The sequence below is a fragment of the Sphingomonas molluscorum genome (genome assembly GCF_039522995.1).
GTDB lineage: Bacteria > Pseudomonadota > Alphaproteobacteria > Sphingomonadales > Sphingomonadaceae > Sphingomonas > Sphingomonas molluscorum.
This window is the reverse complement of sequence record NZ_BAAAEL010000001.1, coordinates 1-108208: the sequence shown is the minus strand read 5'-3', so window position 1 is coordinate 108208 and position 108208 is coordinate 1. Positions and strand designations below refer to the sequence as shown.

The 108208-nt window shown below is 67.7% G+C and carries 120 protein-coding genes, 2 tRNA genes and 1 riboswitch (1 of these 123 cut by a window edge); of the genes, 87 read left to right on the top strand and 35 right to left on the bottom strand.

What is annotated here, in order from left to right:
* The 8 genes from argS to tatC all read left to right on the top strand — a co-directional run.
* Positions 1-164 carry the 3' end of an arginine--tRNA ligase gene (argS, locus tag ABDZ92_RS00610; protein ID WP_125961442.1) on the top strand. The gene continues 1561 nt to the left of window position 1, outside the view, so the window shows 164 of its 1725 coding nt (coding positions 1562-1725); the start codon falls outside the window, past its left edge; its stop codon occupies positions 162-164.
* Positions 164-913, top strand: a complete 750-nt coding sequence (locus ABDZ92_RS00605) for an SPOR domain-containing protein (protein WP_241211898.1) — start codon at positions 164-166, stop codon at positions 911-913. The genes argS and ABDZ92_RS00605 overlap by 1 nt, the downstream gene beginning before the upstream one ends.
* 369 nt (positions 914-1282) lie before the next feature.
* On the top strand, positions 1283-2290 hold the full coding sequence (locus tag ABDZ92_RS00600) for a glycoside hydrolase family 3 N-terminal domain-containing protein (protein WP_125961441.1): 1008 nt from the start codon (positions 1283-1285) through the stop codon (positions 2288-2290).
* A gap of 217 nt (positions 2291-2507) precedes the next feature.
* Complete coding sequence (locus tag ABDZ92_RS00595; RefSeq protein WP_125961440.1) at positions 2508-3236, top strand: segregation and condensation protein A; 729 nt, start codon at positions 2508-2510, stop codon at positions 3234-3236.
* Entirely contained in the window at positions 3233-3811 is a 579-nt protein-coding gene (gene scpB, locus ABDZ92_RS00590; RefSeq protein WP_125961439.1) for an SMC-Scp complex subunit ScpB, read from the top strand. Before ABDZ92_RS00595 ends, scpB begins: the two co-directional genes overlap by 4 nt.
* Positions 3812-3841: 30 nt before the next feature.
* Positions 3842-4135 carry a twin-arginine translocase TatA/TatE family subunit gene (locus ABDZ92_RS00585; protein ID WP_125961438.1) on the top strand — a complete coding sequence of 98 codons (294 nt, stop codon included), beginning with the start codon at positions 3842-3844 and terminating at the stop codon, positions 4133-4135.
* Between the two features lie 53 nt (positions 4136-4188).
* Positions 4189-4605 (top strand): Sec-independent protein translocase protein TatB, encoded by a 417-nt coding sequence (tatB, locus tag ABDZ92_RS00580; RefSeq protein WP_125961437.1) that lies wholly within the window; start codon positions 4189-4191, stop codon positions 4603-4605.
* Entirely contained in the window at positions 4602-5378 is a 777-nt protein-coding gene (gene tatC / locus ABDZ92_RS00575) for a twin-arginine translocase subunit TatC (protein ID WP_125961436.1), read from the top strand. Before tatB ends, tatC begins: the two co-directional genes overlap by 4 nt.
* Before the next feature lie 260 nt (positions 5379-5638).
* Here tatC and ABDZ92_RS00570 read toward each other — a convergent pair whose 3' ends face one another.
* The 5 genes from ABDZ92_RS00570 to ABDZ92_RS00550 form a co-directional block, all read right to left on the bottom strand.
* Positions 5639-6961, bottom strand: a complete 1323-nt coding sequence (locus tag ABDZ92_RS00570; RefSeq protein ID WP_125961435.1) for a serine hydrolase — start codon at positions 6959-6961, stop codon at positions 5639-5641.
* A gap of 34 nt (positions 6962-6995) precedes the next feature.
* Complete coding sequence (locus ABDZ92_RS00565) at positions 6996-8138, bottom strand: hypothetical protein (RefSeq protein ID WP_125961434.1); 1143 nt, start codon at positions 8136-8138, stop codon at positions 6996-6998.
* A gap of 104 nt (positions 8139-8242) precedes the next feature.
* The gene (parE, locus tag ABDZ92_RS00560) at positions 8243-10225 is read right to left on the bottom strand and encodes a DNA topoisomerase IV subunit B (protein WP_125961433.1); all 1983 of its coding nucleotides are present in this window, start codon (positions 10223-10225) and stop codon (positions 8243-8245) included.
* 51 nt (positions 10226-10276) lie between these two features.
* Entirely contained in the window at positions 10277-11281 is a 1005-nt protein-coding gene (locus ABDZ92_RS00555; protein WP_272695195.1) for an alpha/beta fold hydrolase, read from the bottom strand.
* 79 nt (positions 11282-11360) lie between these two features.
* Entirely contained in the window at positions 11361-12077 is a 717-nt protein-coding gene (locus ABDZ92_RS00550) for a GcrA family cell cycle regulator (protein WP_125961431.1), read from the bottom strand.
* A gap of 68 nt (positions 12078-12145) precedes the next feature.
* On the opposite strand from ABDZ92_RS00550, the gene ABDZ92_RS00545 reads away from it, so the two are divergent.
* The 6 genes from ABDZ92_RS00545 (at position 12146) to ABDZ92_RS00520 (ending at position 17459) form a co-directional block, all read left to right on the top strand.
* Positions 12146-12988, top strand: coding sequence for an ABC transporter permease (locus ABDZ92_RS00545; protein ID WP_125961430.1), 843 nt, complete (start codon positions 12146-12148; stop codon positions 12986-12988).
* A 129-nt stretch (positions 12989-13117) separates the two neighbouring features.
* Entirely contained in the window at positions 13118-14308 is a 1191-nt protein-coding gene (locus ABDZ92_RS00540) for an aspartate aminotransferase family protein (protein ID WP_125961429.1), read from the top strand.
* A gap of 90 nt (positions 14309-14398) precedes the next feature.
* Positions 14399-15325: an ornithine carbamoyltransferase gene (gene argF, locus ABDZ92_RS00535; RefSeq protein ID WP_125961428.1), complete on the top strand. Its 927-nt coding sequence runs from the start codon at positions 14399-14401 to the stop codon at positions 15323-15325.
* A gap of 178 nt (positions 15326-15503) precedes the next feature.
* On the top strand, positions 15504-16415 hold the full coding sequence (locus ABDZ92_RS00530; RefSeq protein ID WP_125961470.1) for an Hsp33 family molecular chaperone HslO: 912 nt from the start codon (positions 15504-15506) through the stop codon (positions 16413-16415).
* Between the two features lie 73 nt (positions 16416-16488).
* Entirely contained in the window at positions 16489-16917 is a 429-nt protein-coding gene (locus ABDZ92_RS00525) for a DUF3617 domain-containing protein (RefSeq protein WP_125961427.1), read from the top strand.
* A gap of 338 nt (positions 16918-17255) precedes the next feature.
* Complete coding sequence (locus ABDZ92_RS00520; protein WP_125961426.1) at positions 17256-17459, top strand: hypothetical protein; 204 nt, start codon at positions 17256-17258, stop codon at positions 17457-17459.
* Between the two features lie 17 nt (positions 17460-17476).
* On the opposite strand, the gene ABDZ92_RS00515 is transcribed toward ABDZ92_RS00520, so the two are convergent.
* Together ABDZ92_RS00515 and ABDZ92_RS00510 are read right to left on the bottom strand one after the other, a co-directional pair.
* Entirely contained in the window at positions 17477-18769 is a 1293-nt protein-coding gene (locus ABDZ92_RS00515) for a M20/M25/M40 family metallo-hydrolase (RefSeq protein ID WP_125961425.1), read from the bottom strand.
* A gap of 46 nt (positions 18770-18815) precedes the next feature.
* Entirely contained in the window at positions 18816-19271 is a 456-nt protein-coding gene (locus tag ABDZ92_RS00510) for a universal stress protein (RefSeq protein ID WP_125961424.1), read from the bottom strand.
* Positions 19272-19396: 125 nt separating this feature from the next.
* Here ABDZ92_RS00510 and ABDZ92_RS00505 point away from each other — a divergent pair, with 125 nt between their 5' ends.
* The 40 genes from ABDZ92_RS00505 (at position 19397) to guaA (ending at position 49745) form a co-directional block, all read left to right on the top strand.
* On the top strand, positions 19397-20728 hold the full coding sequence (locus ABDZ92_RS00505; protein WP_125961423.1) for a pyruvate dehydrogenase complex dihydrolipoamide acetyltransferase: 1332 nt from the start codon (positions 19397-19399) through the stop codon (positions 20726-20728).
* Positions 20729-20768: 40 nt separating this feature from the next.
* Positions 20769-20990: a hypothetical protein gene (locus tag ABDZ92_RS00500; protein WP_125961422.1), complete on the top strand. Its 222-nt coding sequence runs from the start codon at positions 20769-20771 to the stop codon at positions 20988-20990.
* Positions 20983-21372 carry an acyl-CoA thioesterase gene (locus ABDZ92_RS00495; protein WP_125961421.1) on the top strand — a complete coding sequence of 130 codons (390 nt, stop codon included), beginning with the start codon at positions 20983-20985 and terminating at the stop codon, positions 21370-21372. The genes ABDZ92_RS00500 and ABDZ92_RS00495 overlap by 8 nt, the downstream gene beginning before the upstream one ends.
* A gap of 27 nt (positions 21373-21399) precedes the next feature.
* Positions 21400-22800 carry a dihydrolipoyl dehydrogenase gene (lpdA, locus tag ABDZ92_RS00490; RefSeq protein ID WP_125961420.1) on the top strand — a complete coding sequence of 467 codons (1401 nt, stop codon included), beginning with the start codon at positions 21400-21402 and terminating at the stop codon, positions 22798-22800.
* Positions 22801-22907: 107 nt separating this feature from the next.
* Positions 22908-23189 (top strand): hypothetical protein, encoded by a 282-nt coding sequence (locus tag ABDZ92_RS00485; RefSeq protein WP_125961419.1) that lies wholly within the window; start codon positions 22908-22910, stop codon positions 23187-23189.
* 87 nt (positions 23190-23276) lie between these two features.
* Positions 23277-23885, top strand: coding sequence for a DUF4142 domain-containing protein (locus tag ABDZ92_RS00480; protein WP_125961418.1), 609 nt, complete (start codon positions 23277-23279; stop codon positions 23883-23885).
* A gap of 118 nt (positions 23886-24003) precedes the next feature.
* Positions 24004-25308 carry a Xaa-Pro dipeptidase gene (locus ABDZ92_RS00475; RefSeq protein ID WP_272695193.1) on the top strand — a complete coding sequence of 435 codons (1305 nt, stop codon included), beginning with the start codon at positions 24004-24006 and terminating at the stop codon, positions 25306-25308.
* Between the two features lie 248 nt (positions 25309-25556).
* Positions 25557-25928: a 30S ribosomal protein S12 gene (gene rpsL, locus ABDZ92_RS00470; protein WP_086129340.1), complete on the top strand. Its 372-nt coding sequence runs from the start codon at positions 25557-25559 to the stop codon at positions 25926-25928.
* A 52-nt stretch (positions 25929-25980) separates the two neighbouring features.
* A complete protein-coding gene (gene rpsG / locus ABDZ92_RS00465; protein ID WP_125961416.1) occupies positions 25981-26451 on the top strand; it encodes a 30S ribosomal protein S7 in 471 nt (156 codons plus the stop codon).
* 95 nt (positions 26452-26546) lie between these two features.
* Positions 26547-28640 carry an elongation factor G gene (fusA, locus tag ABDZ92_RS00460; RefSeq protein ID WP_125961415.1) on the top strand — a complete coding sequence of 698 codons (2094 nt, stop codon included), beginning with the start codon at positions 26547-26549 and terminating at the stop codon, positions 28638-28640.
* Between the two features lie 76 nt (positions 28641-28716).
* Positions 28717-29913 carry an elongation factor Tu gene (gene tuf / locus ABDZ92_RS00455; protein ID WP_125961414.1) on the top strand — a complete coding sequence of 399 codons (1197 nt, stop codon included), beginning with the start codon at positions 28717-28719 and terminating at the stop codon, positions 29911-29913.
* Positions 29914-30154: 241 nt separating this feature from the next.
* Positions 30155-30463 (top strand): 30S ribosomal protein S10, encoded by a 309-nt coding sequence (gene rpsJ, locus ABDZ92_RS00450; protein ID WP_033921125.1) that lies wholly within the window; start codon positions 30155-30157, stop codon positions 30461-30463.
* Positions 30464-30769: 306 nt separating this feature from the next.
* Entirely contained in the window at positions 30770-31519 is a 750-nt protein-coding gene (gene rplC / locus ABDZ92_RS00445; RefSeq protein WP_125961413.1) for a 50S ribosomal protein L3, read from the top strand.
* Between the two features lie 2 nt (positions 31520-31521).
* Entirely contained in the window at positions 31522-32148 is a 627-nt protein-coding gene (rplD, locus tag ABDZ92_RS00440) for a 50S ribosomal protein L4 (protein WP_125961412.1), read from the top strand.
* Complete coding sequence (locus tag ABDZ92_RS00435; RefSeq protein ID WP_125961411.1) at positions 32141-32458, top strand: 50S ribosomal protein L23; 318 nt, start codon at positions 32141-32143, stop codon at positions 32456-32458. The genes rplD and ABDZ92_RS00435 overlap by 8 nt, the downstream gene beginning before the upstream one ends.
* The gene (gene rplB, locus ABDZ92_RS00430) at positions 32458-33306 is read left to right on the top strand and encodes a 50S ribosomal protein L2 (RefSeq protein WP_125961410.1); all 849 of its coding nucleotides are present in this window, start codon (positions 32458-32460) and stop codon (positions 33304-33306) included. The genes ABDZ92_RS00435 and rplB overlap by 1 nt, the downstream gene beginning before the upstream one ends.
* Positions 33307-33309: 3 nt before the next feature.
* Entirely contained in the window at positions 33310-33588 is a 279-nt protein-coding gene (gene rpsS / locus ABDZ92_RS00425; protein WP_125961409.1) for a 30S ribosomal protein S19, read from the top strand.
* Positions 33588-33965, top strand: coding sequence for a 50S ribosomal protein L22 (rplV, locus tag ABDZ92_RS00420; protein WP_125961408.1), 378 nt, complete (start codon positions 33588-33590; stop codon positions 33963-33965). Before rpsS ends, rplV begins: the two co-directional genes overlap by 1 nt.
* Entirely contained in the window at positions 33965-34672 is a 708-nt protein-coding gene (rpsC, locus tag ABDZ92_RS00415) for a 30S ribosomal protein S3 (RefSeq protein ID WP_125961407.1), read from the top strand. Before rplV ends, rpsC begins: the two co-directional genes overlap by 1 nt.
* Positions 34673-34683: 11 nt before the next feature.
* A complete protein-coding gene (gene rplP, locus ABDZ92_RS00410) occupies positions 34684-35115 on the top strand; it encodes a 50S ribosomal protein L16 (RefSeq protein ID WP_125961406.1) in 432 nt (143 codons plus the stop codon).
* Positions 35116-35117: 2 nt separating this feature from the next.
* Positions 35118-35321 carry a 50S ribosomal protein L29 gene (gene rpmC / locus ABDZ92_RS00405; protein ID WP_125961405.1) on the top strand — a complete coding sequence of 68 codons (204 nt, stop codon included), beginning with the start codon at positions 35118-35120 and terminating at the stop codon, positions 35319-35321.
* A gap of 12 nt (positions 35322-35333) precedes the next feature.
* On the top strand, positions 35334-35606 hold the full coding sequence (gene rpsQ, locus ABDZ92_RS00400) for a 30S ribosomal protein S17 (RefSeq protein WP_125961404.1): 273 nt from the start codon (positions 35334-35336) through the stop codon (positions 35604-35606).
* 173 nt (positions 35607-35779) lie between these two features.
* A complete protein-coding gene (gene rplN, locus ABDZ92_RS00395) occupies positions 35780-36148 on the top strand; it encodes a 50S ribosomal protein L14 (RefSeq protein ID WP_125961403.1) in 369 nt (122 codons plus the stop codon).
* Complete coding sequence (gene rplX, locus ABDZ92_RS00390; RefSeq protein WP_125961402.1) at positions 36148-36462, top strand: 50S ribosomal protein L24; 315 nt, start codon at positions 36148-36150, stop codon at positions 36460-36462. The genes rplN and rplX overlap by 1 nt, the downstream gene beginning before the upstream one ends.
* Positions 36455-37039 (top strand): 50S ribosomal protein L5, encoded by a 585-nt coding sequence (gene rplE / locus ABDZ92_RS00385; protein WP_125961401.1) that lies wholly within the window; start codon positions 36455-36457, stop codon positions 37037-37039. Before rplX ends, rplE begins: the two co-directional genes overlap by 8 nt.
* A gap of 95 nt (positions 37040-37134) precedes the next feature.
* Positions 37135-37440 carry a 30S ribosomal protein S14 gene (gene rpsN, locus ABDZ92_RS00380; protein WP_125961400.1) on the top strand — a complete coding sequence of 102 codons (306 nt, stop codon included), beginning with the start codon at positions 37135-37137 and terminating at the stop codon, positions 37438-37440.
* A gap of 11 nt (positions 37441-37451) precedes the next feature.
* Positions 37452-37847 carry a 30S ribosomal protein S8 gene (rpsH, locus tag ABDZ92_RS00375; RefSeq protein WP_125961399.1) on the top strand — a complete coding sequence of 132 codons (396 nt, stop codon included), beginning with the start codon at positions 37452-37454 and terminating at the stop codon, positions 37845-37847.
* Positions 37847-38380, top strand: a complete 534-nt coding sequence (rplF, locus tag ABDZ92_RS00370; RefSeq protein ID WP_125961398.1) for a 50S ribosomal protein L6 — start codon at positions 37847-37849, stop codon at positions 38378-38380. The genes rpsH and rplF overlap by 1 nt, the downstream gene beginning before the upstream one ends.
* A complete protein-coding gene (gene rplR / locus ABDZ92_RS00365) occupies positions 38380-38739 on the top strand; it encodes a 50S ribosomal protein L18 (protein ID WP_125961397.1) in 360 nt (119 codons plus the stop codon). Before rplF ends, rplR begins: the two co-directional genes overlap by 1 nt.
* Position 38740: 1 nt before the next feature.
* Positions 38741-39442, top strand: a complete 702-nt coding sequence (rpsE, locus tag ABDZ92_RS00360) for a 30S ribosomal protein S5 (protein ID WP_125961396.1) — start codon at positions 38741-38743, stop codon at positions 39440-39442.
* 4 nt (positions 39443-39446) lie between these two features.
* Positions 39447-39623, top strand: coding sequence for a 50S ribosomal protein L30 (rpmD, locus tag ABDZ92_RS00355; protein WP_125961395.1), 177 nt, complete (start codon positions 39447-39449; stop codon positions 39621-39623).
* Positions 39624-39720: 97 nt separating this feature from the next.
* The gene (rplO, locus tag ABDZ92_RS00350; protein ID WP_125961394.1) at positions 39721-40248 is read left to right on the top strand and encodes a 50S ribosomal protein L15; all 528 of its coding nucleotides are present in this window, start codon (positions 39721-39723) and stop codon (positions 40246-40248) included.
* Between the two features lie 207 nt (positions 40249-40455).
* A complete protein-coding gene (gene secY, locus ABDZ92_RS00345) occupies positions 40456-41823 on the top strand; it encodes a preprotein translocase subunit SecY (RefSeq protein WP_125961393.1) in 1368 nt (455 codons plus the stop codon).
* A 22-nt stretch (positions 41824-41845) separates the two neighbouring features.
* Positions 41846-42493: an adenylate kinase gene (locus ABDZ92_RS00340; RefSeq protein ID WP_125961392.1), complete on the top strand. Its 648-nt coding sequence runs from the start codon at positions 41846-41848 to the stop codon at positions 42491-42493.
* Between the two features lie 371 nt (positions 42494-42864).
* Positions 42865-43233: a 30S ribosomal protein S13 gene (rpsM, locus tag ABDZ92_RS00335; protein ID WP_125961391.1), complete on the top strand. Its 369-nt coding sequence runs from the start codon at positions 42865-42867 to the stop codon at positions 43231-43233.
* A gap of 92 nt (positions 43234-43325) precedes the next feature.
* On the top strand, positions 43326-43715 hold the full coding sequence (gene rpsK / locus ABDZ92_RS00330) for a 30S ribosomal protein S11 (protein ID WP_125961390.1): 390 nt from the start codon (positions 43326-43328) through the stop codon (positions 43713-43715).
* Positions 43716-43813: 98 nt separating this feature from the next.
* Positions 43814-44878 (top strand): DNA-directed RNA polymerase subunit alpha, encoded by a 1065-nt coding sequence (locus tag ABDZ92_RS00325; RefSeq protein WP_125961389.1) that lies wholly within the window; start codon positions 43814-43816, stop codon positions 44876-44878.
* Between the two features lie 229 nt (positions 44879-45107).
* Positions 45108-45530, top strand: a complete 423-nt coding sequence (gene rplQ, locus ABDZ92_RS00320) for a 50S ribosomal protein L17 (protein ID WP_125961388.1) — start codon at positions 45108-45110, stop codon at positions 45528-45530.
* 186 nt (positions 45531-45716) lie between these two features.
* A complete protein-coding gene (locus ABDZ92_RS00315; protein ID WP_425542271.1) occupies positions 45717-47819 on the top strand; it encodes a prolyl oligopeptidase family serine peptidase in 2103 nt (700 codons plus the stop codon).
* Between the two features lie 366 nt (positions 47820-48185).
* Positions 48186-49745 (top strand): glutamine-hydrolyzing GMP synthase, encoded by a 1560-nt coding sequence (gene guaA, locus ABDZ92_RS00310; protein WP_125961387.1) that lies wholly within the window; start codon positions 48186-48188, stop codon positions 49743-49745.
* Positions 49746-49822: 77 nt separating this feature from the next.
* Here guaA and ABDZ92_RS00305 read toward each other — a convergent pair whose 3' ends face one another.
* Positions 49823-51181, bottom strand: a complete 1359-nt coding sequence (locus ABDZ92_RS00305) for a PQQ-dependent sugar dehydrogenase (RefSeq protein WP_125961386.1) — start codon at positions 51179-51181, stop codon at positions 49823-49825.
* Positions 51181-51630 carry a DUF2231 domain-containing protein gene (locus tag ABDZ92_RS00300; protein WP_125961385.1) on the bottom strand — a complete coding sequence of 150 codons (450 nt, stop codon included), beginning with the start codon at positions 51628-51630 and terminating at the stop codon, positions 51181-51183. The genes ABDZ92_RS00305 and ABDZ92_RS00300 overlap by 1 nt, the downstream gene beginning before the upstream one ends.
* A gap of 180 nt (positions 51631-51810) precedes the next feature.
* Here ABDZ92_RS00300 and ABDZ92_RS00295 point away from each other — a divergent pair, with 180 nt between their 5' ends.
* The 3 genes from ABDZ92_RS00295 (at position 51811) to ABDZ92_RS00285 (ending at position 54073) form a co-directional block, all read left to right on the top strand.
* Positions 51811-52107: a hypothetical protein gene (locus ABDZ92_RS00295; protein ID WP_125961384.1), complete on the top strand. Its 297-nt coding sequence runs from the start codon at positions 51811-51813 to the stop codon at positions 52105-52107.
* Between the two features lie 104 nt (positions 52108-52211).
* On the top strand, positions 52212-53534 hold the full coding sequence (locus ABDZ92_RS00290) for an erythromycin esterase family protein (protein ID WP_125961383.1): 1323 nt from the start codon (positions 52212-52214) through the stop codon (positions 53532-53534).
* Between the two features lie 95 nt (positions 53535-53629).
* Entirely contained in the window at positions 53630-54073 is a 444-nt protein-coding gene (locus tag ABDZ92_RS00285) for an NIPSNAP family protein (RefSeq protein ID WP_125961382.1), read from the top strand.
* A 54-nt stretch (positions 54074-54127) separates the two neighbouring features.
* Here the strand turns inward: ABDZ92_RS00285 and metE are convergent, their stop codons facing one another.
* Positions 54128-56416 carry a 5-methyltetrahydropteroyltriglutamate--homocysteine S-methyltransferase gene (gene metE, locus ABDZ92_RS00280; RefSeq protein ID WP_125961381.1) on the bottom strand — a complete coding sequence of 763 codons (2289 nt, stop codon included), beginning with the start codon at positions 56414-56416 and terminating at the stop codon, positions 54128-54130.
* A gap of 107 nt (positions 56417-56523) precedes the next feature.
* Positions 56524-56744: riboswitch (cobalamin riboswitch) on the bottom strand.
* A 102-nt stretch (positions 56745-56846) separates the two neighbouring features.
* Positions 56847-59126 carry a TonB-dependent receptor domain-containing protein gene (locus ABDZ92_RS00275; RefSeq protein ID WP_125961380.1) on the bottom strand — a complete coding sequence of 760 codons (2280 nt, stop codon included), beginning with the start codon at positions 59124-59126 and terminating at the stop codon, positions 56847-56849.
* 180 nt (positions 59127-59306) lie between these two features.
* On the opposite strand from ABDZ92_RS00275, the gene ABDZ92_RS00270 reads away from it, so the two are divergent.
* On the top strand, positions 59307-59876 hold the full coding sequence (locus tag ABDZ92_RS00270) for a hemerythrin domain-containing protein (protein WP_125961379.1): 570 nt from the start codon (positions 59307-59309) through the stop codon (positions 59874-59876).
* Between the two features lie 56 nt (positions 59877-59932).
* Here the strand turns inward: ABDZ92_RS00270 and ABDZ92_RS00265 are convergent, their stop codons facing one another.
* Positions 59933-60952 carry an SDR family oxidoreductase gene (locus tag ABDZ92_RS00265; protein ID WP_125961378.1) on the bottom strand — a complete coding sequence of 340 codons (1020 nt, stop codon included), beginning with the start codon at positions 60950-60952 and terminating at the stop codon, positions 59933-59935.
* 145 nt (positions 60953-61097) lie between these two features.
* Here ABDZ92_RS00265 and ABDZ92_RS00260 point away from each other — a divergent pair, with 145 nt between their 5' ends.
* The 3 genes from ABDZ92_RS00260 to ABDZ92_RS00250 all read left to right on the top strand — a co-directional run bounded on the left by ABDZ92_RS00260 (position 61098) and on the right by ABDZ92_RS00250 (position 63235).
* The gene (locus tag ABDZ92_RS00260; protein WP_241211896.1) at positions 61098-61475 is read left to right on the top strand and encodes a hypothetical protein; all 378 of its coding nucleotides are present in this window, start codon (positions 61098-61100) and stop codon (positions 61473-61475) included.
* Entirely contained in the window at positions 61466-61894 is a 429-nt protein-coding gene (locus ABDZ92_RS00255; RefSeq protein ID WP_425542266.1) for a GNAT family acetyltransferase, read from the top strand. The genes ABDZ92_RS00260 and ABDZ92_RS00255 overlap by 10 nt, the downstream gene beginning before the upstream one ends.
* A gap of 105 nt (positions 61895-61999) precedes the next feature.
* Positions 62000-63235, top strand: coding sequence for a family 1 glycosylhydrolase (locus ABDZ92_RS00250; protein ID WP_125961376.1), 1236 nt, complete (start codon positions 62000-62002; stop codon positions 63233-63235).
* A gap of 147 nt (positions 63236-63382) precedes the next feature.
* Here the strand turns inward: ABDZ92_RS00250 and ABDZ92_RS00245 are convergent, their stop codons facing one another.
* Positions 63383-63562, bottom strand: coding sequence for a hypothetical protein (locus tag ABDZ92_RS00245; RefSeq protein WP_125961375.1), 180 nt, complete (start codon positions 63560-63562; stop codon positions 63383-63385).
* A 171-nt stretch (positions 63563-63733) separates the two neighbouring features.
* On the opposite strand from ABDZ92_RS00245, the gene ABDZ92_RS00240 reads away from it, so the two are divergent.
* The 9 genes from ABDZ92_RS00240 to ABDZ92_RS00200 all read left to right on the top strand — a co-directional run bounded on the left by ABDZ92_RS00240 (position 63734) and on the right by ABDZ92_RS00200 (position 71396).
* Positions 63734-64294, top strand: a complete 561-nt coding sequence (locus ABDZ92_RS00240) for a TPM domain-containing protein (RefSeq protein WP_125961374.1) — start codon at positions 63734-63736, stop codon at positions 64292-64294.
* Positions 64295-64403: 109 nt separating this feature from the next.
* Positions 64404-65357, top strand: a complete 954-nt coding sequence (locus ABDZ92_RS00235) for a hypothetical protein (RefSeq protein WP_125961373.1) — start codon at positions 64404-64406, stop codon at positions 65355-65357.
* A 157-nt stretch (positions 65358-65514) separates the two neighbouring features.
* Entirely contained in the window at positions 65515-65862 is a 348-nt protein-coding gene (locus tag ABDZ92_RS00230; protein WP_125961372.1) for an ArsC family reductase, read from the top strand.
* Positions 65863-65911: 49 nt separating this feature from the next.
* A complete protein-coding gene (gene panB, locus ABDZ92_RS00225) occupies positions 65912-66778 on the top strand; it encodes a 3-methyl-2-oxobutanoate hydroxymethyltransferase (RefSeq protein ID WP_125961371.1) in 867 nt (288 codons plus the stop codon).
* A 68-nt stretch (positions 66779-66846) separates the two neighbouring features.
* Entirely contained in the window at positions 66847-67569 is a 723-nt protein-coding gene (locus ABDZ92_RS00220) for a tetratricopeptide repeat protein (protein ID WP_125961370.1), read from the top strand.
* Positions 67566-68900, top strand: a complete 1335-nt coding sequence (locus tag ABDZ92_RS00215) for an outer membrane protein assembly factor BamB family protein (RefSeq protein WP_125961369.1) — start codon at positions 67566-67568, stop codon at positions 68898-68900. Before ABDZ92_RS00220 ends, ABDZ92_RS00215 begins: the two co-directional genes overlap by 4 nt.
* An 18-nt stretch (positions 68901-68918) precedes the next feature.
* Positions 68919-70274 (top strand): ribosome biogenesis GTPase Der, encoded by a 1356-nt coding sequence (der, locus tag ABDZ92_RS00210; protein WP_125961368.1) that lies wholly within the window; start codon positions 68919-68921, stop codon positions 70272-70274.
* Positions 70271-70471: a sulfurtransferase TusA family protein gene (locus ABDZ92_RS00205; RefSeq protein ID WP_125961367.1), complete on the top strand. Its 201-nt coding sequence runs from the start codon at positions 70271-70273 to the stop codon at positions 70469-70471. Before der ends, ABDZ92_RS00205 begins: the two co-directional genes overlap by 4 nt.
* A gap of 145 nt (positions 70472-70616) precedes the next feature.
* Complete coding sequence (locus ABDZ92_RS00200) at positions 70617-71396, top strand: SDR family oxidoreductase (RefSeq protein WP_125961366.1); 780 nt, start codon at positions 70617-70619, stop codon at positions 71394-71396.
* 42 nt (positions 71397-71438) lie between these two features.
* Here ABDZ92_RS00200 and ABDZ92_RS00195 read toward each other — a convergent pair whose 3' ends face one another.
* The gene (locus ABDZ92_RS00195; RefSeq protein WP_125961365.1) at positions 71439-72377 is read right to left on the bottom strand and encodes an aromatic alcohol reductase; all 939 of its coding nucleotides are present in this window, start codon (positions 72375-72377) and stop codon (positions 71439-71441) included.
* Between the two features lie 65 nt (positions 72378-72442).
* Here ABDZ92_RS00195 and ABDZ92_RS00190 point away from each other — a divergent pair, with 65 nt between their 5' ends.
* Entirely contained in the window at positions 72443-72871 is a 429-nt protein-coding gene (locus tag ABDZ92_RS00190) for a winged helix-turn-helix transcriptional regulator (RefSeq protein WP_125961364.1), read from the top strand.
* 74 nt (positions 72872-72945) lie between these two features.
* On the opposite strand, the gene bfr is transcribed toward ABDZ92_RS00190, so the two are convergent.
* The 5 genes from bfr to purL form a co-directional block, all read right to left on the bottom strand.
* Positions 72946-73437: a bacterioferritin gene (bfr, locus tag ABDZ92_RS00185; RefSeq protein WP_125961468.1), complete on the bottom strand. Its 492-nt coding sequence runs from the start codon at positions 73435-73437 to the stop codon at positions 72946-72948.
* 105 nt (positions 73438-73542) lie between these two features.
* Complete coding sequence (locus ABDZ92_RS00180; protein ID WP_125961363.1) at positions 73543-73713, bottom strand: (2Fe-2S)-binding protein; 171 nt, start codon at positions 73711-73713, stop codon at positions 73543-73545.
* Positions 73714-73805: 92 nt separating this feature from the next.
* Entirely contained in the window at positions 73806-75062 is a 1257-nt protein-coding gene (locus ABDZ92_RS00175; RefSeq protein ID WP_125961362.1) for a DUF418 domain-containing protein, read from the bottom strand.
* 480 nt (positions 75063-75542) lie between these two features.
* Positions 75543-75941, bottom strand: a complete 399-nt coding sequence (locus ABDZ92_RS00170) for a hypothetical protein (protein ID WP_125961361.1) — start codon at positions 75939-75941, stop codon at positions 75543-75545.
* 58 nt (positions 75942-75999) lie between these two features.
* The gene (purL, locus tag ABDZ92_RS00165) at positions 76000-78219 is read right to left on the bottom strand and encodes a phosphoribosylformylglycinamidine synthase subunit PurL (RefSeq protein ID WP_125961360.1); all 2220 of its coding nucleotides are present in this window, start codon (positions 78217-78219) and stop codon (positions 76000-76002) included.
* A 155-nt stretch (positions 78220-78374) separates the two neighbouring features.
* On the opposite strand from purL, the gene ABDZ92_RS00160 reads away from it, so the two are divergent.
* Positions 78375-78797, top strand: coding sequence for a VOC family protein (locus ABDZ92_RS00160; protein WP_125961359.1), 423 nt, complete (start codon positions 78375-78377; stop codon positions 78795-78797).
* 15 nt (positions 78798-78812) lie between these two features.
* Here ABDZ92_RS00160 and ABDZ92_RS00155 read toward each other — a convergent pair whose 3' ends face one another.
* Together ABDZ92_RS00155 and ABDZ92_RS00150 are read right to left on the bottom strand one after the other, a co-directional pair.
* Positions 78813-79217: a Dabb family protein gene (locus ABDZ92_RS00155; protein ID WP_241211891.1), complete on the bottom strand. Its 405-nt coding sequence runs from the start codon at positions 79215-79217 to the stop codon at positions 78813-78815.
* A gap of 78 nt (positions 79218-79295) precedes the next feature.
* Entirely contained in the window at positions 79296-80852 is a 1557-nt protein-coding gene (locus tag ABDZ92_RS00150) for a DUF1570 domain-containing protein (RefSeq protein WP_241211889.1), read from the bottom strand.
* A 136-nt stretch (positions 80853-80988) separates the two neighbouring features.
* On the opposite strand from ABDZ92_RS00150, the gene nadA reads away from it, so the two are divergent.
* Both nadA and ABDZ92_RS00140 read left to right on the top strand, forming a co-directional pair.
* Positions 80989-81999, top strand: coding sequence for a quinolinate synthase NadA (nadA, locus tag ABDZ92_RS00145; protein ID WP_125961358.1), 1011 nt, complete (start codon positions 80989-80991; stop codon positions 81997-81999).
* A gap of 38 nt (positions 82000-82037) precedes the next feature.
* A complete protein-coding gene (locus tag ABDZ92_RS00140; protein ID WP_125961357.1) occupies positions 82038-82874 on the top strand; it encodes a TIGR00266 family protein in 837 nt (278 codons plus the stop codon).
* A gap of 19 nt (positions 82875-82893) precedes the next feature.
* Here ABDZ92_RS00140 and ABDZ92_RS00135 read toward each other — a convergent pair whose 3' ends face one another.
* Both ABDZ92_RS00135 and ABDZ92_RS00130 read right to left on the bottom strand, forming a co-directional pair.
* Positions 82894-83796, bottom strand: a complete 903-nt coding sequence (locus ABDZ92_RS00135; protein WP_125961356.1) for a transporter — start codon at positions 83794-83796, stop codon at positions 82894-82896.
* 10 nt (positions 83797-83806) lie between these two features.
* Entirely contained in the window at positions 83807-85696 is a 1890-nt protein-coding gene (locus tag ABDZ92_RS00130; protein ID WP_206432223.1) for an alkyl/aryl-sulfatase, read from the bottom strand.
* 522 nt (positions 85697-86218) lie between these two features.
* Between ABDZ92_RS00130 and ABDZ92_RS00125 the strand changes: the two genes are divergently transcribed.
* The 5 genes from ABDZ92_RS00125 to ABDZ92_RS00105 all read left to right on the top strand — a co-directional run bounded on the left by ABDZ92_RS00125 (position 86219) and on the right by ABDZ92_RS00105 (position 90537).
* On the top strand, positions 86219-87289 hold the full coding sequence (locus ABDZ92_RS00125; protein ID WP_125961354.1) for an MlaA family lipoprotein: 1071 nt from the start codon (positions 86219-86221) through the stop codon (positions 87287-87289).
* A gap of 229 nt (positions 87290-87518) precedes the next feature.
* Positions 87519-89225, top strand: a complete 1707-nt coding sequence (locus ABDZ92_RS00120) for a DEAD/DEAH box helicase (RefSeq protein ID WP_272695190.1) — start codon at positions 87519-87521, stop codon at positions 89223-89225.
* Between the two features lie 92 nt (positions 89226-89317).
* Positions 89318-89647: a hypothetical protein gene (locus ABDZ92_RS00115; RefSeq protein ID WP_125962429.1), complete on the top strand. Its 330-nt coding sequence runs from the start codon at positions 89318-89320 to the stop codon at positions 89645-89647.
* A gap of 66 nt (positions 89648-89713) precedes the next feature.
* Positions 89714-90136, top strand: a complete 423-nt coding sequence (locus tag ABDZ92_RS00110; protein WP_343760998.1) for a lysozyme inhibitor LprI family protein — start codon at positions 89714-89716, stop codon at positions 90134-90136.
* A gap of 8 nt (positions 90137-90144) precedes the next feature.
* Positions 90145-90537: a barstar family protein gene (locus ABDZ92_RS00105; protein WP_125962427.1), complete on the top strand. Its 393-nt coding sequence runs from the start codon at positions 90145-90147 to the stop codon at positions 90535-90537.
* A 10-nt stretch (positions 90538-90547) separates the two neighbouring features.
* On the opposite strand, the gene ABDZ92_RS00100 is transcribed toward ABDZ92_RS00105, so the two are convergent.
* Both ABDZ92_RS00100 and ABDZ92_RS00095 read right to left on the bottom strand, forming a co-directional pair.
* Positions 90548-90946: a GFA family protein gene (locus ABDZ92_RS00100; RefSeq protein ID WP_125962426.1), complete on the bottom strand. Its 399-nt coding sequence runs from the start codon at positions 90944-90946 to the stop codon at positions 90548-90550.
* A gap of 160 nt (positions 90947-91106) precedes the next feature.
* On the bottom strand, positions 91107-91553 hold the full coding sequence (locus ABDZ92_RS00095) for a hypothetical protein (protein ID WP_125962425.1): 447 nt from the start codon (positions 91551-91553) through the stop codon (positions 91107-91109).
* Between the two features lie 202 nt (positions 91554-91755).
* Here ABDZ92_RS00095 and ABDZ92_RS00090 point away from each other — a divergent pair, with 202 nt between their 5' ends.
* Positions 91756-92070: a YdeI/OmpD-associated family protein gene (locus ABDZ92_RS00090; RefSeq protein ID WP_125962424.1), complete on the top strand. Its 315-nt coding sequence runs from the start codon at positions 91756-91758 to the stop codon at positions 92068-92070.
* Positions 92071-92197: 127 nt separating this feature from the next.
* On the opposite strand, the gene ABDZ92_RS00085 is transcribed toward ABDZ92_RS00090, so the two are convergent.
* Positions 92198-92830, bottom strand: coding sequence for a L,D-transpeptidase family protein (locus tag ABDZ92_RS00085; protein ID WP_125962423.1), 633 nt, complete (start codon positions 92828-92830; stop codon positions 92198-92200).
* 289 nt (positions 92831-93119) lie between these two features.
* Between ABDZ92_RS00085 and ABDZ92_RS00080 the strand changes: the two genes are divergently transcribed.
* From ABDZ92_RS00080 to ABDZ92_RS00065, 4 genes are all read left to right on the top strand, one after another.
* Complete coding sequence (locus ABDZ92_RS00080; RefSeq protein ID WP_241212053.1) at positions 93120-93782, top strand: murein L,D-transpeptidase catalytic domain family protein; 663 nt, start codon at positions 93120-93122, stop codon at positions 93780-93782.
* Positions 93783-94317: 535 nt separating this feature from the next.
* A complete protein-coding gene (nadC, locus tag ABDZ92_RS00075; RefSeq protein WP_125962421.1) occupies positions 94318-95163 on the top strand; it encodes a carboxylating nicotinate-nucleotide diphosphorylase in 846 nt (281 codons plus the stop codon).
* 61 nt (positions 95164-95224) lie between these two features.
* Positions 95225-95659 (top strand): hypothetical protein, encoded by a 435-nt coding sequence (locus ABDZ92_RS00070; protein ID WP_125962420.1) that lies wholly within the window; start codon positions 95225-95227, stop codon positions 95657-95659.
* Positions 95656-96372 carry a ribonuclease T2 family protein gene (locus ABDZ92_RS00065; protein ID WP_125962419.1) on the top strand — a complete coding sequence of 239 codons (717 nt, stop codon included), beginning with the start codon at positions 95656-95658 and terminating at the stop codon, positions 96370-96372. The genes ABDZ92_RS00070 and ABDZ92_RS00065 overlap by 4 nt, the downstream gene beginning before the upstream one ends.
* A 21-nt stretch (positions 96373-96393) precedes the next feature.
* Here ABDZ92_RS00065 and ABDZ92_RS00060 read toward each other — a convergent pair whose 3' ends face one another.
* The 6 genes from ABDZ92_RS00060 to ABDZ92_RS00035 form a co-directional block, all read right to left on the bottom strand.
* The gene (locus ABDZ92_RS00060) at positions 96394-96828 is read right to left on the bottom strand and encodes a DUF4112 domain-containing protein (protein ID WP_125962418.1); all 435 of its coding nucleotides are present in this window, start codon (positions 96826-96828) and stop codon (positions 96394-96396) included.
* A 5-nt stretch (positions 96829-96833) separates the two neighbouring features.
* Positions 96834-98312, bottom strand: a complete 1479-nt coding sequence (locus ABDZ92_RS00055) for an ABC transporter substrate-binding protein (RefSeq protein ID WP_125962417.1) — start codon at positions 98310-98312, stop codon at positions 96834-96836.
* Between the two features lie 40 nt (positions 98313-98352).
* Positions 98353-98438, bottom strand: a tRNA-Leu gene (locus ABDZ92_RS00050).
* Positions 98439-98502: 64 nt separating this feature from the next.
* Positions 98503-98781 carry an integration host factor subunit beta gene (gene ihfB, locus ABDZ92_RS00045; protein WP_125962416.1) on the bottom strand — a complete coding sequence of 93 codons (279 nt, stop codon included), beginning with the start codon at positions 98779-98781 and terminating at the stop codon, positions 98503-98505.
* A 144-nt stretch (positions 98782-98925) separates the two neighbouring features.
* Positions 98926-100635 carry a 30S ribosomal protein S1 gene (gene rpsA / locus ABDZ92_RS00040; RefSeq protein WP_125962415.1) on the bottom strand — a complete coding sequence of 570 codons (1710 nt, stop codon included), beginning with the start codon at positions 100633-100635 and terminating at the stop codon, positions 98926-98928.
* A 261-nt stretch (positions 100636-100896) separates the two neighbouring features.
* Positions 100897-101520: a (d)CMP kinase gene (locus ABDZ92_RS00035; RefSeq protein ID WP_125962414.1), complete on the bottom strand. Its 624-nt coding sequence runs from the start codon at positions 101518-101520 to the stop codon at positions 100897-100899.
* A 208-nt stretch (positions 101521-101728) separates the two neighbouring features.
* Between ABDZ92_RS00035 and ABDZ92_RS00030 the strand changes: the two genes are divergently transcribed.
* A complete protein-coding gene (locus ABDZ92_RS00030; RefSeq protein WP_125962413.1) occupies positions 101729-102049 on the top strand; it encodes an FYDLN acid domain-containing protein in 321 nt (106 codons plus the stop codon).
* A gap of 150 nt (positions 102050-102199) precedes the next feature.
* Positions 102200-102275: transfer RNA gene (locus ABDZ92_RS00025), tRNA-Ala, on the top strand.
* 342 nt (positions 102276-102617) lie between these two features.
* On the opposite strand, the gene ABDZ92_RS00020 is transcribed toward ABDZ92_RS00025, so the two are convergent.
* Positions 102618-105365 (bottom strand): TonB-dependent receptor, encoded by a 2748-nt coding sequence (locus ABDZ92_RS00020; protein WP_125962412.1) that lies wholly within the window; start codon positions 105363-105365, stop codon positions 102618-102620.
* A 191-nt stretch (positions 105366-105556) separates the two neighbouring features.
* Here ABDZ92_RS00020 and ABDZ92_RS00015 point away from each other — a divergent pair, with 191 nt between their 5' ends.
* Positions 105557-106816, top strand: a complete 1260-nt coding sequence (locus ABDZ92_RS00015) for a histidine-type phosphatase (RefSeq protein WP_125962411.1) — start codon at positions 105557-105559, stop codon at positions 106814-106816.
* Between the two features lie 64 nt (positions 106817-106880).
* Here ABDZ92_RS00015 and ABDZ92_RS00010 read toward each other — a convergent pair whose 3' ends face one another.
* Positions 106881-107252, bottom strand: a complete 372-nt coding sequence (locus ABDZ92_RS00010) for a response regulator (RefSeq protein ID WP_125962410.1) — start codon at positions 107250-107252, stop codon at positions 106881-106883.
* A complete protein-coding gene (locus tag ABDZ92_RS00005) occupies positions 107249-108136 on the bottom strand; it encodes a sensor histidine kinase (protein WP_272695275.1) in 888 nt (295 codons plus the stop codon). Before ABDZ92_RS00005 ends, ABDZ92_RS00010 begins: the two co-directional genes overlap by 4 nt.
* Positions 108137-108208: the final 72 nt, after the last annotated feature.

Genomic DNA, 108208 nt, shown 5'->3' with positions numbered 1-108208 from the left:
ACGCTGCCTGGAACATGGGCAACGACGATCCGTCGCGCCGCACGCTCCAGCCCGACGATCCGGCGCTCACCTGCGCGCGGCTTTTCCTGGCCGACGCAATCGGGCAGATCATCCGCAACGGGCTCGCCGTGATGGGGGTCGAGGCCGTCGAGGAGATGCATTGATGGCCGAACGGCTGGCGACGGGCATGCACGCACGCGACGAGGATCGCCTGCCGTGGCTGGAGAGCGTCGAGCCCCCGCCCGAGGCGACCGCCTCGCTGTGGCGGGTGCTGCTGCTCGTCCTGGTCGGCATCGCCGTGCTCGGCGGCGTCATCTGGGCGGCGCTCAACTTCGGCGCGAACGTCACGGGCGGCGGCGGCGGCAACGGCGCGATCATCACGGCGGAAAAGGGCCCGTACAAGGTGAAGCCCGACCAGCCCGGCGGCATGGAAGTGGAAGGCACCGGCGACACCGTCTTCGCGACCAGCGAAGGCCGGGACGCGGGCGCTGCGACCGTGGACCTGAGCAAGGTGCCCGAGGCGCCGGTTCTGGGCCAGGCGGCACCGGCACAGGCGCCCGCCGCGACCCCCTCCGAGGGTGCGGCCAAGGTGGTGGCAGCGGTTCCGGCCTCCGCCGGCCAGCTCCAGGCCCGCGCGCCCGCCCGGCAGGCGGCAGCGGCCCCGGCCCGCACCGCCTCCGGCTCGGTGGTCCAGCTCGGCTCCTTCCCGCAGGCAAGCGTCGCCAACAGCAGCTGGCAGCGCCTCACCAAGCGCTTCGGCTATCTCGCCCCGCTCACCCCCTCGATCGAACAGGCCGAGGTGAACGGCAAGACCGTCTACCGGCTGCGCGTCGACGCGGGCGACGCTCCCAAGGCGGGCGAACTGTGCGGCAAGCTCAAGCTGGCCGGCGAAGGCTGCTACATCGCCCGCTGACGCGCTTGTTTCCCGACACCGTAACCCCGGCGAAGGCCGGGGCCCAGTTGGGTGACCGAAGCGAAGGCGCAGCGCACCTCGCCGCATCTTCCCCGTGTCCCAGGGGCGCGACGGGACCAAACTCCCGCCGTGCTCCTGCGAAAGCAGGAGCCCAGGGTTCCAAGCATCGCAAGGCGTTAGTCTGCTTGGCCCTGGATTCCTGCCTGCGCAGGAATACGCGCGCGACCAAGGACGGCGGCCCCCGTTTCGCAGAAGTGACGCCTTCGCGGGAGTACGCCCCTCTCGAACCCGGGCACGCTCCGCAGAAGCGCGCGACGAACCCCGCGCCCGGGTGTTCTAATCCCGCCCCCAAGCCGCTACGCAGCGGGCATGAAGCCCGTGATCTTCGGCCTGTCCGGCCCCGCGCTCACCGACGGTGAAGCCGCCTTCTTCCGCGATGTGGAGCCGGCCGGCTTCATCCTGTTCGGCCGCAACGTCGTCGATCGCCCGCAGTTGCGCGCACTCACCGACTCGCTGCGTGTGCTCACCGGCCGCGACGACCTGCCGATCCTGATCGACCAGGAGGGCGGGGCGGTCTCCCGCATGAAGCCGCCCGAATGGCCAGCATTCCCGGCCGGCGCCGCCTTCGCCCGGCTGTGGGACGTCGCCCCCGCCTCCGCGATCGAGGCTGCGCGCGCCAATGCCGAGGCGATCGGCCACACGCTGGCGGAGGTCGGCATCACCGTCGACTGCCTGCCGCTGCTCGACGTGCGGCAGCCTGACACCACCGCCGCCGTCGCCGAGCGCACCTATGGCGCCGATCCGCTTCAGGTGGCGGCGATCGGCCGCGCGGTGCTCGACGGCCTCGCGCGCGCCGGGGTGGTCGGCATCGTCAAGCACATGCCCGGCCACGGCCGCGCGGTGGTCGACAGCCATCTCGAACTGCCCGTGGTCGGTGCCGATGCCGCGGCATTGGAGCAGGACATCGCGCCGTTCCTTACCTTGGCGAACGCGCCGATGGGGATGACCGCGCACGTCGTCTACCGCGCCTGGGATGCCGAGCGCCCCGGCACCCTCTCGCCGACCGTGATAGGAGAGGTGATCCGCGGCCGTATCGGCTTCGACGGGCTGCTGATGACCGACGACATCGACATGAAGGCGCTGTCCGGCACCGCCGGCGAAAAGGCCGCGGCGGCAATCGCCGCCGGCTGCGACCTGGTGCTCGACTGCTGGGCGCGCATGGACGAGATGGTCGAGATCGCCGGCCGCCTCGGCGAGATCGCGCCCGAAAGCCGCGCGAGACTGGATCGCGCCATGGCGAGCGTCACGCGGCCGGTCGAAGCAGCCGACATCGCTCCCCTGTTAGAAAAGCGCGACGCCCTCTTGGCGCTCGCCTGAACCAAAACGCGCTGCTCTTCCTCGTACCCCCGGCGAAGGCCGGGGCCCAGTTGGGAAGGCGGCGGTAAGGGAGTGCAACCCCCGCCAGGACATCGCAACTGGGCCCCGGCCTCCGCCGGGGTACGGGTTGCGCGCCAGATCAGTCGCCTGCGATCCTCAGACTCACAGGACGCCGCCCCCTCTGGCAATCCGCACGCGGACCCTGTCTAACACCCTCATGGAAACGGACGACACGCTGACGGTGGAGGTGGAGGGCTGGGAAGGCCCGCTCGATCTGCTGCTGGCGCTCGCCCGGACGCAAAAGGTCGACCTGCGCGAGATCTCGATCCTGAAGCTGGTCGAACAATATCTCGCCTATGTCGAGCAGGCCCGGGCGCTGAAGCTGGAGCTCGCCGCCGACTATCTGGTGATGGCCGCCTGGCTCGCTTTCCTCAAGTCCGCGCTGCTGCTGCCGCGCGACCCGGAGGCTCAGCCGGACCCGGAAGAATTGGCGCTCCGCCTGCAACTCCGTCTCGAGCGGCTGAACGCGATGCGCGAGGCCGGCGCCCGCCTGCTCGCGCGCGACCGCATCGGCCGCGACGTCTTCCCCCGCGGCGCGCCCGAGGGGCTGCGCGTCCTGCGCCAGACGATCTGGCAGGCGGAGATCTACGACCTGGTCGCCGCCTACGGCCGCGTGAGCGCGCGGACCCGCCCGGTGCTCCACATCGTCCAGCATCGCCCGGTGATGACGCTGGAGACCGCGATCGAGCGGGTGTCGGCGATGCTCGGCACCCATCTCGACTGGACCGTCCTCGAACGCTTCCTGCCCGAGGATGCCGATGCGGCCTTCCGCCGCTCGGCGCTCGCGTCCAGCTTCCTCGCGGCGCTCGAACTCGCGCGCCAAGGCAAGGTAGAGCTCGACCAGTCCGCGCCCTTCGCGCCGCTTCGCATCCGGGCCATCCGATGAGCACCGCACCCGACGAACTGGCGCGCGCGGTGGAGGCGGTGCTTTTCGCAGCCGACTCGCCCATGAGCGTCGCCGCGATCCGCGCCTATGTGGGGGAGGGGGCGGACGTTCCGCGTGCGCTCGACCAGCTCGTCGCCGATTACGCCGGCCGCGGCATCGCGCCCGTCCGCCGCGGCGACCGCTGGCATTTCGAGACGGCGCCCGATCTCGCCCGGTTCCTGCGCCGCGATCGCGAGGAGCCGCGCCGCCTGTCCCGCGCCGGCATCGAGACGCTGGCGATCATCGCCTATCACGAGCCGGTCACCCGCGCCGAGATCGAGGCGATTCGCGGCGTGCAGGTCGCAAAGGGCACCATCGACGTGCTGATGGAGGCGGGCTGGGTGCGTCCCGCCGGCCGTCGGGAGGTGCCGGGCCGGCCGCTCACCTACGCCACCACGCCCGAATTCCTGACCCACTTCGGCCTTCGCACGCGCCGCGATCTGCCCGGAATGGACGACTTGCGCGCCGCCGGCCTGCTCGATCCGATCGACGTTGCCCTTGCGGGCGAGCTAGAAAGCGGCGACGAGAGCGACTAAGTGGGCGCCAACGCGTAATGGAGAGTGACAATGGGCGGTCTTAGCATCTGGCATTGGCTGATCGTCGGGATCATCGTGCTCCTGCTGTTCGGCAAGGGCCGCTTTTCCGACATGATGGGCGATGTCGCCAAGGGACTGAAGAGCTTCAAGAAGGGCATGGCCGAGGAAGACGACGATCTGCCGCCCGCGCGCCCGACCCGTCTGGAGCAGCGCACCGACGCCACCCGCGGCTATGATGCCGAGGTCGCGCCCCCGCGTGAGCCGGTTCGCGATCCGGTAGTCGATCCGGTGCGCGACGCCGACCGCACCCGCGACGACCGCTGATCCTGATCTTCACGGGCGCGCCCGGCGCGCCCCTCGACGCGAACGGGCGCTGAATGTTCGATATCGCTCCGACCGAGCTGATGCTGGTGGCCGTGGTTGCGCTGCTGGTGATCGGCCCGAAGGACCTGCCAAAGGCAATGCGCTTCGTCGGCCATTGGGTCGGCAAGGCACGCGGCGTCGCGCGCCAGTTCCGCTCCGGCTTCGACGCCATGGTGCGCGAGGCGGAACTGGCCGAGATGGAAAAGAAGTGGGCGGAAGAAAACGCCCGCATCCTGCGCGAGCATCCGGCGCTTCCGGCTGCGGACACCGCCAGCCCCGCCGCCCCTGAAACGGGCGCAGCGGACACGGCGCCGTTCCCCAATGACGCGCACGACGCGCCCGTCATGGTCGAAAAACCGCATGTCGAGCCCGCGGGCGAGGACGATCGCCCGGCTCAGCCGCCGGCGCTGGATGGAAAGGCGCCGTCGTGAGGGACATCGACGACAGCCAGGCACCGCTGCTCGATCATCTGATCGAGCTTCGCCAGCGCCTGATCTACTCGCTGATCGCGATCGCGATCGCGTTCGGCGCCTGCTTCTATTTCTCCGAACAGATCTTTGCCTTCCTGGTCCAGCCGCTGCTGGCGGCGGGGCAGAAGCGGATCATCTTCACCCAGATCTTCGAAGGCTTCTTCGTTCAGGTGAAGGTCGCCTTCTTTGCGGCGATGATGCTGTCCTTCCCGGTGATCGCGAACCAGCTGTGGCAGTTCGTGGCCCCCGGCCTCTACCGGTCGGAAAAAAAGGCGCTGTTCCCCTTCCTGCTCGCGACGCCGGTCCTGTTCCTGATGGGCGCGGCGCTCGCCTATTACGTGACCATCCCGGTCGCCCTGCATTTCCTGCTCGGCTACCAGGGCAATCTCGGCGGCGTGCAGCAGGAGGCGCTGCCCTCGGTCGCCAACTATCTGTCGTTCGTGATGCAGTTCCTGTTCGCGTTCGGCCTCGCCTTCCTGTTGCCCGTACTGCTGATGCTGCTGGAACTCGCCGGCATCGTCACCCGTGCGCAGCTGGTGAGCGCGCGCCGCTATGCGATCGTGGCTGCCTTCGCGCTTTCGGCGGTGCTGACGCCGCCGGACGTCTGGTCGCAGATGCTCCTCGCGATCCCGCTGGTGCTGCTCTACGAGGTCGCGCTGATCGGCATCTGGTTCACCGAACGCAAGCGCGCCCGCAACGCCCCGCCCGAGGAAGAGGACGAGGCCAAGGCCTGAGCCGGAAGCGCTTCCCACATTCCTTCTGTACCCCGGCGAAGGCCGGGCCCAGTTGGGGGACGATCGAGAGGTGCGCAGTCCCTCGCCGCGACGCGGGGAATATCGAGGGACGGTACCAACCCCTCCACCGTATCCCTGCGAAGGCAGGGATCCAGGGCCAAGCAGAGCAACGGCCGATAGCGTTCCGAACCCTGGGCTCCTGCCTGCGCAGGAGCACTGGAGTAGCTCGTAAGGCCCCCCAGCGCGCCGCAGCGCACTTCCTACGGCGCAGCCAGCGCCGCCGCCTTGTTGATCAACCCGACGAACCGCGCTTCGTCAATCGCGGCCTGCGGGTTGTTCCAGCTCCCGGCCATGGCAACCCAGCCGCCCGACTTCGCGCGCATCAGCAGGGTCATGTTGATGACCCCGGGCTCCGATCCGCCCTTGTAGCCCACCCAATCCCAGCGGGCGGCGTTCGCCGGCGCAATGCCGGGGTTCTTGGACAGCACCGCGCGCGCCTCCGCTCCGGCCGGACCTTCGGTATTGCGTCGCAGCCAGTCCATCACCCGCAGCAGGTCGTCGGCGGAGGCGAACCACTCGATCGTCGCGATCCGGATCGGCTTGCCATCCTGGAACAGCGAGGCGGGGATCGCCGACACCGGTGCTTGCGCGACCGCTCCGTCCAGCAGCGCGCGGCGGCTGGCGACATCCGCCGCCTCCCACTGCCGCCCGAGCGCACCGCCCTCCACGCCCTTGAGCTTGAACGCCTCCAGGGTCCCCAGGAACGGCGTGTTGCGCCCGCGTGCGTCGCGGATACCGATCACCGGCAGCATCGCCTCCACCTTGTCGCGCCCCAACGCGCGCAGCAGGATGTCGGTGGCGGAATTGTCGCTGACGGAGATCATCTGCGTCGCCAGCTCGCGCAGCGAGACGCGCGTGCCTGCAGGCTTGCCCGTATAGCCTCCGCCCGGAAGCGGGCTGCCATCCAGCGTCACCGTGTCGTCCCACCCGCGCTCGCCCGCCCGCGTGGCGCGCACCAGTTCGGCCAGGATCACCAGCTTGAACGTGGAGCCGATCGCAAGCGGCGTGGCAGGATCGTGCGCCGCCAGATGCTTGGGTCCGCCGTCCTCCAGCCGCGCGAGCGCAAAGCCGGTGGCACCCGGCAGGGCACGGATCGCCTCCACCACCGCCTGGATGCTCGCCTCCGGCGCCTCGCGCGGTTCGCTGCCGGTGATCCGGAGGCCGGTCACCAGGTGCGGGGCGGCGGGATCGACCACGATCTGCCCGACCGCAGTCCCGCGCTCGAAGCCGAGGCGGAAGTCGGCGACATGGGGCGTACGCGCCACCAGCGCTTCGAGCCGGGTGGGCTTGCCGAGGCCCCCCGTCAGCTGGTCGCGCACCTGCCGGAATGCCGCCTCCGGGATCGCGGCGCGGAAGCTGGGCGCGAAATAGCGGTCATAGGCGATGCTCCCCGTGATCGCCGCCGCCAGCGCCTCGGCCCGCTGCCGCAACTCCGGCGATGCGGTCACCGCCTGCGCCTCAGCGGCAGGAGCGGGCGCTTCCTGCGCGGCGAGCGACGTGCCCGTCGCAAGCGCGACTCCCAACGCAGCGGCCCGAAACCGGCAAAGCGGCACCCGCTCAGCTCGCCCGCTGCGGGTTCATGCCCGGTGGCGGTGCGTCCATCGTCAGGTCGAGCACTTCCACGCGCGGCAGGCCGGTAGGCTGGGGAATGCGCGACCCGAGTTTCGTCGCGAGGCGAGAGGTGATGGTGTAGCGTTCCACCCGCAGGAGCCCCGGGTCGCCCGGCGGGAGTGCCAGCGGCACATAGCGGCGGGACGCCAGCGACTCGAGCACGCGCTTGTTCCAGCCACCGCTGTAATGCTCGCTCTGCCGCAGCAGCGCTGCGTCGCGGGTGCGGCCGTCCGGACCGATCCAGAAAGCGACGTCGATCCACTGGTCCTCATAACTCTGGAGCGGCGGATCGTCCCACTTGCCGGCGCCGAGCTTGACCGGCTCGCTGTAGAGCAGGCGCGGCGTGCTGGCCGGTTCCGCCTGCACTCGGGCGATCAGCGCATCGACCGCATCCGGCGCTCCCTCGGCCATCGCCAGCCGGGTCTCCAGCACCTGTGTCGCCAGTCGGAAGCCGGCCGCATCGGACGCGGAGGCGGTCTTCAGCTGCCGGAGCGCGGCACGGGCCTCCGGGCGAAACCGCTCGCTGAGCTGCGCAAGGGAGACCTTGAGCGAAGCGGTACGCAGTAGCGCGAAGTTCCGGATCGTCGGCTGCCCGGCTGCCGCCGCGTCCTCGGCAATGGCCTTGTACTCGCGTTCCGCCCCACGGATGTTGCCCAGTTCGGAAAGCCCATCGGCCAGCTCGATACGGCCATAGAGCGTCTGCGGATCGTCCTCCGAGAGCCCCGCGCGCAGGGAGGCGAGCATGCCCCGCATGGCGGCCTTCATCCCGTCGCCATCGCCCAGGTGGGCGTGGATCCGTGCGTCGGCCCGGTAGAGCACGGCCACGTCCACGGGATTGGTCTTTGCAAACCCGCGGTTGCGCCGGATCGCCTCCCCGATCGTCCGCCGGGCGTCGCGATACGCTCCCGCCACGAACTGATTCTCGACATGGGAGAGCGAGGCGGCGACGTCCTCGGCGGGAGGGCAGTGCCGCGCGATGCACGCGGCCAGCCTCTGTTCCGTCTGCTCCAGCCGTACGGCGGTGACGACGACCTCGCCTCCCGCGCTCTCCGGCGCCTCCTGGGCCGCTGCCGTCGAAGCCAGCAGCATGGAAAGGGACACGCCAAGTGCAGTTCGCAGCATCGCCAAGACCTCGCCATCGGGAGTTCCGATGACAAGGCTATCAAGCGGCGACGTGGTCTGTCACGCGCTTTTCAGGCGTCGATGACTTCTTCGTCCAGTCTTGCCGCATTCTCCTGGATGAAGGCGAAGCGGTGGGCGGGATTATTGCCCATCAGCCGGTCGACCAGGTCCTTCACCCCTGCGCGCTCCTCATATTCCTGGGGCAGGGTGATGCGGATCATCGAGCGCGACTTGGGATCCATGGTGGTCTCGCGCAGCTGCATCGGGTTCATCTCGCCCAGGCCCTTGAAGCGCGCGACCTCGACCTTCTTGCCCCTGAACACCGTGCGCTCCAGCTCGGCGCGGTGCGCATCGTCGCGCGCGTACAGGCTCTTGGCGCCTACCGTCAGGCGATAGAGCGGCGGCTGCGCCAGATAGAGGTGCCCGCGCCGCACCAGGTCCGGCATCTCCTGGAAGAAGAAGGTCATCAAGAGCGTCGCGATATGCGCGCCGTCGACGTCCGCGTCCGTCATGATGACGATGCGCTCGTAGCGCAGGTGGCTGGGATCACAGTCCTTGCGCGTGCCGCACCCCATGGCGAGGATCAGGTCGGCGATCTCCTGGTTCGCCAGGATCTTGGCACTGGTGGCGCTGGCTACGTTCAGGATCTTGCCGCGGATCGGAAGGATCGCCTGGGTCTTGCGGTCGCGCGCCTGCTTGGCCGAGCCACCGGCCGAGTCGCCCTCGACGATGAACAGCTCGGTGCCGGCAGGATCGTCGGCGGCGCAGTCGGTGAGCTTGCCGGGCAGGCGCAGCTTGCGGGCCGAGGTCGCCGTCTTGCGCTTGACCTCGCGCTCCTGCTTGCGGCGCAGGCGCTCGTCCATCCGCTCCAGCACATAGCCGAGCAGCGCACGGCCGCGCTCCATGTTGTCGGAAAGATAATGGTCGAAATGGTCGCGCACGGCCTTCTCGACCAGCGCGGTGGCGTCCGGGGAGGTCAGCCGGTCCTTGGTCTGGCTCTGGAACTGCGGATCGCGGATGAACACCGACAGCATCACTTCGGACCCGGTGAGCACGTCGTCGGGCGTCAGGTCCTTGGCCTTTTTCTGCCCCACCAACTCGCCGAAGCCGCGCAGGCCGCGCACCAGCGCTTGGCGCAGGCCCTGCTCGTGGGTGCCGCCGTCCGGCGTCGGAATGGTGTTGCAGTACCAGCTGTAGCTACCGTCGCTCCACAGCGGCCAGGCGACCGCCCATTCGACGCGGCCCTGCGCGTCCGGAAATTCCTGCGTGCCAGCGAAGAAATCCGAGGTCGCGCACTCGCGCCCGCCGATCTGCTCGCGCAGATGGTCTGCGAGCCCGCCGGGGAACTGGAAGACAGCCTCAGCCGGGGTGTCGTCGGAGATCAGCGAGGGAGCACAGCGCCAGCGGATCTCGACGCCCGCGAACAGATACGCTTTGGAGCGGACCAGCTTGTGCAGCCGCGCTGGCTTGAAAAGCATGTCCCCAAAGATTTCGGTATCGGGCGTGAACGCGACCGAAGTACCGCGCCGGTTGGGCGCCGCGCCGACCTTTTCGAGCGGCCCGAGCGTCTGCCCGCGCGCGAAGCGTTGGCGATACAGCTGCCGGTCGCGCGCGACCTCGACCACCGTGTCGGACGACAGCGCATTGACCACGCTGATGCCGACGCCGTGCAGGCCGCCGGAGGTCGCATAGGCCTTGCCGGTGAACTTGCCGCCCGAGTGCAGCGTCGAGAGGATCACCTCCAGCGCCGACTTGTCGGGGAAGCGCGGGTGCGGGTCCACCGGAATGCCGCGGCCGTTGTCGACGATGGTCAGGCGATTGCCTTCCTCCAGCGTCACCTCGATGCGGTTGGCGTGGCCGGCGACGGCCTCATCCATCGCATTGTCGAGCACTTCGGCCGCCAGGTGGTGCAGCGCGCGCTCGTCCGTGCCGCCGATGTACATGCCGGGGCGGCGACGAACCGGCTCCAGCCCCTCGAGCACCTCGATCGACGAGGCGTCGTAGCTGTTGCTGGCGGTGGTGGAGGAGGGCGACGCGAACAGGTCTTCTGCCATGGAACAGCTATAGTACGCGGGCGACCCCAGCGCAAAGCGCGCCGGCCAGGTTCAGTGCCGGATCGCGTGGGCGAGGGCGAGGTGGAAGCTCTTGGGGTCCTCGACCATCGGCGAATGGCCAAGCGCCGGCAGCCGCACCAGCCGCGCGTTGGGAAAGGCCTTCACCGCCGCCTCCGCCGCCTGCGGCACGGTGCGCACCTTCGCCCGCACCGCCTCGGGCGCGGTGTTGGCGCGAAACGCGGTCTTGTCGAGCTGGCCGATGAGGAGGGTGACGGGCACTGCCACGCGCGACAGCTCGGCCGCGACGGGCTGCGTCTCGATCATGTCGGAAAGCCGCGCCTGGGCTTCGCGCACCGTGTCGCCCTCGGCGCTCGCATATTGCCCGGCGAGCATCGCCACCCAGCGATCATAGGCGGGACGCCACTGGCCATGGTAATAGTTGCGCAGCTGATAGGCCTTGATCGAGCCGGCGTCGGTCTTCGCCTCCTCGGCGCGCAGGCCGTCGAGCGGCGTATAGGGCACGCCCTCCGCCAGCGTGTCGTTCAGGCCCAGCGGGTTGACCAGAACCAGCTGCGACAGGCGCTTGGGGTAAAGCAGGGCGAAGCGGGTCGCGAGCACGCCGCCCGTCGAATGGCCGACCAGCACGACCCGCCCGGCACCCGCCTTGTCGAGCAGCGCCGCCGTCAGGCTCGCCAGCGCGTGGAAGCTGTACTGGAAGCCCGCCGGCTTGGACGATTTGCAGAAGCCGATCTGGTCGGGCGCGATCACGCGATAACCGCGTGCCGCCAGGTCTCCGATCGTCTCGCCCCAGGTGGCCGCGCAGAAGTTCTTGCCGTGCAGCAGCACGACGGTGGTGCCGTTGGCGGCCGCAGTCGGGGCGACGTCCAGATAGGCCATGCGCACCGCCTCGCCCTGCGCGCGCGTCTCGAACCAGCGGACCGGATAGGGATAGTCGAACCGCTCCAGGTTCGCGCCGAAATCGGGTTTCGACTGGGCAAGCGCCGGGAACGGCACCCCCGCCAGCGCCAGCGCAATCATCCAACCCGCAGTCTGCATCCTTGCCTCCTCGCCGCCCCGTCAAAATGCGATCGCCCCGGAACCGGGTTCCAGGGCGATCGGTGTTTCGTGCTCTGCCTCAGCGGACGCGCGGGCCGCCATAGGGCAGCGGCGGCGGCGGGCGCCGGTCGCGGCGGGGCAGCTGCGCCTGATAGGCGTGGCCGCAATGCTCGACGCAGTACGGGAAGCCCGGATTCACCTTGTCGCCGCAGAAGTGGAAGTCCGGCTCGCCCGGGTGGCCGATCGGCCACTTGCAGATGCGGTCGTTGAGGTCGAGCAGCGTGGTCTTGCCGGCGATCGCCTCGCTGGGGCGGGCGGGCACCAGGCGGCGCGGCGGGGCGGGCGTGATCGGCGCGCTGTTCTCGCCGGGGTTCTGGCGCAGGAAGCCACCGGGGCCGACCGAACGCAGAGTCGGCTGGGGCCGCGACTCGGCGGCCGGTGCGGTGTCGTCCTCTTCGGCCGGTTCCGGCGCGGCAGCGCGCACCGGCTCGGGCGCGCGTACCGGCGCCGGCTTTACGGGCTCGGGAGCAGGCGGGGGCGACGCTTCGACTCGCTTGGGCGCCGGCGGCTCCGCCGGCGCGGCCACGGGTGCGGCCGGGGCTGCTGCGGCGGCCTTCTTTGCCTCCGGATCATTGGCGCGAACGGGCGAGGGACGCGACTGCAGCCCCAGCCGGTGGGCCTTGCCGATCACCGCATTGCGGCTGATCCCGCCCAGCTCTTCCGCGATCTGGCTCGCCGTCTGCCCGGCTTCCCACATCTTGGTCAGCGTGGCGATGCGTTCCTCGGTCCAACTCATTCGTCGTCGTTCCCCACTCGGTTCCGGTGCGGGTTGCGGCCCGCGACGCCAGCGACTAGGCGGCACCCATGGCCGATCAGCCCCTCGCATCCGAAAACAGGATTTCCGACCCCGGTGTTCCGGTCATCCGGAACGTCAACTGGGGCGGCTTGCGTGCGCTCTATATCAAGGAGGTGCGCCGTTTCTTCAAGGTGCAGCTCCAGACGATCTGGGCACCTGCCGTGCAGACCCTCCTGTACCTCGTGGTGTTCACCACGGCGCTGGGTGCGCGCGGGGCGGTTCCGGTCGGCGGCGGCACCGTCGCCTTTGCCGATTTCCTCGCACCCGGCCTGATCGTCATGGGGATGCTCACCAACGCCTATGCCAATGCCAGCTTCTCGCTGCTGGTGGGCAAGATGCAGGGCACGATCGTCGATTACCTGATGCCGCCGCTCTCCACCGGCGAGCTGCTGGCGGCGCTGACCGGCGGCGCCGTCACGCGCGCGTTCCTGGTGGGTGGCGCGGTCTGGCTGGCGATGGCGCTGTGGCCGGGCGTGCACGTGACGCCGCAGCATCTCTGGGCGATCCTGTGGTTCGGCTTGCTGGGCTCCGTATTCCTGGCGCTGGTGGGCGTGCTCACCTCGATCTGGGCGGAGAAGTTCGACCATGCCGCGGCGGTCCAGAACTTCGTGGTCGGCCCGCTCACGCTCCTGTCCGGCACCTTCTATTCGGTCGAGCGACTGTCGCCGACCTTTCAGGCGATCAGCCACGCCAACCCCTTCTTCTACATCATCTCGGGCTTCCGCTACGGCTTCATCGGCACCGCCGATTCGCCCGTGCTGCTCGGCAGCCTGGTGATCCTGGGCGTCGACGTGGTGCTCGGCATCATCGCCTATCGGCTGCTCGCAACCGGCTGGAAGACCAAGAGCTGAGGCTGCTGCGCCAGCCTTGGTGTTGACCGGCTTCGCCGGTCGCGCGTAAAGCAACGGAAGGGCGGCCTGGCTGGGCCGCCCTTTCGCGTTTCTGGAGCTTTTTCCACCTAGCCTGAAGGAGGCCGTTCGATGTCGATCACCGCGCTCATGCCCGTTTACCCACGGTGCGGCGTGCGCCCGGTGCGAGGCGAGGGCTGCTACCTCTTCAGCGAGGACGGCACGCGCTATCTCGACTTCGCCGCCGGCATCGCGGTGAACGCGCTCGGCCACGGCCACCCGCATCTGGTGAAGACCATCGCCGACCAGGCCGCGACCCTGATGCACGTCTCCAACCTCTACGGCAGCCCGCAGGGGGAGGCGCTGGCGCAGCGCATCGTCGACAACAGCTTTGCCGACACCGTGTTCTTCACCAACTCGGGTGCCGAGGCGGTGGAGTGCGCGATCAAGACCGCGCGCCGCTACCACTACGCCAACGGCAATCCTGAGCGGCACAAGCTCATCACCTTCCAGAACGCCTTCCACGGGCGCACGCTCGGCGCGATCTCCGCGACCGATCAGCCCAAGATGCGCGACGGGTTCGAGCCGCTGCTGCCGGGCTTCGACTATGTGCCCTTCAACGACCTGGAGGGCGCGCTCGCCAAGATCGATGACGAGACCGCCGGCTTCCTGGTCGAGACCGTCCAGGGCGAGGGCGGGCTGATGGCGGCGACGCCGGAGTTCCTCCAGGGCCTGCGCAAGACGTGCGACGAGCACGGCCTGTTGCTGGTGCTGGACGAGGTGCAGTGCGGCTATGGCCGCACCGGTACCTTCTTCGCGCACGAGCAATATGGCGTCACGCCCGACATCATGTCGGTGGCCAAGGGCATCGGCGGCGGCTTCCCGCTCGGCGCCTGCCTCGCGACCGAGGAAGCGGCCAAGGGCATGGTCTACGGCACCCATGGTTCGACCTATGGCGGCAACCCGCTCGCCATGGCGGCGGGCCAGGCGGTGCTCGACGTGATGCTGGAGCCGGGCTTCCTCGATCATGTGAAGCAGATGGGCGAGCGCCTGCGCTCGGCGCTCGAGCAGATGATCCCCAATCACGACCATCTGTTCGAAGAGGTGCGTGGCAAGGGGCTGATGCTCGGCATCAAGCTCAAGGCCGACGCGCGTGAGTTCGTGGCGCATCTGCGCGACAACCATCAGCTGCTGACCGTCTCGGCCGGCGGCAACGTGGTGCGCGTGCTGCCGCCGCTGGTGATCGACGAGCGCCACATCGCCGAGGCGGTGGAAAAGCTCTCGGCCGGCGCGAGCACCTTCGTGCCGCTCGCCGACGATTGATCCTCGCCACCTGACATCGACCGGCCCGTCCTGGCCGTCCGCCCTCTCAAATGGGGCGGCCGGTCGGGCGGGGAGCCAAGGGCCTTTGCCATGACCCAGACCCGTCACTTCCTCGATCTCTCCTCCGCCGGCGCCGATGGCGTCGCCGCGATGCTCGCCGACGCGCTCGATCGCAAGCAGGCGCGTGCCGGCTTCCCCAAGGGGCGCCCCGACGTGGACGCGCCGCTCGCCGGCCACACGCTGGCGATGGTGTTCGAGAAATCCTCCACCCGCACTCGCGTGTCGTTCGACATGGCGATGCGCCAGCTCGGCGGCAGCGCGGTGATCCTCGACAGCGGCACCAGCCAGCTTGGCCGCGGCGAGACGGTTGCCGACACCGCGCGCGTGCTGTCGGGCTATTGCGACGCCATCATGGTCCGCACCGACGACCATGCGAAGCTGGAGGAGATGGCGGCCTATGCCACCGTCCCCGTCATCAATGGCCTCACCGACAATTCGCACCCCTGCCAGATCATGGCGGACCTGCTGACCGTCATCGAGGCGGGCCTGGCGCTGCCGGGCAGCAAATGGGCGTGGCTGGGCGACGGCAACAACGTGCTCCACTCGATCATCGAGGCGGGCGGGCTGATGCACTTCGACGTGGTCGCCGCCTGCCCGGAGGGCTTCGACCCGGCACCGCACGTGCTGGAGGCAGCGGGCGCCCGCGCGCGCGTCTGCCGCGATCCGCTTGAGGCGGTGTCCGGTGCCGACGTGATCGTCACCGACACCTGGATCTCGATGGGCCAGGCCCATGCCGACGCGAAGCTCGCGGCGATGGCGCCGTTCCAGGTGACCGAGGCCCTGATGGCCGCGGCAAAGCCGGACGCCAAGTTCCTCCACTGCCTGCCCGCCCACCGCGGGGAGGAAGTGGTGCCGGAGGTGATCGACGGCCCGCAGTCGCTGATCTGGCCGGAGGCGGCGAACCGCCTTCACGCGCAGAAGTCGGTCCTGCGCTGGTGCTTCGGCCAGATCGGCTGAGCGCCGCCTGAGGAAGCCGGTCCGCGGCACGAGTTGCCGAACGCGGGCGGCTTCCTATCTTGGGGCGACATCCACCGAGCGTCGTTTCGCCCTGCCACACGGGGCGGCTCTTCTTCTCCCATGCGGGCGGAAGGGGAAGGGCAGGGCTCGGACAGGCTCAGCCCGAATGGTAGACGACATGCAGGAACTCACCGCCACCGATCTCGACCGCGCGATCGGCTTCACCATTCCCGACCGGGACGCCCGCGGCCGCATCACCCGGCTGGGGCCGGTGCTCGATTCGATCCTCTCCGCGCACGCCTACCCGCCGGCGATCGAGACGCTGCTGGCCGAGGCGCTGGCGCTCACCGCATTGCTCGGTTCGACGCTGAAGGGCGAGGAGGGCCAGCTCACGCTGCAGGCGCAGACCCAGAACGGCGTCGTGCGGCTGATGGTCTGCGACTTCAAGGCCGGCGAGCTGCGCGGCTATGTGGACTATGACGCCGAGCGTCTGGCGGCGCTGCCGGAGGCGCCGTCGCTGTTCGCGCTGTTCGGCAACGGCTATCTCGCGATCACCTTCGACCAGGCGGTGACCGGCGAGCGCTACCAGGGCATCGTGCCGCTGGACGGCGAGTCGCTGGCGGACGCGGCGCAGAGCTACTTCCTCCAGTCGGAGCAGATCCCGAGCCTGGTGCGCCTGGGTGTCGGTCGCGATGCGGCCGGCCGGCCGGTTGCAGGCGGGCTGTTCCTGCAGCACCTCCCCGATGGCGAGGAGGGGCGCGATCGTATCCACACCCGCCTCGATCACCCGCAGTGGCAGCACGTCGAGGCACTCGGCGCCACCATGGGTGCGGACGAGCTCACGGATGCGGCGCTTCCGCTGGAGACGCTGGTCTGGCGGCTGTTCAACGAGGAGCGCGAGGTGCTGGTGCAGGGAAGCACGGCCATGAGCCGCGGCTGCCGCTGCGACGTGACCTACATCCAGCAGGTGCTGTCGCGCTTCCCGGAGGAGGAGCGGCGCGAGATGGCCGACGAGAACGGCCTGATCACCGTCGACTGCGCCTTTTGCGCCACCAAGTTCCCGGTACCGTTCGAGACGGCACTCTCCTGACGTTGCATCCCCGGCAGGCAGCCCCCACATGCGCGGCGGGGGCTGCCGCGCTGCGGCAAACGGAAGGTGAGACATGAGGGGTGGGGGCGCAGGTCGCGCCATTCTGGCCGCAGTGGCGGCGATACTCGGTGCGGCGTCTGCCGTAGCGGTGGTTCCGGGCTCCGGACTTAAGGCAACAGCGTCGATCGAGCCCGGCCTGTGGCAGGTCCGCGAACGCGGTGCGAAGGCGGGGGGACGCAATCTGTGCGTCCGCGACGTCGGCGCGCTGGTTCAGCTCCGTCATGCCGGCGTTCAGTGCTCGCGCTTCGTCATCGAAGATGCCGGAAATCGCGCGACGGTACACTATACCTGTCCTGGATCGGGACATGGACGGACCACCATCACCGTCAATACCTCGCACGCGCTGACGGTCGAGACGCAGGGCATCGCCGAAGGCTTGCCGTTCCAGGAGGAATATTGGGTCCGGCGCCTCGGCAGCTGTTCGCCCGGCCGCGGTCGTTAAGGCTGGGTTTATGCGGGCCGTTCTACGAAGCGAATAGCCGGATTTCGGCGCATGTTCCCCTAACAACATGATCCTCGGGCCGCTCTTCAGCGGCCCGTTCTTTGCCGGTCTCGCGCTTCGCGGCTGACCGCTTGAGTCGCTGGACGCGATCTCCTAGTCCTCTTGAGGGCGCTACGTAGTAATTCGTACGCGGTTTACCGGAGCGCGGCCACGTACGGTCGCTAAGGGCGTGGCGCGTTTTTGCGGTGCAGCGTATGCCTCCTGTGCTCTTCGGCCTCCGTGGGGGGCGGTTACTTCGGGGCCGAAGCGCATATCAGGGGAGAGTCGGGAGACGATCCGTGGGTTGGCTTTGTATGGTGATGGGCCACAAGCACGCGAAGCGTGTGTGGCACGATGGGGTCGACTTTCGCGCCCGTTGCACGCGCTGCAGCGAGGAGATGCTGCGCGATGACGTCCGGGGCGAATGGCGCCTCTTCGATCCGGTCCGGGACGCCGATCCTACGCGCACCGAGAAGCCGGACCGCCAGTCCCGCGCGGGCTGAGGCGCCGCCTCCGATCCTCACCCGCGGGGCGCGCGCGCCGCAAAGCTGACCAGGCTCTCGCTGCCATCCTTGGCAAGCGCCGACACGCCGACGAAATGGTCGTCGACGATCACGCCCTTCAGCACATGGCTGGTGCCCGTCACGTCCACCTGGTCCGTCCAGTCCTGGCGATCGTTGCGGCGCCAGCGGATGCGATATCCGGCGGCGCCCGGCACCGGCTGCCAGCGCGCCGTCGTGTCGGTGCTGAGCGCGCCCGCGATCGTCACGCCTTCGGGTGCGGCCGGCGCCGCTGCCAGCCGCGCGAGCGTCGCGACGTTCAGCGCCGTCACCTTCGCGAGATAGGGGAAGTCCATCCGGTCGACCGTGTCGCCATAGACGCGACCGCTTTCCGTGCGCAGGTCCTGGTGCTGGGCGTCGTAATTCTCGACGCCGACGGAGAAGCGCACGGCCGGGTAGCCGAGCTTCAGGAACGGCTCATGGTCGCCGCCGCGGCCGAACCGGTCGGGGCGTCGTTCGAGCACCGCGTCGAGCCCGCCCGGCACGGTTCCCGCAACGCCGTCGATCGCCTTGGCGAGCGACCGGCTGGGGCCGTCGTCCTCGCCGCCGGCCGCGCGGCGCGCGATCTGCTGCTCCAGCGATTCGGAACTGCGGATTCCTTCGGAGAACACCCGCACCCGGTCCGCGACTCGCCGCCCGTCGAGGCCGATCGTGTTGCCGACGATGTCGTTGTTGAGCACCGCGCTCACCGTCCAGCCGCGTTCGCGCGCGGTGTCGGCGAGCAGTTCGCCGCCCCACAATCCCTGTTCCTCGCCCGACAGCGCCGCATAGACGATGGTCGCGTCGAACTTCTCCTTGGAAAGAATCCGCGCCGCCTCCAGCACCAGCGCCACGCCCGACGCGTCGTCGTTCGCGCCCGGTGCGTCGCTGGTCGCGTCCATCACGTCCGTCACGCGGCTGTCGATGTGCCCCATCACGATCACCACCCGCTTCGGGTCGCGTCCCTGCTGGAAGCCGAGCACGTCGACGATCTGTACGCCATTGGGTGCGCGCGGGCCGGTGAAGCCGCGGGCGATGTTCGCCACCGTGATGCAGCCGCCGCATGCCTCGCCGATCCGGCCCATCTCGTCGGCGAACCAGCGCCGCGCCGCGCCGATCCCGCGGCTGGGGTGGTCGGCCGACGACAGCGTGTGGCGGGTGCCGAACGACACCAGCTTCTCGACGTCCGCCTTCATCCGCTCGGGCCTGGGCGCCTCGCGCGCCGTGGCAGGGGTGGCGAGGGCAAGGAGCGGCAGCAGGAAAAGGGTTCGCATGGCCAAGGGTTTGACCGCGTTTTTGCCCCGGCTCAAGCGCCGCGTGTCAACTCAGCCGGTCGATCGCCTCGCGGTCCAGGCTGCCCGGGATGATCATCACCGGCACCGGCAGCGTGCCCGCGTCGGTGCCGGAGAAGTGGCTCACCAGCGGCCCGGGGGCGCCGCTTGCCGCCGCGCCCAGCACCAGCGCGGCGATCTCCGGATTGCCGGCGATCATCTCGCGCACGATCGCCGGGCCGTCGCCCTCGCGCACCGTCAACGCCGGCTTCAGGCCCGACTCCTCCAGCAACGTGCCCGCGGCGGCGGCGACCAGCCCTTGCGCGCGCTGCTGGGTTTCCTGCTCCATGGTGGCCATCACGCCACCCCATTGCACGAACTCCGGCCGCTCGATCAGCGCCAGGATCTCGACCGAGCCGCCGGTCTTCACCGCGCGCCGCGCGGCAAAGCGCAGCGCGATCTGCGACTCGGGACTTTCGTCGATCACCACCAGATACGTACGCATCGAAAACGCTCCCCTTTGGTTTGAAGCGTGGCGACGCTCGGCCGTTCGCGCAAGCCCACGGGGTTGACCGGTGCGGCTGTGACGGCAAAGGAAGGTCAGAGCCCCGAGAGGATCCAGCTGTACCCATGTCGATCGAAATCAAGATGCCCGCGCTTTCCCCCACCATGGAGGAGGGAACCCTCGCCAAGTGGCTGGTGAAAGAGGGCGACACCGTTCGTTCCGGCGACCTGATGGCGGAGATCGAGACCGATAAGGCGACGATGGAGTTCGAGGCGGTGGACGAGGGCGTGATCGCCAAGATCCTCGTCGCCGAGGGTTCGGACAATGTGAAGGTCGGCACCGTGATCGCGATCCTGGCGGGTGAGGGCGAGGACGCGAGCTCGATCGAGGCACCGGCAGCCGCTGCACCGGCAGCTGCTGCGCCGGCCGCGACGCCCGCTCCGGCAGCGAGCCCGGCTCCTGCCGAGCAGCCCAAGGCGGAGGCGAAGCCCGCTGCCGCTCCGGCAGCCCCGGCCAGCAGCGGCAGCCGCGTGAAGGCCAGCCCGCTTGCGCGTCGACTCGCCGCCGAAAAGGGCATCGACCTCGCGGGCCTCAGCGGCTCCGGCCCCAACGGCCGCATCGTCAAGGCCGACCTCGACGGCGCCAAGCCGGGCCAGGCGAAGGCAGCGGCTCCCGCACCGGGCGCCTCGGCCAGCGGTGCGGCCAGCATTCCCGCCGGCGGGACTGCGCCGAGCCAGGAGACCAAGGCGGTCTGGTACGACGAGTCGATCCCGCACGAGGTTTCGAAGCTCTCCAACATCCGCAAGACGATCGCGCGCCGCCTGACCGAGGCGAAGCAGACGATCCCGCACATCTACCTTACGGTCGACGTCCGCCTCGACGCGCTGCTCAAGCTGCGCGGCGAGCTCAACAAGAGCCTGGACGCGCGCGGCGTGAAGCTGTCGGTCAACGATCTGCTCATCAAGGCGCTCGGCATCGCGCTCGAGCAGAGCCCGAAGTGCAACGTGACCTTCCTGGGCGACCAGCTCGTCAGCTACAGCCGTGCCGACGTGTCGGTGGCGGTCTCCACGCCGACCGGCCTGATCACCCCGATCATCCGCGACGCGGCTGCCAAGGGCGTCGCCCGCATCTCGACCGAGATGAAGGAGCTCGCCGGCCGCGCCAAGGAGAACAAGCTGAAGCCCGAGGAGTATCAGGGCGGCACCGCCAGCCTGTCCAACATGGGCATGTTCGGCATCAAGCAGTTCGAGGCGGTCATCAACCCGCCGCAGGGCATGATCCTGGCGGTCGGCGCGGGCGAGAAGCGCCCGTACATCGTCGACGACGCGCTCGGTGTCGCCACCGTCATGACCGCGACCGGCAGCTTCGACCACCGCGCCATCGACGGTGCGGACGGCGCGCAGATGCTCAAGCTGTTCAAGGCGCTGGTCGAGCAGCCGATGGGCCTGCTTGCTTGAGGCCCGGGCGCAGCCGGTGGTTGCTAGGCGGAGCGCGGCGATGAAGGTGCGGATTGCGATCGAGCTGATCCAGATCGTGTTGAGCGTCGCGGCCGTCGTCGGGGTGGGGATGCTCTCCGCCTGGTCCTACCGGCCCGCGCGCGATGACGTCGAGCTGGTGACGCTGGGCGCGGTGCTGGTCGTGGTGGTGCTCGGCATCCGCCAGCTGCAGCGCGCCATTGCCGAACAGCGTCTTGCTCGCGAGGGTCTGGCCCATGACTGACGGCCCGCCCCAGGGGCAGCCGGCGCTGCGCGTCACCACCATGCCTGCCGACGCCAATCCTTACGGGGACATCTTCGGCGGCTGGCTGATGAGTCAGATGGACATGGCCGCCGGCCTCACCGCCGCACGCCACGCGCGCGGCCGCGCCGTCACCATCGCGGTCGAGGCGATGCAGTTCCACGCCCCCGTCGCGGTCGGCGACGAGGTGTCGGTCTATGCCGAGCTGGTGAAGACCGGCCGCACCTCCATGACGATCGAGGTCGAGGCCTGGCGCCGCGGCCGCCACGTCGAGGAACAATGCCGGGTCACCCAGGCGCGCTTCGTCTTCGTCGCGATCGACGAGAACCGGCGCCCGCGCCCGATCAACACCGTACAATCCTGAAGAATCGCAGAACGGAAGCACCAAGCCATGGCTGAAACCTACGACCTCATCGTTCTCGGCTCCGGGCCGGGCGGCTATGTCGCGGCGATCCGTGCGGCGCAGCTGGGCCTCAAGACCGCGATCGTCGAGCGCGAGAACCTGGGCGGCATCTGCCTCAACTGGGGCTGCATCCCGACCAAGGCGCTGCTGCGCTCGGCCGAGATCTTCCACTATATGCAGCACGCCAAGGACTATGGTCTCGCCGCCGACAAGATCAGAGCCGACCTGGATGCGGTGGTGAAGCGCTCGCGCGGCGTTGCCAAGCAGCTCAACCAGGGCGTCACCCACCTGATGAAGAAGAACAAGGTGGCGGTGCACATGGGCACCGGCAAGCTGACGGGGAAGGGCAAGCTGACGGTCACCGGCGCAGACGGCAAGACCACCGAGCTTGCGGCCAAGAACATCATCGTCGCCACGGGTGCGCGTGCCCGAGACCTCCCGAACCTGCCGGCGGATGGCAAGCGTGTGTGGACCTATCGCCACGCGATGACGCCGTCCGAGATGCCGACCAAGCTGCTGGTCATCGGATCGGGCGCGATCGGCATCGAGTTCGCCAGCTTCTACAACGACATGGGCTCCGAAGTTACCGTGGTCGAGATGATCGACCGCATCGTGCCCGTCGAGGACGCGGACATTTCCGCCTTCCTCGAAAAGTCGCTCACCAAGCAGGGCATGAAGATCCTGACCGGTGCCAAGATCGACAAGATCTCCGCCGATGCCAACGGCGTGAAGGCGACGATCACGGGCAAGGACGGCAAGGCGTTCGACGGCGAGTACAGCCATGTCATCGTCGCGATCGGCATCGTGCCGAACACCGCCGACATCGGCCTGAAGGAACTGGGCGTCGCGATGAACGACCGCGGCTTCCTGGAGACGGACGCCACCTGCAAGACCAATGTCGAGGGCCTGTGGGCGATCGGCGACATCACCGCGCCGCCCTGGCTCGCGCACAAGGCCAGCCATGAGGGCGTGATCGCGGTCGAGGCGATCGCCGGCAAGCACCCGCATGCCATGGACGTGCGCAACATCCCGGGCTGCACCTATTGCCACCCGCAGATCGCGAGCGTCGGCCTGACCGAGGCGAAGGCCAAGGAAGCGGGCTATGAGGTGAAGGCTGGGACCTTCCCGTTCATCGGCAACGGCAAGGCGATTGCGCTCGGCGAAGCGGAAGGCTTCATCAAGACCGTGTTCGACGCCAAGACCGGCGAGCTGCTGGGGGCGCACATGATCGGCGCCGAGGTGACCGAGATGATCCAGGGTTACACCGTCGGCAAGACGCTGGAGACCACCGAGGCCGAGCTCATGGAAACGGTGTTCCCGCACCCGACCATGTCCGAGGCGATGCACGAGAGCGTGCTCGCCGCCTACGGGCGCGCGCTGCACATCTGATCCGGCCGGCGGGCGGTCCTTCGGGCCGTCCGCTGCCCCCCGTCTGGCCGGCGGCTTCGGAACGCCCCTCGCGAACGCACGTTGTTGCCCGCGAAGGAGACGCCGCCATGACCAAAGCCGTTCCGATGATGATGCTGCCGCTCGTCGCGCTGCTGGGCGCGTGTGGAGGCGGCGAAGAGGTCCGCGTGACCAACGACGAGAACGTCGTCCTCAACGACAGCTACGACAACATGGCCTTCTCCAACGACGGCGAGGATCCGGCCAATGCAGCCGGAAGCGCCGGCGGTGCGGACGGCGCCATGATGGGCAACGGCACCGACGGCAACATGACGATGCCGGCCGGCAACGACACGCTGCCGATCGCCAACGACGCCGCCCCAACTCGCTGACCGGAGCGGCGCCCGCTCCACGCTTCGTCGCAAATCACGGAACGGGCGCCGGAAGCCTGCGTTGCACAGCCCCGAAGGAGAGACTGCATGAAGAAGCTTTTGCTGATCGGGGCCGTGTTGCCCGCACTGGCCGGCCTTGCCGCTTGCGGCGATCGTAGCGCCACCGACAACACCAACGTCGTGGTCGCCGATGAGGGCACCGCCAACGACACCGTGCTGACCGACGAGACGCTGGACGGCAACGAGGCCGCCACCACCGGCAACGCGGCCGATGCCGCCGCGCTGACCGCGCAGAGCTTCGCCAACACCATGGCCGCCAGCGATACGTTCGAGATCGAGTCGGCGAAGATCGCGCAGGACAAGGCGACGGCGCCGGCCCTCAAGCAGTTCGCAGCGCAGATGGTGAAGGATCACACCGCCTCCACCGCCAAGCTGAAGACCGCGGCCGCCAGCGCCAACGTCACCCCGGCACCGGCGCTCACCGCCGAGCAGAACGCGAACCTGGAAGCGCTTCGCGCCGCCAGCGGTGCCGAGTTCGACAATGTCTACAAGCAGCAGCAGGTCGCAGCCCACCAGCAGGCGCTCTCGGCGCTGCAGGGCTATGCCGCCAATGGCGAGGCAGCCTCGCTCAAGACCTTTGCCTCGAACACCGCCAAGGTGGTCGAAGGTCATCTGAAGGAAGTGCAGGGGATGTAATCCCCGGCGGCGGGTGCGAGGGCTCTGCGCTTTCGCACCCGCCGCATTTTCTCCCCCCGAGTGGATTGACCCCGCCTGCATCCGCCCCGACCAAGGGGCGAACGCGTGCAGGGGGACGATGATGCGGAACTTGGGGGTGGCGGCTGCGGCCGCAGCGGCGGCATTCGCGTCGCCGGCATTCAGCCAGACGACGGGGTCGGAGACGGTCGTGGTGACGGCCGATCGCATGCTCGACGTCCAGAGCGGCCGGTTGCTCGATCAGCCGGTGGTGGTGATCACCGACGGGCGCATCGCCTCGGTCGCGACCGGCAACGCGCGGCCGCTGATTCCGGCGGGCGCGACTCGCATCGATCTTCCCGGCAAGACGATCGTCCCCGGCTTGATCGACATGCACGTCCATCTCACCAGCAATCCGAAATACGGCGGCTACACCGGCCTCCAGTTCACCGACAGCTTCTGGGTGGCGCAGGCGGCGGGCAATGCCGCGCGGACGCTGCGCGCCGGCTTCACCACCGTGCGCAACGTTGGGTCGGACAATTACGCCGATGTCGGATTGAAGCAGGCGATCGAGGAGGGATGGATCGACGGCCCCCGCATCGTTCCCGCTGCCTATGCGCTCGGCGCCACCGGCGGTCACTGCGACGAGACCTTCCTGCCGCCTTCCTTCCAGCGCGTCTCGCCGGCGATGGGGGACAGCCCCGAGGAGCTGAAGAAGCGGGTGCGCGAGCAGCGCAAATATGGCGCGGAGGTGATCAAGGTCTGCGCCACCGGCGGCGTCTTCTCCCGCAACACCGAGCCCGGCATCCAGCAGCTCCATGAAGAGGAGCTCAAGGCCGTCGCCGACGAGGCCCATTTCTGGAAGCTCAAGACCGCCGCCCACGCCCATGGTGCCGAAGGGATCAAGGCCGCGATCCGCGCCGGCATCGACACCATCGAGCACGTCAGCTTCATCGACGACGAAGGCATCCGCCTCGCTCGGGAGCGCGGCACCTGGCTCGGCTTCGACGTCTACAACACCGAATATACGCTGGCCGAGGGCAAGGCGAACGGCGTGCTGCCGGAGAATATCGAAAAGGAACGCCGCGTCGGCACGCTCCAGCGCGAGAACTTCGGCCGTGCGGCGAAGGCGGGCGCGCGCATGATCTTCTCGACCGACGCGGGCATCTATCCCCATGGCGACAATGCGCGCCAGTTCGCGGTCATGGTCCGCTTCGGCATGACTCCGCTGGACGCGATCCGCACCGCCACGTGGAATGCCGCGCAGGCGCTCGGCCGAGAGGCGGACGTGGGTGCCATTGCAGTTGGCCGCTTCGGCGATCTCGTGGCGGTCGAAGGCGATCCCATCCGTGACGTGACCCTGCTCGAACGGCCCGCAGCGGTGGTGAAGGGCGGCAAGCTCGTCGCCGGCCATCAGGGCGCCTGACCCGCGGCAGGTGCGGCGGGGCAGGGGAGGGCGACGCCTTCCCCTGCGGGCCGCGCCATTGACCGTGCGCGGGCGAGCGCGTATAGGCGCGCCCGTTCAATGGGATGGTTCCGGTTCGCCGGTCTCGACCTGCTGGGCAGCGCTGAACGTTGTTGGAGACCTAAGGCCCCGGGGCGTGTTGCCGCGTGGCCTTTGCGCATTCCTGTCACGACTCCGGCAAAGTAACCGTTTGAAAGGTGAAGGGCTTCATGCCGACGATCAACCAGCTGGTCCGCAAGGGCCGCGAACTGCAGAAGACCAAGTCCAAGGTCCCTGCGATGGAGCAGAACCCGCAGAAGCGCGGCGTCTGCACCCGTGTGTACACGACGACCCCGAAGAAGCCGAACTCGGCTCTGCGCAAGGTGGCCAAGGTTCGCCTGACCAACCAGCGCGAAGTCATCAGCTACATCCCGGGCGAGGGCCACAACCTCCAGGAGCACTCGGTGGTGCTCATCCGCGGCGGCCGTGTGCGCGACCTTCCGGGCGTGCGCTACCACGTGCTGCGCGGCGTGCTCGACACCCAGGGTGTCAAGGACCGCCGTCAGTCCCGCTCCAAGTACGGCGCCAAGCGTCCGAAGTAAGCCGGCCGCTGTTGCGGTCCATTCAGGCTGAAGTTTTAAAGGAATAAAGCAGATGGCACGTCGTCGTCGTCCCGAGAAGCGGGAAATCCTGCCGGATCCCGTCTACGGGGATCAGGTTCTTTCGAAGTTCATGAATTCGGTGATGCTGGACGGCAAGAAGTCCGTCGCCGAAGCCATTGTCTATGGTGCGTTCGAGACCATCGAAGCGCGCGCCAAGCGTGACCCGATCGGCGTCTTCCACGACGCACTCGGCAACGTGAAGCCGGGCATCGAGGTCCGCAGCCGCCGCGTCGGTGGTGCGACCTACCAGGTTCCGGTCGAAGTCCGTCCGGAGCGTGCACAGGCGCTCGCGATCCGCTGGCTGATCGCATCGGCCCGCAACCGCAGCGAGAACACCATGGCAGCCCGCCTGTCGGGTGAGCTGATGGACGCAGCCAACAACCGCGGCAACGCGGTCAAGAAGCGCGAAGACACGCACCGCATGGCGGAAGCGAACCGCGCCTTCTCGCACTACCGCTGGTAACAGCGGTTCCGGCGGTCTTCCGCTGGCAACACAACCGACCTATATGATGGGGAGCCGGTCACGCCGGCTCCCCACATCGCTAAGGAAGAACGATCATGGCCCGCAGCCATCCGCTCGAGCGCTATCGCAATATCGGCATCATGGCGCACATCGACGCCGGCAAGACGACCACGACCGAACGCATCCTCTATTACACCGGCAAGTCCTACAAGATCGGCGAAGTGCACGAAGGCACCGCGACGATGGACTGGATGGAGCAGGAGCAGGAGCGCGGGATCACGATCACCTCGGCGGCGACCACGTGCAAGTGGCGCGCTGAAGAGGGCAAGGGCGAAGAGCACCTGATCAACATCATCGACACCCCCGGCCACGTCGACTTCACGATCGAAGTCGAGCGTTCGCTGCGCGTGCTCGACGGTGCGGTTGCCTGCTTCGACGGCGTTGCCGGCGTGGAGCCGCAGTCGGAGACCGTGTGGCGCCAGGCGGACAAGTACAAAGTTCCGCGGATGTGCTTCGTCAACAAGCTCGATCGCACCGGCGCGAACTTCTACTACTGCGTGGACACGATCGTCGAGCGTCTCGGCGCGCGTCCGGCCGTGCTGTACATCCCGATCGGCGAGGAAGGCGGCTTCAAGGGCCTGGTCGACCTGGTCGAGAACCGCGCGATCATCTGGCTCGACGAGAGCCTGGGCGCGAAGTTCGAATATCGCGAGATCCCCGACGAGCTGAAGGAAAAGGCCGCGAAGTATCGCAGCGACCTGATCGAGATGGCCGTCGAGCAGGACGATGCGCTCATGGAAGCGTATCTCGAGGGCAACGAGCCGTCGGTCGCCGACCTCAAGAAGCTGATCCGCAAGGGCACGCTCGAGATGTCGTTCGTTCCGATCCTTTGCGGTTCGGCGTTCAAGAACAAGGGCGTTCAGCCGCTGCTCGACGCGGTGGTCGACTATCTGCCTTCGCCGCTCGACATTCCCGACGTGCAGGGCGTGAAGCTCGACGGCGAGACCGCGGACTCGCGTCCGCCGGAAGACAATGCGCCGTTCTCGGCTCTGGCCTTCAAGATCATGAACGATCCGTTCGTCGGCTCGCTCACCTTCACCCGCATCTATTCGGGCACGCTGACCAAGGGCAGCTACCTGAACTCGGTGAAGGACAAGAAGGAAAAGATCGGCCGTATGCTCCTCATGCACGCGAACTCGCGTGAGGACATCGAGGAAGCGCGCGCCGGCGACATCGTCGCGATCGCGGGCCTCAAGGAGACCACGACCGGCGACACGCTGTGCGACGCGTCGAACCCGATCATCCTGGAGCGGATGGAATTCCCCGAGCCCGTGATCGAGCTTTCGGTGGAGCCGAAGACCAAGGCCGACCAGGAAAAGATGGGCATCGCGCTCAACCGCCTGGCTGCCGAGGATCCCTCGTTCCGCGTGTCGACCGACCATGAGTCGGGCCAGACCATCATCAAGGGGATGGGCGAGCTCCACCTCGAGATCCTGGTCGACCGCATGAAGCGCGAGTTCAAGGTCGAGGCGAACGTCGGTGCGCCGCAGGTGGCGTATCGCGAGTATCTCGCCAAGCCCGTCGAGCTGACCTACACCCACAAGAAGCAGTCGGGTGGTTCGGGCCAGTTCGGTGAAGTCAAGGTTCAGGTGAAGCCGGGCGAGCGTGGCTCGGGCTACCAGTTCTTCGACGAGATCAAGGGCGGCAACATCCCGCGCGAATACATCCCGTCGGTGGAGAAGGGCTTCCGCGAGACGGCACAGACGGGCTCGCTGATCGGCTTCCCGATCATCGACTTCGAAGTGCACCTGATCGACGGTAAGTACCACGACGTCGACTCGTCGGCGCTGGCGTTCGAAATCTGCGCCCGTGGCGCGATGCGCGAGGCCGCTCAGAAGGCCGGCATCAAGCTGCTCGAGCCGGTCATGAAGGTCGAGGTCGTCACCCCGGAGGAATACCTGGGCGACGTTATCGGCGACATGAACAGCCGTCGTGGCCAGATCCAGGGCACCGACAGCCGCGGCAACGCGCAGGTGGTCGAGGCGATGGTGCCGCTGGCCAACATGTTCGGCTATGTGAACCAGCTCCGCTCGTTCACCCAGGGCCGTGCGCAGTACTCGATGCAGTTCTCGCATTATGACGAAGTGCCGCAGAACGTGGCCGACGAAGTGAAGGCGAAGCTGGCGTAACCCTGAAACAGTCGCTATGGGGCCGCGTTCGCGTGGCCCCTGATGCGGCAGCGGATTCGAATCAGAAGGTAGGAAAATGGCAAAAGCGAAATTCGAGCGGAACAAGCCGCACCTCAACATCGGTACCATCGGCCACGTCGACCACGGCAAGACGTCGCTGACCGCTGCGATCACGAAGATCCTGGCTGAGAACGTTGCGGGTAACGCTGCGGTCGACTTCGCCAACATCGACAAGGCTCCGGAAGAGCGCGAGCGCGGCATCACGATCTCGACCGCACACGTCGAGTACGAGACCGACTCGCGTCACTACGCGCACGTCGATTGCCCGGGCCACGCTGACTATGTGAAGAACATGATCACCGGTGCGGCGCAGATGGACGGCGCGATCCTGGTGGTCGCAGCGACCGACGGCCCGATGCCGCAGACCAAGGAGCACATCCTGCTCGCTCGCCAGGTTGGCGTGCCGACCATGGTGGTCTTCCTCAACAAGGTCGACCTCGTCGACGACGAGGAAATCCTTGAGCTGGTCGAAATGGAAATCCGCGAAGAGCTCTCCAAGCGTGAGTTCGACGGCGACAACATTCCGATCATCCGTGGCTCGGCGACCGCAGCTCTCTCGGGCTCGGACGACAAGCTCGGCAAGGACGCGATCCTGGCCCTCATGGCAGCAGTCGACGAGTCGATCCCGCAGCCGGAGCGTCCGCTCGACAAGCCGTTCATGATGCCGATCGAAGACGTGTTCTCGATCTCGGGTCGCGGCACCGTCGTCACCGGCCGCGTCGAGACCGGCGTTGTGAAGGTTGGCGAGGAAGTCGAGATCGTCGGCATCCAGGAAGCCGTCCGCAAGACCGTCGTCACCGGCGTTGAAATGTTCCGCAAGCTGCTCGACCAGGGCCAGGCAGGCGACAACATCGGCGCGCTGATCCGTGGCGTTGGCCGTGAAGAAGTTGAGCGTGGTCAGGTTCTGGCCAAGCCGGGTTCGATCAAGCCGCACACCGACTTCCAGTCGTCGGTCTACGTGCTGTCGAAGGACGAGGGTGGCCGTCACACGCCGTTCTTCGCCAACTACCGCCCGCAGTTCTACTTCCGCACCACGGACGTGACCGGCACGATCGAGCTGCCGGAAGGCACCGAGATGGTCATGCCGGGCGACGAAGTCGCGCTGGGCGTCAAGCTCATCGCACCGATCGCGATGGACGTTGGTCAGCGCTTCACCATCCGTGAGGGCGGTCGTACCGTCGGCGCGGGCGTGGTCAGCGAAATCAACAAGTAAGCCGCTCACAAGGCGACTGACAACAGCCGCCCGGCATCCCCAAAAAGGGGGTGCCGGGCGGTTGCCTTTTTGTAGAGGCCTCTGTAAGGGCGGCCTTCCAGTTTTTTTGAGTTTCGGCTCTTTCTCCGCCATCCCGGTTTCTTCCGGGATCTCAACCCGCCGGCGCTGCGCCTGCGGCACGAGCCCTCAGCTTCGGTTGGGGTGACGGCCGGGGTCGTGACCATTTCGCATCGGTAGGGATATGGACAACAACATCCGCATTCGCCTCAAGGCGTTCGACCATCGCGTGCTCGACCAGGCAGCCGGCGACATCGCCGACACCGCCCGTCGTACCGGCGCGCTGATCCGTGGTCCGATTCCGCTGCCCACGCACATCGACAAGTTCACCGTGAACCGCGGCCCGCACATCGACAAGAAGTCGCGCGAGCAGTTCGAGACCCGCACCTACAAGCGTCTCCTCGACATCGTGCAGCCGACCCCGCAGACGGTGGACGCGCTGATGAAGCTCGACCTCGCCGCCGGCGTTGACGTCGAGATCAAGCTGGCGTAATGCGCCGGCACCGCGACGCTTGGTGATTCACCGGGCGTCGCGCTTTCGCTTCCCGCGCTAAGTCGCGGTAGAGGCTGGGAAAGCAGCTACGGGATACCGAACGGCAGGGGATCATTCGATCAAAGCCGTTGTCCGCGTCCCCGCTATCGAGGGAAAAACAGGCGGTTCGTCCGCGGTGTTCCTCGATGACCGGCCCTGGCGGGGGCGTTTGTCGTGAGGGCTGGGGCTCCGGAGCGTGAAAGCGGCCGGGGCCTTTTTCGTTGGCAAGCTCGCCGGGATGGCGAGCCTCTGTTGGAGGAGTGGGTCATGCGCACTGGCGTGATCGCTAAGAAGATGGGAATGACCCGGTTGTTCCAGGATGACGGGCGCCACGTGCCCGTGACCGTCCTGGCGCTGGAAGAGGTTCAGGTGGTGGCGCAGCGCACTGCCGACCGCGACGGTTATGTCGCGGTGCAGATCGGTGCCGGCACTGCCAAGGCGAAGAACGTCGCCAAGCCGCAGCGCGGCCACTTCGGCAAGGCCGAGGTCGAGCCGAAGATGGAAGTCTGCGAGTTCCGCGTTGCCGAAGATGCGCTGCTGGACGTCGGTTCGACGATCTCGGCGGACCATTTCGTCGCCGGCCAGCTCGTCGACGTGTCCGGCAAGACCCAGGGTAAGGGTTTCGCGGGCGCCATGAAGCGCTGGAACTTCGGTGGTCTGCGCGCGACGCACGGCGTTTCGGTCTCGCACCGTTCGCACGGTTCGACCGGTAACCGTCAGGATCCGGGTCGCGTCTTCAAGAACAAGAAGATGGCCGGCCACATGGGCGACCGCAACCGCACGCAGCAGAACCTCGAGATCGTCTCGACGGATGCTGAGCGTGGTCTCATCTTCGTCAAGGGTTCGGTCCCGGGTCACAAGGGCACCTGGCTGATCGTCAAGGACGCGGTGAAGGTCGCGCGCCATGCCGACGCGCCGTACCCCGCCGGCCTGAAGGCCGTCGCCAACAGCAACGAAACCCCGGCCGAGGCGCCCGCACAGGCGGCTCCCGAGGCGACCGAAGGCCAGGAGGGCTGAACGTGAAGGTCAAGGTACAGACCCTCGACGCCGCCGAGAGCGGCGACATCGAGCTGAAGGACGAGGTGTTCGGCGTCGAGCCGCGTGCCGACATCCTGCACCGCGTCGTGACGTGGCAGCTGGAAAAGCGTCGCGGCACCGCCCGTGGCACCCGCGAGCGTGCGGACGTCGCACGCACCGGCAAGAAGCTCGGTCGCCAGAAGGGCGGCGGCGTCGCTCGTCACGGCGATCGTCGCGCTCCGATCTTCGTCGGCGGCGGTAAGGCGCACGGTGCTCGTGTTCGCGACTTCAATCCGTCGCTGAACAAGAAGATCCGCGCGCTGGGCCTGCGCATGGCGCTGTCGAGCCACGCCAAGGCGGGTTCGCTGATCGTCGTCGACGGCCTCACGGTCGAGGACGGCAAGACCAAGGCGCTGACCGGCAACCTGTCGAAGCTGGGCTTCGGCAAGACCGCGCTGGTGATCGACGGCGACGCCGTCGAGACGAGCTTCGCGCTCGCTGCTCGCAACCTGCGGGCCGTGAACGTGCTGCCGGCCGGTGGTGCCAACGTCTACGACATCCTGAAGCATGACACGCTGGTGCTCACCCGCGCCGCTGTCGAAAAGCTGGAGGCGCGCTTCCATGGCTAAGGCAAGCAAGGCGGTCGACGTCCGCCACTACGACGTGGTGCTCGCGCCCCACATCACCGAGAAGTCGACCCTGGTGTCGGAGCAGAACGCAGTCGTGTTCAAGGTGGCGAAGACCGCCTCCAAGCCCGAGATTAAGGCGGCGGTTGAAGCGCTGTTCGACGTGAAGGTCACCGGCGTGAACACGATCGTCGTCAAGGGCAAGACCAAGCGCTGGAAGGGCGAAGCCTACAAGCGCACGGACATCAAGAAGGCGATCGTTACCCTGGCCGAAGGTCAGTCGATCGACGTAACGCAGGGGACCATGGCGTAATGGCACTCAAGCATTACAACCCGACCTCGCCGGCACGGCGCGGCCTGGTCCTCGTCGACCGTTCGGGTCTGTTCAAGGGGCGCCCCGTAAAGGCGCTGACCGAGGGCAAGACCAAGACGGGCGGCCGCAACAACAAGGGTCACGTGACCTCGCGCGGCATCGCCGGCGGTCACAAGCAGCGCTATCGCATCGTCGATTTCAAGCGTCGCCTGTGGGACGTCGAGGGCACCGTGGAGCGGATCGAGTATGATCCCAACCGCACGGCCTTCATCGCGCTCGTCAACTATGGCGAGATCGACGGCAAGCAGAGCCTGGCCTACATCATCGCCCCGCAGCGTCTGGGCGTTGGTGACAAGGTGATCGCCGGTCGCAAGACCGACGTGAAGCCGGGCAACGCGATGGAGCTGGGCCAGGTGCCCGTCGGCACCATCGTCCACAACGTCGAGATGAAGCCTGCCAAGGGTGGTCAGATCGCACGTTCGGCCGGCACCTATGTGCAGGTCGTGGGCCGCGACAAGGGCATGGTCATCGTTCGCCTGAACTCGGGCGAGCAGCGCTACATCCGTGCTGAGTGCATGGCGACGGTCGGTGCGGTTTCGAACCCGGACAACCAGAACCAGAACCTCGGCAAGGCTGGCCGCACCCGTTGGCTGGGCAAGCGCCCGCTGACCCGCGGCGTTGCCAAGAACCCGGTCGACCACCCGCACGGCGGTGGTGAAGGCCGGACCTCGGGCGGCCGTCATCCGGTCACCCCGTGGGGCAAGCCGACGAAGGGTGCGCGCACTCGTCACAACAAGGCGACCGACAAGATGATCATCCGGTCGCGTCACGCGAAGAAGAAGGGCTGATAGATGGCTCGTTCTGTTTGGAAGGGCCCGTTCGTCGAACTGAGCCTGCTGAAGAAGGCGGAGGCCGCTCAGGAAGCCGGTACGCGCGCTGGTCCGATCAAGACCTGGTCGCGTCGTTCGACGATCCTGCCGCAGTTCGTCGGCCTGACGTTCAACGTGTACAACGGTCGCAAGTTCGTGCCGGTGTCGGTCAACGAAGAGATGGTGGGCATGAAGCTCGGCGAGTTCGCTCCCACCCGCTTCTTCCCCGGCCACGCCGCCGACAAGAAGGGTAAGCGCTGATGAGCAAGCAGGCAGCCCCTCGCCGCGTGGGCGAGAAGGAAGCACTGGCAGTCGCCACGCAGGTGCGTGGCTCGGCCCAGAAGCTGAACCTCGTCGCCGGCCTCATCCGCAACCGCTCTGCCGGTGAAGCGATGAACATCCTCGCCTTCTCGAAGAAGGCGATGGCCGTGGACGTCCGCAAGTGCCTCGCTTCGGCGATCGCCAACGCGGAGAACAACCACAACCTCGACGTCGACGCTCTCGTCGTGAAGGAGGCTTCGGTCGGCAAGTCGATCACCATGAAGCGGTTTGCTACCCGCGGCCGTGGTAAGTCGACCCGCATCCTGAAGCCGTTCAGCCGCGTGCGCATCGTCGTTGCCGAGGTGGAGGAAGCGTAATGGGTCAGAAGTCGAACCCCATCGGTCTGCGTCTGCAGATCAACCGCACCTGGGACAGCCGCTGGTTCGCGGAAGGCCATGACTATGGCCGTCTGCTGCTGGAGGATCTCAAGATCCGCAAGTACATCACCGAGACGCTGCCGCAGGCCGCGATCTCGAAGGTGGTGATCGAGCGTCCGGCCAAGCTGTGCCGCGTGTCGATCTATGCAGCCCGTCCGGGCGTGATCATCGGCAAGAAGGGCGCCGACATCGAGAAGCTTCGCAAGAAGCTCGCTGCGATGACCTCGTCCGACGTGTCGCTGAACATCGTCGAGATCCGCAAGCCCGAGATCGACTCCAAGCTGGTGGCACAGGGTGTCGCGGACCAGCTCGAGCGTCGCATCGCCTTCCGTCGCGCCATGAAGCGCGCGGTGCAGTCGGCGCTTCGTCTGGGCGCCGAGGGCATCCGGATCACCTGCGCCGGCCGTCTCGGCGGCGCCGAGATCGCACGTACCGAATGGTACCGTGAGGGTCGCGTTCCGCTGCACACGCTGCGCGCGAACGTCGACTATGCCGAAGCGACTGCACACACCGCCTATGGCGTGTGCGGCGTGAAGGTGTGGATCTTCAAGGGTGAGATCCTCGGCCACGACCCGATGGCGCAGGACCGGCTGATGCTGGAGGCTCAGACCTCCGGCGTGCGTCCGGCCCGCGATGACCGCCGCTAAGGACTAGGAAAATGCTGCAACCAAAGCGCACCAAGTTCCGCAAGGCCTTCAAGGGCCGCATCCATGGCGACGCCAAGGGTGGCACCGCGCTCAACTTCGGCTCCTACGGGCTGAAGGCGATGGAGCCGGAGCGGATCACCGCTCGCCAGATCGAGGCGGCTCGCCGCGCGATCACGCGCCACATCAAGCGCCAGGGCCGTCTCTGGATCCGCGTCTTCCCGGACGTTCCGGTTTCGTCGAAGCCTGCCGAAGTCCGCATGGGCTCGGGCAAGGGTTCGCCGGAGTTCTGGGTCGCTCGCGTCAAGCCGGGCCGGATCCTGTTCGAGCTGGACGGCGTGCCCGGCCCGCTCGCGGCTGAGGCATTCGAGCGTGCAGCGATGAAGCTGCCGATCGCGGTCAAGGTCGTTGCCCGTCTGGGCGACACCTCGCACCTGGAGGGTTGAAAATGACCAAGGCAACCGATCTGCGCGCCAAGAGCGACGATCAGCTGACCGAGGAGCTGGGCAACCTGAAGCGTGAGGCGTTCAACCTCCGCTTCCAGGCTGCGACCAGCCAGATGGAAAAGCCGAGCCGCGTCAAGGAAGTCCGTCGCGACATCGCACGGATCAAGACGCTGCAGAGCGAGCGCACGCGCTCGCAGGCCAAGTAAGGGACGACTGACATGCCGAAGCGCGTGCTGACCGGGACGGTCGTCTCGGACAAGACCGACAAGACGGTGGTGGTGAAGGTGGAGCGCAAGGTGAAGCACGCGCTCTACGGCAAGATCATCCGCCGTTCGAAGAAGTACCATGCCCATGACGAGGGCAACGAGTACCGCGAGGGCGAGACCGTGCGCATCGAAGAGACTGCGCCGATCTCCAAGCTCAAGACCTGGAAGGTCGTGGACCGCGTGAACACCCACGCGACCCCGGCCCAGGTGGCGGCGGAGGCCTAAGGGCCTCCACCTCCGGCCTTTCGGGGCCGGAAACGGGAATTGGGGCAGGGGCTTGCGTTCCTCCCCAGGGACGGCTAGTTGGCCGCTCCCCCTGGCGCGGTTGCCCGCGCCGGGGGTTCGTTTTTGAAGGCGGGCGCCGGTCGGAATCGGGCCCATAGAGAAGGAAGCGCATCATGATTCAGATGCAGTCCAATCTCGACGTCGCAGACAACAGCGGCGCGAAGCGGGTGCAGTGCATCAAAGTGCTGGGCGGCTCCAAGCGCCGCACGGCAGGTGTGGGCGACGTCATCGTCGTCTCCATCAAGGAGGCCGCACCCCGCGGCCGCGTGAAGAAGGGTGACGTGCACCGCGCCGTCATCGTTCGGACCGCCAAGGACATCCGTCGCACCGACGGTTCGGTGATCCGTTTCGACGGCAACGCCGCGGTGCTGGTCAACAAGAACGAGGAGCCGATCGGCACCCGTATCTTTGGCCCGGTGGTTCGCGAGCTGCGTTCGCGCGGCTTCATGAAGATCATCTCGCTCGCGCCGGAGGTGCTGTAATGGCTGCCGCCAAGATCAAGAAGGGTGACCAGGTCATCGTCCTGTCCGGCAAGGACAAGGGCAAGACCGGCGAAGTCGTCCGTTCGATGCCGAAGGACGGCAAGGTTGTGGTGTCGGGCGTGAACATCGCCGTGCGCCACCGCAAGCCGACCCAGGTCAACCCGCAGGGTGGCCTCGAGCGTTCGGAAGCGCCGCTCCACATCTCGAAGGTCGCGCACGTCGTTGACGGCAAGCCGACCCGCGTCCGCTTCGAAGAGCGCGACGGCAAGAAGGTCCGCGTGGCCGTGAAGACGGGGGATGTCATCAATGGCTGACAAGTACACGCCGCGGATGAAGTCGATCTACGACGACCGCATCGTCAAGGCGATGACGGAGAAGTTCGGCTACAAGAACGCGCTCGAAGTGCCCCGGATCGAAAAGATCGTGCTCAACATGGGCGTGGGCGAGGCGACGCAGGACAAGAAGAAGGTCGAGCAGGCGGCTTCCGAAATGGAGCTGATCGCCGGCCAGAAGCCTGTCGTCACCAAGGCGAAGAAGTCGATCGCGCAGTTCAAGCTGCGTGAAGGCATGGCGATCGGCTGCAAGGTCACGCTGCGCCGGGAGCGGATGTACGAGTTCCTCGACCGCTTCATCACGATCGCGCTTCCCCGCGTCCGCGACTTCCGCGGCCTGAACCCGAAGTCCTTTGACGGTCGCGGCAACTATGCCTGCGGCATCAAGGAGCAGATCGTGTTCCCGGAAATCAGCTATGACCGCGTCGACAAGGTGCGCGGCATGGACGTGATCGTCACCACCACCGCCAAGACCGACGACGAAGCTCGCGAGCTTCTGCGTCTGTTCGGCTTCCCGTTCCCGCAGGCGCAGGACGGCGAGCAGCAGAAGGCGGCCTAACCCATTGATGGGATCGCCCCGGCCATCGGTCGGGGCGGTGCCGCAACAAGGGCTTCGGCGCGTTGCCGGGGCCAGACTAGGAAGAGCTTAAGTCCATGGCGAAACTGAGTTCGATCAACAAGAACGAGCGTCGCAAGCAGCTGGTGAAGAAGTACGCCGGCAAGTATGCGAAGCTGAAGGCGCAGGCAGCGGACACCTCGCTGGACGAGACCGAGCGCCTGATCGCGCGCCTGAAGATGGCCGAGATCCCGCGCAACGGCAATCCGACCCGGATTCGCAACCGCTGCGAGGTCACTGGCCGCCCGCGCGCCTACTACCGCAAGTTCCGCCTCGCCCGCGTGATGCTTCGTGATCTTGCCAACCGCGGCATGATCCCCGGCGTCGTCAAGTCGAGCTGGTAAGGACCGTACCGATGGCATTGACCGATCCCCTGGGTGATATGCTCACCCGCATCCGCAACGGCCAGCGCGCGCGCAAGGACTCCGTCCTGTCGCCGGCGTCCAAGCTGCGGACCCGCGTCCTCGACGTGCTTCAGCGCGAGGGCTATATCCGTGGCTACAGCGAAGAGCAGATGGGCCCCGCGGCCGGCGTCCGCATCGAGCTGAAGTATTTCGAGGGTCAGCCGGCGATCAAGCACGTCGCGCGCGTCTCGAAGCCCGGTCGTCGCGTCTACTCGGGCAGCCAGGAGCTGCCGCGCGTTCGCAACGGCCTCGGCATCACGATCGTCTCGACGCCGCGTGGCGTTCTCTCCGACGCCGAAGCGCGCGAGCAGAACGTCGGTGGCGAAGTGCTGGCGGAGGTGTTCTAATGAGCCGCATCGGCAAGAAGGCAGTCCCGGTTCCGGCCGGCGTCACTGCCAACATCGCCGGCCGTGAGCTGAGCGTGAAGGGTCCCAAGGGCACCCTCTCCATGCCGCTCGCGGACGACATCGCCTACGAAGTCACCGACGGTGGCATTTCGGTGCAGCCGGCGAACGACACCAAGCGCGCTCGTGCCTTCTGGGGCATGCAGCGTACCCTGGTGCAGAACCTGGTGACCGGCGTGACCGAGGGCTTCTCCAAGAAGCTGCTCATCACCGGCGTCGGCTATCGTGCGGCAGCGCAGGGCAAGGTCCTCAAGCTGCAGCTCGGCTATTCGCATGACGTGAACTTCGACATCCCCGAGGGGATCGAGGTGAAGACCCCGGATCAGACCACGGTCGAAATCTCGGGCATCGACAAGCAGAAGGTCGGCCAGGTCGCCGCTGAGATCCGCCGCTGGCGGAAGCCGGAGCCCTATAAGGGCAAGGGCATCAAGTACGACGGCGAGTTCATCTTCCGCAAGGAAGGGAAGAAGAAGTGATGTCTACCAAGGGTATGTCGCTGTTCGAGAAGCGCCGCCGCCGCAACCGTACCGCGCTTCGTGCGCGCTCGGGCGGTCGTCCGCGCCTGTCGATCCACCGTTCGGGCAAGCACATCTATGCCCAGGTCATCGACGACGCCGAGGGCCGGACGGTCGCTTCGGCTTCGACGCTGGAAAAGGACGTGCGTGGCCAGAGCGGCGCGAACGTCGATGCCGCCAAGGCGGTTGGCCAGCGCGTCGCGGAGGCCGCAAAGGCTGCCGGCGTGACGCAGGTGGTGTTCGATCGTGGTGGGTTCCTCTTCCACGGACGCGTCAAGGCGCTGGCGGAAGCCGCGCGCGAGAGCGGATTGGAGTTCTAAGATGGCCGACGAGAACAACCAGGCCGAAGCCCCCGTCGAGACGACGGGCGCAGAGGCAGGCGCGCCCCAGGGCCGTGGTCCGCGTGGCGGCCGTGGTCGTGGCGGTGAGCGTGGTCGTGGCGGCCGGGACGGCAACCGCGGGCGTCGCGACGATCGTCGCAACGAGGATGGTGGCGAGGAGCTGATCGAAAAGCTCGTCCACATCAACCGCGTTTCGAAGACTGTGAAGGGCGGTAAGCGCTTCGGCTTCGCAGCCCTCGTCGTCGTTGGCGACGGCAAGGGCCGCGTCGGCTTCGGTCATGGCAAGGCGCGCGAAGTGCCGGAAGCCATCTCCAAGGCGACCGCTTCGGCGAAGAAGGCGATGGTCCGCGTTCCGCTCAAGGACGGTCGCACGCTCCACCACGACGGCAACGGCCACTTCGGTGCCGGTCGCGTGACGGTGCGTTCGGCGCCTGCCGGTACCGGCATCATCGCAGGTGGCCCGATGCGCGCCATCTTCGAGAGCCTGGGCGTGGCCGACGTCGTGACCAAGTCGGTCGGCACGTCGAACCCGTACAACATGATCCGTGCGACCTTCGAGGCGCTGAACGAGCAGACTTCGCCGAAGTCGGTCGCACAGCGTCGTGGCAAGAAGATCGCCGACCTGCTGGGTCGCGGCGGATCGCAGGCTGCCGAGGCGGAAGCCGCGGCGGTGGTGGAGTAATCCCATGGCTACCGTGAAGATCACGCAGACCGGTTCGCCGATCCGGCGCACCAAGGACCAGCGCGCGACGCTCGTCGGCCTGGGCCTCAACAAGATGCACAAGACGGTCGAACTGACCGACACCCCCGAGGTGCGCGGCATGATCCGCAAGGTGCAGCACATGGTGTCGGTCGAAGGCTGAAGCCTTCACCTTCACCGGTGACAAATAAGGGGAAGGGGGCTATGCGGCCCCCTTCCTCATTTCATCAGCGCGTAAAAAGCGAAAGCGAGTGCAACTCATGAAGCTCAACGAACTCACCGACAACCAGGGCGCCCGTCACCGCAAGATGCGCGTCGGCCGCGGCATCGGCTCCGGCAAGGGCAAGACCGCAGGCCGTGGTCAGAAGGGCCAGAAGAGCCGCGAAGGCGTCTCGATCAAGGGCTTCGAGGGCGGTCAGATGCCGCTCCACATGCGTCTGCCGAAGCGCGGCTTCAACAACATCTTCGCCAAGGATTATGCTGAGGTGAACCTCGGCGCGATCCAGAAGCTGGTGGACGCCGGCACGCTGACCGCGACCGACATCGACCACGCAGCGCTCAAGGCAGTTGGCCTGGCCCGCGGCGGCAAGGACGGCGTGCGTCTGCTCGGCAAGGGCGAGCTGACTGCCAAGCTGAGCTTCACCGTCGCCGGCGTGTCGGCTTCGGCGCGCGAGGCAGTCGAGAAGGCTGGCGGCACCGTCAACGTGATCGAGGTCGTGCCGGCTGCCGAGAAGGCAAAGGCCAAGAAGGGCCAGACCCTGGCCGCCAAGAAGGCCGCGCGCGCCTGATCGGCGCCGCCTGAACGTCGTTCGCGTCGGGCCCGTCCGCTTCCGCTCTGCTTCCGGCTTGGCCGAGCGGGCAGGGGTGGGCGGGCCCGCTCGTTTGAAAGGGCCGCCGGCGTTTCGCCGCGGACCCGTTAGACATCCCGGCCTTTAGCCCTATATGGGCGCCGGGGGTGGGGCATCAGCGCCCGCCAGCATCATCGGGACACATTCATGGCAGCGGCATCCGACGGCCTTGCAACCAACCTGAACCTGGCCAAGTTCGGCCAGGCGACCGAGCTCAAGAAGCGCCTGTGGTTCACGCTTGGCGCGCTGATCGTCTTCCGCATGCTCAGCTACGTGCCGCTGCCGGGGATCGATCCGACCCAGCTCGGCCTGCTCGCCAACCAGACGCAGGGCGGCGTGCTCGACTTCTTCAACACCTTTTCGGGCGGCGCGCTGACGCGCATGTCGGTGGTGGCGCTGGGCGTCATGCCGTACATCACCGCCTCGATCGTCGTGCAGCTCGCCAGCTCGCTGTCGCCGCAGCTCGCCGCGATCAAGAAGGAAGGCGAATCGGGCCGCAAGAAGCTCAACCAGTACACCCGCTACGGCACGGTCGCGCTGACGGCGGTGCAGGGCTATTTCATCGCCGTGGGTCTCGAGGCGTTCGGCGCCCAGGCCGGCGCGCAGGCGGTGATCGAGCCGGGCATGACCTTCCGCATCGCGGCGGTCATCTCGCTGATCGGCGGCACCATGTTCCTGATGTGGCTGGGTGAGCAGATCACCAGCCGCGGCATCGGCAACGGCATCTCGCTCATCATCATGGCGGGCATCGTCGCCCACCTGCCCACCACGCTCGTCCAGCTGTTCGAGGGCAGCCGTTCGGGCACGCTCGATCCGCTCAAGCTCGTCGGCATCACGGTTGCGGTGATCGGCCTCGTCCTGTTCATCTGCTTCATGGAGCGCGCCCAGCGGCGCATCCTGATCCAGTATCCCAAGCGCCAGACCGCGCGCGGGGTACAGGCCGACCGCAGCCACCTGCCGCTCAAGATCAACACCGCGGGCGTCATCCCGCCGATCTTCGCGTCGTCGCTGCTGCTGATGCCGGTCACGATCACCCAGTTCGCCGGCCAGGCGGCAGAGGGCCAGAGCTGGTGGGGCGATTTCGTGATCAGCCTCAACCAGTATCTGCAGCACGGCAGCCCCGTGTACATGCTGCTTTACGGCGCCGGCATCGTCTTCTTCTCGTTCTTCTACACCGCCGTGGTGTTCAATCCGGAAGAGACGGCCGACAACCTCAAGCGCTACGGCGGCTTCATCCCCGGCATCCGCCCGGGCAAGAACACCGAGGCGTATTTCGATTACGTGCTGACCCGCATCACCGTGATCGGCGCGGCCTATCTGGTGATCCTCTGCCTGCTTCCGGAGTATCTGGTCTCGGCCCTCGCTATTCCCTTCTATCTTGGTGGGACTAGCCTTCTGATCGTGGTCAACGTAACCATGGACACGGTTACGCAGATCCAGTCGCACCTGCTGGCGCACCAGTATGGGGACCTGATCAAGAAGGCCAAGCTCAAGGGCGGCCGCGCGCGTCGCTGATCGATCGAAGAGGGGAAGACACGTGGACATCATCCTGCTCGGACCGCCGGGCGCCGGCAAGGGTACGCAGGCGAGCCGTCTGGAGCATGATCGCGGGATGGTGCAGCTGTCCACCGGCGACATGCTGCGCGCAGCGGTGAAGGCAGGCTCGCCCGTGGGGCTCAAGGCGAAGGCGGTGATGGAGGCGGGTGAGCTCGTTTCCGACGCGATCGTCTCGGCCCTGATCGGCGAGCGCCTCGACCAGCTCGAGGAAGGGCAGGGCGCGATCTTCGACGGCTATCCGCGCACCGCGGCCCAGGCCGACGCGCTCGACCTGCTGCTCGAGCATCGCGGTCGCCGCCTGGCCTATGTCATCGAGCTGGTGGTGGACGAGGATGCGCTGGTCGAGCGCATCGTCGGCCGCTTCACCTGCGCCGTCTGCGGCACGGGCTATCACGACAAGTTCAAGCTGCCCAAGGTCGAGGCGACCTGCGACGCCTGCGGCTCGATCGAGTTCAAGCGCCGGCCGGACGACAACGAAGAGACGGTGCGCACCCGCATGGCCGAGTATCGCGCCAAGACTGCGCCGATCCTGCCCGGCTACGAAGAACGCGGGCTCGTCGAGCGAGTCGACGGCATGGCCGACATGGACACGGTCGCCACGCAGATCGCGGACATCCTCAACCGCTGAGGCGGGCGGGGGCTTCGGCCCCCGCCTTTCTGTGCCCCGGCGAAGGCCGGGGCCTAGCGACGGTAAGGGCGCGACTCCAGCCGCGGGCCTCTTCAACTAGGTTCCGGTCCGCCCGCAGATACCGGGCTAGCCCCGGGGCTCCGGGGCCTGCCGCCCCCTCCGCCGCAACCACCCGCACGCTCCATCGCAAATTTGGTTCCGCCGGGCGGTTGACAGCTTTCCCGCCCGGGCTTACCTGCGCTTTACCCCGACACACCGGTCCCGGCGGCGCGCACGCGTGTCCGCCGCAATTGTGCGTTTCGGGTCAACGCTACGAGATGGGGCGCGCGTATAGCCATGCGGTGCCTCGTGGAGCTGGGAGAATAAAGTTCATGGCACGTATCGCGGGTGTTAACATCCCGACCAACAAGCGCGTCATCATTGCGCTTCAGTACATCCACGGCATTGGTCCTGCGAAGGCCAAGCAGATCACCGACGCGCTGGGCATCGCTGCCGAGCGTCGCGTGCAGGACCTGAGCGATCAGGAAGTGCTGCAGATCCGCGAGACGATCGACGCCAGCCACACCGTCGAGGGTGACCTCCGTCGCGAAACCGCGATGAACATCAAGCGCCTGATGGACCTGGCCTGCTACCGCGGCCTGCGTCACCGCAAGGGCCTGCCGGTCCGTGGCCAGCGCACGCACACCAATGCGCGCACCCGCAAGGGCAAGGCCAAGCCGATCGCAGGCAAGAAGAAGTAATTCGTCCGGGGGACGAATTACTCCGCCGGAGGCAGGTTTGAGGCGGATTGCCTCCCGGTCGCCGGATCACGCACTTCAGGTCAGGAATACCTATGGCACAGGCTGCACAGCGCCTCCGTCGGCGCGAACGCAAGAACATCACTGCAGGCGTCGCGCACGTGAACGCCAGCTTCAACAACACCATGATCACCATCACCGACGCGCAGGGCAACGCGATCAGCTGGTCTTCGGCCGGCATGATGGGCTTCAAGGGTTCGCGTAAGTCGACCCCGTACGCCGCCCAGGTCGCTGCCGAGGACGCAGGCCGCAAGGCTGCCGACCACGGCGTGCGCACCCTGGAAGTCGAAGTGAAGGGCCCGGGTTCGGGCCGTGAGTCGGCGCTGCGCGCGCTGCAGGCCGTTGGCTTCCAGATCACGTCGATCCGCGACGTGACCTCGATCCCGCACAACGGCGTGCGCCCCTCCAAGCGCCGCCGCGTTTGATCGATCCCGTCCGGCCGTCGCGACCCTTGTTGGCTGCGCGGCCGGATCGTCATTCGGCGCGGGCAGCCCCCGCCTGCGCCCACAACTAGGGGAAGCCCGTGTCTGTCAACGCTAAGAACTGGCAGGAACTCAAGAAGCCCGGCGGCCTCGAGAAGAAGTCCGGTGGCGATTCCAAGCGCAAGGCGACGTTCGTTGCCGAGCCGCTGGAGCGTGGCTTCGGCCTGACGCTCGGCAACTCGCTGCGCCGGGTGCTGCTGTCGTCGCTGCAGGGCGCCGCGGTCACCTCCATCAAGATCGAGAACGTGCTGCACGAATTCTCGAGCCTGGCGGGCGTGCGCGAGGACGTGACCGACATCGTCCTCAACGTGAAGCAGATCGCGCTCAAGATGCAGGGCGAGGGCGCCAAGCGCCTCCAGCTGTCCATGACCGGCCCGGCCGAAGTCAAGGCTGGCGACATCGCCGTTTCGGGCGACATCGAGGTGATGAACCCCGAGCTCGTGATCTGCCACCTCGACGAGGGCGCGACGCTGAACATGGAACTGACCGCCGAGAGCGGGAAGGGCTATGTGCCGGCAGCGAGCAACCGCCCGGCCGACGCGCCGATCGGCCTCATCCCGGTCGATGCGCTGTTCTCGCCGGTGCGCCAGGTGTCGTACAAGGTCGAGAACACCCGCGTGGGTCAGGAGCTCGACTACGACAAGCTGACGCTGACCGTCGAGACCGACGGCACGGTGACCCCGGAGGACGCGATCGCCTATGCGGGCCGCATCCTTCAGGACCAGCTGGCGCTGTTCGTGCACTTCGACGACTCGTCGGTCACCCGTCAGGCGCCGACCGGCGCTGCGGCTCCGGCGCAGGTCGCCGAGTCGGCGGGCGACACCGCGCAGATCAATCGCTTCCTTCTCAAGAAGGTCGACGAGCTGGAACTGTCGGTACGTTCGGCAAACTGCCTGAAGAACGACAACATCATCTACATCGGCGATTTGGTTCAGAAGACCGAGGCAGAGATGCTGCGCACCCCGAACTTCGGCCGCAAGTCGCTCAACGAGATCAAGGAAGTGCTCTCGTCGATGGGCCTGCGCCTCGGCATGGAAATCCCGGGCTGGCCGCCCGAGAACATCGAGGAAATGGCCAAGAAGCTCGAGCAGGAAATCATGGGCTGATCCGCACGCCCGCAGCCTTGCTGCGGGCGAGACGGAACAGCCCCGGCCGGCGGGCCGGTGCAAACCGGCCCGTTCGACGTCGCGGCTTTGCCGCGGCGGGCTCCGGGTTCAGAGCGTCAGGTTCAAAGATGCCGGCACTGCCGGCATGACGGTATTGTTGGGTGGCTCACCGTCCCACCAGGTCTGGGGTTTCCGTGACACGGCCCCTTAACGAACGAAGGAAGTTATCATGCGTCATCGCGTTGGCGGTCGTAAGCTGCAGCGTACCTCGGCCCATCGTCTGGCCCTGTTCCGCAACATGTCGGCCGCGCTGATCAAGCACGAGCAGATCACCACCACCGTCGCCAAGGCGAAGGAACTGCGTCCCTACGTCGAGAAGCTGGTGACGCTGGCGAAGAAGGGTGGCCTGTCCAACCGTCGTCTCGCCCACGCCCGTCTCCTCGACGATGCGCAGTTGGTGAAGCTGTTCGACGTGCTGGCGACCCGCTATGCCGATCGCAACGGCGGCTACACCCGCATCATCAAGGCCGGCATCCGCGCGTCGGACGCCTCGCCGATGGCGATCATCGAGTTCGTCGACCGCGACGTCTCGGCCAAGGGCCAGGACTCCGGTCCGGTCGTGACCGAAGAGGACTTCGACGAAGCCGCATAATCGGCGACGTCGCATGCCGCACCTAAGCGGTTGCAAACAAAGAAGGGCCGGGCCAGTTTGGCGCCGGCCCTTTCTTTTTTCCCCGGAGAGCACCTGGTGTCACGACGCGTCTGCGCGACTGCAATGACTTTGGTTTCGCTGGCGCTCGCCGGCTGCGGCAAGTCCGATCCGGGCTTTCGCGCCGGCATGCCCGGCCTTTCGCAGTCGCCGTCCCACAAAGCCGAGGTAACCATGTCCTACCCCGAAACGCGCCGGGTCGATCAGGTCGACAAGCTCTTCGGCGAGAAGGTCGAAGATCCGTATCGCTGGCTGGAAAACGACGTCCGCACCGATCCGGAGGTGGCCGCCTGGGTCGCAGCACAGAACCGGGTGACCGACGCGTACCTCGCGACGCTGCCCGGCCGCGCCATCTTCAAGGAGCGGCTGCGCACGCTGATCGACTATGAGCGCTTCGGCCTCCCGACCAAGAAGGGCGGCCATTACTTCTACACGCGCAACAGCGGCGTGCAGAACCAGTCGGTCCTCTATGTCCGCGACACCCTCGACGGGCCGGGCCGCGTGCTGATCGATCCCAATGGCTGGGCGGCGGACGGCGCCACCGCGCTGTCCGAATGGGTGCCGTCGGAGAACGGCCGCCTGATCGCCTATGGCATCCAGGACGGCGGCACCGACTGGCGCACGCTCAAGGTGCTCGACGTCGCCACCGGCAAGCCGCTCGAAGACGAGGTCAAGTGGGCGAAGTTCACCGCCGTCGCCTGGGCGCACAACGGGTCGGGCTTCTTCTACTCGCGCTTCCCGGAGCCGGAGCAGGGGGCGGCCTTCCAGGCGCTGAACCTCAACCACGCGCTCTATTTCCACAAGATCGGCACGCCGCAGTCGGCCGACATCAAGGTCTATTCGACCCCCGACAAGCCCAAGCAGAGCCACGTCGGCCAGGTCACCGACGACGGCAAGTGGCTGGTGATCACCACGTCGGAAGGCACCGACAACCGCTACGAGATCACGCTGATCGACCTGACGGACGCCCGCATGCGGCCCCGCACGCTGGTCCGCGGTCTCGAGAACAGCTGGGATCTCGCGGGCAACATCGGCAGCACCTTCTACTTCGTGACCGACAAGGACGCGTCGCGCGGCCGGATCGTCGCGATGGATGCGGCCGCCTCGACCGATCGCCTGCGCGAGATCGTGCCGCAGGATGAAGCGACGCTGCAGGGGGCGAAGATCACCGGTGGCAAGCTGATGGCGAGCTACCTGGTCGACGCGAAGACCGAGGTGCGCCGCTATACGCTCAACGGCGCGCGCGACGGCGCAGTGCCGCTGCCCGGCATCGGCACGGCCAGCGGCTTCGGCGGCGACCAGGACGATCCCGAGACCTTCTTCGCCTTCACCAGCTTCGCCACGCCCACGACGATCTACCGCTACGACGTCCGCACGGGCCAGGCGACGCCGTGGCAGACGCCCAAGGTCGCGTTCAACCCTGCCGACTATGACGTCGCCCAGCGCTTCTACGGCTCCAAGGACGGCACCCGCGTGCCGATGTTCCTGGTCCGCAAGAAGGGGACGACCGGCCCCGCGCCCACGCTCCTCTACGGCTATGGCGGGTTCAACTCGTCGGTGCTGCCCGCCTTCTCGTCCAACCGTCTGGCGTGGCTGGAGCAGGGCGGGGTGCTCGCGGTCGCCAACATCCGCGGCGGCGGCGAATATGGCAAGGCGTGGCACGACGGCGGCCGGCTCGCCAACAAGCAGAACGTCTTCGACGACTTCATCGCCGCGGCCGAGGATCTGATCGCGCAGGGTGACGCCACCAAGCAGCAGCTGGTGATCCAGGGCGGCTCCAACGGCGGCCTGCTGGTGGGTGCGGTCGTCAACCAGCGCCCCGACCTGTTCGCCGCGGCACTTCCCGCGGTGGGCGTCATGGACATGCTGCGCTTCGATCGCTTCACCGCCGGCCGCTACTGGGTCGACGACTATGGCAATCCGGCGGAGGAAGCGGACTTCAAGGCCCTGCGCGCCTATTCGCCGTACCACAACATCCGCAAGGGCAAGGACTATCCCGCGATCCTCGCCACCACCGCGGACACGGACGACCGCGTGGTGCCGGGCCACACCTTCAAGTACGTGGCAGCGCTTCAGGCGGCCAAGATCGGCGACAAGCCGCATCTCGTCCGCATCGAGACCCGCGCCGGCCACGGCTCGGGCAAGCCGACCGACAAGGTCATCGAGGAATATGCCGACCTCTGGGCATTCGCCGCCCGCTGGACCGGCATGGAGGTCAAGCCGGTCGAGTAAGGAGAGCGTGATGGCGTTGAGCGTATCCGTTCGTCCTGAGTAGCCGTTGAGCGAAGTCGAAACGGCGTATCGAAGGACCTGCGCAGGTGCTTCGATACGGCGCTTCGACAAGCTCAGCCCCTTCTCAGCACGAACGGCTTTGCTTGTTCTTATCGGGCTGTCGGGCGCATCCCCACCTCTCCCGTTTGTTTCGAGCAGCCGTCGAGCTTGTCGAGACGGCGTGTCGAGAAACCGGCCGCGGTTCTCTCGACACGGGCTCTCGACAAACTCGATCCCTGCTCGGGACCAACGGAAGGCGGGGGGGCGGAGTAGGTCCCTCGCCAAAGGGGCTGGCAGCGCGCACAAGCTCTGCTATCGCGCGCTGCCATGAGCGTTCATCCCACAGACTCCATCCTGATCGTTGACTTCGGCAGCCAGGTCACGCAGCTGATTGCCCGCCGCGTCCGCGAGGCCGGCGTCTACAGCGAGATCGCGCCCTTCCAGTCCGCGGCCGAAGCCTTCGAGCGAATGCGCCCGCGCGGCGTGATCCTGTCGGGCGGTCCCGCCTCGGTGCCGGAGGAGGGGAGCCCGCGCGCACCCCAGGCGATCTTCGATTCGGGCGTGCCGGTGCTCGGCATCTGCTATGGCCAGCAGGTCATGACCCAGCAGCTCGGCGGCACCGTCGAAAAGGGCATGAGCGGCGAGTTCGGCGAAGCCTATATCGGCGTCGAGGATCGCTGCGGCCTGTTCGACGCGCTCTGGGATGAGGGCGATCGCCATCAGGTGTGGATGAGCCACGGCGACAAGGTGACGGCGCTCGCCCCCGGCTTCCGGGTGGTCGCGACCAGCCCCGGCGCCCCCTTCGCAGTGATCGCCGACGACACGCGCCGCTACTACGGCACCCAGTTCCACCCCGAAGTCGTCCATACCCCCGACGGCGGCCGGCTGATCGGCAACTTCGCCCGCCACGTCTGCGGCCTCACCGGCGACTGGACGATGGCCGAGTTCCGCGAGGCCAAGATCGCCGACATCCGCGCCCAGGTCGGCCAAGGCCGCGTGATCTGCGGCCTGTCGGGCGGCGTCGACTCGGCGGTGGCGGCGGTCCTGATCCACGAGGCGATCGGCGAGCAGCTCACCTGCGTGTTCGTCGACCACGGCCTCATGCGCACCGGCGAGGCCGAGCAGGTCGTCTCGCTGTTCCGCAACCACTACAACATTCCGCTCGTGCACGTGAACGCGGAACCGCTGTTCATGAACGGCCTCGCCGGCGTCACCGACCCGGAGGCCAAGCGCAAGTTCATCGGCAAGACCTTCATCGACGTCTTCGAGGACGAGGCGAAGAAGATCGGCGGCGCCGAGTTCCTGGCCCAGGGCACGCTCTATCCGGACGTGATCGAGAGCGTCAGCTTCACCGGCGGCCCGTCGGTGACGATCAAGAGCCACCACAATGTCGGTGGCCTGCCCGAGCGCATGAACATGAAGCTCGTCGAGCCGCTGCGCGAACTGTTCAAGGACGAGGTCCGCGAGCTCGGCCGCGAGCTGGGCCTGCCCGACGCGTTCGTCGGCCGTCACCCGTTCCCCGGGCCCGGCCTCGCGATCCGCATCCCGGGCGAAGTCACCAAGGAACGCTGCGACATCCTGCGCAAGGCCGACGCCATCTACCTCGAAGAGATCCGCAACGCCGGCCTCTACGACGCGATCTGGCAGGCGTTCGCGGTGCTGCTGCCGGTCCGCTCGGTGGGCGTCATGGGCGATGGACGTACCTATGATTCGGTGCTGGCGCTGCGTGCCGTCACCTCGACCGACGGCATGACCGCCCAGGCGTTCCAGTTCCCCGGCGACTTCCTGCCGCGCGTGGCGACCCGCATCGTCAACGAGGTGAAGGGCATCAACCGCGTCACCTATGATTACACGAGCAAGCCGCCCGGCACGATCGAGTGGGAATGATCCCCGGCTCGCGCTAAGCGACCCGCATCCGTCCGGCGCACTCCACCCGAGTGCGCCGGACGTTGCGTTTGGGGATGTTACGTCCCGCTAGGGCCGCCGGAGCCGGCAGCGGGAGCCCCGCCGGCATGGCTGATCCGCCACACCGTGTTGCCGACGTCGTCCGCCACCAGCAGCGCGCCGGTGCGATCGACCGCAACGCCCACCGGCCGGCCGCGTGCCTTGCCGTCCTTCAGGAAGCCGGTGACGAAATCCTGCGGCATGCCGGTCGGCCGGCCGCCCTGGAAGCGGATGAACGCCACCTTGTAGCCATGCGGGTCGCTGCGGTTCCAGCTGCCATGCTCGCCGACGAAGGCGCCGCCCCGATAGGCCGCAGGGAAGCTCGCGCCCGTGTAGAAGGCGAGGCCGAGCGGCGCGACATGCGATCCCAGCGAGTAATCCGGGGAGATCGCCTTGGCGACCAGTTCGGGTCGCTGCGGCCGCACCCGCGGGTCCACATGCTGTCCATAATAGCTGTACGGCCAGCCATAGAAGCCGCCCGGCTGCACCGACGTCATATAGTCGGGCACCAGGTCCGGGCCCAGCTCGTCACGCTCGTTGATGACGGCCCACAGCGTGTTCGACCCGGGATAGAAGGTCAGCCCGTTGGGATTGCGCAGCCCGCTGGCATATACCTTTAGCAGACCGGTCTTCGGATCGACCTCCAGGATCGCCGCCCGGTCGCGTTCGGCCTCTTCGCCGCGCTCCATGGCATTGCTGTTCGATCCGATGCCCACATAGAGCCGGGTGCCGTCCGGGCTCGCAGTCAGGCTCTTGGTCCAGTGGTGGTTGATCGGTCCCGCCGGCAGGTCGGCCACCTTCACGCCGGGCGCGGTGATCCGCGTCTGCCCGGGCACGAAGGGATAGCGCACGATTGCGTCGGTGTTCGCGACATACAGGTCGCTTCCGATCACCGCCACGCCGAAGGGCGCATTCAGCTTGTCCACCAGCACGGATCGCCCGTCCGGCCGGCCGTCGCCATTGGCGTCGCGCACCAGGGTGATGCGGTTGCTCTGCGGCGGGGCCTCGCCGCTCTTCGCCTGGCCGTGCGCCATCGACATGATCCAGTCGCGGATCGGGTCCTTGGGCCGCTGGACCGGCTCGCCGCCTTCCTTCTTCGATTCCACGATCAGCACGTCGCCGTTCGGGAGCGCCAGCACGTTGCGCGGGTTGGCGAGCCCGGTCGCGATCGCCTCGATGCGGAACCCGGCCGGCACGGTCGGGGTCTCGCCCGCCTTCCAGCCCACGACCTTGTAGACGCCCACGTCGGAGATCAGCGCCTCCTTGGGCTCGGGCAGGAGGGGGTTCGGCCCGTATTGCGCGTTCGGGTCGATCTTCTGGCCGCCTCCGCAGCCGGCTAGGGCGGAAACGGCGAGCAGGGCTGCCAGGCTGCGCTTCATCACAGGTCTCCCGCCACGCGGCGATTGGCGGATTGCCAGAACCATCCGGCCAGCAGCGCGAGCACGACGGCCAGGATCGACAGCATCAGTCCGGTCGGCACCACCGCCGTCCACCCGTCGCGCGTGTGGACGAAGGAGTTGAACACCTCCACCACCCAGGCGGCCACGAACAGCAGCGCATGCGCCGCCCACGCGCCCGTGCGCCGCGCGCGCCTGCGGACCGTTTCCACGATCAGCACCACCCCGGCGACCCCACCCACGACCAGTCCCGCCAGCAGCAGCCAGCTGGAGAAGTTGAGCCACATCATGTCGGGTGCGCGGGAATAGGCGATGTCGGTGATCAGCGCGCCGACGAAGCAGGTGATCGGGACCGGGAGCAGCGCGGAATAGATCCGGTGGCCGAGGACGCCGGGTGGCCGTCGATCGGCGTGCGCGATGCTCTCGGCCATAGGCATGTCCTTCCCTGTGTCTGGAGGCAGTACGAGCGGAAGGGGAAGGGAGTTCCCGCGCGGGCGTCACGCGCGCGCGAAGCTGCCCAAAACGCTGTCTCGTCGATGAATGTCGCGGACGGGCTTCGTTCAGGCCGGCGCGCTTAGCTTCTCCCCATCGAGATCGTGAAGGAGAGAACCATGCGTACGCTGATCATCCTGGCCACTGTGGCCGCTGCGGCTTTCACTCCGGCCGCTGCATCCGCCCAGCGCTACGGCTACAACCACGAAGTCCGGCGCGAGGTGCAGGAATGCCGCCGCGAGCTGCGCCGGGCGGACAGCCGCCGCGAGTATCGCCGCGAACAGCGCGAGTGCCGCCGCGAGATCGCAGACGCGCGCCGCGACAGCCGCCGCGACTGGCGCCATGATCGCCGCGACTGGCGGGACGATCGCGGCCACTATGGCTGGCGCGACCGCAACTACGGCAGCCGCTGGTAAGCGCCGGGCGCCGGGCAGGGTATCGCACCTTGCCCGGCGCTGACGTTCCCGCCGAACCAAGCCGCCGTCCCGGCGTTGGTCTCCCGCAACGGAGAGGCAGGCGGATGGTGGCAGAAGACGACACGCGCCGGGCGGCGCAGCTGGTGGCAGGCGCTGCCGAACCGCTGCCCGATTTCGACGATCCGGCATTCGGAGCGCTGTTCGATCGCTTCGCCGACGCCCGCGTGGTGTGCCTGGGCGAGGCGAGCCACGGCACCTCCGAATTCTACCGCGCCCGCGCCGCCATCACCCGCCACCTGATCGAGCGGCACGGCTTCACCATGGTCGCGGTCGAGGCGGACTGGCCCGATGCGGCGGTCATCGACCGCACCGTGCGCGCAAAGCCTGCGCCGCCCGAGGCGCCGACCCCCTTCACCCGCTTTCCCGCCTGGATGTGGCGCAATGCCGAGTTCGACGGCTTCGTGGAGTGGCTCACCGCCCACAACGCCGAACGGGAGGCGTCCGCCCGCGTCAGCTTCCACGGTCTGGATCTCTACAACATGACGGCGTCGGTCGCCGCCGTGATCGGCTATCTGGAGCGGGTCGATCCGGCGGCCGCCGCCGAGGCCCTCCGCCTCTACGGCTGCCTGAAGCCGTGGAAGGAGCAGCCCGAACGCTATGGCCGCATGGCGCTGAGCGAAGGCCATGGCCGATGCGAATCGGCGGTGGTGCAGCTGCTGCGCGACCTGTTCGCCAACGAAGCCGCCTATGCGCCCGGCGATCCGGACTCGTTCCTCGATGCGGCGCAGAATGCCAGGCTCGTCGCCAATGCAGAGGCCTATTATCGCGCCATGTACTATGGCTCGGCGGCCAGCTGGAACCTGCGCGACGAGCATATGGCCGACACGCTGGAGCTGCTGCTGCAGCGCAAGGGGCCGGATGCCAAGGCGGTGGTCTGGGCGCACAACAGCCATGTCGGCGACGCCCGCCGGACCGACATGGGCCAGAGCCGCGGTGAGCTGAACCTCGGCCAGCTGGTGCGGGAGCGCTACGACGGCGCCGCTTGCCTGATCGGCTTCGGAACCCACGCCGGCACCGTCGCCGCCGCCGACGACTGGGATGAACCGATGCAGGTCATGACGATCAATCCGTCCCGGCCCGACAGTTTCGAACGCATCCTCCACGACAGCGGCGTCCCGCGCTTCCTGCTCGATCTGCGCGAGGGGGCAGTAAGCCCCGAACTGCGCGAGGCCCTCACGGCCGAACGGCTCGAGCGCTACATCGGCGTCATCTACCGCCCCGACACCGAGCGCTGGAGCCACTATTCCGAGGCGTCGCTGGCGCAGGAATATGATGCCTTCCTGTGGTTCGACACCACGACGGCCGTGCAAGCCACGGCGGCAAGCGGCGAGGCGGGGCAGGACGAGACCTGGCCGACGGGATTGTAGAGGGACGACCGCGACCGGCCGGAACCGCGCCGCCGGAGTGGCGCGCGGGCACGCATGGTGCCTATGATCGCCCCGCACCTGTCCGGGAGATCTCAATGCGCTTGCTGCTCGCCGCCTGTCTTGCCGCTGCGGCAATCGCCAGTCCTGCCGCCATGCGTCCGGCGATCGCCCAGTCCCCCGCACTCGATCCGAAGACCGCGGTCTATGAGTTGCGCATCTATTACCCCGCGCCCGGCAAGCTCGCCGCCCTCAACGCCCGCTTTCGCGAGCATACGCTCACGCTCTTCGCCAAGCACGGCATGCACAACGTCGCCTATTGGAACGAGCAGCCGACGGCGGAAGCACCCGAGGGCCGGCTCGTCTACGTGCTCGCCTACCCGAGCCGGGAGGCGCGGGAGGCGAGCTGGAAGGCGTTCGGCGCCGATCCGGAATGGCGTGCGGTGGTCGCCACCTCCGAAGCCGGCGGGAAGCTGGTGACGAAGATCGACAGCGTGTTCATGACGCTGGCCGACTATTCCCCGCGCCTGCCGCTCCGCTGAGCCGAGACGGGGAGGCTGCGTGCCGCCGATCCGGCACGCAGCCGCTCTTCAGCGCTAAGCGGCGCGCAGCGTGCGTGCCGCGGCGACCATCGCCTCAATTGCCGGCTTCACCTCGTCCCATTTGCGCGTCTTCAGTCCGCAGTCCGGGTTCACCCAGAGCTGCTCGGGCCTCAGATGCTGCTGGGCGAGCCGCATCAGCTCGACCATCTCGGCCTCGCCCGGCACGCGCGCGGAGTGGATGTCGTACACGCCCGGCCCGATCGCGCTCGGGTAGCGATACTTGGCGAACGCCTCCAGCAGCTCCATCTGCGACCGCGCCGTCTCGATCGAGATCACATCGGTGTCCATCGCGCCGATCGACGGCAGGATGTCGTTGAACTCGGAATAGCACATGTGCGTGTGGATCTGGGTGCCGTCCGCCACGCCTGCGGCCGAGAGACGGAAACAGTCCACCGCCCAGTCGAGATACTGCTGCCAGTCGCGCTTCCTGAGCGGCAGGCCCTCGCGCAGCGCCGCCTCGTCGATCTGGATCGCCCGGCATCCGGCCGCCTCCAGGTCCTGCACCTCATCGCGGATCGCAAAGGCGATCTGCCGGCAGGAGGTCTCGCGCGGCTGGTCGTCGCGCACGAAGCTCCAGTTGAGGATCGTGACCGGCCCGGTGAGCATGCCCTTCACGGGCTTGTCCGTAAGCCCCTGCGCAAAGCGCCACCAATCCACCGTCATTGGATGGGTGCGGCGGACGTCGCCGAACAGGATCGGCGGCCGGACGCAGCGCGAGCCATAGCTTTGCACCCAGCCGTTCACCGTGAAGGCGAAGCCGGCCAGCTGCTCGCCGAAATACTGCACCATGTCGTTGCGCTCGAACTCGCCGTGGACGAGCATGTCGAGCCCGACCGCTTCCTGCCAGCGGATGGCGCGCTCGGTCTCCTCGCGCAGGAACTGGTGGTAGCCGGCGTCGTCCAAATTGCCGCGATTATGCTCGGCCCGGGCGTGGCGTACCTCGGCGGTCTGCGGGAAGGAGCCGATGGTGGTGGTGGGGAAGGGCGGCAGGTCGAGCAGCTCGGCCTGGGCACGCGTGCGCTCGGCATGGCCGGAACGGCGCTCCCGCATGTCCGGCGTCGCCCCCGCCACCCGCGCCTGCACCGCCGCGTCGTGGATGCGGGGCGACACCTTCCGGTTCGCTGCCGCCTCCGCCGCCGCCGCGAGCGGCCCGGCCACGCTCTCCCGCCCTTCGTTCAGCGCGCGCTTGAGGACGGCCAGTTCCTCCACCTTCTGAATCGCAAAGGCGAGCCACTGCTTCACCTCGGTGTCGAGCTTGGGTTCGAGCGCGAGATCGACGGGCACGTGCAGCAGCGAGCAGGACGGCGCCAGCACCAGGTCGCGCCATGCCGCGATCGGAGCGAGCCGTTCTAGCACCGCGTCCAGGTCGGCACGCCAGACGTTGCGCCCGTCGATCACGCCCAGCGACAGCAGCAGGTCCTTGGGCGCCGCCCGAAGGACGGCATCGAGCTGCCCTGGCGCGCGCACGAGATCGACGTGCAATCCCTGCACCGGCAGCGCGGTCGCCAGAGCCAGATTGTCCTCCAGCCCGCCGAAATAGGTCGTCAGCATCAGCTTCGGGCCGGACCGCTGGAGCGCGGCATAGGCGCGGGTGAAGGCTGCCCGCTGCTGCTCCGACAGATCGGTCACCAGGATCGGCTCGTCGATCTGCACCCACTCGGCCCCGGCATGGGCGAGATGGCCCAGGATGACACGGTAAAGCCCGAGCACCTCGTCGAGCAGGTCGAATGGGTCGATGCCGTGCCCCTTGGCCAGGCTCAGCCAGGTGATCGGGCCGAGCAGCACCGGCCGCGTCTCATAGCCCTGCGCCTGGGCCTCGCGATACTCCTCGACCACCTTCAACCGACCGAGCGCGAGCTTGCGGCCGGGTTCGATCTCCGGGACGATATAGTGGTAGTTGGTGTCGAACCACTTCGTCATCTCGCCGGCGGTCACCGAACCATGCGCATGGCCGCATCCCGCATGCTCGCCGGTGGTGCCCCGCGCCATCGCGAAATAGGTCGCCAGGTCGGTGACCCCGTCCGCCGCGCCATAGCGGCTCGGGATCGCGCCCAGCATCACGCTGGTATCCAGCACGTGGTCATAGAGCGAGAAGTCGTTGGAGGGCAGCCAGTCGGCCCCCAGCGCCTTTTGCCGCGCCCAGGCGGCGGTGCGCAGGCCCGAGGCGGCTTCCTGCAACTCGGCTTCGCCGATCCTGCCGGACCAAAACTTCTCCAATGCGAACTTCAACTCGCGGCGCGGCCCGATGCGGGGAAACCCCAAGGTCGCGATCGTCACTGTCATGTCTTCAACCCCGAAGAGGGCGAAGCGCCGGACCGAGCGCAGGCAGGCACGCGCCAGGGATCGCCCGGCTGCACACGCACGCGACCAGACCGGGCACCCCGCCGGTGGACGTTATGGCGTCAAAGGCAGGTCTCCTGGCTCGCGGGTCAGCACAGACGATCCGTCTTCCCGAGACGCGGGGCGCCTCAGTGACATGATTGGATCGCCGCTCGCCGCTTACAGTTGCGGGGGCAGCGCCGGCCTTGCCCCATCAGGAGCGCACCGGCTTCCCGTCTTAGCTCCGGCGCAGGCAAGCGCCCGGCCGGAGAACCTCGACGCAATAAGCATCGGCAAAAATCATGGTCCGGTCAACCATCATATAAAGAAATCTTTATATGACGCTCTCCCTGGGTTGGAAAAGGGGGGCGGAAGCGCGGGTTCCGCCACCCGATCAGAAAGCGTGGCGCATGCCGATCACGACGTTGCGGCCACGCAGCGGCGACTGCTCCTTGACGAAGGAGGTGTGGGCGAACGCCAGTTCGTTGAGCAGGTTACTGCCGCGTGCATAGAGCTCCACCGCCCGCGCGCCGCCCAGGTCCATGCGATAGCTCAGCGTGGCGTTGAGCATGTCGTAGCCCGCCGTGGGCGTCTCGTAGGAGGCGACCTTGTCCTGCTCGAACGTGCGATAATATTCGACGTCACCCGAAAGCGGCCCGGCGGCAAGGTCGAAGCGCGCGCCCAAGCGTCCAGGCGGGATGCGGGGCAGGTTGTCGTCCGCGCGCTTCAGCTTGGCATCGACATAGTCGCCGAACACCGTCACCCGCGACTGGGGCGTCAGCTGGTAGCTGAGTTGGCCGTCGATCCCGGCGAAGCGCGCATCCGCCGCCGTGTAGATCAGGAAGTCGTGCGGAACGCCGGTCTCGGTCTCGGTCTCGATCAGGCGCGCGAAGACATAATCGTCGACCTCCTGATAGAACAGGCCGATCTCGAACTCGAACGGACCGCCCGCTTTGCGGAACGTCAGGTTGATCGCGTCGGTGGTCTCCAGAATGTCTTCGGCGGACAGCCCCTCCTCGCCCAGGATCGGGTTCCCGACCGCAAGCCCGAGTTCGTAGCTGTTGGTCGCCAGGTTGTTGCCGCGCGCGTACAGCTCGCGCACGCTGGGCGCGCGTTCGGTATGCCCCAGCGAGAGCGCCAGCCCATATCCGCGCCCGATGTTCCAGTTGGCGGCAAGCGAGGCGGAGAAGGGATCGTGCTTCACGGCCGGGTTGCGAGCACGGAACGCGTCGACGTCCTCGCGCTCCAGGATCTGGCGCCAATCCGGGCCATACCATTCGGCGAAGAGGTCCTGCAGCTCGGCATCGAGGGTGATGCGATAGGGCGGCACCGTCACGTCCACCTTGCGCCAGTCCTTGCGGACCGCTGCTTCAACGTCGACGGAGCCGAACGACCGCCGCTCCGACAGGAAGATGCCGAAGTTGTCGGTGAGGTAATCGGGACTTCCGTCAAAGCCATAGGCTCCGTCCGGGAAGGGCTTGTGCCGGTCGTTGACGTTGATGCCGCCAAACCTGCCGTCGGTATATTGCACCCCCAGCACGCCCGTGAACCCGAGGAGCGGCTTGTGCGTCAGCTCGAGGCGCCCGTCCCAGACTTCGTTGGTGTAGCGGCTGAACAGCAGCGCGCCGTCGATCTCGTCATGGGCATAGTCGGTATAGGAGAGGCGCGCGCGCGTGTGGGAAAAGCCGGGTAGGAGGTCGTCATAGTCGGCCCGGACATCGACACGGTCGCTGCGCAGCTTGATATAGGCCGTGTGGTCGTCGGGCGAGCCGAACGGATCCTCCCAGCTGCCATGTGCGCCGCAATGCAGGTCCAGCCCGTGCGTGTGGCAGACGCCGTTCAGATGGCTGTGGCCGGGCAGCCCATATTGGCTCTCGATGCGTGAATAGGCGGCGCCGACATAGCCCTTGGCGGTGATCCAGGAGGCGCCGAACGCATAGCTGGTGCTTTCGGCGAAGGAGTCGCGCAGCTTGTCGGAGCCGTAGCTGTCCGGCACGTCATAGTCGTCCGCCGCTCGACGCGCTCCCTCGGCATGGAGAGCGAACTGGCCGATCCCGGCCGTTACGCGGCCGACGACGGTCTTCTCTTGGTCGCCGGTGCCGAAACGCACCTCCGTCGCGCCGGCAAGGCCGCCGACCGGCACCACCTTGGGCACCTTGCTGTCGATCAGGTTGATCGCGCCGTTGGTGGCATTGCCGCCATAGCGGGTCGCGGCAGGCCCGCGCTGGATCTCGATGGCGTCGAGCAGCAGCGGATCGGTCGTGATCGCGTGGTCCGGCGACACCGATGCCACGTCGAACAGGTTCGCGCCGTCGCTCAGCACCTCGATGCGGGGCACCGTCTGGCCGCGGATCACGGGACGCGATGCGCCGCCGCCGAAATTGTCGAGGTGCACGCCCGGCAGGCCGGCGAGCGTCTCGCCCAGGCCGCCTTCGCGACGATGCGCCAGTTCGTCGCCGGCCAGCACCTGCACCGGCAGGGCATTCTCCTCCGTCTCCAGGGAACGGCCGGTGACGACGATCTCGCGCGTGCCGACGTGGCCACGCGCGTCGACTTCCGCCTCTTCACCCCCGGTCACCGCCTCCTGTGCCCACGCCGGGGCCGGCGCACCCGCCGCAAAAGCGGTCGTCGTCAGCAGCGCTGCTGCGCCGCGGTGCATGTTTCGAAAACCCATGGTCTTGCTCCCCGCCTCTTTAGACCGGCGCCGTCTAGGTGATGTTATATCGTTAAATCAAGATGCGACGTGCGTGTACGTTCGAACGAGTGTTCTGCACCAAGCCGCGCCATTCCCCTCCCGCTGCGGAACGGCCGCGCCACGCCTGTCGTTGAGGCGGAAACGGTGAGGAGCAAGCAGATGGCCACGACACAGCAAGCATCTTCGGGAAATGTCGGCCGCACGGTCGCGATCGGCGCCGCGACGGGAGTGGCCGCCGGCCTCCTCGCCAACTTCCTGCGCAAGGCCGCGGTTCAGGCCCCGACGGTGATGGCCGGCCGCTGGGACAAGGCGCTGGCGGCCGAGCATGCCGCGGCGCTCAAGATCTTCGACCTGCTGGAAAAGACGAAGGACAAGGACACCGCCCGCCGTGCCTTCCTGCTGATGCAGTTGAAGCATGCGATCAGCAAGCATGCGTTCCAGGAAGAGAACGTCGTCTACGCGATGATGCGCGACCAGGGCCTGACGGAGGCGGCGGACCATCTCAATCACGAGCACGGAAATGTGAAGCAGTATTTCTTCGACCTGAGTGAGATGCCCAAGGACGATCCGGCCTGGCTTCCCAAGCTCAAGGAGTTCCGCGTCCTGATCGAAAGCCACATGCGCGAGGAGGAACAGGACCTCTTCCCCAAGCTGCGCGATCAGCTGTCGGAAACGCAGAACAAGCACATCACCGCCGCAATGAACAAGGAAGGCCTCAAGCTCGCCTGAGGGCGCTTCCCTCATCCCGGCCGCGGCCGCCGCTCCGAATCCCAGCGGAGCGGCGGTCACGGCTCCGGCTTGCGGCCCCGCGCACGAACGGCGAGGCCCAGCGCCGCACCCGCCAGTGCAACGGCCCCCAGCGCAATCCCCGGGTGCGTGCGGGTGGCCGTGAAGGCGCTGACCGATCGCCCCTTCTGCTCGCCCTCGGTGACCCCATCCTTGCCGTCCGGCGCGTAGAGATTGCCCGGGTTCACCGGCACCGGCTGGGCGGGGTTGGCCAACAGCACCCCCATGTTCTGCGCCACCCGGTCGAACAGCAGCGGCACCAGCTGGGCACCCAGCACCTGCAGCTTGCCGACGCCGCCCACGGTCAGCGACCGCCGCGGGTGCTGCGCCGCATCCAGGATCGCGTCTGCCACTACCGACGGGGCGTAGAGCGGCGGCGGCAGCTGCGCCTTGTATCCGGTCAGGTTGCGGCCGTGCTGGGGAAAGGGGGTGCCGACCGGGCCGGGCTTGATGAGGGTGATCGACACCGGCGCACCCTCCGCCATCATCTCCAGCCGCAGCGAATCCGTGAACCCCTTCACCGCATGCTTGGACGCCGTGTAGGAGGAGATGACCGGAGACGGCATGTCCGAGTTGATCGACCCCACGTTGATCAGCGCGCCGCCGCCCGGCTTCTCCTTCAGGTGGCGCAGCGCTGCCAGCGATCCGTACACTACCCCCCAGTAATTGGTCTCGAACACCTGGCGGTGGTCGGCGGTGGGCGTCTCCAGCGCTGCGGCATAGACCCCGATGCCGGCATTGTTCACCCAGGTGTCGAAGCCGCCGAAGTGATCGATCGCAAAGGCCGCCGCGCGCTCGACTTCCTCCTCCTGCCCGACGTCGGCCACAAAGGTGGCGGCGCTGCCGCCGGTGGTCTGGATCTGGTCGCGCACGCGCGCCAGCGCGTCGCCGTCGCGCGCGATCAGCACCACCCGCGCGCCTGCCGCCGCCGCCCGGCGGGCCGTCTCCAGCCCATGGCCGGAACTTGCGCCGGTGATGACGATCACCTGCTCGGAAAGCGGCTTCAGCTGGGCCTTCATGCTACCTCGTCTGGCTGTGCGGCGCCTCGAAGGGGAGGGCCGTCCGGAGCGCTGAACGAGCCGGAGTTGCGATCCGATCCCTCCCGGCTCTGGCGGCGGCGGGGGCGCTTGGCTATGCGGGCGCCTTGCAGGGGAGGGGGCGAAGATGAACGCGCGAAACGTCTACATACGAGGCATGGGCCTGGCGACGGCGCTGCTGTTGTCCGCCTGTTCGGACGAGGCGCCGTCTTCGGACCCGGCGCTGCCGCCGCAGGCCGCCGCGACCAGCCTTCCGCCCGCGATGCTCGGCCGCTGGGGGGAGGACGCGGCCTGCGCCCATCCGCTCGAGGTTGCGGCGGATCGCATCGCTGGCGCCCGCATCGACGCGGTGACCAATGCCGCCGATGGCGCGGTCGACGTCGACACCTCCGCGGAGGTCGACGGCATCACCACCGGCCGCCGCTATCGGCTCGCACGGTCCCGCGGAGAACGGCTGGCCGTCACCGTCGACGGCATCACCACCACCCGCATCCGTTGCCCGTGACCCCGGTCGAGGCAGGCCCCGACGATGCCGCCGCGGTGGTCGCGCTGTGGCAGGCGGCTGGGCTGACGCGGCCCTGGAACGATCCCGACGCGGATTTCGCCCGCGCGCTTGCGGCCGCAGACTCGGCGGTGCTGGTGCTGCGCGACGGCGCAGCGCTGATCGGCAGCGTCCTTGTCGGCTATGACGGCCACCGCGGCTGGGTCTATTATCTCGCCGTCGCCCCCGATCGCCGCCGCCACGGGCTCGGCCGCACGTTGATGCTGGCCGCGGAGGCATGGCTGCGCGCCCGCGGCTGTCCCAAGATCCAGCTGATGGTCCGCACCGGCAATGCCGATGCGCTCGCCTTTTACGATCGGCTGGGGCTCGCCCCGCAGGACGTCGTCACCCTCGGCCGCTTCCTGGATCCCGAGCCCGCCTGACTGGGCGGGCCTGCGCCTCGAAACCTTCGCGCCGCGGCCCGCGTTCCAGCCCCTGGTCTCGGCCGCCTCGCCTGATGCGATTCGACCGGCTGCCGGGAGAGGCGGATGGCGCACTTCATGTTCTGCACGGGGATCGAGAGCAGCATCCCCACCATCGACAACGGCCGGGTACGCGTCGACCAGATGGAGTCCTGCGGCCATTACGCGCGCTGGCGGGAGGACTTCGACCTCGTCGAGGACCTCGGCATCCACTTCCTCCGCTTCGGCCCGCCGCTCCACAAGACGCTGCTGGGGCCGGGCAAATATGATTGGGAGTTCGCCGACCTCACGCTCGGGGACCTCCGCCGCCGCAACATCACGCCCATCGTCGATCTCTGCCACTTCGGCGTGCCGGACTTCGTGGGCGACTTCCAGAACCCCGATTTCCCGCAGCTCTTTGCCGATTACGCAGCGGCCTTCGCCCAGCGCTATCCCTGGGTGCAGCTCTATACCCCGGTGAACGAGATGTTCGTCTGCGCGGTCTTCTCCGCGCTCTACGGCTGGTGGAACGAGCAGCTCGCGAGCGACCGCGCCTTTGTGACCGCGCTCAAGAACATCGTCTATGCCAACGTCCTCGCGATGCGGCGCATCCTGGAGCATCGCGCCGACGCGCTGTTCATCCAGAGCGAGTCGTCGGAGTATTTCCACGCCGACAGTCCGGCTGCGATCCGCCCTGCCGAGGTGATGAACGCCCGCCGCTTCCTCAGCCTCGATCTCAACTACGGCCGCCGGGTCGACAGCGCGATGTACGAGTATCTGATGGATAACGGCATGACGCGTGAGGAGTACCACCGCTTCCACGGCAACCGGCTGAAGCAGCACTGCATCCTCGGCACGGACTATTACTGGACCAACGAACATCGCATGCACCAGGACGGCCACAGCTGGGCCTCGGGCGAAGTGTTCGGCTACTGCGAGATCACCCGCCAATATTACGGCCGCTACGGCCTGCCGGTGATGCACACCGAGACCAACATCGCCCAGGGACCGAACGGCGACGAGGGTGTCAACTGGCTGTGGAAGGAATGGGCCAACGTCCTCAGGCTGCGCAACACCGGCATCCCGACGGTGGGCTTCACCTGGTATTCGCTGACCGACCAGATGGATTGGGACACCGCGCTGCGCGAAAAGAACGGCCGGGTGACGCCGGTCGGCCTCTACGACCTTGACCGCAACATCCGCCCGGTGGGCAAGGCGTACAAGCAACTGATCGCCGACTGGCGCGACGTGCTGCCGGCGCAGAGCCTGTGCCTGGTGGTCCCGGTCGTGCCGCCCTCGTGGAGCCACCCCACGGGACCATGACTGCCGGCGAGCCGGTCGATCGCCTGCGCACCGGCCATTTCCGGCAATCGAAGCGTCCGCTCTCCGGTGCCCCTGCCACTGGGAGCTACAAGGCGAGCCACGGCAGGACGGGGAGGGGGCGGCCGGTTTGGCACGCCTCCTCGCACGCTATTCCTCGGCCGAGCTGTCCTTGTCGTCGCCGGTCTTGTCCGGCGACTTCTTCTTCGACGCCTTGCGCGCGCCGGTTCCGGTGGCGCCGCCCCGGCCGGTGCCGGTGCTGCCCCTCGCACCATCGCCGCCCTTGGTCGTGATCGCACCCGGATTTCCGCCTGCACCTTTCTGAGCCATGTCGAGTCTCCGTCAGGGAAGATGATCCAACCCGCCGCCCAGGCCCCAGTTCCGCCGCGCCGCTCGAGCGCTCCCGAGAAGTCGGGCGCGGGGCTGGCGCCCAGTAGCGGGCCGTCAGCGACCCCGGTGGCGCACGTTGACGACAGATTGCCGGCGCGCCAGCGTGCCTCCATGAAGCAGCTGACATTGTTGATGCTCGTCCTTGCCGCTGCCTGCTCAGATGGACCGGCAGGAAACCCGTCTGTCCAGGATAGCCGTTCAAGGCAGTCCCAGGCGTCGTCACAGCCGGCGGTCGTCCTGACAGGGTACGTCACCGATGCCGCCGGCATCATAGATGCCGCGCGAGGAGAAGCGCTTTCCAAGCGCCTGAACGCGCTTGAACAGGCGACGGGTCATCAGATGGTCATCGTGACCGTCCCTTCGCTGGATGGGCGGGACGTTGCCGCCTTCACGACCGCTTTGGCCAACGCCTGGGGGATCGGGCGGGCAGAACACTACGACGGCGTCGTCCTCCTCGTTGCTCCCAACGAACACAAGGTGCGGATCGCAGTCGGCTACGGCCTTGAGAAAACCCTCCCCGACGCGCTTTGCGGCCATATCATCGAGGAGCAAATGCTGCCCCGCTTTCGGCAGGGCGAGCTGGCAACGGGGATCGAAGCCGGAGCGTCGGCCCTGATCAATCAGCTGACCCAGTCTCGGGATCGCTCGCGTCCCGTCCTCCCGACTGCCTGAGTTGTTGGCGACTTGGCGCGGCTGCGCGCAAGTCTCCGAACCAGCTTCACAGCTATCGGCGCCCTCGTTACTGAGGCCGCCAGCGAATGGGGCAGTAACTTCAGGGGGAATGACTTTGCGCACCGTGTGGATCAAGGTTCTGGCGTCGGTTTCCGTGTCGATGCTCGCCTGGGGTGCCGTCCCCGCGGATGCGCAGTTCGGCATGCTCGGCGATCTCGCCAAGCGCGCGGGCGTCTCGATGCCCAGTCTGCGCAAGGAGCCGATCACCACCAGCCTTCCCGACGCGCGCTGGGGCGATCCCAGCCAGGACGGGTTCGTGCCGCGCGAGGCCAAGCGCAACCTTGCCGAACTGCAGCGCACGCCCAACGGCGGCTTCGTCCTGCAGCCGGGCTATTACAGCTTCCACGATCAGAGCTATTGCCTGCACGCCGGCACCCACGGCCCGGGCAACGGCGACGGCTATCTCTATGCCCCGCCGCTCGGTGCGGCCAAGGGCGCCGTGATCACCATCGTCCGCAACTCGGTCCAGCACCCGGAGATCGACCAGCACACCATCCAGGCGCTGCTGTGGGCGATCCTCTCGCGCGCGAAGCTGGAGGACATGTCGAACGAGCATCGCGCCGCGGCCGCCCAGCTGCTGACCCCGCGCCAGCTCGCCGGCCTCAACCGCGGCGTGCTCGACATGCTCTCGTCCGGCCCGATCGCGGACAACCTGCCGTCCGAGGTGCGCGCCGTGCTCCGGGCGGAGGCGGACCTGCGCCAGATGCTGACCACGCCCGGCACCAGCTACAGCGAGCTGGAGCGCGTGGCGGTGCTCGCCGGTATGGCACCCGTGGGGGCGGGCAGCCGCGACGTGCCGACCGGCCGCTGGAGCCACCATCCGGACGGCTACTGGGTCCGCTACCTGCCCAGCAGCTACACCAACACGGTGGTCGAGATCTGGGTCCCCGCCGATGCACCCGGCGCCGGCAAGGAGTTCGACCCCGCCACCCACATCGCCGTCCCGGGCAACACCGCCCGCCAGCGCCTGATCCAGTCCGGCCGCGCCTACCGCGCCAGCTGACCGGGCACGGCTCGCCGGCCATCGGCTAAGCGCGGGCGGCTTCTCCCCTCCCTGGAAGGGAGGGGCCGGGGGTGGGTACCGCCGAGGCACTCGGCGGTCGCCTTCCCGAGGACGCGGGGTTACGGCTCGAACCAACCAAAACCACCAAGGACCCGATGTGACCGCCACCCTGTACGGCATCCGCGCCTGCGACACGATGAAGAAGGCGCGCAGCTGGCTGGAGGAGAAGGGCGTCGCCTTCACCTTCCACGACTACAAGACCGCGGGCGTCGACCGGCAGGCGCTGGAGCGTTGGGTCGACCAGCTCGGCTGGGAGGCGCTGCTCAATCGCTCCGGCACCACCTTCCGCACGCTGCCGGAGGAGCAGCGCGCCGACCTCGACCGCGATCGGGCGATGGCGATCATGCTCGCCAACCCTTCGTCCATCCGCCGCCCGGTGCTGGAGGATGGGGATGCGTTGCTGGTCGGCTTCAAGCCGGATGCCTATGCGCAGCACTGGCGCTGATCCGCGCGAGTGACTGGCGCGCTGGCGCCGCAACCTCTATTCCGCCCCCATGTCCACCACCTCCTCCATCGAGGGCGGCGCGCGTCGTGCTGATCCCGCGTCGCCTCCTCCCAAGCGGCTGACCGTGCCCGCGCTCCGCGCCCGCAAGGGTGCCGATGCCGAGCCGCTGGTGATGATCACCGCCTATACCGCGCGCATGGCGCAGCTGCTCGATCCGCACTGCGACGTGCTGCTCGTCGGCGACAGCCTGGCGCAGGTGATCTACGGCCTGCCGTCGACCGTGCCGGTCACGCTGGAGATGATGGCGGCGCATGGTGCGGCGGTGGTGCGCGGCAGTGCCCATGCGCTGGTCGCGATCGACATGCCCTTCGGCAGCTATGAGGCGAGCCCGGCCCAGGCGTTCGAAAGCGCGGCGCGGCTCCTCAAGGAGACCGGCGCCGCCGCCGTCAAGCTGGAGGGCGGGGAGGCGATGGCGCCCACCGTGCGCTTCCTTACCGAGCGCGGCATCCCCGTGATCGGCCACATCGGCCTGACGCCGCAGGCGGTGAACCTGCTCGGCGGCTATGGCGCGCGCGGCCGCAGCGAGGCGGAGGCCGCCAAGATCGTCGCCGACGGCGTCGCGATCGCGGACGCGGGCGCCTTCATGGTCGTGATCGAGGGCGTGCTGGAGCCGATCGCGATCGCAGTGACGGACCGCATCGCCTGTCCCACCATCGGCATCGGCGCGTCGGCGCAGTGCGACGGCCAGGTCCTGGTGGGGGAGGACATGCTCGGCCTGTTCGATCGCACCGCCCGGTTTGTGAAGCGCTACGAAGATCTCGCCGGCCGTATTTCGGCCGCGGTTGAGGCCTATGCGGGGGAGGTGCGGTCGCGTGCGTTTCCCAACGCCGAACACCTCTATCAACCCAGGGTTTGAACGGCTTTCGTTTCCCTTCCCGCGCGGCTAGATAGCGCGCTTCGTTCGCCGCACGCATGGAGTAGGACTTGGCGCTCACCCCCCAGAATAACCAGGCCTTCCTGCGCGAGGTCGACGAGGAACTGCGGCGCGACCAGGTGGCGAGCTTCGGCCGCCGCTACGGCCTGTGGGTCGCGGTGGCGATCGTCGCGGTGCTGGCGGCGTTCGGCGGCTGGATCTGGTGGCAGCACCACCAGAAGGAGAAGGCGGCCGAACAGGGCGTGCTGCTCCAGCAGGCGATGGACGACCTGGGCGCGAGCAAGGTCAATGCCGCCACGGGCGCGCTTGCCAAGCTCGAGAGCTCGGGCAGCGACGGCTACCGCGCCTCGGCGAAGTTCGTGCAGGCCGACATCCTGCTCAACAAGCAGGACCTGAAGGGCGCCGCCGCCAAGTTCGCCGAGGTCGCGAACGACACCTCGCTTCCGGGCGAGTTCCGCGACCTTGCGCTCCTGCGCCAGACCGCGGCCGAATATGACACGTTGAAGCCCCAGGCCGTCGTCGATCGGCTGCGCGGCCTCGCCAGCAAGCAGAGCCCCTGGTTCGGCAGCGCGGGCGAGATGGTCGCGGTCGCCTATATCCGCCTGGGTCGCCGTGACCTGGCCGGCAAGATGTTCGGGGAAATGGCCCAGACCGAGAGCGTGCCGGAATCGATCCGGCAACGTGCGGTTCAGATGGCCAGTGCTCTTGGCGTAGACGCGCCCGCCCCCAAGGCGCCGACGACCCCCACCTCAGAGGAAAAGAACGCAGGATGAGGACCAGCGCGAAGCTGATGACGGCCGTGGCAGCGCTTTCGCTGCTGGGCGGCTGCGGCATCTTCAAGGGCGATGGCAAGCGCAAGACGCCGATCCTTGGCGAGCGCGTGCCGATCCTGTCCGCGGAGAATGACGTGACGGTCGATCCGTCGCTCGCCGCGGTGCAGGTGCTGCTGCCGCCCCCGGTCGCCAATGCCGACTGGACCCAGCCGGGCGGCAACGAGTCGAAGGCGATGGGCCATCTCGCGCTTGCCGCTGCGCCCAGCCGCGTGTGGACCGCCCGCATTCCCGGCGGCACCACCCGCGTCCGCCTGGGCGCCGCTCCGGTGGTCGCCGGCGGCCGCCTCTACGTCATGGACGTGGAGGGCGTCGTCCACTCCTTCGACGCGACGACCGGCGCTGCCGGCTGGACCGCCAGCACGGTCAAGGATGCCGATAACGGCAACCAGGCGGCGCGCTTCGGCGGCGGCGTGAGCGTCGGCGAAGGGCGCCTGTTCGCCACCAACGGCCTCGGTGACGTGGTCGCGTTCAACGTGGCGGACGGTGCCGAAGTGTGGCGCGCCAAGCCGGGCGGCCCGCTGCGCGGTGCGCCCACGGTCGCCAACGACCAGGTCTATGTCGTCAGCCAGGACAACCAGCTGTTCGCGCTGGCGCAGGCCGATGGCACCGTCGTCTGGACCCAGGCCGGCTCCGTCGAGAGCCAGGGCGTGTTCGGCGTCGCCGCACCCGCCTCGGCACAGGGCACCGTGGTCGCCGGCTTCTCCTCGGGTGAGCTCAACGCCTATCGCTACGAGAACGGCCGCTCGCTCTGGGCGGACAGCCTCTCGCGTACCAGCGCCACCACCTCGGTCTCCTCGCTCGCCGACATCGATGCGGAGCCGGTGATCGACGCCGGCCGCGCCTATGCGGTCGGGCAGGGCGGCCGCATGGTCGCGCTCGAGGTCACCAGCGGCCAGCGCCTGTGGGAGCAGAACCTCGCCGGCATCTCGACGCCCGCCGTCGCCGGAGAGTGGCTGTTCGTCGTCACCGACGATGCGCGCCTGCTTTGCGTCGCGCGCGGCAGCGGCAAGATCCGCTGGATGCACCAGCTGCCCCGCTACCAGAACGAGAAGAAGAAGAAGGGCCCGATCCTGTGGGTCGGCCCGGTGCTCGCCGGCAATCGCCTGGTGCTCGCCAACTCCGAAGGCCAGCTGGTCTATGCCTCGCCCGAGGACGGCACCGTCAGCGCCACCGTGGAGGCTTCCAGCGGCCCGATCGGCCTGTCGCCGATCGTCGCCAACTCGACCCTTTACCTGCTCGATGACTCGGGCACGATCAGCGCCTGGCGCTGATCGCTGCTGAAAACGGACATGCCGCTTCCTACCGTCGCCATTATCGGACGCCCCAATGTGGGCAAGTCGACGCTGTTCAACCGGCTCGTCGGCAAGCGCCTCGCGCTTGTCGATGACCAGCCCGGCGTCACGCGCGACCGGCGGGAGGGGGATGCCAACCTCCTCGGCCTGGAATTCCGGATCATCGACACCGCCGGGTTCGAGGACGAGGACCCGCAGAGCCTGCCCGGCCGCATGCGCCAGCAGACGGAGGCGGCCGTCATGGACGCCGACGTTGCGCTGTTCATGATCGACGCGCGCGTCGGCGTGACCCCGCTCGACGAGGAAATCGCCCGCTGGCTGCGTGCCGCCGATCGCCCCGTCGTCGTACTCGCCAACAAGGCAGAGGGCCGCGCCGGCGAGACGGGCGTGATCGAGGCGATGGCGCTCGGCTTCGGCGATCCGGTGCCGCTTTCGGCCGAGCATGGCGAGGGTGTGGTCGACCTGTTCGACGCGCTGCGCCCGTTCGTCGACCGCGAGGACGAGGAAGAGCCGGAGGAGGATCCCGAATCCCCCGACGCGCCACTCAAGCTCGCGATCGTCGGCCGCCCGAACGCAGGCAAGTCGACGCTCATCAACCGCATGCTTGGCCAGGACCGGCTCATCACCGGCCCGGAAGCCGGCATCACCCGGGATTCTATCGCGATCGAGTGGGAATGGGAGGGCCGTCCGGTCCGCCTGATCGACACCGCCGGCATGCGCAAGCGCGCGCGCGTGCAGGAGAAGCTCGAGAAGCTCTCCGTCGCCGACGCGCTGCGCGCGGTCGACTTCGCCGAGGTCGTCGTGCTGCTGCTCGACGCCACCCGCGGGCTCGAGGTGCAGGACATCAAGATCGCCGATCGCGTGCTGCAGGAAGGTCGCGCGCTGGTGATCGCCCTCAACAAATGGGACGTGGCCGAAAACGCCTCCAGCCTGTTCAACGGCGTCAAGGGTGCGCTCGAGGAAGGCCTGGCCCAGGCAAAGGGCGTGCCGCTGCTCACCGTCTCGGCCTTCAGCGGCAAGGGCATCGACACGCTGCTCAAGGTCGCGTTCGAAACGCGCGAGGCGTGGAGCCGCCGCGTGTCGACCGGCCAGCTCAACCGCTGGTTCGATCGCGCGATCGAGGCCAATCCGCCGCCCGCGCCTGGCGGCAAGCGCATCAAGATGCGCTACATCACCCAGAACAACACGCGTCCGCCCAGCTTCGTGCTGTTCGGCACCCGCGTCGACATGCTGCCGGAAAGCTACAAGCGCTACCTCATCAACGGCATCCGTCGCGAGTTCGATTTCGGCGCGGTGCCGGTGCGACTGAACCTGCGCGCGCCCAAGAACCCGTTCGACAACAAGGACGGATGATCGACGCCCGCGGCCTGCGCTGCCCCTGGCCGGCCCTGCGCCTGGCCAGGGCGCTGCGCCAGGGGGAGCACCCGGAGCCGTTCGAAGTGCTCGCCGATGATCCCAATGCCGAACGCGAGATGCGTGCCGTGGCCGAGGCCGCCGGCCGCCGCCTGATCCGCCTCGCCGACGCCCGCTTCGAAGTCCATCCCGCCTGAGCGGGGCGGATTGCAACCGGCGCCCCGCCGGCGTACCACCACCCCGTTCTCGGGAGTTTTCGAAATGATCCAGCGTCACCGCTAAGGCGGCAAAAACCTGCGCCAGCGGAGCGATCCGCCGACCGGACTCTGTTTCGAGAACATCATGCAACGACTGAAGAACAAGACGTGCGTCGTCACCGGCGCTGCGCGTGGCATCGGCCGCGCCATCGCCGCCCGCTTCCACGACGAAGGGGCGATCGTCATCGCCACCGACATCGACGCCGCCATGGGGGCGGCTGCGGCCGCCGAAATCGGCTGCCGGTTCGAACCCCTCGACGTGCGCGAGGAAGGCGATTGGGCGCGGCTGGCCGGCATCGTCCCGGTGGCGGATGTGGTGGTCAACAATGCCGGCATCACCGGCTTCGAAGGGGGCATGGTGCCCCACGACCCTGAACACGCCAGCCTCGCCGACTGGCGTGCGGTGCATCGCGTCAACCTCGACGGCACCTTCCTCGGCTGCCGCTACGCGATCGGCGCGATGAAGGGGACGGGAAGGGGCTCGATCCTCAACATCTCCTCGCGCTCGGGACTGGTCGGCATCCCGGGCGCGGCGGCCTATGCCGCGTCCAAGGCGGCGATCCGCAACCACAGCAAGACGGTGGCGCTTTATTGCGCGCAGCAGGGCTGGCAGATCCGCTGCAACTCGATCCACCCGGCCGCCATCCTCACCCCGATCTGGGAGCCGATGCTCGGCAGCGGCCCTGATCGGGAGGCGAGGATGCAGGCGTTCGTGGCCGACACCCCGCTCAAGCGCTTCGGCATGCCGGACGAAGTCGCGGCGATCGCGGTGACGCTCGCTTCGGACGAGGCAACCTACGTCACCGGCACCGAGATCAACATCGACGGCGGCCTGCTGGCAGGCTCCGCCGCTTCCCCCGGCTGACCGCAGCGGCGGGCGCGGCCGACCGCGCCCGCCGCCTTCGGCCTAGCCGCGACGACCTCCCACCGGGCGCTGCTGCCGCAGCCAGCCGGTGACATCGGTGACGGCGATCCCCTGCGCCGCGTTGAATGTCCGCTCCCGGTCCCAGGCGACGCCGGTATCGCGCGCGAACGCTAGCCGGTATGCGCGCATGCTATCCCCCGGATGCGCCGCCGCGTCCGCGCGCAACTGCTCCATGCTCCACAGCACGCGCGCCACCGGCCGCCCCAGATGGGCTTCGACCCGGTCCGCCAGCTCGGCATAGGAGACGGTGTCCCCCGCCACGTACACGACTTGGTCGTCCAGCCGCGGCCGATGCGCCAGGATCGCCGCCGTCAGCCGGCCGATGTCCTCAGGCGTGGTCACCGTCAGCCGATGCTCCCAGCTGCCGAGCGCATGCACCCGGCCATGCTCCAGGTCGACCAGCCCAAACGCCGGCTCGAACAGGAAGCTGGTGAACATGCCCGTAGAAACGATTGTCCAGCGCGTGTGCGACTGGCCGCGCAGCAGGTCGCGCACATCGGCCTGCTCGTCGAACACCGGCTGACCGCTGCCGCGCCCCACGACGTCATAGTCGACGCCGAACTGCCAGGGGACATAGCGTTCCACCCCTGCCTTCAGCACGGCCGCGGTGATCCTGCGCTGGGTGCCGGGCCCGCCGACGAACCCCGTGCAACAGATCACGGTGTCGAAGCGCGCGAACACCGCGGCAAGCGCGTCCTCCGTCTCCGTCGCCAGGTCCGCGCGAACGATGTCGATGCCCAGGCTGTGCAACCGTGCCTCGATCCGCTCCTCGGCGGCAGGGTCTTGCCGGGGCCGCAGCAGCACGCTCAGCGTGCGTCCGTCGGCCGTGCGCCGGTCGGCGAGAGCCTCCAGCATCGCAACGCCCAGTTCGCCCGCGCCGAGGACGAGCGTGGCATCGGGCTTGGGTTCGGTCTCGTGCATTCGTATCTCCTCCAATCGGGTGGGGGAGATGGCTCGCCGATCCGCGAGCAAAAGAAGGCACAGGCGTGATACCGCACCCGAAAAGCAGCTTCGAAGACGTGATCGCCCAATCGCAGGCCGCCTGTGCGGCGCTGAGCGACGCGGACGACGGCCTGAAGCGGGAAGTGCTGGCCCATGCCGGCAACCGCTGGTCGCTGGGCATCGTCCATGCGCTGGGCGTCGCGGGAACGCTTCGCCACGCGGAGCTCGCCCGGCGGCTGGACGGGGTCACCCAGCGCATGCTCACCCGCACCCTGCGCCAGCTGGAGCGCGACGGACTGATCGCCCGCCACGACTATCGGGAGGTGCCGCCGCGGGTCGACTATCGGCTGACGGAGCTTGGGCGCGGGCTGCTGGTGGGCATGCTGCCGCTCTGGACCTGGGTGATCGACAACGCAGACGCGTTTCGAGCCGCCCGACGCCGATTCGACGGCGCGGATGCGGACCAGGGCTGAGCCAATCCCTCCGCGCACAAAAAAAGGGCCGGCGTCGCCGCCGGCCCCATCTTTTCGGAAACGGGTAGGGAGGCTCAGCCTTCCTTCACGTCATATTCCGACTTCGCGTTGAGGGCGATGTAGTTCTCCAGGCCCATGCGCTCGATCATCTCGAACTGGCGCTCCAGCGTGTCGACATGCTCTTCCTCATTCTCGAGGATCTCGGCGAACAGGTCGCGGCTGACGAAGTCGCGGACGCTCTCGCAGTACGCAATCGCCTCGCGCAGCTGGGCGACGGCTTCCAGCTCCAGCGCCAGGTCGGCCTTGATTGCCTCGACCACGGTCTCGCCGATGCGCAGGCGGCCGAGCAGCTGGAAGTTGGGCAGGCCGTCCAGGAAGAGGATGCGCTCCGCCAGCCGGTCGGCGTGCTTCATCTCCTCGATCGACTCCTCGCGCTCGAACTTGGCGAGCTTGTATACCCCCCAGTGATCGAACATCCGGTAGTGCAACCAATATTGATTGATCGCCGTCAGCTCATTGCGGAGCGTTTCGTTGAGAAACTCGACGACCTTGGGATCACCCTTCACGTTCACATGCCCTTGCTGGTAAATTATGGGCGTGAATCTACGGTGCTGATCCCAGTTTGAACAGGCGGAAAACGGCAGAAATCTGCGGTGTTCTACCTGCAAGCGTCACGCAATCGCGCGCTCTTCATCGATGATCTCGCGTGCGAATGGCACGCATTGTCCGCACTTCGCCTGTCGGCCGAGCGCCCGATAGGCCTGGCAGGCACTCATCGCGCCGGACCGCGCGGCCCGCCGGACTTCGTCTTCCCGAATCGCATTGCAAACGCAGACGACCATTGCCGATTCCTTGTTGACGGGGATCGGTTAGCGTCATTGCGAACTGCTCGCAACTGTTTTGCGACGCATTCGCAAATCAGGTGGGTTGGCGGTCAAACCGGGAGGGCGGCACCCTTCCGCATCGGCTGGAGCTCGAGTCGCGCCAGCGAACGCCACAGCCACTCGAACGGCCCGTAGCGATAGCGCGACAGCCACGCCGGCGACCACAGCAGCATCGCCGCCCACATCGCGAACACGATCGGATAGAGCGCCGCCCGCGACAGCGTCCCGTACCAGCCCAGCCCATAGCCGTAGAACAGCGTCGTCATGACGATGCTGGTGGTCAGATAGTTGGTGAACGCCATCCGCCCGGCCGCGGCGAGCCGCTCGGTGAGCCCGCCGCCCGGCCGCGCCAGCAGCAGGATCAGGCACGCCCAGCCCAGGATCATCAGCACGCGCAGCGGCGCGGCGAGGGGCATGGTTGCGGTCGCCACCGTCAGCAGCTCGAAATCGCGCGAGACCAGCCATGCCGCGAGCAGCGCATAGCCCGGGATGCCGATGCCGAAGCCGACCAGCATCCACCGCGCATAGCGTGCCCGCGACCAGCCGCCCGTCAGCATCCCCGAACGCAGCCCCGCCATGCCCAGCAGCATATAGCCCAGCGTCTCGGCTCCCACGAACAGCGTGGTCGACAGCGAATGCGCCAGCTCTCCCCAGCGATGCGCGACCAGGCCGCTCCAGCTGCCGCGATGCAGCGCCAGCTCCTCCTGGATATGGGGAGGGCTGGGGACGCCCATGGTGTCGATAAAGGCGCGCAGCGACTTGGCGGCTTCGGCGGCCTTGGCGGGGTCGGGATCATGGATGCCGGCCTGCATCGCCATCACGCCCAGCGGCATCATGGCGTACAACAGCCACGCCACCCCGGCGAGCACCAGCCCACGGGTCACCAGCGACCGCACGCTCGCGTTGCGGCACGTATAGGCGATCGCCCCGATCACCGCATATTGGTTCAGGATGTCGCCCCACCACAGCAGCAGCAGATGGGCGATGCCGAACACGAACAGCCAGGCCATGCGCGCAAAGTGCACCCGCGCCGGGCTCTCGCCCTTGGCCACGGCCCGGTCGATCACCAGCAGCATCGACGCGCCGAACAGGAAGCTGAACAGCCCGCGCATCTTGCCGTCGAACAGCACGAAGTTGATCAGATAGGCGGCCAGGTCGATCCCCTGGTGCCCGCCATAGGCCTTGGGGTTCGTGTACGCCGCATCGGGCATCGCAAAGGCGACGATGTTCATCAGCAGGATGCCGAGCACCGCCACCCCGCGCACCGTATCCAGCGACCCGATCCGGTCCGTCTGCGTCGTCGCCATACCCATTCCCCCACTCGCCCCGCGGGCGTTCTAGAGCAGGATCGCCTTCCACAGAAGCCGAACCAGCCCCGAACCCGTCTTTTCCGTACCCCGGCGAAGGCCGGGGCCCAGTCGGGAAGGCGGATGAAAGGGGCAACCCGCTCCCGCTCTCTTCAGTGCTCCCGCAAAGGCGGGAGCGCAGGGTTCCGAACGCCAACGCCCGTTGCCGTGCCAGGCCCTGGCCCCCTACGCGGGCTTCTGCGAAACAGAGGCCGCCGTCCGTTGACACACCCGTATTCCTGCGCAGGCAGGAATCCAGGGCCAAGCAGACCAACGAGTTTCGGTGCTTGGAACCCTGGGCTCCTGCTTTCGCAGGAGCACTGTCAGGGGCTTCGCTAAAGTCACGCCTGCGCAGGGATGCGGACGTGGGTGGGGCGGTGCGCACGCCCGCAGCGGCAATGAAGCGCTACCGTGAGGGGCACGCCGTGCCCCCCATCGCGCTCACCCGCCCGGCCGCTCCCGCAGCCGCGGCACCAGCTTGGTCGCGCGCCAGCCGGGCACCAGCAGCATCGGCTCCACGTCCACCAGCCATCCCGGCCCGATCAGGTCGCCCAGCTGCGGCGAGTCGAGCCCGAGCGAACCCGCACGCCACCCGATCCACACGAAGCCCGACATCGCAAGCAGCCCGCGCAATCGCTCCAGCGCTGCGGGCAAGGCCTCGCGCGAGGGGACGACCACCACGGCGGCGTCCAGGCCCGCCGACGGCGCCGCCTCGATCGACAGCCCCGGCACCGCCGCGTCGATCGCCCGGGCGATCTCCTCCGGCACGCCGCTGATCCACAGCCGCATGCCGCGTTTCAGGTTCAACTGGGCGGCAAGGCTGGCAGAATCCGGGGTCATGCGCGGCCTCCTTGAGGGATTGCCTCAAGGAGACGCCCGCACGCCCCTGGCGGTTCCGTCAGGCGAGGGCGGCGTCGCTGCCCATCAGGTTGGGGAAGAAGCCCTCGTGCGCCGTGCGCAGCGCATCGAGCGACACGACGAAGTCGCCGTCGGCCAGCTCGAAGATCAGCCGGCTGCCGATGGTGCGGCCGATCGGCTCCGCCTCGATCCCTGCCGCCTGCGCCCCCTTCAGGAAGTCGAGCAGCGCGTGGTCGTGCACCGTCACCAGATACACGCCCTGGTCCTCGCCGAAGAAGGAGCATGCGTGGTCGTACGGCTGCTTCTTGTCGAGGATCGCGCCGACGTTGCCGGCCAGCGCCATCTCGGCGAGTGCCACCGCCAGGCCGCCGTCGGACACGTCGTGCGCCGCCGTCACCACGCCCGCGGTGATCGCGGCGCGCAGATAGTCGCCGGTGCGGCGCTCGGCGTCCAGGTCCACCGGCGGCGGCGGGCCTTCCTCGCGGCCGTGGATCTCGCGCAGCCACAGCGACTGGCCGAGGTGGCCGGAGCGGTTGCCGAGCGCGATGATGATGTCGCCGGTCTGCTTGAAGGCGATGGTCATCGACTTCTCCCAGTCGGCCATCAGCCCCAGCCCGCCGATCGCCGGCGTCGGCAGGATCGCCGAGCCGCCGCCGGTCGCCTTCGACTCGTTGTAGAGCGACACGTTGCCCGACACGATCGGGAAGTCGAGTGCGCGGCAGGCCTCGCCCATGCCCTCCAGGCAACCGACGATCTGGCCCATGATCTCCGGCCGCTGCGGGTTGGCGAAGTTCAGGCAGTTGGTGATCGCGAGCGGGGTAGCCCCCACCGCCGTCAGGTTGCGCCACGCCTCGGCCACCGCCTGCTTGCCGCCCTCGACCGGGTCAGCGAAGCAATAGCGCGGCGTGCAGTCGGTGGTGATCGCCAGCGCCTTCTTGGTGCCGTGGACGCGCACCACCGCGGCGTCGCCGCCCGGGCGCTGCACGGTGTCTGCGCCGACCATGTGGTCATACTGTTCCCAGATCCAGCGCCGGCTGGCGATGTCGGGTGAGCCCATCAGCTTGAGCAGGTCCACGGCCGGATCGCCGCACGGCGGCACGTTCGTCAGCTCGGCCGGCTTGGGCGTCGGCACATGCGGCCGGTCGTAGAGCGGCGCCTCGTCGGCGAGCGGGGCGAGCGGAATGTCGGCAACCGTGTCGCCCTTCCACTTCAGCACCATGCGGCCGGTGTCGGTCACGCGGCCGATGATCGCGAAGTCGAGCTCCCACTTGCGGAAGATCGCCTCGGCAAAGTCCTCGCGGCCGGGCTTCAGCACCATGAGCATGCGCTCCTGGCTCTCCGACAGCATCATCTCATAGGGCGTCATGCCCTCTTCGCGCTGGGGCACGTCGTCCATCACCAGCTCGATGCCGACGCCGCCCTTGGACGCCATCTCGACCGAGGAGGAGGTGAGGCCGGCCGCACCCATGTCCTGGATCGCGACGATCGCGTCGGATGCCATCAGCTCCAGGCACGCCTCGATCAGCAGCTTCTCGGTAAAGGGGTCGCCGACCTGGACGGTGGGACGCTTCTCTTCCGAATCCTCGCCGAAATCGGCCGAGGCCATGGTCGCGCCGTGAATGCCGTCGCGGCCGGTCTTCGACCCCACATAGACGATCGGATTGCCGACGCCCGAGGCGGCCGAGTAAAAGATCTTGTCCTGGTCCGCGACGCCCACGGTCATCGCATTGACCAGGATGTTGCCGTCATAGGCCGGGTGGAAGTTCACCTCGCCGCCCACCGTCGGCACGCCCACGCAATTGCCATAGCCGCCGATGCCGTGGACCACGCCCGCGATCAGGTGGCGCATCTTGGGATGGTCGGGCCGGCCGAAGCGAAGCGCGTTCAGGTTCGCGACCGGGCGCGCGCCCATGGTGAACACGTCGCGCAGGATGCCGCCGACGCCCGTCGCCGCGCCCTGGTAAGGCTCGATGTAGGACGGGTGGTTGTGCGACTCCATCTTGAAGATCGCCGCCTGGCCGTCGCCGATGTCGACGACGCCCGCGTTCTCGCCCGGCCCGCAGATCACCTGCGGTCCCTCGGTCGGCAGCTTCTTGAGGTGAATGCGGCTCGACTTGTACGAGCAGTGCTCGGACCACATCACCGAGAAGATGCCCAACTCCGTCAGATTGGGCTCGCGGCCCATCGCGTGCAGGACGCGCTCATATTCCTCGGGGGAAAGGCCGTGCTCGGCGACGATCTCGGGCGTGATCTGGGTCATGCGCGAGCCCTTAGCGACACCGGCGCGAACGGGCTAGAGGGCAGGCGCGCAGACCCGCGGGCGCGTGCGGGATTTTCGCCCCTGCCGGACAAGCCGCTTGCCAGGACCGGCCCTCCGCTCGACCATGGCGAGGAAACCGATGGAGGAGCGCGCACGTGCAGCAGCAGATTTCGGTCATCACGCTCGGCGTCACGGACCTGCACCGATCCCGGCGCTTCTACATGCATGGCTTCGGCTGGACGCCGGTGTTCGAGAATGCGGAGATCGTCTTCTACCAGATGAACGGGCTGGTCCTCGGCACCTTCGATCGCGCGGCGCTGGAACGCGACATGAACCGGTTCGGCTCCGGGGCGGGCGGCGCCTTCTCGCTGGCGCATAACGTGCCGGCCCAGACGGATGTCGAACCCCTCATGGAGCAACTGGTCGCGGCGGGCGGGTGCATCCTCCGCCCGGCGGATGCCCCGCCGCACGGCGGCTATCGCGGCTATGTCGCCGATCCGGACGGGCACGCCTGGGAAATCGCGTGGAACCCGGCGTGGACCATCGACGAGAACGGTCTCGTCACCTTCGCGGCCTGACCCGGCGGCGGCGCCTCAGACGTCGATGCTGTCGTAGACCACGACCCGCGCCCACAGGTCGCCGCAGGTCTCCACGAAGCGCTTGTGGACCGGATGGTCCTGGTACCGGACCTGGTCGGCCACCGTGTCGAACACCATCAGTTCGGACACATGGTAGCTGCTGTCCACCACCGAACGCTGCTCGGTGGGGGCGGGGACGCCGACCCGCAGCTCCCGGATCTCGGGGATGGCGCGCAGCGTCTTGAGGCCGGCGATCAGCTTCTCCCGATCGCCCGCGCGCCCCGGCTCCTTCAGCCAGAAGAAGACGTGGTGGACCATCTGGCCCTGCCGGGGTGCCGCCGCGGCCGCGGCGCGCGATCCGAGCACCGGCAGCCCCAGTGCCGCAGCCAGCCCCATCCATCCTCGACGGTTCACGATCATGCCTGTCTCCATCCTTGCCGCGCCTGCGATCGGGTTCGCAGGCGGTGTTTGCTCGTGGGGGCCGTGCCAGTCGGCGCTTCAGTCCGCACCGCCACCTTCCGCACCTTCCGCCTCCATCGCCGCCACCACCTCCTTGCCGGACTTCTTCGCGTCCAGCAGCGCCAGCAGCCGCGCTGCGCCGTTGTCGGGTGCGGCGTGCGCCGAATAGGCGAGGGGGCGCAGCGCTCGCTTGGCGTCGTCCACCCGGTCGTCGATTAGCGACTGGTGCGCATAGGCGAAGCGCACCGCATCGTCCTGCGGCACCAGTTCATGCGCGCGGGCGAGCGCCTGCTTGGCATTGGCGGTGGGCACCGCGCCCGCCATGCCGAAGCTCGAATAGAAGAGCAGCAGCGTATAGGCGTCGTTCGGATCGATCTTGTTCGCCTTCAGCAGCCAGCTGCGCGCCTCCTTCCACACGGCCGGGTCGGTCGTCTGCGCCTCGCGCGCCCGGTTGAGGATGACTTGCGCCTTGTAGACCAGCGCCTGGGAAGACTTCGGGTCGATCGCCAGCGCCCGGTCGGCCGCCGCTTCGGCCAGGTCATAGCGCCGCGCGTCCAGCGCCATCTCGGCAAGCCAGCCCTGCACGACCGCGTCGTCCGGATAGCGCGCGCCGATCGGGATCGCGTCCTCCAGGATCGGCTGCGCGGTCTTGGTATTGACCCCGCGGTCGGACCGCATGCGCAGCCCGATCATCGCCTTCTCGCCGGGGCTGAGCGCCCGTACCTGCACCACCGGCTTCGGCAGCTTGTCCAGCCCGAATCGCAGCGCGGGGAAGGTCCGCGCCTTCAGCCGCGCGTTCAGCTCCTTGTCGAGCTGCTTCAGGTCGCCGAACGCCTCGCGCGCGGCCTCGACGCTCGGCTTCCCCTGGTTCACCGCCGTCAGGTATTTGGCGAACTGTGCCCGCCGCTCGGGCGGCGCCGCGATGGTGAGATAGTGGGTGAGCAGCCAGCCGCGCGCGTACAGCCCGTCCATCTGATCCCTGCGGATCGTGCTCATGTTGACGGAGAGAAGCTCGGAGGCGGGAAGCGGATCGCCGTGCAGCAGCGAATAGGCGCGGTGCTGCGCGGGCTTGCCGATCCAGGCCGTCTCCTTGTCGAACGACACCGTCGACAGGAACTCCGCATAGCCCTCGGAGAACCAGGCCGGATAGGCGGCGGCGAAATTGCCCAGCAGCAGGTGATGGGCATATTCGTGGAACAGCACGATCCGCGCCTGCTCGCGATCCGATCCCTCGCCGCCCAGCCCGCGCTGCGGGGTGAAGGCCACCGAACCGCTCGCCCGCCCGTCGTAGAAGCCGGCGATGTTGGCGCTGTTCGAACCGTAGAGCCGCCGCACCGCGCTGTCGTTCGGCACGACATAGAGCGTCACCTTGTTGGACTCGTCCTCCGGCCGCGCCGCCACGTTCTGAAAGTAGCGGAAGACGCCGTCGAACAGTTCCAGCTCCTCGGCCCGCTCCTTGACCGACTCCGCATTGCCCTCGGCAAAGACGACGAAGTGCTTGGAGGTCGCCTGGTACCACTCCGCCCTGGCCGGCACCGCCGCCGTCGTCGTCGCCAGCCCCAGGATCATCGACGCAAGCCGTATCGACCGACGCATTCCGTCCTCTCCCCCTTGTCCCTGACGCGCAGCCTATCGAGCGCGGTCGCGCGTGTCAGCCATCTTGCCGCACCGGGCGCAAATGGCCATGTGGGCGCTTTGTGGCCCGCTCCATGGGCACGCGGGGGAAGTTGGAATGGACGCACGCAACGGCATCGGCGGCAACTTGGCCGGCGTCGACCTGCTGGGAGAGATCGACCGGCTGCGCAAGGAGCGCAACGCCGTCATCCTCGCGCACTATTACCAGAAGCCGGAGATCCAGGACCTCGCCGATTTCGTCGGCGACAGCCTCGACCTGTCGCGCAAGGCCGCGGCCACCGATGCCGAGGTGATCGCCTTCTGCGGTGTCCGCTTCATGGCCGAGACCGCCAAGATCCTGAGCCCCGAAAAGATCGTGGTGCTCCCCGACATGGCCGCCGGCTGCAGCCTGGAGGACAGCTGCCCGCCCGAGCAGTTCGCCGCCTTCCGCGCGCAGCACCCGGATCACATCGCGCTCACCTACATCAACTGCTCGACCGAGGTGAAGGCGCTCAGCGACATCATCGTCACCTCGTCCTCGGCGGAAAAGATCCTCAGCCAGATCCCGCCCAGCCAGAAGATCATCTTCGGCCCGGACCGTAATCTCGGCGGCTATCTCGCGCGCAAGACCGGCCGCGACATGCTGCTGTGGCCCGGCGTGTGCATCGTGCACGAGGCGTTCTCGGAAACCGAACTGCTGAAGCTCAAGGCGGAGCATCCCGGCGCGCCGGTCGCCGCGCACCCGGAATGCCCGGCGGTGATCCTCGACCACGCCGACTATGTCGGCTCTACCCGCGGCATCCTGGAATATGCGCAGACCGTGCCCGGCGACACGCTGATCGTCGCGACCGAGCCGCACATCATCCACCAGATGGAAAAGGCGATGCCGGAAAAGCGCTTCATCGGCGCGCCCGGTGCCGACGGCAACTGCAACTGCAACATCTGCCCCTACATGGCGCTCAACACGATCGAGAAGCTCTACCTCGCGCTGCGCGACCTGGAGCCGCGCATCGAGATCGAGGAGAGCCTGCGCCTGAAGGCCAAGGTCTCGCTCGACCGCATGCTCGGCATGGCCAGCGGCACGGTCGGCATGGGCGACCTCGGCCCCGTCCGCGTCACCGGAGACTGATGGCCCGCGCCTGACCCCACCCGCGAGAGGAAGTTCCCATGCCGCATCCGAGCCCCTGGCAGCACCATCGTAGCAGCAGCATCGCCGACGACATCGACTTCGAGATCAAGGGCCAGGAGCTCCAGTTCCTGGAGATCGAGCTCGATCCCGGCGAGAGCGCCGTGGCGGAGGCGGGGGCGCTGGTGTGGAAGGATGCCGCGGTCGACATGACCACGGTGTTCGGCGACGGCAGCGGCGGGCAGGGTGCCGGCTTCATGGGCAAGCTGCTCGGCGCCGGCCGCCGGCTGGTGACGGGCGAGAGCCTGTTCACCACCGTCTTCACCCATCAGGGCCATGGCAAGGCGCGGGTCGCCTTTGCCTCGCCGACGCCCGGCGCGATCCTGCCGATCCGCCTGGGCGACGTGGGCGGGCGGCTGATCTGCCAGAAGGACAGCTTTCTCGCCGCCGCCAAGGGCGTGTCGATCGGCGTCCACTTCCAGAAGCGCGTGCTCACCGGCCTGTTCGGCGGCGAGGGTTTCATCATGCAGAAGCTGGAGGGCGACGGCTGGGTCTTCGTCCAGATGGGCGGCACCGTCGTCGAACGCACGCTGGCACCGGGCGAGGAACTCCACGTCGACACCGGCTGCCTGGCGGCCATGACCGACACGGTGGACTTCGACCTGGTCACGGCCGGCGGCGTGAAGAGCGTGCTGTTCGGCGGCGAGGGCCTGTTCTTCGCCCGCCTGCGCGGCCCCGGCAAGGTCTGGATCCAGTCGCTGCCCTTCTCGCGCCTGGCAGGCCGGATGCTGGCGGCCGCCGGCAGCCGCGGCGGCCAGAACCGCGGCGAAGGCTCGATCCTCGGCGGCCTCGGCGACTTCGTCGGCGGCAACAACTAGGGCAAGCGCGCGCGTCCGGTCAGAACGCTCTGTTCAGGTTCACCGAGAAGGTGGTGGCCGAGGGCGTATAGTCCTTCTTCGCCACGGAGCGGGTGAAGGCGAGGTTGATCGCCGTCGCCCGGTCCAGACTGACGCTGCCGCTCGCCCCGAGCCTCAGCGTTTGTTGCCGGTTGTCCTGCCCGACGCCGTCGACTTTGGTGGTCCCGCCATGGGCATAGACCGCGTCCAGCGACAGCCAGGCCCGGTCGCTCACGTCGTGGCTGAGGTGCCCGTCGACGCCGAACAGGGCTTTTTGCTGCAGCCTGCCGTCGCCTCGATATTCGTCGTTCGCCCCGAACAACTGGACATTGCCGTTCACGGCAAGGAGCGTGCGCGGGCCGAAGTACTTTCCGTACGAAAGCTGCGGCTTCACCATCCACCGGTTCTTGCCGATGTTGAGGAGGCTTTCCGCGTCATAGGCTCCGGTCGGCGCCGTCACGCCGATCGACCCGGTGAGATAGGCGTTCGGCTGCCACGTCGCGAACTCGCGGCGGGTCAGCGCAGGCGCCCCCGCGATGTTCATGACGAAGACGGCGTTCACATCGCCCAGGCCCTCGCTGTAGGTCTGGAGGTTCGTCCCATCCAGACGTGCCGTCACGAAGCCATAGGGGACGATCAGTTGAACACCCGCGGCCTGGCCCGCGATGCCGAAGGACCGCGCATAGCGCGCGATCGGCACATGCGCGTCCACCGATACGCCCTCGATCGGTAGCGACGGATCAACCGAAGCCTCGGTGTTCGAATAGGTATAGTAGAGGAACAGGATGTTCGTATCGACGGGGACATTCTCCCAGTCCCGGGCGCCCTGGGCGAAGGCGGATGGGGACGCCAGGATCAGCCCGCCGGCCAGGGCGGTCGCGAACGCGGCATGGTGCTTGCTCATGGTCGCGACCTCACGGCGTCACGATGTTGAAGAAGATCGGGAAGGTGTCGAGGTTGGAGAACAGCCTGGTGACGGCGCTGCGATCTCCCGAAATCTTGATTGAACCGTCGCTGATCGCTCGGTCGAAACTGGTTTGGCCCAGCGTGATCGCATCCAGCGTCTTGCGCGACAGGGAAAGGGTCGCCGTCGCCTCCGGAGATGCATCGGCCTTGCGATGGGTGAGCGCGCCACCCCGCACCGTTACGACATGGGTCTCCGCCGGGTCGGAGAACACCCAGTTGAGCTTGAGGTCTCCGCTCGCAGCAGCCTTGGGACCGTTCAACCGGATGCCCAGATAGTCGAAGTACATGGCGAGCGGCATCGCCTTGATCGTGTCCGGGGATGCCGTGCCCCCGGCGCCCTTGGGAACGCCGTTGCGCAGTTCGAAGGCGCCCATCAGCATCGCGTTGCGCCACGTTCCGTTCTCGGACTGGAAGCCCATCTGGTCGAGAGTCTCGGCCAGGAGCGCCTTGCCCGCCGCCGACTGCGGGTTCGCGAACACGACGTGCTTCATGAGTTCGGCGACCCAGCGATAGTCGCCCTGGGCAAAGGACGTGCGCCCCAGCGCGATGACCTTGTCCTCGCCGCCCATCGAGGCGACGTATTTCCTCGCGGCTTCCACGGGAGGCAGGGGATTCAGGTTCGCCGGGTTCCCGTCATAGAAGCCCATGTACCGCTGATACACCGCGCGCACATTGTGGCTCATGGAGCCGTAATAGTCCCGGTTATACCACTTCTTGCCGAGCGCCGGCGGAAGGGTCTTCAGTTCCTCGGCGATTTCCATCGGCGTGTAGCCGAGGTTGATGAGCCGCAGCGTCTGATCGTTGATGTACCGGTACATGTCCCGCTGGTCGGCAAGCATGGCCGAAATCCGCGCGGTGCCCCAGGTCGGCCAGTGGTGCTGCGCGAACAATACCTCGGTGGTGGCGCCATAGCGGGCGATCGTGTCGTCGAGGTACGAAGACCAGACGCTGGGGTCGCGCACCTGCGCGCCGCGGATGGTCAGCACGTTGTGCAGGGTGTGCGTCGCGTTCTCGGCGGCGCCGAGCGCGCGATAGGCGGGAATGTACATGTTCATTTCCGCCGGCGCTTCGGTTCCCGGCGTCAGCTGGAACTCGATCTGCAGCCCGTCGATGGTGACCTGTTCGACTGCTTTCCCGCCCGTACCGATGCTGTCGGTCGGCGCGATCAGGCCCACGGTGCCCCGGGAGGTGGTCTTGCCCAGGCCGGCGCCGACCTGTCCGGTCGGGCTCTTCGGAAGCAGGGCGCCGTACATATATTGAGCCCGGCGGCTCATCGCGGTGCCGGCATAGACGTTTTCCGAAACGGCGTGCTCCAGAAAGCCGTCGGGCGCATAGATCTTCACCTTTCCGGCGAGAACATCCGCTTCGCTGACCACGCCTTTCACGCCGCCATAATGATCTACGTGAGAGTGCGAGTAGATCACGGCAACGACGGGCCGGTCGCCGAAATGCTTCCGATAGAGCGCCATTGCGGCCGCCGCGGTCTCGGAAGAAATCAGCGGATCGACGATGATGAGGCCCGACTTGCCCTCGATGATCGTCATGTTGGAGAGGTCGAGCCCCCGAACCTGGTAGATATGTTCGGAAACCTTGAACAATCCGGCGATGTTGTTCAGCCGTTCCTGGCGCCACAAACTCGGGTTGACGGTCGCCGGTGCTTGCGCGTTGTTCTCGAACGCATAGGACTTCATGTCCCACACGACCTTGCCTTCCGCGTCGCGAATGACATCGCTGAACGCTTCAACAAGCCCCTTTTTCGCATCCTCGAAATCGGAGGTGTCGGAAAAGTCGAGCGTTTTTAGAAACCGCTCCTGCGATTCCGTCGTGGCCGTGGTCACACCCTGTTGCTCCTGTGCCTGGGAGAGCGCGGGGCACAAAAAGAGAAACGGCGTCGAAAGGACGCAAGCCAGCGATCTCATGAAACAACACCCCTGTTGATCAATACGACTACAAGTATAGAGTAGAATTGTTCCGCTGCATTTTCATGGCATCATCGTTATTGTGGCTGATGTTGCGGCACCGTGCTTTTTCGGCACTGGCCCGCCAGCGGTCGTTCCAAGCTGCCGGTTCCGAACCACCCGCGTGCAGGCTTCCTATCGGCCGCTACCAGGCGTGGTAGGCGGGCAGGGTTGGGGCACCGTCGCTTCGCCGCGCTCGATCCTCGGCGCCCTCGGCGACTTCGCCGGCGGCAACGACCAGGCAAGCCCGGGGACGCCAAGGCCCGCTCTTTTCCCCCCATACCCAGGCGGTACGCGCTTCCTGCGCCGATTATCCCTATGCCGTTTGGCTTCGAAAGCGCATGTTACCGGTTGCAGTGCTTCAGACTCGGGTGAAGCCAGTCGACAGGATGATGAGCGTAGATGTTGACGGTATCCGGTGCGCTACTGCTCGCGGTCATCCCCCTGGGCTCAGTGCCGGCGGCGGATTTCCCGGCCGCGGCGAGCGCTGCCTCGGCAACCCTGGCTGCGCCCTCCGCCCTGCTTGTCGATCCGGCACTCCTTTCAGCGCAGCCGCCTCAGTCGCAGTCCAGCACGGCTGTTCCGCCAGCGGTCAGCCCGGTTCAAGTCTCGCCGGAGTCGCCGGGTACAGTACCCCCGTTGGACACGGCTACGCCCCTCCAGGTGCCGTCTGCCGAAGAGGCGGCGCACGGTGACATCATCATCACGGGGCGCCGGGAGCCGGCAGGAGATCCGCTGCGCGCGGTGAATGCCGAGTCTTTTGCCGTCACGCAGAAGGTCGACGACACCGTCATCGGACCTGTCGCAAGAACCTACAAGAAGACTGTGCCCAGCCCGATCCGCAAGGGGATCCACAACTTCCTGTACAACATCCGTGAACCGATCGTGTTCTTGAACTTCTTGCTTCAGCTCAAGCCTGGGAAGGCAGCGGAGACGGTCGGCCGCTTCGTGATCAATACCACCGTCGGCGCTGCCGGGTTCGTGGACATGGCCAAGCGGAAGCCGTTCCATCTGCCGCGGCGGTCGAACGGGTTTGCAAACACGCTGGGTTTTTATGGCGTGAAGAACGGACCGTTCCTGTTCCTGCCCCTGGTCGGCCCCACGACCGTCCGGGACCTGCTGGGCGGCGCCGTCGATCGGCTGGTCCTGCCGGTCGGCGTCGGCAGTCCGTTCACGAGCCTGAGCTATTCGGTGCCCGCCGGGGTCCTGGGCGCGCTCGATCATCGTTCCGAATTCGATCAGACGCTCAAGGACCTGCACGACAATTCGCCCGATCCCTATGCCGCAACCCGGGCATTCTATCTCAACCGGAGGCAGGCCGAGATCGACCAGCTGCGCGGACGTGTCGAAGGCGATCCGGCCGGCATGTCGGGCCCGCCGCCGAGCGTGAACCCGTTCGTCCCCAAGTATCTGGAGCCGAAGCCAACCCCAGACCCGCAGCCCGAACCCTCGGAGCCAGTCGAGGGAAACTGAGCCCGGCAGGTTGCGTGGTCCGGTCCTACCAGCGCGCGCCGCGAACGGCGTGCTTGGCGGTCTGATAAGGACGGCACGAACGGGCGGAGTCTGAAGCGCGATCGGCCTTGTGCGCCAGTGTCGCATCCGCCCCAAGCCGCGCCCTGGGGCGGCGCCGGCCTCCCGCGCCGGGACTCTCCAGTACCGTAAGCCCTTGTGCCACGGCTCGGAAAGGGCCATTTGCGCCCCCATGCCCTTTGGTAAAGTTCCCGAACCGCTCGCCGCGGCGCTTGTTGCGCGTGGCTATGAAGCGCCCACGGCCGTCCAGGCCGCCGTCGTCCAGCCCGAAGCCGAAGGGCGCGACCTCATCGTCTCCGCCCAGACCGGCTCCGGCAAGACCGTCGCCTTTGGCCTCGCCATGGCCCCGCAGCTGCTGGAGGAGGACGGCGCGATCGGCCCCGCCGGCGCCCCGCTCGCCATCGCCATCGCCCCGACCCGCGAGCTCGCGCTCCAGGTCGCGCGCGAACTCGGCTGGCTCTATGGCCAGACCGGCGCCCGCATCGCCACCTGCGTCGGCGGCATGGACCCGTCGCGTGAGCGTCGCAGCCTCAGCCACGGCGCCCACATCGTCGTCGGCACCCCCGGCCGCCTGCGCGACCATCTCGAACGCGGCGCGCTCGACCTGTCGGCGATCCGAGTCGCGGTGCTCGACGAGGCCGACGAGATGCTCGACATGGGCTTCCGCGAGGACCTGGAGCAGATCCTCGACGCGACCGCCGACGGCCGCCGCACGCTGCTGTTCTCCGCGACCATGCCGCGCCCGATCGTCGCACTCGCCAAGCGCTACCAGCGCGACGCGCTCCGCATCGAGACGCTGTCCGCTGATCGCGGTCACGGTGACATCGCCTACCAGTGCGTCACCGTCGCCCCGTCCGACATCGAGCACGCGGTGGTGAACCTGCTGCGCTTCCACGAGCCGGACACCGCCTTCCTCTTCTGCGCCACCCGTGAAGCGGTCCGCCGCCTCCACGCGAGCCTGGTCGAGCGCGGCTTCGACGCCGTGGCGCTTTCGGGCGAGCACAGCCAGAACGAGCGCAACCACGCGCTCCAGGCGCTGCGCGATCGCCGCGCCCGCGTCTGCGTCGCGACCGACGTTGCCGCGCGCGGCATCGATCTGCCCTCGCTCAGCCTGGTGATCCACGTCGAACTGCCGCGCGATGCCGAGGCGCTTCAGCACCGCTCCGGCCGCACCGGCCGCGCGGGCAAGAAGGGCATCGCCGCGCTGGTCGTGCCCTATCAGCGCCGCCGCCGCGTCGAGATGATGCTGCGCGGTGCCAAGATCAACGCCGAGTGGGTCGAGGTGCCGAGCGCCGACGCCATCCGCGAGGCCGATCGCGAGCGCCTGCTCGCCAAGCTCAGCGACACGGTGGAGCTGGACGAGGAGGATCGCGCGCTGGGCGCCCGCCTGCTCGAAGGCCGTGAGCCCGCCGACATCGCCGCGATGCTGGTGCGCGCCTATCGCGCCAAGCTGCCGGCGGCCGAGGACCTCGTCGGCGGCAACGACCGCGGCGAGCGTGGCCCCCGCGACGACGGCCCGCGTGCCGGCTTCGAGGACAGCGTCTGGTTCCGCATGAACATCGGTCGCCGCCAGAACGCCGATCCGCGCTGGCTGCTGCCGCTGCTGTGCCGCCGCGGCCACATCACCAAGGGGGAAGTCGGCGCGATCCGCATCGCCGCGGACGAGACCGCCTTCCAGATCCCGCGCGCCGTCGCCAGCCGCTTCGTGGCCGCGATCAAGCGCACCGCGGGCGAGGGCGACGACGACTTCCGCGTGCTGCCGATGGACGGTCCGCCGCCCCCGGGCAGCACGGGCGGCCCGCGCCCGCCCCGCGGCGGCCCCAACCAGCCGCGCCACCACGCCCGCCCGTTCCGCCCCCGCGGCGGCCCGCGCGGCTAATCCGAAAAGGGGGCTCCGGCCCCCTTTTTTGTGCCCGCCCGCGCCCCGGCAGGCACGTTGCTCGAGTGCCAAAGTTCCGGCATCCTTCGCCGATGCAGCCGGCCCTTCCTTCTACGATCATCGCGGCCCTTGCACTCGCCCTGGCTGGGTACGCGACGAGCAGGGCGGCGCCCGCGCCGTTCGACATCGTGGTTCGAGGGTCAGCGGCCGACTGCACCATCGAAGTCGGCGGGCGCACGATCACCCCTCAGGAACTGCTCGCCACCGCCCGTCCCGAAGCGAAGCCCGGACGCAGCGCCCGCATCCGGCTGGACACGAACGAGGTCCCGTATCGCTGCATCGGCGGCGCGATCTACAGCTTGCAATCCGCCGGCTTCGAGGAGGTCACCGTCCTCGATCCGCAACGCCGCCCGCTGATGTAGCGCAACGCCGATGCCGTCTTCTGGTCGGCACGGCATCGCTGCAACCGGCAATTCCAAGGACTCCCCATGCCCCTGTTCGCGCTCGCCCTGTTCCTCCAGTCGGCGGAGCCCGTATCCTGCCCCGGCGCCGACACGCCGTCGGTCGACGCCTGCGCCTCCGCCGAACTCGCCGCGGCCGATGCCGAATTGAACCGCTACTACCAGGCGGCGATGCGCCGGCTGCGCAGCGAAGGGGAGGCGCAGACCGCCAAGGAACTGGTCGAGGCCCAGCGCGCCTGGATCCGTTACCGCGACGCCGAATGCGCGAGTGTGTACCAGAACTGGATCGGCGGCACGATCCGCACCCACATGAGCATCACCTGCCACACGCGCATCACGAAGCTGCGCACCCATGTGATCTGGAGCCACTGGCTCACCTACGCGGACAGCACGCCGCCGATCCTCCCGCGCCCGGACCTGGCGTCGGTGCTCCCGGACAAGGCGCGATAGGCGCGCTTGTGCCCAAGACCCTCACGCTCGAAGGCGCCCGCATCCGCGACATCGCCTCCTTCTACGCAGAGGTGAACCGCGTCTTCATGGCCGGCGAAAACTGGACGCTGGGCGAAAGCCTCGACGCGTTCGAGGACCTGCTGCACGGCGGCTATGGCGCGATCGCGGGCCGCGAACCCGTGCGGCTCGTCTGGAAAGACCTGGAGGCGAGCCAATCGGCCCTCGGCGCAGAGGCCACCGCCGCCCATCTGCGCGCAAAGCTCCAGCGGCCCGACCTTTTCGACGTGGCCCGGATCCGCCGCCAGCTTGACGCCGTCGAAGGCGGCGACGGGCCGACCTACTTCGACACCATCCTCCACATCCTCGCCGACCATCCCAACATCGAACTGGTCGCCGCCTAGCCGCGTCGCGCTAGGCGAAGTGCTCCATCCCGTCCGCGGACACGGTGACCCAGCCGTGCTTGCGGTCTTCCCACACGGAATAGTGCGGGGCCGGAAAGCCGGGATCGGCAAAGGCGCCCACCGCAACTGCCGTCAGCCCCGGCATGCCCTCGCTCGCATAGACCAAAGTCGCGCCACAGGTGGGGCAGAACCGAAAACGCGCCACCGCGCCGCTGTCGCCCTGCTGCGTCCAGGTCCGGAACTCGCCGGCAAGCGCCACCTGTGCGTCCGGCCAGCGCGCCTGCACGGCAAAGGCGCTGCCGCTGCGCTTCTGGCACTCCAGGCAATGGCACACCGACACCCGCACCGGCTCACCCGTACAGGTGGCCCGCAATTGTCCGCACCGGCAGCTTGCCACCCGAACCCGCATTCCGCCCTCCCAGGCAAAGGGGGCGTTGCCGCACCAATCAGGAGCGGCCGCCCGTTCTCGCCTGGCAGGCTACGCCGTTCGCGCGCCCCTCGCCAGCATCGCGAGTCCGTAGCCGAATACAGGAAGCGGCCTGTTCCTGCGGGTGCCAGTCTGGCGAACCCTAGGCTTTCTTCATCGCGCGCGGATCCCGGCAGAGAATCGTCGTCCCCTTCATTTCGACTTCCGCGCGCTCGCCGGGCAAGGCCTCGATTTCGGCCTTCCCCTTCCCGGTGGACACGGTGAGGATCATCGGGCCTTCGATCCGGCAGAGAAAGTTCTTCTTCTGTTGTTCGCAGGCCTTTTGCAGGCGCGCATAGTCCTCGACAGTCGCGCTGTCCCCAGCCGGCTGCATGCCGAAGGAGATCAGGGTACTGCCGCCGAACAGCACCGTCTTCAGCCCTGCCAGCGTGTTGACGCGCCATTCCCCAGTGGTTTGCCCCTGCCGCCCCTTCTCGATCGGGGCCATGCCGAGTTGCGGCGCAAGCCGCTCGCAGAAGCTGGCCTCCTGGGCGGCAGCAGGCGCGCCCGCAATGAGGAAGAAGCCCGCGGCGATGGGATGAAGCTTCAAAGTCCTTGCCCCCCGGAAGGATGAATGTGGAGAATCCAGCGCTAGGCGGGGAGCGTGACACTTCAATGAAGCCGGTAGTTCCTTCCTTTGAGTGGCGCATCGGGCGCCCGGAGCATTGCGGTTCTGATTGCGCGCGCCACGATGCGTGCGAATATCCGCTGGCCCGGCCCAGTGCGGCCGGCTTCGGAAGTCTGGAGATCCCATGGCTGACTCGTTTCCGCACGGCACGGTCCACGACACGCCCGAGGATCTTCAGGCCGCCGTGCAAGCAAGCACCGACCTGTCGTCGCGCTGGCAGGAGCTGACGCCCCTTGGTCGCAACGAGTTCATCTGCTGGGTCACCGACGCGAAGCAGCCAGCGACGCGCCAGCGCCGCCTCCAGCGGATGTGCGAGGAGGTTCTGGCCGGCAAGAAGCGGCCCTGCTGCTGGGCAGGGTGCACGCACCGGACCGACAAGGCGCCAGGGCGGTGGCAGCAGGCAGTCCTGGTCGAGGGGCGCCGCAAGCGCGGCGGTTAGCCGATCGGTGTGCAAGCCCACGGCGCCGGCGAGATCCGCGCGCCGCGACCCGACACGTCCCGTGCTCAGACCCGGCCGCTCCTTCAACGGCAGGGGTCAAGCGCCGGATGCGTCCGCCAGCCCCGGCTCAGGGCGCCGTCGCGGTACGGATGCCGCGGCCGGGCACCACGTCCTGCGACGCCGTCACCGTACCCGACATGGACGATTCGAAGTTCTCGGCCGGCAGCGGCGGCGCGGAAAGCGGGTCGTAGGGGTCGTTGTTGATCGACACCAGCGCGCCCATCTCGGTCGCCGCGAACAGCTTCTTCGCAAAGGCCGACGGCAGCCGGACGCAGCCGTGAGAGGCGGGGCGGCCCGGGATGTTGCCCGCGTGCAGCGCGATGCCGTCCCAGGTCAGCCGCTGCATGAACGGCATGGGTGCGTCGTCATACAGGTTGGATTTGTGCATCACCTTCTTCTGAAGGATCTCGAACTCGCCGGTGGGCGTTTCATGACCAGGCTTGCCGGTGGAAACGGTGGACACGCCGATCAGGGTGCTGCCGCGGAAGACATAGGCCCGCTGCAACGGGATGCTCACGGTCACCGTCACCGGCTCCGAAGTGTCGCCGCCGTCCTTCCAAACAAACTGGCCCGGCTTCAGCGCCTGGCTGGACGCAATGTCGAATTGCGCGATGGCTTCCTGCGCAAAAGCGGGAGCCGCTGGCAGGCAAAGAGCGAGCGCCCCGGCCGCCAGCCAGGCGCGACAATTGCGAATGTTCATTACGCACCTCAACATCATCATCGTGCGGGTGGGGGGAAGTGCGACCCATCCGCTTCACATCTTTCTAAACGTAGGTAAGTCTATTTTGTGCCATTGACAGGCGAGAAAGAATCTGCCGCCCGCGCAACGAAACCCTCCTCAACCCGCTAGCCGTGCGATCCTGCGATGAGCCGCGGCATGGCTGCGGCAGAGCGCGTGCGCGAGTAGGAACTGTTTGGATTTCTTGGCTAAAAGGGTGCCGGGCAGCGCGATGCGGTGTCCAGAGCGGGCTTCAGGGCAGGACATCCACGTGCACAACATCGTCGAAACGGCGCCCTCGCGCCGCGCATTCCTCACCTCTGGTCTCACGGTCGCGGGCGCCGTGGTCGCATCCGGCGCCTTCGCCTCGCCGGTCCGCGCGGCCGTGCCGGCGGCCCCCGTCGCCCCGCTCACCTCGCCGCGCATGGTGCGTCCGGCGCTCTTCCGCCGTGCGGTCGCTGCGCTCCAGGCGCATGGCGGCCGGGTCGCCAATCGCGATCGCATCGCCATCGCCGATTTCGCAGCCTCTTCGTCGGTGCCGCGCTTCCACCTCGTCGACCTTATCAGCGGCCAGACGACGACGCTGCTGGTCGCCCATGGCAGCGGCTCGGATCCCGCGCACAGCGGCTATCTGCAGCGCTTCTCCAACCTCAACGGCTCCAACGCCTCGTGCGAAGGCGCTTTCCTCGCCTCCGACTATTATGTCGGCAAGCATGGCAAGTCGCAGCGGCTGATCGGTCTCGATCCCACCAACAACAATGCGCTCGATCGCGCCATCGTGATCCACGGCGCCTGGTACTCCAACGCCTCGATGCTGCGCACCCATGGCAAGCTCGGCCGCAGCCAGGGCTGCTTCGCGGTCGGCGAGAGCGAGCTGGCGCAGGTGTTCGGCCACCTCGGCAACGGCCGCATGCTCTACGCCGCCAAGGTCTGACGGCACGCCCGGGCCACACGCCCGGGCTGTCCTACACGACCAGGCGTCGTCACAGTCCTCCTCCACATCGGGGAGGACTGCCATGGCCGATCACGCGGACCGCGTCCGGACGCCTTCTAAACGACACCACAGCCCTACAGACGGGCACCACCCGCCCGGCATCCACCGTGTTCCCGCGCAGGCGAGACCCCTGCGAAGCAGGGCGCCCTCCTTTCGTCACACCCGTATCCCTGCGCAGGCAGGAACCCAACGCCCGGCAGAGCAACGGTCCCCCTTCGCACGCACACCAAGGGATCGGCCGCGCCTGGGATCAGCCACCTCCAGCAGCATCGGTGCGAGGGCGATCCACGCCCGCACCAGCCGTTCTTGGCCTAACCTTAGCCTAACCTTCCGCAGTGCAGCACGCCACGCGGCAGGCCCCGGACACCGGTGCGACACGCGTTCTGGGACGGACTCTCGACGAACTTTCCGCCTTGCGGCGGCTCTCCCGGGCACGCTACCGCGCGCCCTTCCTCACGTCCGGCGGAGAACGCGCATGCACTGGTCGCTCGAAGGTTTCGATCTGGATCGCTTCGTCCGCGAGACGCTTGCCGAGGATCTGGGGGAGGGGGGCGACATCACCTCTGCCGCCGTGATCCCCGCCGATGCGCGCTTCGCCGGCGTCATGGACAGCCGCGACGCGATCACCGTCGCGGGCCTCCCGATCGCGGAAGCCTTTTTCCGCGCGCTCGATCCGCAGGTGGAGATCGAGGCGCTGGTGCAGGACGGCGATCGCCTGCCTGCCGGCTCGCACCTGCTGCGCCTGCGCGGCAACGCCCGCGCGCTGCTGACGGCCGAGCGCTCGGCGCTCAACACCGTCCAACATCTCTCCGGCATCGCCACGCTCACCGCCACCTATGTGGACGCGATCCGCGGCACCGGCGCCACGCTGCTCGACACACGCAAGACGCTGCCGGGCCTGCGCCGGCTGGAGAAATACGCCACCCGCATGGGGGGTGCGACCAACCACCGCATGGGGCTGTGGGACTCGGCGATGATCAAGGACAACCATGTCGCGGTGGCGGGCGGCGTCGAGGCCGCGGCGCGCCGGGCGGCGGACGCCGGCATCGCCTCGATCATCGTCGAGGTCGACCGGCTCGACCAGATCACCCCCGCGCTCACCGGCGGCGCCACCCACCTCCTTCTCGACAACATGGACCCGCCGACCTTGCGCGCCGCGGTGGCGGAGGTCGCCGGACGCGTGCCCACCGAGGCCTCGGGCGGCGTCCGGCTCGACACCATTGCCGCAATCGCCGCGACCGGCGTCACCTATGTGTCGGTCGGCCGGCTCACCCAGTCGGCGCCCGCCGCCGATATCGGGCTCGACTTCACCGCCCTCTAATTCGCTTGCCGAAAGGGGCGGGTCGGCTAGGTTCGGCGCTGTTTACAGGGGGAGAAACACCATGCGTCCCAAGTCCATTCAACGCTTCGACATCTTCTATCTGGGCGCGCTGGCGCTCGGGCTCGTCAGCACGGCCATCGGCTGGAACACCACGATGGAGCGGATGCAGGCAGACGCCGCCACTGCCGCCATCGCCACGCCCGTCATGCTCGGCAGCGTGATCGTCGGCTTCGGCATCTCGCTGCTGCTGTGGTTCTTCACCTCGCGCATGCGCAGCAACATCGCCCGGTGGATCGTGGTGATCTTCTTCGTGATCGGCGTGCTCTCGCTGGTGTTCACCCTCCTGAACGGCGCCTATCCGGGCGGCGTCACCGGCATCCTCAGCATCCTGTCGACCGCGCTTCAGGCCGCCGCCGTCGTCATGCTGTTCAAGCCGGACGCCGTCGCCTGGTTCAAGGGGCAGCCGACCGGCCCTGCGGAAACGCCGTTCGAATGATTCGCTTCTGGCACAAGGCGGCGATGCTCCTCGCCGCCGCGCTTCCCGGCACCGCCCTGGCACAAAGCACCCAGTGCAGCGTGCCGGCGGCGCTGCCGCGGCCGCACGCCGACCTGCCGACGCCCAAGCAGCCGCGCCGGGTGATCCCGATCGGCAGCTATACGCTCGCGCTCACCTGGTCGCCGCAATATTGCCGCGGCAAGCGGGCGGGCGACGACAGCTTCCAGTGCGGTCAGGGCAACCGCTTCGGCTTCACCCTGCACGGCCTGTGGCCGGACGGGGAGGGGAAGACCTGGCCGCAATATTGCAAGCCGGTGGCGCTGCTGCCCCAGGCGGTGGTGCGCAAGCATCTGTGCGCGACGCCCTCGGTGCAGCTGCTCCAGCATGAATATGCCAAGCACGGCAGCTGCATGGGGGTGACGCCGGCGGCCTATTTCGCGCGCTCCAACGCGCTCTACGGTCGGCTGCGCTTCCCGGACATGGACGCGCTTTCGCGCCGCTCGCGCCTCACCGCCGGCCAGCTCGCGCAGGCGATCGCCCGGGCGAACCCCGGCATCGCGGCCAACATGATGCGGATCACGGCTACCCGCGACGGTTGGCTGGACGAGGTGTGGCTGTGCCTGGACAAGCGGCTGCGCTACCGCGCCTGCCCGGCGCACCAGGGCGGCCTCACCGGCAACGCCCCGCTCAAGATCTGGCGGGGCGGCCGGTAACGGCCAGCGCCCCGCGCGCGGTCACGGGTTGTCGATCGTGGCCGTGCCGGGGTGGTGCTTGTCCAGGTGGCGCTTGATGATGCGCAGGTTGCGGGTGTTCGACCGGAACAGCAGGTCGGGCACCGCCCCCACCACCGGGATCAGGCCCACCGCCCAGTCGACGCCGACGTTGCCTGCCATGCGCGCCATCTGGAGCTTGGACATGCCCAGGTTGCGGGCCTCCCAGATCATGTAGCTGCCCATCGCGGCGCCGATGAAGCTGCCGCCCACCGGCAGCAGGTTGAACAGGAAGTCGAGGCCCACCGGCACCTTGATGCCCGGGATCACGAAGCTGCGCTCCAGCAGCCGCTCCAGGGCCACCAGCCGCTTGCGCACGGCGGCGGCGTCGCGGCCCAGGGGCACGACTTCGGCCAGGCGGTCGAACGCTTCGGGCGGGATGCGGGAGCTACGGTTCATGGCTGTTAGCTGGGGTCGCCGCGCAGGTGATTCAACGGGTGCCACGCGCGCGGGTTCGGCGCCCAGGCGCGCAGCCGCGGCGACACCAGGGACCAGCGCAGCGGCAGGGCGATCGGCACGAAGCTCGCATCCGCCGCCAGCGCCGCGTCCCCGTCCGCCAGCAGCCGCCCGCGTGTCTCCGCGTCCGGCGCATCGGCGGCGCTGTCGATGATCGAGCGGATCATCGGGTCGCAGGCGACACAGGCGTTGTCGAGGTACCAGCGGCCCGAATCGAGCGGCGCGACCTTGTCGACCAGGCGCAGGTCCGCGTCCGGTGCATCGATCGCCACCCGCTCCACGGGCAGGCCGATGGCGCGCAGTGACCGGGCGATGCCGCGCCACAGCAGGTTGGCGCCGGGCCCCTCCGGCAGTGCGATCCGGAGCGGCGCCATGTCCGGATGGTCCGCCAGCCAGATCGCGACCCGCGCACGCGCTTGCCCAATCGTGTCCTCCGTCGGCGTGACCGGCCAGGGGAACTCGGCAGGGGCGGCTGCGGAGTCGAGCTGCGCCGGGAGCAGCGCGGTGGCAGGCGCCCATTCCTCGCGCACCCCCGCCGCAATGGCGCTCCGGTCGAGCGCGCCCGCCAGCGCGGCCCGGTTGGCGGTCTCGGCCAGGAAGCCCTGCCGCCGTGCGACGGCCAGCCCGAACAGCCCCACCGCCGGATCAACGCGGATGCTCTCCCGCGCGACCTCCGCGACGGCCAGCAACGGCCAGTCATCCACGCCCCCGCCCAGTACCAGGTCGAGGTCGCCCCGCGTAAAGCGCAGCACCGCGCGCGCTGCCCGTTCCCCGCGCAGCTCGATCCTCTCGGCGGGGCTGGGCAGCGTGTCCGCATCCTCGTCGTCCAATCCGCGGATCGGCCGCAGCTGTTGCGCGCCGCGCGCCGGCTGGCCAAGCTCGAATGGTCCCGTCCCTCGCAGCCCGCGTGCCTGGAAGATGGCAAGCTCCGGCTGCGCGAGAAGCTTCAGGAACTCCGGCTGCGGCCGGCGCAGGCGGATCTCGACCACCTCCGGCGTCATTTCGACGATCTCGTCGACCAGCCGCAAGGCGCCGGCCAGGGGCTTATGGTGCGCGGGGCGGACCGCCCGCTTGAGCGTTGCCACGACCTCGCTCGCGGTGACGCGGTTGCCGTCCGGCCACCGCGCGTCACCCAGGCGAAAGATATAGCTCTGGCCCTCGTCGATCACGATCCAGCGCTCGGCAAGCGCGGGCTCGACCTGCCCGGTGGCATCGAAGCGGACGAGGCCCTGTGCCGTCGCGCCCATCAGCACGCGCTCGGCGGGGGAGAGCTCCGTACGCGAAGGATCGGCCACCCGAGCCGTTCCGCCCACGACGCTGACCGCCACCGCCGTATCGTCGGGCCGGCGGTCGCAGCCGCCAAGCGCCAGCGCAGCCGCGGCGAGCAGCAGCGGGAAGCGGGCGTGCGAGAAGGGGAAGGGCGCCATGGCCCCTTCCTGCCATCGAAGGCGGCGGAGCGCCACATGGTGGTGCGGACGGCGGGACTCGAACCCGCACTCCTGTTCGGAAGCCGATTTTAAGTCGGCTGCGTCTACCGGTTTCGCCACGTCCGCATGGCGGCACGGGAACCGCAAGGCTGCATCCGCGTCAAGCGCGGCGTTGCGCCAAGGCGGAACGTCACACGTTTAGGCGCGCGCGCATTTCCTTGCCGGGTTTGAAATAGGGGACGCGCTTGGCATCCACTTCGACGGTCTCGCCGGTCCGCGGGTTGCGGCCGGTCCGGGCATCGCGTGCGCGGGTAGAGAAGGCGCCGAAGCCGCGTAGTTCGACGCGACCTTCCGCCTTCAACTGTTCGACGATGCTGTCGAAGAAAACGGTGACGATCCGTTCCACGTCGCGCGCGGAGAGGCCGGGGTTCTCGGCGACCAGGCGCTGTACGAGTTCAGATCGGATCATGTCGGCCTCATCCATCCCACCACGCATTGGCGGAAGCGGTCATTACGCAGGGGAACCGAACAGCTAATTCGGCAGGAGCCGAACTGCAACACAAGTTAAGGCATTTGCCGCGGCGGGAAGCAACTTCCCGCCGCGGCGCAATGCTTAGCGGCCTTCGCCGCGGGCCTTGAGGGCCTCGCCAAGGATGTCGCCCAGCGACGCGCCCGAGTCGGACGAGCCATACTGTGCAACCGCCTGCTTCTCTTCGGCGATCTGCATCGCCTTGACCGAGAAGGTCGGCTTCTTGGAGCGGTCGAAGCCCGACACCATCGCGTCGAACTTCTGGCCGACCTGGAAGCGCTCCGGACGCTGCTCGTCGCGGTCACGGCCGAGGTCGGTGCGCTTGATGAAGCCGGTCGCGCCATCTTCGCCAGCCTGCACTTCGAGGCCCGCGTCGCGGACTTCAAGCACGGTAACGGTGATGATCGCACCCTTGTTGAGACGGTCGCCGGTGGTGGCGACGCCAACCGCCGGTGCACCCCGCTCGAGCTGCTTCATGCCGAGCGAGATACGCTCCTTGTCCGGCTCCACTGCGAGCACGACGGCCTGAACCATCTCGCCCTTGCGGTGCAGGTTGAGCGCGTCCTCGCCCGAGATGCCCCATGCGATGTCCGACATGTGGACCATGCCGTCGACGTCGCCGTCCAGGCCAACGAACAGACCGAACTCGGTCGCGTTCTTGACTTCGCCCTCGACGGTCGAACCGACCGGGTGCTGCTCGGCGAAACGCTCCCACGGGTTCGCCTGGGCCTGCTTGAGGCCGAGCGAGATGCGGCGCTTTTCCTGATCGACCTCGAGGACGATGACTTCGACCTCCTGGCTGGTCGACACGATCTTGCCCGGGTGGACGTTCTTCTTGGTCCAGCTCATCTCGGACACGTGCACCAGGCCTTCGATGCCCGGCTCCAGCTCGACGAATGCACCATATTCGGTAATGTTGGTCACGCGGCCCGCCAGCTTGGCGCCGACCGGATACTTGACCGATGCGCCATCCCACGGATCGCTCTCAAGCTGCTTCATGCCGAGCGAGATGCGCTGCGTGTCGCGGTTGATGCGGATGATCTGCACGCGCACCGTGTCGCCGATGTTCAGCATCTCGGACGGGTGGCCAACGCGCTTGTAGCTGAGGTCCGTGACGTGCAGCAGGCCGTCGATGCCGCCCAGGTCGACGAACGCACCGTAATCGGTGATGTTCTTGACGACGCCGTCGATCACCTGCCCCTCGTGCAGCGACTGGATCAGGCCCGAACGCTGCTCGGCGCGGGTCTCTTCCAGCACCGCGCGGCGCGAGACGACGATGTTGCCGCGCTTGCGGTCCATCTTGAGGATCTGGAAGGGCTGCGGGATGTCCATCAGCGGCGTGACGTCGCGCACCGGACGGATATCGACCTGCGAGCCCGGCAGGAAGGCCACGGCGCCCGACAGGTCGACCGTGAAGCCGCCCTTGACGCGGCCGAAGATGACACCCTCGACGCGAGCCGACTTGGCGAACTCGGTTTCCAGCTTGTCCCAGGCGGCTTCGCGGCGGGCGCGGTCGCGGCTGAGCATCGCTTCGCCGTTCGCGTTCTCGACGCGGTCGACATAAACCTCGACTTCGTCGCCGACCTTCAGGTCCGCCTTCTGGCCCGGCGCTGCGAACTCGCGCAGCGGCACGCGGCCTTCCGACTTGAGGCCCACGTCGATGACGGCGAGGTCGTTCTCGATGCCGGTGACGGTCCCGATGACCACGCGGCCTTCGAAGCTGTCGGCCTGACCCAGGGTCTGGTCAAGCATCGCCGCGAAATCGTCGCGGCTCGGGTTTGCCAAAGAGGCCATTAGAGTTCCTGGTTCCTGTACGTTTTTCCGGCCGGCCGGTTGGTTCCGGCGGTCTTTGACCGGCGTCGCCGCGGCGGCCGAATGCCGGTCGCGGCATTCGTCGGACGCTTGCTGCAAAGGCCTGCAATTTCATGCGAAAAAGGGCGCGTGAGGAATCGCCTCCGCGCCGGCCCCGCGAGCAATCGCTCGTCGAACCCCGCACGCATAGCCCAGATGCAAGCAATTCGCAAGCTGGGGAGGCGGCCGGACCGGTGCCCCCGATCAGGCGGCGACGCGTGCGTCTACCAATTCCACCGCGCGCTGAACGGCTGCCTCGATCGACAGGAAACTGGTGTCGAGCGGGGCGGCGTCCGCGGCCATCATCATCGGCGCGTTGGCACGCCCGGCATCCCGCTCGTCGCGCGCGCGAATGTCGGCCAGAACCTTGTCGTAGGTGACGGGCGAGCCCTGCTTCTGAAGCTCCAGGTGGCGACGGCGTGCCCGGATGGCAGGCGTCGCCTTCACGAACAGCTTGGCGTGGGCGTCGGGGGCGATCACCGTGCCGATGTCGCGACCGTCGAGGACGGCGCCGCCCGGTTGCGCCGCGAAGCGCCGCTGACGTTGGAGCAGCGCGGCGCGCACCAGCGCATGCGCGGAGACGACCGACGCGATCTGGCCGACCTCGTCGCTCCGCAGCCACGGATCCTCGAGCAGCCGATCCTCGAAGCCGCAGGCGGCGATCGCATCGGCTTCGCGCTCGGGCGTGAGCTTGTCGCGGAGCACGGTTGCGGCGACGGCACGATAGAGCAGCCCGGTGTCGAGATGGGGCAGGTTGTAGTGGCGGGAAAGCGCCCGGGCGATGGTGCCCTTACCCGACGCGGCGGGTCCGTCGACTGCAATGATCATGGGCGACCCCTTGCCGCAACCGGAGCGGTCGTCAAGCGGCGGGGCGCGGCGGGCCGCAGATCTGCCTCGCCTCGAAGCATCCGCCGTCGCTGGGCCGGCGGCAGGCAGCGGTTTTTGACAGCGCCCTTGCGCTATGGCAAGGCGCGCGCCACTTCTCGGGCACCAGTCCCGATACCCAAAATCCCACACCGAAAGGCAAGAGCGGCACATGGTGAAGCCGGAATGGGGCACGAAGCGGACGTGCCCGAAATGCGCGACGCGCTTCTATGACCTGGGCAAGGAAGATCCCGTCACCTGCATCGAATGCGGCGTGACCTGGAATCCGGAGCCGATCCTGAAGTCCAAGCAGCCGCTTCCCTTCGAAGCTGCCAAGCCCATCAGCGAGAAGGAGGCGGACAAGGACGCCGATCTCGGTGACGAGGATCTGGACATCGACGGTGAGGATGAGCCCTCGGCCGACGACGACGTCGATCTCGGCGGCGACGACGATCTGGGCGTGAACACTCAGGACGAAGACGAGGAAAACTGATCCTCGCGCCGGCTAAGGCCGGCAAGTTCAAAAAAGGTGCGGCAAGCGTCGAAAAGGCGCTTGCCAAACCAAAAGGGCCCGCTTAGAGGGCGCCTTCCCCGGACACGGGGTTCCCGGAGCCGCTTCGGAAACGAACGGCAAAAACGGCGTGGGGCCGTAGCTCAGCTGGGAGAGCGTCGCAATGGCATTGCGAAGGTCAGGGGTTCGATCCCCCTCGGCTCCACCATTTCAAGACTCTGCTAGTGCCAGGGCTCGCCTTATCTGCGAATTCTCTTTGAAGAGCGCGTGACCACGTAGAGTCACCGCGGGACCGCAGACGCGCTGTGTGCGCTCCCTTCGGCCGAATAGGTCATCCAGCCCCCGGTGAAGTCCAAGACGTAGTCCGATCGGAGGCGGCGGTACTTTTCTCGTTGGCGCCGGTGCCTGCGTGTCCTGCTGCCGAATCGATCTGAGCCTCGGGCAGCCGAGCCGGTGCATCTCGGCTGACACCGTGTGTCGCGGTGGTCTGACCCACAAGCAGGGAGGAGTGCGGTGCGGAAGGGGCACGCCGTTTCCGCACCGCACTAGCTTACATCGTCATGGTCAGGCTTGCCTGGAAGATGCGGCCGGTCTTCAGATAGCCGCCCGCGCGATCGGCCGAGATGTAGCGCGTCGAGGCGCCCACCGTGTTGTAGTAGGTCGGCTCGTTAGTGATGTTGCGTGCTGCCAGTCCCAGCTCGATCTTGCTGGTCATGGCGAAGGCGACGCCCAGGTTCAGCTCGTTGAGCCCCTGGGTATAGGTGTCGGGCTGGGTGTCCTCGACATTGTACAGCCGCTTGCCGGTGTGGTTGTACCAGAGGTTCGCGCGCACCGGGCCCTGCTCGTAGAAGAGCTCCGCATTGGCGATCAGGTGCGGCGCCTCGGGCAGGCGACTGGTGCGGATTTCGTCCTCGCCCAGCTGATAGGTGACTTCGGTGTCCTGCACGGTCACGTTGCCGCCGATGCCGAAACCGCCCATCCAATCCGTGGGCGCCCAGTCGTTCAGCGCGAAGCGGAACGAGGCCTCGATGCCCTTCGCCGAGCCACCCAGGCCGTTGTACGGCTGATAGTAGATCACCCCGTCCACCGCGCCGGATCCGGTGCGGGTCGCCGTCGGCACGATGACGTTCTTCAGGTCCTTGTAATAGGCGGCAATTTGGAACCAGCGGTTGCGCTCGGTGCGATATTCGACCCCCAGGTCGAAGTTCCAGGCGGATACCGGCTTCAGGTCCGGGTTGGGACGGGTGACCGAGATCAGCTCGTCGGTGATCGCGTCGCGCTCCTCTGTGGTCGGACCTGCAAGCTGGTTGAAGGCCGGGCGGCTGTAGCTGCTGCGCGCCGAGCCGCGAACCGTCCAGCCGCCAGGGGCACGCCACACCGCCAGGACCGACGGGTCGAGATGGTCGTACTTGCGCCCCGCCTCAATGAAGCGCGCGTCGCTGTCGGCTTCGGTATTGGACCAGAAGCTGGCCGTGTAGCGATTATCTTCCCAGCGGATGCCCGGCATGACCTCAATCGTGCCTGCGTTCTCGGTTTCGAAACGCAGCGTCGCGGTCGCGAACACGGCCTTGCGCGTTTCCTCGCCCGACAGGCGCCCGCGGTTGAGGATGTCCTCGCTCAGGCCGTCGATGTCGACATAGCGCGACACCTGTTCCTCGATCGCCTCGCGGCTGATCAGCTTGAACGGGCGGGGAGTCTGGTGCCCCATGAAGCTGTCGAGCGTCTCGCCTGGAAACTGGGCGAGCGGCAGGCCGGGTACCGTGCCGCTGTAGAGGTCGGTCTGGAAGCGATAACGCAGCGATCCGTCGTCGATCGTCAGGCCCTTGCGATCGGCGCCTTCCCACAGGCCGCCCGCCTTGACCAGCGCCAGCACGCCGTCGCCGCGCCAGTCGATGTCGCCCTTGAAGGTCAGCTTCTCTTCCGAAAGGAAGCTGCGATTGGTCTGCACATAATATTGCTGCGGCCGTTCCAGGCTGCCGACATAGGCGGCGGCCTCTGGCGACAGGATCGCGCGCGGCCAGTTGCGATCGGACAGGTCGATCAACAGCCCTTCGCGCGCCACGCCGGTCTGGCCGGGCGTGCCGATGTACGAGATGCCGCGAAACGCCGCCGTGTGCGACCGCGGCTGGTCGAGCCGACCATCGGCATAGGATCCGCTCAACCCGATGCTGACGCGCTCGCCCTTCCAGCGGCCGCCTAGCTGGGTGGAGACCAGCTCCTGCTCCACGTCCTCGACGCGGAAGTAGTGCGCCGGGTTGATGCCCATCGGCCGGTAGATGCCGGTGTCGTCATAGCCGCCGGGATTGGGATTTGTCTGGCCGCTGACCAACTCATTGCGCAGGCCCGTCTGGTTCTGCGTGTTGGTGTTGTTGTAGCGGGCGTAGTTGACGCGCGCGAACAGGTCGAGGGCTTCGGTGCGGTAGTCCAGCGAGCCGCTGGCGCCGTAGCGCTCGATCTCGTTGTTGAAGAAGTTCCACTGGATGCCGTCGGCGGTCACCGAGTCCGGGTTCTCGCGCGGGGTCTCGCCTTTCACCGTCGCCTTGTAAGGGTTCTGGAGCGCGACCGATTCCGCCGCACTCGCTCGGCGCTCGTAATAACCCGCGACGTAGACGCCGAACTGCCCAGCGCTGCCGAAGCGCTTGGCCATGTCGAGGCCGATGGCGCCGCCCATGCCCGCCTGTCCCTGATCGAGTGCCAGGTCCGCGGCCTGCGCCAGCACACGGGCGCGCACAAAGGAACTGCCGAAGTCGAACGCGGTCGGGGTGCGCAGGTCGATGTTGCCTGCAATCGAATCCGCGTCCTTGTCGGCGCCCGGGGTCTTGTCGACGACGATGCCGCCGATCGCGAAAGGCGAGAACAGGTTGAGCGAGATCGCGCGGGTATTGCCGCCCGAGGTCTGGGGCAGGCGTAGCCCATCGAGCGTATAGGCGTTGAAGCCGGTTTCGAACCCGCGGATTGAGACGAACTGCGCCTCGCCGGTGGCCGATCCGTTGCGTGCCTGGTCGACGCTGACCGAGACGCCCGGAAGCTGCTTGGCCAGATCGGCGATGTTGGTTTGGGATCGCAACGAGACGTCGCCGGTCTGCACCACGTCGATCGTGCCGACCGCGTCCTCCTCTTCCTGCACCAGCCGGCGGTCGGCCGCGCCCAGTACGACAATGTCGTTGTCGGTACGCTGCACCTCGGCGTCCACGTCTGCGGCAGGGTCCGGTGCCCCGGCATAGGCGATGGAGGATGCCGAAAGCATCAGGGCAAGCAGCAGCGGCCGCCCGAGCGGGCGGAGGGAAGGCTTTGTCATGGGATCTCCCAGGGATTGCGTCTGTCGAATGCAGATGTGGGCGACCTAAGTCCGCTACGTTACCGATCGGGGACCAATATATGTCGTTGGCATGTCATCTCTGCTGCACTCGCGGTGCGACCAGAGCGTAATCGAGAGGACATACTGCGGACCTACGAGGCGCTTCTTTTTCAGATCGCACAGGTTTGCTCATGAAACTCGGGTCCATGCTGCTGTCAGCCGTTGCCGCTGCCGTTTCTTGCGTGCCGGCGGCGGCGCAGGAACGGCCGGACCTGCAGCTGGAGAAGGTGGTGATGGTGGTCCGGCACGGGCTCCGCGCGCCGCTGGCGGACGAGGCGCCGGTCGGCACGATGGCGCGCCAGCCCTGGCCCCAGTGGCAGGTGCCCGAGAGCTATCTGACCGAGCGCGGTTACACCGGCATGCGGCTGCTGGGTGCGTATGATCGCGACGCCTATGCCGCGCGCGGGCTGTTCGGCGCGGCAGGGTGTCCGGTACCCGGCGCCGTGCGGATCCGGTCCAGCACTGCCCAGCGTGCGATCCAGTCGGGGAAGGCCCTGGCCGAAGGGTTCGCGCCAGGGTGCGGCCTGACCGTCGAGCATGGCGCGCCCGGCGATCGCGACCCGATCTTCGATCCGCGGGGCGCGGGCGTGGTCACCTATGACGGTGCGGCGGCGGTGGCCGCGATCGACCGGCACACTGGCGGTATCCAGGCGTTGGCCGAGCGGCACCGCGCGGCGTTCCGCACGCTTGAGGAGATCCTGGGCTGCCGGGGCAAGGGGATCGCGCGGCCGTGCGACATCCTGGCCGAAGAATCGCTGCTGAAGCCGGCGGCGGAGCCTGCGTCGTTCGACTTTGGCGGCCCGATCCGGACGGCATCGGGGACCGCCCAGGTGCTTCTGCTCGAATATGCCGAGGGCTTCGACCCGGCGCGCGTGGGCTGGGGGCGTGCGACGCCGGAAAAAATCGAGCAGATCGGTGAGCTGCACTCGCTGCTGTTCGACGTCCATGTCCGCGCACCTTATCTGGCCGGGCGGCAGAGTGCGGTGCTCGGCCGGCGCATCCTGTCCTCCCTTCAGGACCCGAGCGGGGCGAAGCTGGATCTGGTGGTCGTTCACGACAACAACCTGAACGCGATGGCCGCGGTGCTGGGGGTGACGTTCAAGGTCGATGGCTATGCCGAGAACGACGCAACCGTGGGCGGAGCGCTGGTATTCGAGTTGCTGCGCAATCCCGGCAGTGCTGAGCGTTATGTGCGGGTGGCCTATCAATCCCAGACGCTGGAGCAGCTGCGCAGCCTGGAGCCGCTGTCGCTCGCGACGCCGCCCAGCTACAAGACCCTGCCGATCGCCGAATGCGCGGGCGGCTTCCAGGGCATGTGCACGCTGCAGCAGTTCGACGCGCTGGTGCGGGGCAGGCTGGCGCCGCTCGATGGTCCAGTGCGCTCTCGGTAGCGCCAGAGGCGGCCGGCTGAACCGCGTCGCGCTGCGCCGCGGACAACGCGCCCGGGATCAACCGCTAATCCGACCCGCTGGCCGTGAGCGCGCGTTCCAGTGCGTCAGCAAGTTCGCTGGCCCGGTATGGTTTCGTCAGCGTCGGGACTTCCGCATATCCTTCGGCGCCTTCCGCGTGGCCGTAGCCGGTCGCGAAAATGAAGGGGATCTTGCGCTCGCGCAGGGTCTCGGCAACCGGGTACGATCGGCCACCGTGAAGATTGATGTCCAGCACCGCCACGTCGAACCGTTCGGTCCGTGCAAGTTCCAGCGCCGTGTCGAGACGCATGGCGGGCCCGACCACTTCGGCTCCCCGTTCGATCAGCAGGTCTTCAAGGTTCATGGCGACCAGCATCTCGTCTTCCACCACGAGGACACGCTTGCCGGTGAGTGTCATTCCTGCCCTTCCATGTTCGGCAGGGGAGCCTCGATCTCGCAGACCACCCCTGTTGGCGGATAGCGCAAACGCACTATCCCGCCGATTTCCGCTGCCAGCCCGCGTTCGATCAAGCGTGAACCGAAGCCCCGGCCTGACGGTGGCGTAACCGACGGGCCACCCTGTTCCTCCCAGCACAGGTGAAAGACGGGTGGCTCACCTTGCTCGACGCTGCAGTCGATCCGGGCGCGCCCGCCTTCTTGCGAAAGCGCACCATATTTGGCGGCATTGGTGCACAGCTCATGCAGCGCAAGCGCCAGACTGACGGACGCCTTGGACCCGATGCGAAGGTCGGGTCCCGCATAGTCGAAGCGGTTGGCCCCGCCGAAAGGCCGAAGCGCATTTTCGATGATCTGCCGGAGCGGCGCAGACGCCCAGCTCTCCCGTGTCAGGAGATTATGGGCGTCCGACAGGGCCAACAACCTGCCCTCGAACGCGCGCCTCGCGTGATCGGGAACGCGCTCATCCCTGAACGACTGGACTGCGAGAGACTGCACGACCGCCAACGTGTTCTTCACGCGGTGGTTCAGCTCGTTCACGAGCAGTTCGCGATGCCTTTCGGCCTCCTTCCGCTCCGTTACGTCGGAGAAGGACACCGCGATGCCGCCGCCCTCCTTGGGAGCCGTTCGTAGTTCGACGAACCGATCCGGCTTCAGCACCGACCGCATTTCCTGCCGGCTCCCGACCCGGTCGATCATGGTGCGACGAAGGACATCCTCGAACGGCGTACCGACCACTTCGGGGAAAACGTCCCACATGACGCGGCCAAGCACGTCGTCGCGGGACCGATCGAAATGCCGTTCGGCGGCACGGTTGAACAGGATCAGCCGCCAGTCCGCATCGATGGCGTAGGGTCAGGACCCATTGATGTGAGCGTCGCGATCTGATTCAGGCTCCGCAAGGAGACCGGGATGAGT

What these genes read in the sequence shown, in the direction of transcription:
- ABDZ92_RS00605 (WP_241211898.1), top strand. Translation starts at nt 164, where the DNA reads ATGGCCGAACGGCTGGCGACGGGCATGCACGCACGCGACGAGGATCGC.
- ABDZ92_RS00600 (WP_125961441.1), top strand. Translation starts at nt 1,283, where the DNA reads ATGAAGCCCGTGATCTTCGGCCTGTCCGGCCCCGCGCTCACCGACGGT.
- ABDZ92_RS00595 (WP_125961440.1), top strand. Translation starts at nt 2,508, where the DNA reads ATGGAAACGGACGACACGCTGACGGTGGAGGTGGAGGGCTGGGAAGGC.
- scpB (WP_125961439.1), top strand. Translation starts at nt 3,233, where the DNA reads ATGAGCACCGCACCCGACGAACTGGCGCGCGCGGTGGAGGCGGTGCTT.
- ABDZ92_RS00585 (WP_125961438.1), top strand. Translation starts at nt 3,842, where the DNA reads ATGGGCGGTCTTAGCATCTGGCATTGGCTGATCGTCGGGATCATCGTG.
- tatB (WP_125961437.1), top strand. Translation starts at nt 4,189, where the DNA reads ATGTTCGATATCGCTCCGACCGAGCTGATGCTGGTGGCCGTGGTTGCG.
- ABDZ92_RS00565 (WP_125961434.1), bottom strand. Translation starts at nt 8,138, where the DNA reads ATGCTGCTGGCTTCGACGGCAGCGGCCCAGGAGGCGCCGGAGAGCGCG.
- parE (WP_125961433.1), bottom strand. Translation starts at nt 10,225, where the DNA reads ATGGCAGAAGACCTGTTCGCGTCGCCCTCCTCCACCACCGCCAGCAAC.
- ABDZ92_RS00555 (WP_272695195.1), bottom strand. Translation starts at nt 11,281, where the DNA reads ATGCAGACTGCGGGTTGGATGATTGCGCTGGCGCTGGCGGGGGTGCCG.
- ABDZ92_RS00550 (WP_125961431.1), bottom strand. Translation starts at nt 12,077, where the DNA reads ATGAGTTGGACCGAGGAACGCATCGCCACGCTGACCAAGATGTGGGAA.
- ABDZ92_RS00545 (WP_125961430.1), top strand. Translation starts at nt 12,146, where the DNA reads ATGGCCGATCAGCCCCTCGCATCCGAAAACAGGATTTCCGACCCCGGT.
- ABDZ92_RS00540 (WP_125961429.1), top strand. Translation starts at nt 13,118, where the DNA reads ATGTCGATCACCGCGCTCATGCCCGTTTACCCACGGTGCGGCGTGCGC.
- argF (WP_125961428.1), top strand. Translation starts at nt 14,399, where the DNA reads ATGACCCAGACCCGTCACTTCCTCGATCTCTCCTCCGCCGGCGCCGAT.
- ABDZ92_RS00530 (WP_125961470.1), top strand. Translation starts at nt 15,504, where the DNA reads ATGCAGGAACTCACCGCCACCGATCTCGACCGCGCGATCGGCTTCACC.
- ABDZ92_RS00525 (WP_125961427.1), top strand. Translation starts at nt 16,489, where the DNA reads ATGAGGGGTGGGGGCGCAGGTCGCGCCATTCTGGCCGCAGTGGCGGCG.
- ABDZ92_RS00515 (WP_125961425.1), bottom strand. Translation starts at nt 18,769, where the DNA reads ATGCGAACCCTTTTCCTGCTGCCGCTCCTTGCCCTCGCCACCCCTGCC.
- ABDZ92_RS00510 (WP_125961424.1), bottom strand. Translation starts at nt 19,271, where the DNA reads ATGCGTACGTATCTGGTGGTGATCGACGAAAGTCCCGAGTCGCAGATC.
- ABDZ92_RS00505 (WP_125961423.1), top strand. Translation starts at nt 19,397, where the DNA reads ATGTCGATCGAAATCAAGATGCCCGCGCTTTCCCCCACCATGGAGGAG.
- ABDZ92_RS00500 (WP_125961422.1), top strand. Translation starts at nt 20,769, where the DNA reads ATGAAGGTGCGGATTGCGATCGAGCTGATCCAGATCGTGTTGAGCGTC.
- ABDZ92_RS00495 (WP_125961421.1), top strand. Translation starts at nt 20,983, where the DNA reads ATGACTGACGGCCCGCCCCAGGGGCAGCCGGCGCTGCGCGTCACCACC.
- lpdA (WP_125961420.1), top strand. Translation starts at nt 21,400, where the DNA reads ATGGCTGAAACCTACGACCTCATCGTTCTCGGCTCCGGGCCGGGCGGC.
- ABDZ92_RS00485 (WP_125961419.1), top strand. Translation starts at nt 22,908, where the DNA reads ATGACCAAAGCCGTTCCGATGATGATGCTGCCGCTCGTCGCGCTGCTG.
- ABDZ92_RS00480 (WP_125961418.1), top strand. Translation starts at nt 23,277, where the DNA reads ATGAAGAAGCTTTTGCTGATCGGGGCCGTGTTGCCCGCACTGGCCGGC.
- ABDZ92_RS00475 (WP_272695193.1), top strand. Translation starts at nt 24,004, where the DNA reads ATGATGCGGAACTTGGGGGTGGCGGCTGCGGCCGCAGCGGCGGCATTC.
- rpsL (WP_086129340.1), top strand. Translation starts at nt 25,557, where the DNA reads ATGCCGACGATCAACCAGCTGGTCCGCAAGGGCCGCGAACTGCAGAAG.
- rpsG (WP_125961416.1), top strand. Translation starts at nt 25,981, where the DNA reads ATGGCACGTCGTCGTCGTCCCGAGAAGCGGGAAATCCTGCCGGATCCC.
- fusA (WP_125961415.1), top strand. Translation starts at nt 26,547, where the DNA reads ATGGCCCGCAGCCATCCGCTCGAGCGCTATCGCAATATCGGCATCATG.
- tuf (WP_125961414.1), top strand. Translation starts at nt 28,717, where the DNA reads ATGGCAAAAGCGAAATTCGAGCGGAACAAGCCGCACCTCAACATCGGT.
- rpsJ (WP_033921125.1), top strand. Translation starts at nt 30,155, where the DNA reads ATGGACAACAACATCCGCATTCGCCTCAAGGCGTTCGACCATCGCGTG.
- rplC (WP_125961413.1), top strand. Translation starts at nt 30,770, where the DNA reads ATGCGCACTGGCGTGATCGCTAAGAAGATGGGAATGACCCGGTTGTTC.
- ABDZ92_RS00435 (WP_125961411.1), top strand. Translation starts at nt 32,141, where the DNA reads ATGGCTAAGGCAAGCAAGGCGGTCGACGTCCGCCACTACGACGTGGTG.
- rplB (WP_125961410.1), top strand. Translation starts at nt 32,458, where the DNA reads ATGGCACTCAAGCATTACAACCCGACCTCGCCGGCACGGCGCGGCCTG.
- rpsS (WP_125961409.1), top strand. Translation starts at nt 33,310, where the DNA reads ATGGCTCGTTCTGTTTGGAAGGGCCCGTTCGTCGAACTGAGCCTGCTG.
- rplV (WP_125961408.1), top strand. Translation starts at nt 33,588, where the DNA reads ATGAGCAAGCAGGCAGCCCCTCGCCGCGTGGGCGAGAAGGAAGCACTG.
- rpsC (WP_125961407.1), top strand. Translation starts at nt 33,965, where the DNA reads ATGGGTCAGAAGTCGAACCCCATCGGTCTGCGTCTGCAGATCAACCGC.
- rplP (WP_125961406.1), top strand. Translation starts at nt 34,684, where the DNA reads ATGCTGCAACCAAAGCGCACCAAGTTCCGCAAGGCCTTCAAGGGCCGC.
- rpmC (WP_125961405.1), top strand. Translation starts at nt 35,118, where the DNA reads ATGACCAAGGCAACCGATCTGCGCGCCAAGAGCGACGATCAGCTGACC.
- rpsQ (WP_125961404.1), top strand. Translation starts at nt 35,334, where the DNA reads ATGCCGAAGCGCGTGCTGACCGGGACGGTCGTCTCGGACAAGACCGAC.
- rplN (WP_125961403.1), top strand. Translation starts at nt 35,780, where the DNA reads ATGATTCAGATGCAGTCCAATCTCGACGTCGCAGACAACAGCGGCGCG.
- rplX (WP_125961402.1), top strand. Translation starts at nt 36,148, where the DNA reads ATGGCTGCCGCCAAGATCAAGAAGGGTGACCAGGTCATCGTCCTGTCC.
- rplE (WP_125961401.1), top strand. Translation starts at nt 36,455, where the DNA reads ATGGCTGACAAGTACACGCCGCGGATGAAGTCGATCTACGACGACCGC.
- rpsN (WP_125961400.1), top strand. Translation starts at nt 37,135, where the DNA reads ATGGCGAAACTGAGTTCGATCAACAAGAACGAGCGTCGCAAGCAGCTG.
- rpsH (WP_125961399.1), top strand. Translation starts at nt 37,452, where the DNA reads ATGGCATTGACCGATCCCCTGGGTGATATGCTCACCCGCATCCGCAAC.
- rplF (WP_125961398.1), top strand. Translation starts at nt 37,847, where the DNA reads ATGAGCCGCATCGGCAAGAAGGCAGTCCCGGTTCCGGCCGGCGTCACT.
- rplR (WP_125961397.1), top strand. Translation starts at nt 38,380, where the DNA reads ATGTCTACCAAGGGTATGTCGCTGTTCGAGAAGCGCCGCCGCCGCAAC.
- rpsE (WP_125961396.1), top strand. Translation starts at nt 38,741, where the DNA reads ATGGCCGACGAGAACAACCAGGCCGAAGCCCCCGTCGAGACGACGGGC.
- rpmD (WP_125961395.1), top strand. Translation starts at nt 39,447, where the DNA reads ATGGCTACCGTGAAGATCACGCAGACCGGTTCGCCGATCCGGCGCACC.
- rplO (WP_125961394.1), top strand. Translation starts at nt 39,721, where the DNA reads ATGAAGCTCAACGAACTCACCGACAACCAGGGCGCCCGTCACCGCAAG.
- secY (WP_125961393.1), top strand. Translation starts at nt 40,456, where the DNA reads ATGGCAGCGGCATCCGACGGCCTTGCAACCAACCTGAACCTGGCCAAG.
- rpsM (WP_125961391.1), top strand. Translation starts at nt 42,865, where the DNA reads ATGGCACGTATCGCGGGTGTTAACATCCCGACCAACAAGCGCGTCATC.
- rpsK (WP_125961390.1), top strand. Translation starts at nt 43,326, where the DNA reads ATGGCACAGGCTGCACAGCGCCTCCGTCGGCGCGAACGCAAGAACATC.
- rplQ (WP_125961388.1), top strand. Translation starts at nt 45,108, where the DNA reads ATGCGTCATCGCGTTGGCGGTCGTAAGCTGCAGCGTACCTCGGCCCAT.
- ABDZ92_RS00315 (WP_425542271.1), top strand. Translation starts at nt 45,717, where the DNA reads ATGCCCGGCCTTTCGCAGTCGCCGTCCCACAAAGCCGAGGTAACCATG.
- guaA (WP_125961387.1), top strand. Translation starts at nt 48,186, where the DNA reads ATGAGCGTTCATCCCACAGACTCCATCCTGATCGTTGACTTCGGCAGC.
- ABDZ92_RS00305 (WP_125961386.1), bottom strand. Translation starts at nt 51,181, where the DNA reads ATGAAGCGCAGCCTGGCAGCCCTGCTCGCCGTTTCCGCCCTAGCCGGC.
- ABDZ92_RS00300 (WP_125961385.1), bottom strand. Translation starts at nt 51,630, where the DNA reads ATGGCCGAGAGCATCGCGCACGCCGATCGACGGCCACCCGGCGTCCTC.
- ABDZ92_RS00295 (WP_125961384.1), top strand. Translation starts at nt 51,811, where the DNA reads ATGCGTACGCTGATCATCCTGGCCACTGTGGCCGCTGCGGCTTTCACT.
- ABDZ92_RS00290 (WP_125961383.1), top strand. Translation starts at nt 52,212, where the DNA reads ATGGTGGCAGAAGACGACACGCGCCGGGCGGCGCAGCTGGTGGCAGGC.
- ABDZ92_RS00285 (WP_125961382.1), top strand. Translation starts at nt 53,630, where the DNA reads ATGCGCTTGCTGCTCGCCGCCTGTCTTGCCGCTGCGGCAATCGCCAGT.
- metE (WP_125961381.1), bottom strand. Translation starts at nt 56,416, where the DNA reads ATGACAGTGACGATCGCGACCTTGGGGTTTCCCCGCATCGGGCCGCGC.
- ABDZ92_RS00275 (WP_125961380.1), bottom strand. Translation starts at nt 59,126, where the DNA reads ATGGGTTTTCGAAACATGCACCGCGGCGCAGCAGCGCTGCTGACGACG.
- ABDZ92_RS00270 (WP_125961379.1), top strand. Translation starts at nt 59,307, where the DNA reads ATGGCCACGACACAGCAAGCATCTTCGGGAAATGTCGGCCGCACGGTC.
- ABDZ92_RS00265 (WP_125961378.1), bottom strand. Translation starts at nt 60,952, where the DNA reads ATGAAGGCCCAGCTGAAGCCGCTTTCCGAGCAGGTGATCGTCATCACC.
- ABDZ92_RS00260 (WP_241211896.1), top strand. Translation starts at nt 61,098, where the DNA reads ATGAACGCGCGAAACGTCTACATACGAGGCATGGGCCTGGCGACGGCG.
- ABDZ92_RS00250 (WP_125961376.1), top strand. Translation starts at nt 62,000, where the DNA reads ATGGCGCACTTCATGTTCTGCACGGGGATCGAGAGCAGCATCCCCACC.
- ABDZ92_RS00245 (WP_125961375.1), bottom strand. Translation starts at nt 63,562, where the DNA reads ATGGCTCAGAAAGGTGCAGGCGGAAATCCGGGTGCGATCACGACCAAG.
- ABDZ92_RS00240 (WP_125961374.1), top strand. Translation starts at nt 63,734, where the DNA reads ATGAAGCAGCTGACATTGTTGATGCTCGTCCTTGCCGCTGCCTGCTCA.
- ABDZ92_RS00235 (WP_125961373.1), top strand. Translation starts at nt 64,404, where the DNA reads ATGACTTTGCGCACCGTGTGGATCAAGGTTCTGGCGTCGGTTTCCGTG.
- panB (WP_125961371.1), top strand. Translation starts at nt 65,912, where the DNA reads ATGTCCACCACCTCCTCCATCGAGGGCGGCGCGCGTCGTGCTGATCCC.
- ABDZ92_RS00215 (WP_125961369.1), top strand. Translation starts at nt 67,566, where the DNA reads ATGAGGACCAGCGCGAAGCTGATGACGGCCGTGGCAGCGCTTTCGCTG.
- der (WP_125961368.1), top strand. Translation starts at nt 68,919, where the DNA reads ATGCCGCTTCCTACCGTCGCCATTATCGGACGCCCCAATGTGGGCAAG.
- ABDZ92_RS00205 (WP_125961367.1), top strand. Translation starts at nt 70,271, where the DNA reads ATGATCGACGCCCGCGGCCTGCGCTGCCCCTGGCCGGCCCTGCGCCTG.
- ABDZ92_RS00200 (WP_125961366.1), top strand. Translation starts at nt 70,617, where the DNA reads ATGCAACGACTGAAGAACAAGACGTGCGTCGTCACCGGCGCTGCGCGT.
- ABDZ92_RS00195 (WP_125961365.1), bottom strand. Translation starts at nt 72,377, where the DNA reads ATGCACGAGACCGAACCCAAGCCCGATGCCACGCTCGTCCTCGGCGCG.
- ABDZ92_RS00180 (WP_125961363.1), bottom strand. Translation starts at nt 73,713, where the DNA reads ATGGTCGTCTGCGTTTGCAATGCGATTCGGGAAGACGAAGTCCGGCGG.
- ABDZ92_RS00175 (WP_125961362.1), bottom strand. Translation starts at nt 75,062, where the DNA reads ATGGCGACGACGCAGACGGACCGGATCGGGTCGCTGGATACGGTGCGC.
- ABDZ92_RS00170 (WP_125961361.1), bottom strand. Translation starts at nt 75,941, where the DNA reads ATGACCCCGGATTCTGCCAGCCTTGCCGCCCAGTTGAACCTGAAACGC.
- purL (WP_125961360.1), bottom strand. Translation starts at nt 78,219, where the DNA reads ATGACCCAGATCACGCCCGAGATCGTCGCCGAGCACGGCCTTTCCCCC.
- ABDZ92_RS00155 (WP_241211891.1), bottom strand. Translation starts at nt 79,217, where the DNA reads ATGATCGTGAACCGTCGAGGATGGATGGGGCTGGCTGCGGCACTGGGG.
- ABDZ92_RS00150 (WP_241211889.1), bottom strand. Translation starts at nt 80,852, where the DNA reads ATGCGTCGGTCGATACGGCTTGCGTCGATGATCCTGGGGCTGGCGACG.
- nadA (WP_125961358.1), top strand. Translation starts at nt 80,989, where the DNA reads ATGGACGCACGCAACGGCATCGGCGGCAACTTGGCCGGCGTCGACCTG.
- ABDZ92_RS00140 (WP_125961357.1), top strand. Translation starts at nt 82,038, where the DNA reads ATGCCGCATCCGAGCCCCTGGCAGCACCATCGTAGCAGCAGCATCGCC.
- ABDZ92_RS00135 (WP_125961356.1), bottom strand. Translation starts at nt 83,796, where the DNA reads ATGAGCAAGCACCATGCCGCGTTCGCGACCGCCCTGGCCGGCGGGCTG.
- ABDZ92_RS00125 (WP_125961354.1), top strand. Translation starts at nt 86,219, where the DNA reads ATGTTGACGGTATCCGGTGCGCTACTGCTCGCGGTCATCCCCCTGGGC.
- ABDZ92_RS00120 (WP_272695190.1), top strand. Translation starts at nt 87,519, where the DNA reads ATGCCCTTTGGTAAAGTTCCCGAACCGCTCGCCGCGGCGCTTGTTGCG.
- ABDZ92_RS00115 (WP_125962429.1), top strand. Translation starts at nt 89,318, where the DNA reads ATGCAGCCGGCCCTTCCTTCTACGATCATCGCGGCCCTTGCACTCGCC.
- ABDZ92_RS00110 (WP_343760998.1), top strand. Translation starts at nt 89,714, where the DNA reads ATGCCCCTGTTCGCGCTCGCCCTGTTCCTCCAGTCGGCGGAGCCCGTA.
- ABDZ92_RS00100 (WP_125962426.1), bottom strand. Translation starts at nt 90,946, where the DNA reads ATGCGGGTTCGGGTGGCAAGCTGCCGGTGCGGACAATTGCGGGCCACC.
- ABDZ92_RS00090 (WP_125962424.1), top strand. Translation starts at nt 91,756, where the DNA reads ATGGCTGACTCGTTTCCGCACGGCACGGTCCACGACACGCCCGAGGAT.
- ABDZ92_RS00085 (WP_125962423.1), bottom strand. Translation starts at nt 92,830, where the DNA reads ATGAACATTCGCAATTGTCGCGCCTGGCTGGCGGCCGGGGCGCTCGCT.
- nadC (WP_125962421.1), top strand. Translation starts at nt 94,318, where the DNA reads ATGCACTGGTCGCTCGAAGGTTTCGATCTGGATCGCTTCGTCCGCGAG.
- ABDZ92_RS00070 (WP_125962420.1), top strand. Translation starts at nt 95,225, where the DNA reads ATGCGTCCCAAGTCCATTCAACGCTTCGACATCTTCTATCTGGGCGCG.
- ABDZ92_RS00065 (WP_125962419.1), top strand. Translation starts at nt 95,656, where the DNA reads ATGATTCGCTTCTGGCACAAGGCGGCGATGCTCCTCGCCGCCGCGCTT.
- ABDZ92_RS00060 (WP_125962418.1), bottom strand. Translation starts at nt 96,828, where the DNA reads ATGAACCGTAGCTCCCGCATCCCGCCCGAAGCGTTCGACCGCCTGGCC.
- ABDZ92_RS00055 (WP_125962417.1), bottom strand. Translation starts at nt 98,312, where the DNA reads ATGGCGCCCTTCCCCTTCTCGCACGCCCGCTTCCCGCTGCTGCTCGCC.
- ihfB (WP_125962416.1), bottom strand. Translation starts at nt 98,781, where the DNA reads ATGATCCGATCTGAACTCGTACAGCGCCTGGTCGCCGAGAACCCCGGC.
- rpsA (WP_125962415.1), bottom strand. Translation starts at nt 100,635, where the DNA reads ATGGCCTCTTTGGCAAACCCGAGCCGCGACGATTTCGCGGCGATGCTT.
- ABDZ92_RS00035 (WP_125962414.1), bottom strand. Translation starts at nt 101,520, where the DNA reads ATGATCATTGCAGTCGACGGACCCGCCGCGTCGGGTAAGGGCACCATC.
- ABDZ92_RS00030 (WP_125962413.1), top strand. Translation starts at nt 101,729, where the DNA reads ATGGTGAAGCCGGAATGGGGCACGAAGCGGACGTGCCCGAAATGCGCG.
- ABDZ92_RS00020 (WP_125962412.1), bottom strand. Translation starts at nt 105,365, where the DNA reads ATGACAAAGCCTTCCCTCCGCCCGCTCGGGCGGCCGCTGCTGCTTGCC.
- ABDZ92_RS00015 (WP_125962411.1), top strand. Translation starts at nt 105,557, where the DNA reads ATGAAACTCGGGTCCATGCTGCTGTCAGCCGTTGCCGCTGCCGTTTCT.
- ABDZ92_RS00010 (WP_125962410.1), bottom strand. Translation starts at nt 107,252, where the DNA reads ATGACACTCACCGGCAAGCGTGTCCTCGTGGTGGAAGACGAGATGCTG.